This window comes from Nitratireductor luteus (assembly GCF_026162365.1).
Lineage (GTDB): Bacteria > Pseudomonadota > Alphaproteobacteria > Rhizobiales > Rhizobiaceae > Chelativorans > Chelativorans luteus.
The window spans coordinates 1-110,643 of record NZ_JAOANW010000001.1 but is presented as its reverse complement, the minus strand read 5'-3'; the positions used below and the strand labels follow the sequence as shown (position 1 = coordinate 110,643).

The following is a 110,643-nucleotide window of genomic DNA, read 5'->3' as shown; positions in this document are numbered from 1 at the left end:
GGTTCGTCAAGTTTGAGGTATCCGTTGATGCGCCTGGGCGCGCGCGTTCCCGCCTCGTCATCCTCAACGCAAGAATCAGCGGGGCATTGGCAAAACGGAGTTGATGAGGATAGGGGCCGGTTCACCGTCCTGCCGGAGGCGGCGGCGGTGACATGGCACCCTATCCGGCCATCTCTTCTTCATACTCGGCTGAAAGGGTCAGCCACTTTTCCTCGTGCCTTGCGATGGTCGCGGCCAGGTCGGCCCGCTCCTTGGCAAGCCGGGTGGCCTTCGCGGGATCGCGCTCATAGAGCACCGGATCGGCCATCTCGGCCTCCACCGCGGCCATGCGCTTGCGGGTACGCTCGATCAGACCCTCCGTGGTCTTGATCTCCTTGGCCAGCGGCTCCAGCGCTGCGCGCCGCTTTGCCGCCTCGCGCCGCTTGTCGGCCTTGGAGGCCTTGTCCGCTTCCTTGCGCTCGCGCCGCTGGCTGCCGCCTCCGGTGGTCAGCGCGCGATAATCCTCCATGTCGCCATCATAGGGCTTCACCGTCCCCTGATCGACCAGCCACAGCCGGTCGGCGCATGCCTCGATCAGGTGCCGGTCGTGGCTGATGAGGATGACGGCGCCGTCGAATTCGTTGAGCGCCTCGACCAGCGCTTCGCGGCTGTCGATATCGAGATGGTTGGTCGGCTCGTCGAGGATGAACAGATGCGGCGCCTCGAACGAGGCGAGCCCCATGACAAGCCTTGCCTTTTCGCCGCCCGAAAGGTCGCGCGCCGGCGTTTCCATCTTCTCGGTGGAAAGCCCGAACTGCGCCACCCGCGCCCGCACCCTTGCTTCCGGCGCACCGGGCATCAGCCGGCGCACATGCTGATGGGCGTTTTCGTCCGGGCGCAGATCCTCGAGCTGGTGCTGCGCGAAGATCGACACCTTCAGCCCGGGGGCCAGCGTCAGCGTGCCGGCCTGAAGGCCGAGCCTGCCGGCGATGAGCTTGGCGAAGGTGGACTTGCCGTTGCCGTTGGCGCCGAGCAACGCGATGCGGTCGTCATTGTCGATGCGCAGGGACAGGCCCTTGAGTATGGACTTGCCGTCCTGATAGCCGACTGCGCCGTTTTCGATGGCAACGATAGGCGAGGCCACGGCCTTTTCAGGGTTCGGAAAGCGGAAGGGCGTGACGTTCTGGTTCACTGTCGCCGCAACGACCTGCATCTTCTCCAGCGCTTTCAGCCGCGATTGCGCCTGCCGCGCCTTGGACGCCTTGTAGCGGAAGCGGTCGACGAAGGACTGCATGTGCTTGCGCTGAGCGTCCTGCTTGACCCGCATCTTTTCCTGCAGCTCGGCCTTCTCCGCATATTGCCGGGCGAACTGGTCGTAGCCGCCGGACCAGAAGGTCAATTTGCGGTTTTCCAGATGCACGATCGAGTTTACCGCCTTGTTGAGAAGGTCTCGGTCATGGCTGATGAGAAGGACCGTGTGCGGATAGCGCGAAAGATAGCCTTCAAGCCACATCGTGCCTTCCAGGTCGAGATAGTTGGTTGGCTCGTCGAGCAACAAAAGGTCCGGCTCGGCGAACAGCACTGCGGCCAGCGCCACCCGCATGCGCCAGCCTCCGGAGAAGGACGAGGCGGGGCGTTTCTGGGCTTCGGCGTCGAATCCCAGGCCGGCCAGGATCGAGGCGGCGCGCGCCTCGGCCGAATGGGCCTCGATATCGGCCAGCCGGGTCTGGATCTCCGCGATGCGGTGGGCATCGCCCGCCGTCTCCGCCTCCGCCATCAGCCGCGCCCGCTCGGCATCCGCCTTCAGGACGATGTCGATCAGCGGCTCCTCGGTGCCGGGTGCTTCCTGCGCCACCTGGCCGATGCGCGTGGCTTTCGGCAGGTTGACGCTGCCCGTCTCCGGCGACAACTCCCCCGTGATGGCGCGAAACAGCGTGGTCTTGCCGGTGCCGTTGCGGCCGACAAGGCCGGCCTTGGCGCCGGCGGGCAGGGTGACCGAGGCATGTTCGATGAGCAGCCGGCCGGCGATACGGAGTGAAAGATCGTTGATTGTAAGCATGATCGCGCGGTTTTGGCTGAGCGGACCGCCGCTTGCAAGCCCCCATCGGTCAATGGGCGTAAAGAAAGACCTACGATAGGCAGCAGGTTACAGGGATCGAGCAGGATGCCGCTTCCTGTTCTACATGAAGCGCGCTCCGGCTTCGGTGCGCTGAAAATATATGAGGTCCAGCGACGGCGGGTTCTGGTTCAATTGAGACAAGATCGTGTGCGCCTGGCCGCGATGGTGCGTCTGGTGGTTGAAGAAGTGGGCGAGCGCGGGGGAAAGCCGCTGCGTGACGGTAGCCGGCTGGACGATCGTCCTGTAGGAGAAGGTCCGTTCGAATGCCGCATCGGCCAGCCCGCCGACATAATGCTCGATCCGCGCGTCCTCGACCTCCCGGGCCGCTTTCAGGTCGGCCAGGCGGTCATGAAGGATGGCGTCCAGCCTCGTAGGCGCGTCGCCTTCGCCGGTGAAGCGCTTCATCCAGATGCGGTCGGCAACAAGTATATGGTTGAGCGTGCCGAGCATGGACCCGAAAAATGCGCCCACATCCCGCCCAAGCTCGTCGTCCGACAGCGCCTCAGCCGCTTCGTAAATCCTCCCGTTGGCCCACCGATTATAGGCAGCCATCATCGTATAGTGCCCCTTCATATCGAACCCTCGTCTCTCATTCGTTGGAAGGCTTGCATTATGAAGCAGAACGGCCGGCCTGAAACATCAATTCCCCTTATGAAAGCATTGATGAAACTCCATAGAAAATCTGCCCGCTGCGTGTAGAGATCGGTCCCGACATCGATCGAGGAAAAGGCGTGTATCATGACCATTCTGCTTTACGACCTGGTGGGAGAGGACGCCGCGCGTCCATTCAGCCCACATTGTTGGAAGACCGCATTCGCGCTCGCTCAAAAGGGTCTGGAGTTCCAGTCCGTACCGACCCGTTTCCTGGACGTCTCGACGATTGAGGATGGCACCACCAAGACGGTGCCGCTGATCCGCGATGGCGGAAAGCTCGTGGCGGATTCGTTCGAGATCGCCGTTTATCTCGATGACGCCTATCCCGACCGGCCCACGCTTTTCGGCGGTGAAGGGGGCAGGGCGGCGACAAGATTCGTAGAACGCTGGTCCCAGCTCACGCTCCACACCTTCATCGGCCAGGCCGCGCTGATGGACATCCACGATATGCTCGGGCCGCAGGACCGGGCCTATTTCCGCAAGAGCCGGGAGGAGCGCTTCGGCAAGGCATTGGAGGAGGTGCCGGTGGGCCGCGACGAGAAGGTCGCAGCCTTCCGAAAGGCGCTGGAACCGCTCAGGACGCTGTTCTGGAAACAGCCTTTCATAGGCGGCGATGGGCCGCTCTTCGGCGACTACATTGTTGCCGGCGCGCTGCAGTGGGCGCGTGTGTCTTCGCCTTTTGTGCTGCTGGAAGGCGATGATCCCGTCGCGCAATGGTTCGAGCGGTGTCTCGATCTGCATGGAGGCCTCGCCCGCCGCGTGCCTGCAGCGGCCTGAACACCCTTCACAGACGCCTCCGCCCCGGCTATAGAGCCGCCATCTCAAATATTCTCCCAGAATCGAAGGATTTGAAATGGCGATCGAACGCACCTTTTCCATGATCAAGCCGGATGCGACCAAGCGCAACCTGACGGGCGCCATCGTCAAGATGTTCGAGGATGCAGGCCTCAAGGTCGTCGCCTCCAAACGCGTCTGGATGAGCCGCCGCCAGGCCGAGGGCTTCTATGCGGTCCACAAGGATCGCCCGTTCTTCGGCGAACTCGTCGACTTCATGTCGTCGGGGCCGACGGTGGTGCAGGTGCTCGAGGGCGAGAACGCCATCGCCAAGAACCGCGAGATCATGGGCGCCACCAACCCGGCCGAGGCCGCGGAAGGCACCGTCCGCAAGATCTTCTCCCAGTCCATCGGCGAAAACTCCGTCCACGGCTCCGATGCGCCCGAGACGGCGGCCGAGGAAATTCGCTACTGGTTCGCGGAAACCGAAATCGTCGGCTGAATCGATTTTCCAGCCGCAAGCCGCAGACTGTTGAAAAGACTCTGAAAAGCCGGTGGCGGTGCCGCCGGCTTTTTCTGTTCCTGGCTATTTCTTCCAGCGCCCGGCCGCTGCCGCATCGCTTTCCTTGGCTTCCACCCAGCCGCCTTCGCCGCTATCGGCAAGATGTTCTTTCTTCCAGAACGGCGCGCGCGATTTCAGGTAGTCCATCAGGAAGTCCGCTGCCTCGAACGCCGCCTTGCGGTGCGCGGACGCCGCCACGACAAGGACGATATTCGCACCCGGCTTCATCATTCCGTGGCGGTGGATGACGGTAAGGCCGGTCAGCGGCCAGCGCTCGGCGGCCTCCCGGGCGACCCGTTCGATCTCGGCTTCCGCCATGCCCGGATAATGTTCCAGTTCGAGCGCGGCCAGCCGGCCACCTTCGTCGCGGCACAGGCCGGTGAAGGTGACGACGGCGCCGATGTCGTGCCGATTTTCCGCCAGCGCCCTTATTTCCGCCCCGGCGTCGAAGTCGTCGGGCTGGACCCTGATCGTGGGCCGGCAGGCTGCCATCTCAACCACCCGTCATGGGCGGGAACAGCGCGATCTCTCCCGATTCCGGCAAGGGAGTGTCGTGGCTGACATGCTCCTGATTGATGGCGACGCGTATGATCTCGGGATATTCCAGCGCCGCGCCGTAGTTCTCGCCCCGCCCCTTGAGCCAGGCCAGGAGGTCGGACACGCGCGTCACATCCGCCGGAAGCTCGACATCCTCCTCTCCCTTGCCGATGCGCTCGCGTACCCAGGCAAAATAGATGAGCTTCATCGCGCTCACTCCTCGACGATGTGCTTCAAGCCGGCCCGGAAATAGTCGTAGCCCGTGTAGAGCGTGACCAATGCCGAAAACCACAGGAGCGCTATGCCTGCTTGCGTGGTGTACGGGATGATTTTGTCACCGGCGGGTCCGGCCAGCAAGAATCCGATGGCGATCATCTGGATCGCCGTCTTCCACTTGGCGAGCTGCGTGACGGGGACACTGACCTTGAGCGCGGCAAGATATTCGCGCAGGCCCGAGACGAGGATCTCCCGGCACAGGATGATGATGGCGGCCCAAAGCGTCCATCCGGCAATGGTCCTGTCGGTGTCGGCGGCCAAAAGCAGCAGGCAAGTCGCCACCAGAAGCTTGTCGGCGATCGGGTCGAGCATCCTGCCGATATTCGAGGTCTGTTGCCATGTGCGCGCGAGATAGCCGTCGAAATAGTCGGTGACACTGGCGGCCAGGAAGATGCCGAGAGCCGACCACCGCGCAAAGTCGCTCGATTGCAGGCGCCCCTCCAGAAAAAAGCAAAGCACGATCAGCGGCACCGCCATGATACGTGCGTAAGTCAGAAGGTTAGGAAGGTTGTATGCGTGCTTGGACATGAAAGGCCGCCAGAAATTCCGGTACACCCTCAAATCAGATGCCGGTAGCAATGGTCAAGCGCCAGCGTGTCCGCCGGCATTCAATTGGTGCGGCGCGCTCGAATACCTCATCTGCCATCGTGGAAATGATCATAAATCGACTTGGCCATGGATTCGGAAATTCCCTCCACTGCCATCAGGTCTTCCAGCCCGGCCCGGCTCACCGCCTTAGCTGTGCCGAAATGGTGAAGCAGCGCCCGCTTGCGGCCAGGCCCGATACCGCTGATCTCGTCGAGCGGGTTCCTGACCATCTCCTTCTTGCGGCGCGCACGGTGCGAGCCGATGGCGAAGCGGTGCGCCTCGTCGCGCAGCCTCTGCACGAAATAAAGCACGGGATCGCGCGGCGGCAGCGCGAAGGATGGCCGTCCCTCGACAAAGAAGCGCTCGCGCCCCGCTTCGCGGTCCGGCCCCTTGGCAATGCCGATGGCCGTCACCTGATCGGCGATGCCCATTTCGTCCAATATGGCACGCACCGCGGACATCTGGCCCTGGCCGCCGTCGATCAGGATAACGTCCGGCCATGCGGGAAAGGCGTCCGCATCCTTCCCGTCGTCTTCGCCCCCCTTATCGGCCTCACCATCGTTCACCCCGTTGTCCCGTAGTCCTTCCTCCTTGAGAAGGCGGGCAAAACGCCGCTGCATGACCTCGCGCATCATGCCGAAATCGTCGCCGGGGGTGATGTCCGTCGAGCGGATGTTGAACTTGCGGTACTGGTTCTTCACGAAGCCTTCGACGCCAGCCACGATCATCGCGCCGACGGCGTTGGTGCCCATGATGTGCGAGTTATCGTAGACTTCGATACGGCGCGGGGCACTGTCGAGCCCGAAGGTCTCCGCAAACCCTTCCATAAGGCGGGTCTGGGACGAGGTTTCGGCCAGCCTGCGCCCCAGCGCTTCACGCGCGTTCTGCAGGGCGTGGTCCGTCAGGTCCTTCTTCTCGCCGCGCTGCGGCGCCGAGACCGTGACCTTTCGCCCGGCCCGTGTTGAAAGTGCTTCGGCCAGAAGCTCCTGCTCCTCGACGGGATGCGACAGAAGAACCAGGCGGGGGCAGGGCTTGTCGTCGTAGAACTGGGAAAGGAAGGCTCCCAGCACCTCGCCGCCCTCCATCGCGGAATCTGCCTTGGGGAAATAGGCGCGATTGCCCCAGTTCTGTCCCGTCCGGAAGAAGAACACCTGAATGCAGCTTTGCCCGCCCTCCTGGTGGATGGCGAACACGTCGGCCTCTTCTATGCCCTGTGGATTGATGCCCTGATGCGCCTGAACGTGGCTGAGTGCCGACAGACGGTCACGATAGACCGCCGCGCGCTCAAAATCGAGTTCTTCGGCCGCCTGCTGCATGGCGGTGGCGATGTCGGACTTGACCTTGCTGGAGCGGCCCGAAAGGAAGGCCTTGGCCTCATCGACGAGTTCGGCATAATCGCCGGGGTCGATCTCTCCCGTGCAGGGCCCCGAACACCGCTTGATCTGATAGAGCAGGCAGGGCCGGGTGCGGCTTTCGAAGACCGAATCCGTGCAGGTCCTCAACAGGAAGGCCCTTTGCAGCGAGTTGATCGTGCGGCCGACGGCGCCGGCGGAGGCAAAGGGGCCGAAATAGTCTCCCCTGCGCGAGCGCGCACCGCGATGCTTGAAAATGCCGGGGGCGGGGTGGTCGCCGGTCAAAAGGATATAGGGAAACGATTTGTCGTCGCGCAAAAGCACGTTGAAGCGCGGCCGCAGCCGCTTGATGAGATTGGCCTCCAGCAGCAGCGCTTCGGTCTCGGTCCGCGTGACGACGAATTCCATCGACGCGGTTTCGCGGATCATGCGGGTGATGCGGTTGGTATGACCGCGCCCCTGGGCGTAGTTCGTGACGCGCTTCTTCAGGCTGCGCGCCTTGCCGACATAAAGAACGTCGCCGGCCGCATTCATCATCCGGTAGACGCCGGGCTGGTTGGGCAGGCGCTTGACCGCCACCTGGATGACCTCGGCCCCGGAAAGACCATGGTCGGTGGCCGGCGTATCCCAGGAGATGGCTTCGGCGGTGGGTATGGTCGTATCGGCAAGGGACGTCATTCATTCACCCCCGCGATGTCCGGTGTTTCCCAGGCGAGATGCTGGCCGCCGTCGAGCGCGATCATTTGCCCCGTCACGGAACGCGCTTCCCACAGAAAGCGCACCGCCGCGCCGAACTCCTCCAGCGAAGGCCCACGTCCAAGCAGGAGCGCTTCCGTCTGCCGGTCGAAATCCGCCTGCTCCTGCCGCCGGTTGGGCAGGGTAGGGCCGGGCCCGATGGCATTGACGCGGATTCGCGGCGCAAGCGCCTGCGCCATGGTGCGCGTCGCGGTCCACAGCGCGGATTTGGAAAGCGTATAACTGAAGAAGCGCGGTGTGAGCTGCCAGACCCGCTGATCGATCATGTTCACGATGAGTGCTTCCCTGTCGGCCGGCAGCGAGGTGGCGAGCGCGCGCGCCAGCAGCGCCGGCGCCTTCACATGCACGTCGAAATGCCGGTTCCAGACTTCGTCGTCGAAATCGGTCACCGCGTCCTCTTCGAAAACCGATGCGTTGTTGACGATGATGTCGGGTATGCCCAGCGCCTCTTCGGTCTGGCCGACAAGCGCGCTCACCGCATTGCTGTCGGCAAGATCGGCTTGTAGCACGGCCGCGCGGCCACCATCCTCTTCGATCTCCCGAGCCAGATCGTCGGCCTCGCGGATCGAGTGATCGCAATGAATCGCTACCGCGAAGCCATGAGCAGCCAGGTCGCGCGTCAGCGCAGCGCCAATCCGCCTGGCCCCGCCGGTGATGAGGGCGACTTTTTCAGGTCTTGTCATTGCAGCCCATTTTTTAAAAGTGTCGGCGATGCATATTCGCTACGCCGACAATATCCTCACCTCCATGTAAGCCGAATATGTTGCGCCTCCAAGCCCGTCGGCAGGCCCTGGGGACGACTTCCTGACACGGTGGCCCGCCTGCTTGTCCCACTCTCAGCATCTCTTCGGGGCAGCCTGTTATCCGGTTTGTAAGCGTATTCGTATACGTGCGCATTCAGCTGTACATGCACCCCAATCTTGCCATGTCGGCGCTCGCTGGAAATCCCAATCGCTGCTTGTTTCAGCCATAATTTGCTGGCAAGAAGCACCGGACTGCTTCTCTGGCGCCTTTCAGGCTTGGAAGCAGCTGTCCGTCGCGGAGCCATTTTCCCGCACGGGCGACAGGATAGTCGATTGCTTGAATACATAATAGTTTAAGGATTTAAGATGAAAGCCAGTAGGATTACTACTATTGCCGCAGCTATGATGGCTGCGGCGGCGACGCTTCCCGCGCAGGCGGCCGATGCCATCAAGCCGCAGCCGTCGGCACCACTCGCCCCGGCCTATGTTTCCACTCCGGCCCTAGATTGGGACGGCGGCTATGCCGGTGTAGCGCTCGGTTATGGTTTCGCCGGCAGGAATGAAGTCACGCAGCAGCACATCGAGGCTAAGACCAAGGGCTTCATCGGCAGCGGTTTTGCCGGCTGGAACTTCCAGACGGGCGGCTTTGTCTACGGCGTCGAAGGTGACATCGGGTACAGCGCGGTCAAAGGCTCGAACGCCGGCATGGACTTCAAGTCCGGTGCAGAAGGATCGTTGCGCGCTCGTCTGGGTTATGCGATCACCGAAAACATTCTCCTCTACGGTACGGCAGGTGGCGCTGCCGAGCGTCTGAAGGTCACGCAGGGCGGACGATCCGACACGAACACCATGCTTGGCTGGACAGCCGGTGTTGGTGTCGATGCCAGGGTCACGGACAATGTCTTCGCTCGGGTGGAATACCGCCTCACGAGTTTTGGCAGCAAGAACTTCGATCTCGGCTCCGGTTCGGCTTCGGTCAAGGACGGCAATAACAGAGTCATGATCGGCCTCGGCATGACGTTCTGATATTTCCGGCAAGGGCCGGGGAGAACGCTCCGGCCCTTGTGTCTTTTGCGCAACACTCGGCGCTGCGTCAGAATGATGACGCTTTGCAACCATTTTCCGGACATCTTTTTCTGGCTGTTACGCCCAAGGCGGGAACCGCGCAGGTGCATAAGCATTATGCACCGGGCGGAACTCGGGGCTCGGCGGGACGCTTGTCGGCCTCCCTGACATGGCGTCGCTGCTTGTTTGATGTGGCTAAGGAGTTCTGAGAATGAAGGCCAGTAAGAATCTCACGCTGTCGGCTGCGGCCGCAGCCATTATCGCCGTTACCGGCGTTTCCACCGTCTACGCTGCTGATGCTGTTATGGAACAGCCGCCAGCACCGCCCGCTGCTCCCATGGAAGTCGCGCCGGTCGCAACCTGGGCAGGTCCCTATGCGGGTATCGCGCTCGGCTACGGCTTTGCGGGCAGTGCCGACGTAGAAGGTACCACCGACATTGAAACCGACGGTTTCGTGGGCAACGTGTTCGCCGGCCACAATTGGCAGCAGGGCTCGTTCGTCTACGGTATCGAGGGCGATGTCGGCTACAATGGCATGAAAGGCGACAGCGCCGGTTTTGAGTCCGAGGCTGGCGTCGACGGTTCATTGCGTGCCCGTCTCGGCATCGCGGCAACCGAGAACGTGCTGCTGTACGGCACGGCCGGTGGTGCTGCGGGCCGTCAGGAACTGACCGGTCCCACCGGTGCTTCCGACACGAACACCCATCTCGGCTGGACCGCCGGTGCCGGTGTCGACGTCAAGCTGACGCCGCAGTCCTTCGCGCGTCTCGAGTACCGCTATACCGATCTCGGCAGCGAGACCTACACGCTGGGCGGCACGGACTACGAAGCCGACGCATCGAGCAACAAGGTCATGCTCGGCTTCGGTATGAGCTTCTAAGCTTCAACAGGCTTGGATCGCAGAAAAAGCCCGGCCGTTGCGCCGGGCTTTTTTGTTTCAGCGCGTAGCCGGCATCAGTGCCTGTTCGGCGCGGCAGCCCTTGCTATCCACCTCGGGGCAGGCGCGAAATTCCAGGTCTTGCGTCAGGCAGATGCGTACCTCGCGTAGAAAACGCCCTCTGCAGGTCACGGCGATGCCCTCGGCATTCAACCCTTCATTGGCATCCATGAACGCCGTTTCGACGCCCGTCGGCGAGGCCAGCAGGGGCGAGGCGGGGTTTTTGAACGATTCAGGCACAGAAATGCGCTCACGCGCCTTCCGCACCAGATCGAAATAATCCCGTTGGCTCAAGCCGGAGCAGGTGCCATGCTTGCGCCATTGATGCCCGATCAGGCCGGCAGAAGGCATGAGGTCGATGACCTTGCCGACCAACTGGTCGGGAACCCGGTCCGGCAGGCGGGCACGGCAGAATTCGGGGTATCCGTTGTCATATTGCGGCCAGAGCCCGTGCACGACGAAGGCGAACGGCCGTTCGCGGCGGCATTGCTGCGGGGTGGCCTGATCGCCTTCCGCAGCGCAATAGCTGGGCGACCAGGAGAGCGAGAGGACGTAATAGTCGAACGTGCCGGGCTCTGCGCCGCGCTCGCCGGCCCCGGCGGGCAATGCCGCAGCGACAAAGGCAGCAACGGTCGCTCTACACAGAAAACGGTTCAATCCACGCCCCGGCGTCAACAACTCAACGCAGCACTCGGCATGAGCCGTTGTAGACCTTCCAGCGGTCGAATCCCGACAGGCAGAACTCCACATTGTCGCCAATGGAAGCGAAGCCCTGACCATATTCGATCACATACCAGATGTTGCGGTCGCGCCCGTCGGAAAGCCGCGCGGTCGCCCGGCAATAGCGCCGTTCGATGGGGCTATCGGCTGCCGCCGGCTGATAGCGTGTCAGACCGGCGCCATAGAAATCCACGATCTCCACATCGGGAAGGTTCGGCACATGCGTGACCTGATAGCGGAACCGCTTCTGAATAGTGGTACGCACATTCTTGTGCCCGCAGATCGTATCCGTCCCGTCATAGATGCCAATGATGTCAGCCGCATGGGCGGTAGGAGCGGTTGCCAGTGCCGCAACGAATGCGGCTGCTGCAAGGCCTGTCGAGCGTAACATTGCAATCCTCCAGTTCAGGCGCCGTTCGAGGGATTCGCGATGCCCGATTTGACGTTGCGGCACTTTTTACCAGGTCCGGCAAAGGGTCAAGCCGGAAGTTCGCAGCTGCTATTCACCCACCAGGCGCGTGACGGCGATCTCGCCGCCTCTGGTCTCAGTCAGGATCGGGGTGAGGGCGGATAATATCCGCCGCACTTCCTCTTCCAGAACGTAGGGCGGGTTGACGACGATCATGCCGGTTCCATCCAGCCTTGGCTCCGGCGAGGGCGGGCGTTTCTCGAACACGATGTCGATCATGTCGCCGATGCCGCTTTCGGCCAGCCCCCGGCGGAAGCCGGCAACCGCCTGCCGGTCCTTGATCGGGTACCACAGCGCGTAGATACCGCCCGGCCAGCGACGGTACGCGGTCCGCAGCCGCTCGATCATCCTGCCGAACTCACCCTCCTGCTCGAAAGGCGGGTCGACCAGCACCAGCCCGCGCTTTTCCTTCGGCGGCAGATGCGCGCCCAGCGCCAGCCAGCCGTCGAGATGAATGGTGCGTACCTGGAAATCTCCGACAAAACGGGCGGCCAGTTGAGCCGCGTCCGCCTCGTGCAGTTCGATCGCTGTCAGCCGGTCCTGCCGGCGCAGCAGATGGCGCACGATCGTCGGCGAGCCGGGGTAACAGGTGAGCGCGCCCGGCTGATTCACCGCGCGAACGACCTCCAGCAAGGGACTCAGGAGATTGGCACTTTCCGCATCGAGCGTACTCGTCATCAACCGGCCGATACCCTCGCGCCACTCGCCGGTGCGCTGTGCTTCCTGCGAGGAGAGATCGTAAAGGCCGATGCCCGCATGGGTGTCGATGACCCGGAACGCTTTGTCCTTTCGCTTCAGATATTCCACAATACGCGCCAACACCGCATGCTTCACCACATCGGCAAAGTTTCCAGCGTGAAAGGCGTGGCGATAATTCATCGGCAGTTTCCGAAACGGGCTTTAGACGACCGATCACTGTCCTTGATCGGTAGACGTACATTATTTGATGAAACTGGCTCTACGCTCCCACCGAAAGAATCGCTAGTCTCCGGCCCATGAACACGCACAGCAATATCCATATCGGTCATTCCGCCTGCCCGCATGACTGCCCGTCCACCTGCGCGCTCGACATCGAGATCGTCGACGGCAGGCTCGGCCGTGTGCACGGATCGAAGGACAACAGCTACACCGCTGGCGTGATCTGCGCCAAGGTCGCCCGTTATGCCGAGCGCGTGCATCACCCCGACCGCCTGTTGAAGCCGATGGTGCGGGCGGGCGCAAAGGGCGAGGGGGCCTGGAAGGAGGCGAGTTGGGAAGCTGCGCTTGATCTGATCGCCGAGCGGTTCCTGAAGGCCGAGGAGCTGCATGGCAGCGAAACCGTATGGCCGTACCAATATGCCGGCACGATGGGCCTGGTGCAGCGCGATTCGATCCACCGCCTTCGCCACGCCAAGCGCTATTCAGATTTTTTCGGGACCATCTGCACCAATCCTGCCTGGACCGGATTCGCCATGGGTGCCGGCGATCTGCGCGGACCCGACCCGCGCGAAATGGCCAAATCCGATTGCGTGGTCATCTGGGGCACGAATGCGGTCGCCACCCAGGTCAATGTGATGACCCACGCCATCAAGGCGCGCAAGGAACGCGGCGCGAAGATCGTCGTCATCGACATTTACGACAATGCCACGATGAAACAGGCCGATCTTGGCCTCGTCGTGAAGCCGGGCACCGATGCAGCACTCGCCTGTGCCGTCATGCATATCCTGTTTCGCGACGGCCATGCCGACTGGGAGTATCTGTACAAATACACGGACGATCCCAAGGGCCTCGAAAGGCATCTGAAAACCCGCACACCCGAATGGGCCGCCGAAATCACAGGCCTGCCGGCTGTCGAAATCGAGGCCTTCGCGAAACTCGTCGGTGAAACCAAGCGCACATTCTTCCGCCTCGGCTACGGATTCACCCGAAACCGCAACGGCGCCGTGAACATGCACGCTGCCCTTTCCATCGCAACGGTGACGGGCGCATGGCAGTATGAGGGCGGCGGCGCGTTTCATTCCAACTCGTCGATCTTCGGGCTCGACAAGTCGCTGGTGGAAGGTCACTCCTACAAGGATCCGCATATCCGCGCGCTCGACCAGTCGCAGATCGGCCGGGTGCTGACGGGCGACCCGCAGGCCCTCTACGGCGGCCCGCCGGTGACGGCCATGCTGATCCAGAACACCAACCCCGCCAATGTCGCGCCCGAGCAGCGGCTGGTGAGACGCGGCCTTGAGCGCGACGACCTCTTCGTCGCCGTGCACGAGCAATTCATGACCGACACGGCGAAGCTCGCCGATGTGGTGCTGCCGGCCACCATGTTCGTGGAGCATGACGACATCTATCGCGGGGGCGGGCACCAGCACATCCTGCTTGGACCGAAGCTGATCGACCCGCCCGGCGAGGCCCGCGAAAACCTGTTCGTGATCGAGGAACTGGCAAAACGCCTCGGCGTCGATCATTTCGACGGGTTCGGCCTGACCGCGCGGCAGCATCTGGACTGGATGCTTGGCAAGCGCGGGCTCGGCAGCTTCGACAGTTTCCGCAAGGAGCGCTGGGCCGATGTCCAGCCCGATTTCGAGACGGCCCATTTCGTCAAGGGTTTCGGCCATGCGGACGGGAAGTTCCGTTTCCGGCCGGACTGGACCGGGACCGCCGCGCCAAACCGCCCGCCCGAATCGATCGGCATCCAGGGGCCGCACGAGCGCCTGCCGGAGTTTCCCGACCATGTGAATTTCATCGAGGCGGCCGATGCCGAGCATCCGTTCCGGCTCGCCACCTCGCCGGCGCGCACTTTCCTCAATTCGAGCTTTGCCGAGACGCCCGGCTCCATCAAGCGGGAAGGGCGGCCCGAACTGATGCTGCACCCCGAAGACGCCGCCATGCTCGGGCTCGCCGCCGGCGACCGCGTCGAGATCGGCAATCCGCGTGGCGAGGTCGTTCTGCATGTGAAGATGTTCGAGGGTCTGCGCCGCGGCGTCGTCGTGGCTGAAGGCATCTGGCCCAACAGCGCCCACGAGCGCGATGAAGGCATCAATGTGCTGACCGGCGCCGACGCCATCGCTCCCTATGGCGGCGCGGCTTTCCACGACACCAAGGTTTGGGTGAAGGCGGTTCAGGAATAACGCGTCGATAGTGGCAGGCGCCCGCCTCCGTCATCAACCATGTTTTGCGAACGCGCCTCTGAATTCTGGCATCGAGGATGACGATGTAGGGCACCCCGCCTCGTCATCCCGACCGACCACAGGGAGAGCCGGGACCCATCGGGTTAGCGCGGCCGGTTTCCGCAGAAAGGGCCACGATTCTGAAATGCGCCGCGACGAGGCCCTTCGACAAGCTCAGAGGGGCCGCGCTCTACGTTGTTCTTCCAAGGCCCCGGCTCTCCCTACGGTCGGCCGGGGTGACGAGCCGGGTTCCTCGCGCTCTGCGAAACGCATCAATGGAGTTCGCCTGAATTGATGACGAGCTTCTGGCCTTCGCGCACCGACTAACCCACGGGGAATTGGCACTATTCATTTCCCAGTGCGATAGGTCAAAGCGAGCCCGATACAGTGTCTTAGCGCGTTTTCCGGAATCTCCTTCTCAACGCGAAACAGCAGTGCCCGCGTCCCTTCATAGTCAAACAGGCCGGGGTAATGCGCCTCGAACTGCTGGGTCAGGCTGGTGCTGCAGTGGACAAAAAGCGCATAGCCGTGGTGGGGCGACTTCGGGATGCCGAGCCTGATCGTGCTGCCGCTGCCGGTCTCGGGGGTCAGATAGGCTGGCTGGCCCCATTTCAGCGTCTCCTTGATGGCTCCGACCTCAGGCGTTGCTGCCGCGACCTCGAAGATCAGACGGCGCAACGCGAGCAGGCGACCCCGTGCAGGTGCCTCAATCGCTGCGAAAGCGGAAGCCACAAGGGCATCGCCAAATGGTGGCGCAGCGCCGATATCGGGGTGGGATGTGCCCATCATGAGGGCAGAATGACGGGCGGCCAGAATGCCGTCAACGGCCCGGCCCGCCAAGCCGGCCCTATCGCGCCCTTCCCGTCAGGGCGTCAGCCGGGCCAGATCCTCTAGGTCGAACACCTCCTCGATGGAGGAGGGCACCGTCAGCGAGGCCGTTTCGCCCCAGCCGATATTCGCATTTCGGTCGAATATTGTGCGCCCTCCTTCCATCCGCGCCTTGCCCGAGGCGACCAGCGCCAGGGCCAGCGGATATATCCTGTGCTCCACCTTCAGGATGCGGGCGGCGAGTTTCTCCTCGTCGTCTTGCGGTAAAACGGGGATGGCGGCTTGCGCAATGACGGGACCGTCATCCATCTCCGGGGTGACGAAGTGCACGGTGCAGCCATGGATACGCATGCCGGCTTCAAGCGCCCGCTTGTGGGTTTCCAAGCCCTTGAACAGCGGAAGTAGGGAAGGATGGACGTTGATCATCCGTCCTTCGAAGCGGCGCACGAAGGCGGGGCTCAGGATGCGCATGAAGCCGGCAAGGCACACGATTTCCGCACCTAGGTCGGCAAGGGCCTCGCCGAGGGCCGCCTCGTGTGCCTGCCGGTCGGGAAAATTTGCGCGGGGAATGGCAAGCGCCGGAATGCCGGCGGCCTCGGCCGCTGCGAGACCCGGCGCGTCCTCATTGTCGGAAATGACACCGCAGATTTCGGCCGGGTAGTTCGCCTCCGCCGCGGCGCGGATGAGCGAGCTCATATTGGAGCCGCGGCCGGAAATCAGGATTGCCGTCTTCCTTGCGGTCATAGCTGGAGCGCTCCGTTGTAGATGACGCCGTGCTGGCGGCGCGGGCATATGCGGCCGAGCGTGGTGACGTGCTCGCCCTCCTTCTGCAGGACAGCCGCCACCTGGGCGGCTTGTCCCGCCGCCACCACGGCGATCATGCCGATGCCGCAATTGAAAGTGCGCAGCATTTCGGTGGCTTCCACCCCACCCGTTTCGGCAAGCCACGAGAAGACCGGGGGTGCTTCGATGGCGTCGAGGTCGATCTCGGCGGCATATTCGGCCGGCAGGACGCGCGGAATGTTCTCGGGGAAGCCGCCGCCGGTGATATGCGCGAGCGCCTTGATGCCGTGGGTGCCGGAAATCGCGCTCAGGAGCGGCTTTACATAGATGCGGGTCGGTTCCAGAAGCGCCTCGCCAAGCATCTTGCCGGCTGCGAAGGGAGCTTCGTCCCGCCAGCCCAGCCCGCTCAACTCCACGATCTTGCGCACCAGCGAGAAGCCGTTGGAGTGGACGCCGGACGAGGACAGGCCGAGGATCACGTCGCCTTCGACGATGTCGTTGGTGGGCAGCAGCCTGCCGCGCTCGGCCGCACCCACGGCAAAGCCAGCCAGATCGTAGTCCTCGCCATGATACATACCGGGCATTTCCGCCGTCTCGCCGCCGATCAGCGCGCAGCCCGCCTGGCGGCAGCCCTCGGCGATGCCTGATACGATGGCCGCCCCCTGCTCGGGATCGAGCTTTCCGGTCGCAAAATAGTCGAGGAAAAAAAGCGGTTCACCGCCCTGCACCACCAGATCGTTGACGCACATGGCGACGAGGTCGATGCCGACCGTATCGTGCCTGCCGGCCTCGATGGCGATCTTCAGCTTGGTGCCCACGCCGTCATTGGCGGCGATCAGGATGGGATCGGTGAAGCCGGCGGCCTTGAGGTCGAACAGTCCACCGAAGCCGCCGATTTCGCTATCGGCCCCTGGCCGCCGCGTTGAGCGCACCATGGGCTTTATCTTTTCCACCATCGCATTGCCCGCATCGATGTCGACGCCGGCCTGCGCATAGGAGAGACCGTTTTTCTTTTCGCTCATGACCACACCTTTTTTGCAGCCTGCAAGGCGGCTCTTCCCTGGCTAATCGCACGCGTGGGCGCGGCCTGCAAGGCTGTGCCGCAATCGCGCACAGACCAGTTCCAACTCCCGCGTGGCCCAATTCTTTCCCCTTGAAGGGAGCCGCCCGCGGGGGCATCTATGCATGACGCCGCAACTGATCCCGGGCGAGGGAGGCACCGGATTGACCATCCCCAACATTATCACGCTGATGCGCTTCGTGCTCGTCCCAGCCGTGGTCTTCGCGCTGTTGACGGAGAATGTTGACTGGGCGTTCGCCGGCTTTCTGCTTGCCGGGATTTCTGACGGCGTCGACGGTTTCATCGCGCGCCAGTTCAACCAGCGCACGGAACTCGGCGCCTATCTCGATCCCATCGCCGACAAGCTGCTGCTGGTCAGCGTCTTCGTGGTTCTGGGCTATATGGGGCATCTGCCGCTCTGGCTGGTCATCGCCGTGGTCTCCCGCGACGCCTTGATCGTCGGCGGGGTCCTGCTGGCCACCATCATGGGCAATCCCGTCGCGATGAAGCCGCTGTTCATCTCCAAAGCCAATACACTTGCGCAGATACTGGTGGCCGCAATGATCCTTGCCGAACTTTCGCTGGAATATCCGTTCGGGCCGCTCCATGACGGGCTCATCTACCTGTGCGGGCTCTTGACCGTGGCTTCCGGCGCGGCCTATCTCGTGAACTGGATCAAACATATGAGCGGCTATGTCGATACCGGCCCCTGACATGGAAGAGACTGGCGGACAGCCGCAGGGGGGGCGGTTGAAGCGTCAGCTTGTCTTCTGGGCCTTGGCCGCAGCCTTTCTCATCCTGTTTCTCTACGTTTTCAGCTCCATCCTGCTGCCCTTCCTGGCCGGCATGGTGGTTGCCTATTTCCTCGATCCCGTGGCCGATCGCCTAGAGCGCCTCGGCCTGTCGCGCACGCTGGCGACGGCGTTGATTCTCGTCGCGTTCGTGATCGCGCTGGCGCTGGCGCTGATGATTATCGTTCCAGTGCTCGGCAATCAGCTGTTGGGCTTTCTCGGGCGGCTTCCCGACTATCTCTCGCGTCTGCAGGAGATGGTCACCACGCTCGATCCGGACTGGTTCGAGCAGACCCTGGGCGTTGAATCGGCTGCTCTGCGTGACGGCCTGTCGACGCTGCTGGCCCAGGGCACCGGCTTTGTGGCGACCTTGTTCGGGTCCGTCTGGAGTTCGGGTGTCGCGTTGATCAATCTTGCCAGCCTGTTCGTCGTCACCCCGGTGGTCGCGTTCTACATGCTGCTGGACTGGGACCGGATGATTGCCCGGGTCGATAGCTGGATCCCGCGCGACCATGTGGTGACCGTGCGTCAGATCGCCCGCGACATCAACGTGGCAACCGCCGGTTTCGTGCGCGGCCAGGGCACGCTGTGCCTGATCCTCGGCGTCTACTATGCCGTCGCCCTCACGCTCGTCGGCCTCAATTTCGGTCTCCTGATCGGGTTGGCTGCCGGTCTCATCAGCTTCATTCCCTATGTAGGCTCTCTGATCGGGCTGGCGCTTGCTCTCGGTGTGGCCTTTGTCCAGTTCTGGCCCGAATGGTATTGGGTCGCAGCCGTTGCGGCGATCTTCCTTTCGGGCCAGTTCGTCGAAGGCAACATCCTCCAGCCCAAGCTGATCGGCCGCAGCGTCGGCCTGCATCCGGTTTGGCTCATGTTCTCGCTCTTCGCCTTCAGCTTCCTGTTCGGCTTCGTCGGCCTCCTCATCGCCGTTCCGACCGCCGCCGCTATCGCGGTTCTGATTCGTTTCGCGATCGCCCGCTATCTGGAATCGCCGCTCTACCATGGCCACAGCGGGCCCGCCGGGACACACAAGCACGAACCCCGATGACGCGGAACGACGACGCTCCCCGGCAATTGCCGCTGGACCTTGCCCACGGTTCGGCGCATTCACGCGACGATCTGATCGTCACGTCCTCGAACGAGCGTGCCGTGGCGCTGGTGGAGGCCTGGCCCGACTGGCCGTCGCCGATCACGGTCCTGGCGGGTCCTGCCGGCTCCGGCAAAACGCATCTGGCCGCCATATGGGCTGAGGCGACAGGGGCCGCCGCCGCGCCCGCCGGCGCTATCGAGCCTTCCTTTTTGGCGCTCGCGGAAACCCGGCCGATCCTTATCGAGGATGCCGACCGTCCCGGCCTTGATGAAAAGGGCCTGTTTCATCTCATCAACGCGGTGCGGGGCGCCGACAGTCACCTGCTTCTGACCGCGCGGCGTTTTCCGCTCGGCTGGGGCGTCGAACTGCCCGACCTGCGCTCCCGTCTGCAGGCCTCGGCCACGGTGGAAATAGACGAGCCCGACGACATGCTGCTCGCCGGCGTCCTGGTAAAGCTCTTTGCAGACAGGCAGGTTTCGGTCGAGCCGCATGTCGTGCAGTTCATCACGCGCCGCATCGAGCGTTCGCTGTCCACCGTGCAGCGCGTGGTCGAGGAACTCGACCGTGCCGCGCTCGAGCGGAAGTCGCGCATCACCCGCCCGCTCGCCGCTGAAGTCGTCGCGCGGTTCGAAACAGGCCGGAACTGAATGTCTGGCTACCAATATCGGCGGTGCGACAAAGCTGCGATTGTTCGTATTCCCCCTTGCGCCCCGCTGCACGAAACCCTAATGAGACCAGGCCTCGGAGCGTAGCGCAGCCTGGTAGCGCATCTGGTTTGGGACCAGAGGGTCGCAGGTTCGAATCCTGCCGCTCCGACCACGGCATCTCTGGCCATCATGGGGCTTTTCGCCTATCACTTTTGGCTGAAACAAGATCAAGCAATGAGGGTCGAACGTGTCCGCGCGCATCTACAGCCCCGCTAGGAACGCCATGCAGTCCGGCACCGCCAAATCGGGTCACTGGGTACTTGAGTTTGAGCCCGAGGCGCCACGCAAGATCGACCCGCTGATGGGCTATACCTCGTCTTCCGACATGAAGAGCCAGGTCCGCCTCACCTTCGCCACGAAGGAAGAGGCGGTGGCCTACGCCCAGAAGAACGGCATCGCCTTTCGGCTTGAGGAGGCCAAGGCGCCGAAGCGCCGTCAGGTTTCCTATGCGGAGAATTTCCGCTATGACCGCAAGGTCCCGTGGACGCACTGATTGCCGCCGTCCGCGCGCCGGTCCCGTAGCTCAGCTGGATAGAGCACCGGCCTTCTAAGCCGATGGTCGCAGGTTCGAATCCTGCCGGGATCGCCACGACTCCAAGGGGTCCATTCTGGACACATAGGTTACATTTTATACCGGACACATGGGTAACACTTTCGGCCCGAAGAGGGCGAGAGATTCCTGCCGGCATGTCTCGTCGTCAGACGTGGTGGAACATTCCCCGCGGGCTGACGTTTCCCGTGGGTGTTCAACCCAGAGGAGGCAAAGATGACCATCGCCCGCGTTACGGAAATATCCGCGACATCTTCCGAGAGCTTCGACGATGCGGTGAAGCAAGGGATCGAACGGGCCGCAAAGACGCTCCGCAACATGAAGAGCGCCTGGGTGAAGGACCAGAATGTCGAGATCGAGAACGGTGGGGTCTCCATGTACCGGGTGAATTTAGCCATTACATTCGTTTTGGAAGACAGCTAGGCCCGGCACAATAGCTGACTGACTGAAGATGGCGCCGGGCAATCGGATAAAATCACGCTGCGGCAATATGTTATATCGCGGTGATGATTCAGTTCATCACCGACTAGAATAGCGAGCCCTGCTTGCCCGGGGCCTTCGGCTTGGCGGCCCCCTTCTTGGCGCCCGTCGCGGGTTTTCCCGCGACCACGGCGCCAGCGACCTCATCGTAGAACTGGATGTGCACTTCTTGCCCGGCGATGAGTTCGGCCGCGCGCTTGACCGGACGGTCGGAAGCGTCCCGTACAAGCGCGAATCCCCGCTCCAGGACGCCCTGGTAGGAAAGTGTCCTTGCGAGCCGCTCCGTCTGGTCGAGCCGTCCGCGCGTGCTCTCCAGCCGCTGTGTCATCGCCCGGTCGAGCCGCCCGGTCGCCGCATCCAGCTTCTGCCGGTTGAGTGCGATCCGCTCGGAAGTCGTGCGCGGCGTGATCCGTCCGCCGTCCCGTTCGAGACGTGCCCGCTTGTTGCGCAGGAGGCCAAGAAAGACCACGGGAAGCCGCGCGCCGCATTGCGCCGAGCGGCGGCGCGCTTCGCCAAGCCTGCGTTCGAGCGATCCGATGGAAAGCCGCAGCCCTTCATGCTTGAGCCGCTTGCGCTGCGTGGAGGCGTGCAGCGCACGCACGATGCGGCCCGCTGCCTCGTCGAAACGCCGGCGTGGCAGCGCGAAGAGCTGATCGGGTGAGGGCAGGGCACGTGACAAAGCGCGCAGACCCTGGTTGCGCCGATCGAGGTCACGGGAGATCGCCCCCTTGAGTCGCGCCGAAAGACGCGAGAGGCCAGCCTCGAGTTCAGCCTTGACAGGCACCGCCATTTCCGCGGCGCCCGTGGGCGTCGGCGCACGCCGGTCGGCGGCCAGGTCGATGAGCGTCCAGTCCGTCTCATGCCCGACGGCGGATATGATCGGTATGTGCGAGGCCGCCACGGCCCGCACGACAGCTTCGTCGTTGAAGCCCCACAAGTCCTCCAGGCTGCCGCCGCCCCGCGCCACGATCAAAAGGTCCGGGCGCGGCAGCGTTCCGCCGGCATCGAATGTGTTGAATCCGGCGATTGCGCGCGAGACCTCCGCCCCTGCGGTCTCACCCTGCACCCGAACCGGCCAGACCAGCACATGCACCGGGAATCGGTCGGCGATACGATGGATGATATCGCGGATGACGGCGCCGGTGGGCGAGGTGACGACACCGATGGTGCGCGGCATGAAGGGGAGAGCCTTCTTACGCTCCTCGGCGAACAGCCCTTCCGCCCCGAGCTTGCGCTTGCGCTCCTCCAGGAGCGCCATCAGAGCGCCGGCGCCTGCCGGCTCGATGCTTTCGATGACGATCTGATATTTCGACGAGCCGGGATAGGTGGTCAGCTTGCCCGTCGCGATGATCTCCAGGCCTTCCTGGGGCAGGAATTTAAGCTTCGAGAAAACGCCCTTCCAGATGACGGCTTCAAGCCGCGAGCGCTCGTCCTTGAGCGAAAAATAGCAATGTCCCGAGGCGTGCGGGCCGCGATAGCCCGAAATCTCGCCGCGCACGCGTACATGGCCGAAGACATCCTCGACCGTACGCTTCAGGGCGATGGAGATCTCGCTGACCGAGAATTCGGCAACGTTGCTGAGCGAATCGCTGTTTTTCTTATCAGGCATGTGACGATTGAGCGGCTTGGGCACCGCCAGGTCAAGCCCGGCGCACGCCTGCTTCCCATGGTATTACATCACCACCCTGGCAGGACCTGGCTTGGCCTCAGCCGCTTCCCGCGGCGGTGGGTAAGGGATGCGAAATCGAAACCTTCGGCCTCATCGGGCATCAGCGGCACCGAGATGTTGTCGAGGCTCTCAGTGACATGCCGCGCCAGCGCGTCCACCACCTCCATGTGGCTCGTCCGGCCGCGCATGAGGCCGATGCAGCAATCGGGAAGCGGGGGAAAACCATCGTTCTCACCGAGAACGCGCATCCCCGGCCGCAGCGCGCATTCAGGCAGGACCGATATCGCCGCGCCCGAAAGCACGGCGGCGCTGATCACTGTGGCCGAGAAGCTGGTGAACAGCGTCCGGTATTCCCGCCCCATTTCGTTGAGCGCGTCGCAGGCGTGCCGGCGCCAGGTGCAGGTCGGGCGGCCGAACGCCATCGGCAGGATCTCGCGCTCATGGGTCGCATGGCTTACCGAGGATACCCAAAGAAGCGGCTCGCGCCGGACGATTTCGCAGGTGTTGTCGTCGGTCAAAAGTGCGAGGTCGAGGTGACCCTGGCGCACATGGTGGATGAGGTTGGGCGTCGGCTCGCACAGGACCGACAATTCCACGCGCGGATTGGACCGCGAAAAACGCGCCATGATTTCCGGCAGGAAACGTTCGGCATAGTCGTCGGGCATGCCGATGCGCACGCTGCCTTCCAGCGTCTTGTCGTCGAAGGCTGCAAGCGTTTCGCGATTGAGGCGCAGCATCCGCCGGGCATAAAGAAGCAGCCGCTCGCCCTCCTCGGTCAGCCGATTAGTGCGGCCATCCTTTTCGAAGAGCGCCTTGCCGACCCGTTCCTCGAGCCGCCGCATCTGCATGGATACGGCCGATTGAGTGCGATGCACTTCGTCCGCCGCACGCGTGAAACTGCCGGTATCGGCAATGGCGACGAAGGTGTTGAGCTGATCGAGATCGAGCGGGGCTACCATTGTGGCGATCCATATCATCACTGATTTTGATGCGAAAGATTAGAAACATTCGTTCGACTAATCAATCTCATCGTGAGAAAAACGTAATTGTTCCGGCAAAGGCAATGACGCTGCTGGAAAGAGTTCGCCCCCAGGGCATTTAGCAGCCGACAACGCGCAGTGCAGCGCCGCAGAAAGTTTTCTGCGCGTGGCTTTGTGGTCGGCTCGCGGCCTGCGAGGCGGGCGAGCCATTTGAAACGCGAAGGAGAAGTCCGATGACTGTCGCTCACCACAGTGCAACGCCGATCACCGCTGCCGCCCGGCCGGGATTTGCCGCGCGCGTGGCCCGTGCGGCGGCGGGCCTCCTCACCCTATGGAAATCGCGCCGGGCCATGCGGCACCTCAATGATCTTTCCGATTGGGAACTGGCCGATCTAGGCCTTGTCCGGGAAGACATTGCGCGCGCCTATGAAATCCCGCTTCTCGACGATCCCACGCTGCGGTTGCAACAGATTGCCCGGAAGCGGGCCCGCTCGGAAACGATCATGCGCCGCCGCCCTTGAATTCAAAGTTCTCCCATGCAGGCGTTCACTCCCATCACGCCGGTTCCCCCCGGCTGCCTGCATCTTTGCCCGGTTCCCTGTGAACCGGGCTTTTTTATTGCGCGATCTCACTTGTTTGCAGAGAAACGTTCTCGCCGCTTTCAGACCTTGTGGACGGTTGAGTGTCTGCGCGAGGCGTGCTGTCCACGGCTTCGGGATGCTTGAAGACGGTGGCTCTCGTGTCCTGGCAGGCGCCGGCGAAAAGCATGGCGAGTGCGCAGGCTAAGGCAATCGGCAGTCGATGCATCGAAACGACGCTCTCTTCATCTCGCTTGGCCGGTGCCCAGTCTGCTGCGGGCGCGCCCACGCTTTGGCTGAAAAAGAGGGATAGCCGATCGGACGAAAATTACAACTAGAAGTAGATAATAAAGCAGAAAGCAATGACAGCGCGAGCTTTCGGCGCCGCTGTGACCAAGGAAATGTCAGTTTTCCTCGCCTTTACCCTCGTCGTCGAGAGGTGGTCCTGGAATGGTATAGGAGCCGGACAGCCAGCGGTTGAGGTCCACGTCCTTACACCGCTTCGAGCAGAAGGGATAGAATTCGCGCTCGGAAGGCTTGCCGCATTCCGGGCACGGTCTTCTGGGCCTCAATGGGGTTACTTTTTCCGTATCGGACAATGGTCAGCTTCCGGATCCTGCAAGCCAGTTGAAATGTACTTTGAAGCCGTCGGCCGTCAACAGGTTGACTGTCTCGAAGAGCGGCAGCCCCACCACATTGGTGTAGGACCCGACGAGCTTGACCACGAAGGTACCGGCCAACCCCTGGATGGCATAGCCACCCGCCTTGCCGCGCCATTCCCCCGACGCCAGGTAGCTTTCGAGCTCCTCGCGCGACAGCCGCTTGAAGCGGACGCGCGTTTCCACCAGCCGATGGCGCAGCTTGCCCTCCGGCGTGAACAGACAGATGCCCGTGTAGACGCGGTGCGAACGCCCGGAAAGCAGGCGCAGACAGTTGGATGCCTCGTCCACCATCTCCGTCTTTGGCAGGATGCGCCGCCCGACGGCGACCACCGTATCGGCCGCCAGCACAAAACAGTCCGTTGTTTCGCCATCCTGCTTCAGGCGATCCAGCGCTTTCTCCGCTTTGCTGCGCGACAGTCTCTTGGCCAGCGAGCGGGGGTGTTCGGCCTTGAGGGGCGTTTCGTCTATATTGGCCGGGATAAGGCGTTCCGGCTCAATGCCCGCCTGCTGCAAGAGTTCCACACGCCGCGGCGAGGCTGAGGCAAGCACGAGTTTCTTGAATTCGCTCATAGAAAGGGCACCGCCGCTAGGGTCTTTCGATATTCAGGTCAGGGCGGGCTGCAAACGGTGCTTTTCGGCGCTTCCGGTGCTCAAGTACCTGCATGTACGTTCCGCTCCGGCTTTCGAAAAGGACCATATTTGCCTCGCCCGGACCTGAAACCGGTTCTCCATCAGGAACCGCGGCAAGACGAACGTGCCCGCGCTACTTGAAGCGGTAGGTGATACGACCCTTTGTCAGGTCGTACGGCGTCATTTCGACCAGCACCTTGTCGCCGGTGAGAACGCGAATGCGGTTTTTGCGCATGCGGCCAGCGGTATGGGCAATGATTTCGTGTTCGTTTTCCAACTTTACGCGAAACATGGCATTGGGCAGAAGCTCTGTTACGACTCCTGGAAACTCTAGAATGTCTTCTTTCGGCATCCGGTACCTTCTTCTTGGATCAGTCTCCGGCCGGCGATCAAGCGCTGTTGCGGGACATGCCCGGCCGAAATCGCGCGGAACCTAGCCCATTCGCCACCATTTGTGAACATGCTTGTTCAAGTCTTGTTCCCGTCTGCCGAAAGGTTGAAGCGGCGGGCAATGCGCCGGCTCAGATTTTCGCGGACATCGCGATAGGCTGCAAGGATCTGCTCGCGCGTTCCCTCGACGACAGAGGGATCGAGCATCGGCCAGTATTCGACGTCCACGGACATGGAGCGCGTCAGTTCGAGCGCGGCATGGTGTGCCTCGGGCGCAAGCGTCACGATCAGATCGAAATAGGCGTCCTCCAGATCGTCCAGCGTGCGGGGCCGCCTGTCGCCGAGATCCAGCCCGTTTTCCGCCAGCACCGCGTCCACGAACGGGTCACGCTCGCCGGCCCGCACGCCGGCCGAGGCGACGAACGTCGTTCGCGGCAGCATCCTGCGCGCCAGGGCTTCGGCCATGGGCGAGCGTATGGAATTCATGCCGCACAGAAAAAGCACCGAGCCCGGGATTGCAGCTCCCGGCGTTGCTTCCATGGACCGCGCGCGTGGGGACACCGCCGACATCGACTATGCCGGAGGACAGAGGGCGAGGCTGCTTTGTCTGAACAGATCCGTCAAAATCGGCCTCCCTCGGCGCTATCCGCGCCAGTGCAGCACGCAAACGAGCGTGAAGAGCCGTCGCGCCGTGTCGAAATCGAGATCGATCTTGTCCCGCAAGCGATCCATCAGCGTCTGCGAACCCTCATCGTGAAGCCCCCGGCGCCCCATGTCGATCGCTTCGATCTGACTTGGCGTCGAGGTGCGGATTGCCTGATAATAGCTCTCGCAGATCAGAAAATAATCCTTCACGATGCGCCGAAAAGGCGTCAGCGACAGGATGTGCGTGACGACCGCCTCACCGTCTTCGCGGAAGATTTCGAACACCAAGCGGGAATCGGCCAGCGATATCTTCAGCTTGTATGGACCATTCTTCTTGTCACCCACCGGACGGAAGCTGTTCTCCTCGACGAGGTCGAAGATCGCCACAGCGCGCTCATGCTCGACATCCGGCGTGGCGCGCCCGACGGACTCATCCAGCTCGACATCGATAAGGCGCGCCGTGCCGAAGTTCCTGTCGTTCATCGCCCTGCCTTGATGTTACATGTTCAGCCGGATCGAGACCGACCGGCCATGCGCTTCCAGCCCCTCGGCCGTCGCCAGCGCCACCGCCGACGGCCCTAGCGCACGAAGCTGCTCGGCACCCAGACGCAGCGTCGACATGCGCTTTACGAAATCGAGCACCGAGAGCCCGGAAGAGAAGCGCGCCGAACGCGCCGTCGGCAGTACGTGGTTGGAGCCGCCGACATAATCGCCGATCACCTCCGGTGTGTGGCGGCCGAGGAAAACAGCGCCGGCATTGCGGATTTGCGGCAGCAGATCGTCGGCCCGGTCGGTCGCCAGCTCCAGATGCTCCGGCGCTATGCGGTCGATAAGGGCAGGGGCCTCCTCCAGCGATCCGACGAGAATGACCGCGCCGAAGTCGCGCCAGCTTGCCGAGGCGATGTCGGTGCGCGCAAGCTGTCGCAACTGCCGCTCCACCGCCTCTACAACCGCCTCCGCAAAATCCGCGTCGTCGGTCATCAAGATGGATTGCGCTGCGGTATCGTGCTCCGCCTGCGCCAACAGATCGGCGGCGAGCCAGTCGGGATCGTTGTCGCGATCCGCCACGACCAGCACTTCCGAAGGCCCGGCGATCATGTCGATGCCCACTTTACCGAAGACCTGGCGCTTGGCTGCGGCCACATAGGCATTGCCCGGACCGACGATCTTGTCGACGGCGGGCACGGTTTCGGTCCCGTAAGCCATCGCCGCAACGGCCTGCGCTCCGCCGATGCGGAAGATTTCGTCGACGCCCGCAATGTCAGCGGCTACCAGCACCAGCGGGTTGAGTTTGCCGTCGGGCGCAGGCACCACCATGACGACTCGCTCCACGCCTGCCACCTTGGCCGGTACCGCGTTCATCAACACCGAACTCGGATAGCTCGCCATACCACCAGGCACATAGAGCCCGACCGTGGAGACGGCGGTCCAGCGCCAGCCGAGCTCCACGCCGATCGGATCGGTATATTGCGCGTCCTGCGGCAATTGCCTGCCGTGATGGGCCTTGATGCGTCCATGGGCCAGCCGCAGTGCATCGAGCGTTTCCGGCGCGCAGGCCCGATAGGCCGCTTCGATCTCCGACTGCGCCACGCGCATGCCGACCGTCGTCACATCGAAGCGGTCGAAGCGCCGCGTATAGTCGGCAAGCGCGGCATCTCCCTCAAGGCGCACCCGCGCGATGATCTCGCGCACAACATCATCGACTTCCTGGCTTGATTCGCGCTTGGTCTCCAGCAAGGCGGCGAAGGCGGCCTCGAACTCCTCGTCGGCGGTCGTAAGTCTGGCTACCATCGATGGGCTCCGTCAGGTGCTGTGGCGGGGGCGGATGGACGTATCCCAGGCCGCGCCCGTGTCGCCAAGCCGGGCCTCGATGCATTCCACGTCGAGTTGGATCGCCGCATCGCCCGAAAACAGCAGTTCAATCGTGCCGGAAGGCTGCTCGCCCGCGACGAAGCGGACGGCGAGCAGCGACAGCACGTCGTCGGGCTTGTCCATCTTGATGCCGGCGGACCGCGCGGAGAGAACCCGCTCGAAATGCAGCACACTGTAGTGCCGTTCATGCTTGCGCCGGAAGAGGCCGCGCTTCTCCCGCTCCCATGCGAAGCGGTTCATGGCCAGCGCGAAGCGCTTCTCGTGCTGCAGGAAGGTGAGGTCGCGCACTTTCAGTACAGCGTCCTGCACATGGGCCGATATGACGGCCAGGTCCTCTTCATCCAGGGCGACGAGCTTCAACAGATCCATTCACACTCTCCGACCGCTACGCAATCATTCGCGCCAAGTCCCCGAGCAGCGGCACAAGCGCTCCGGTATTTCGGCGACACCAGGCCAACTTCAGCCTGAAATCCGTTCGATCTCCGCGCCGCAGCCCGACAGCTTTTCCTCGAGCCGTTCAAAGCCGCGGTCGAGGTGATAAACGCGATTGACCAGCGTGTCGCCCTCCGCCGCAAGTCCGGCAATGACGAGCGAGACCGAGGCCCGAAGGTCGGTCGCCATGACAGGCGCTCCATTGAGCTGACCCACGCCCTCCACGATGGCAGTCTGTCCCGACAGCGAAATCTTGGCGCCAAGTCTGGCCAGTTCCTGCACATGCATGAAACGGTTCTCGAAGATCGTTTCGGTGATGTGCGAGGTGCCCTTCGCCATCGTCATCAGCGCCATGAACTGCGCCTGCAAATCGGTCGGAAAGCCGGGGAAAGGATCCGTCGACACGTCGACCGGCGCGATTCCGGCGCCGTTGCGCCGCACGCGGATGCCGGTATTGGCCCGGGTGATTTCGGCGCCGGTCTGCTCGATGATGCTGAGGGCTGATTCCAGCAGGTCGGGGCGCGCTCCTTCCAGGAATACGTCTCCACCGGTCATCGCCACCGCCATCGCATAGGTGCCGGTCTCGATGCGGTCGGGAATGATGCGATGGCGCGCGCCCGAGAGCGACGACACGCCTTCGATCACGATCGTCGCCGTGCCCGCGCCCGAAATCTTCGCGCCCATGGCGTTCAGGCATTCGGCCAGGTTCACCACTTCGGGTTCGCGCGCGGCGTTCTCCAGCACCGTCTCGCCCTTGGCGAGCGCGGCCGCCATCATCAGAACATGCGTCGCGCCGACGGAAACCTTGGGAAACACATAGCGTGTTCCCACGAGCCCGTTCCTGGTTCGGGCATTGGCGTAACCGCCCTCGATATCGATCTCCGCGCCAAGCGCCCGCAGGCCATCGATAAACAGATCGACAGGCCGCGTGCCGATCGCGCAGCCGCCGGGCAGCGAGACCCGCGCCTCACCTCTGCGCGCCAAAAGCGGGCCAATCACCCAGAAACTCGCCCGCATCTTGGAGACAAGCTCATAAGGCGCGGTCGTATCGACGATGCTGCGCGCGGTGAAATGGATGGTGCGCGAGTAACCCTTGTCCTGATTCTCGCGGCGGCCGTTCACCGAATAATCGACGCCGTGATTGCCGAGGATGCGGATGAGCTGCTCGACATCGGCCAAATGCGGGACATTCTCCAGTGTCAGCGTATCGTCGGTCAGAAGCGACGCGATCATCAGGGGAAGCGCTGCGTTTTTTGCCCCGGAGACAGGAATCGTGCCGTTGAGCGCGCTGCCCCCCCGAATGCGAATACGGTCCATGAACGTCTCTTTCCCGGGGAATTGCCCCAGATTGTCTAAGGTTGGTTGCCCGGTCTAGAGCAAGCCGCCGTACTGTTCAAGAAAATGCGCGCCTGCCGGAAACCTTCACGACCGGCTGTCGTCATCGTCAGGCTTCGCCGAGGGGATTCCTTCGTCCCGGTGATCCGCCTCGCCGGCTCGCCTGGATCGCGCCTGTGCCTTTCGACGCGCCAGATTGGCCCGCAGTTCAGCCGCCAGCCGCTCCGCGCGCGCGTCACCCTTGCTGCTCGCTCTTTCGGGCCTTCCCTGATCTTTGGCGGACAATTTCCTACTCCTTCCCACAATGGCCGGTATTCAACGTGTAGTGCGGCCAAAATACCCGTTCTGTAACGTCGAGCTAGTGCTTGCGCTTGGCCATACGATATGGCAGAACGCCGCCGACTTACAGCGCATGCGCCCTTGGGACGCACATTACGCGCTCATATGCTGCCGTAGCTCAGGGGTAGAGCACTCCCTTGGTAAGGGAGAGGCCGAGAGTTCAAATCTCTCCGGCAGCACCAGTTTTTCAATGACCTGACAAGTCGCTCCTCCTCTGTGTCGAAACTGCCCGGAGACGGCCTGACGCGCTCCGGCGCGGTGTCTTATTTGTTCATAATGGCCTGTCGGGCTGACCTCGAACCATGAACGAATCAGCGCAGCAAGACGGCAGGACTCTCAACCGAGCAGGTAGGACGCCGGCGATACGCCGTATCGCCATGACGGTCCGCTCGGCCCGAGCGGCGACAGACACAGTGGTTCTGCCATGAAACCCCGCCTGTTCGCCAAGGACTGGTTCGATCCGTTCCCGGGCGTTCCCTTCGCGGGACCCGTCGAACGATGGTCGCAGTGGCTGGCAGACGAAAAGTCCATCGGAACCTATGAACTGTGGTCTCAGCTCTCGAAAATCGACCGCTCCTGCCGCGAGGCGGGGGAGCGGAACGGGGCGATGCCGATCCGCCTGATCTATGCCCGTCGCCTGGTCCGTATCGCGTTGAAAATGCGTAAAGCCACTTTCGAAGACAGACAATCGTAGCCCCGGCTGAGGGCCCGGAGCGATGCCCCGGCGGTCTCTTTTCCAGGAGATGCGCCACAATCGAGGTTGTTGACGAGCGATGGGCAATGCCACGAACGCAAAAACGGCCGGGCAGGTCGAGCCGATAGATGAAAAGCCGGCGGCCGGGGCTATGGCCTCGCTCACTGAGCGGGTGGCCAATACGAGCAAGCCGCAGCCGGACTATCGCCTTTCAGCTCTCGATTCCCTGCTGGCCAACCCGAATTTCAAGGCTTCCGAGCGCAACAAGCGGTTCCTCAGATTCATCGTGGAGGAAACGGTGGCCGGCCGCTCCGACCGCATCAAGGCCTTTACTGTGGCCGTCGACGTTTTCGGCCGGGATGCCAGCTTCGACGCTTCCACAGACCCCATCGTCCGCATCGCGGCCGGCCAGCTACGCCGGTCGCTGCACACATATTACCAGGGTGACGGCCGTGCCGACCCAGTACGAATCGATATTCCGCTCGGCGGCTACGTGCCGGTTTTCAAACGCGCTCTTCCATGGCGTCCGCTCCGGTCATGGGGCGCGACAGGCGCGAGCGGGCGCCGGCGCATCGTTCTGGCTGCTGTGGGGTGCACCATTTTCGCCGGAACGCTGGGCGCCTATCTGCTGACAGGGATACCCAGAGGCGGCACGGGGGACACGCGGCCCGTTGTCGTGGTCGACAGCGCGCGCGCAACCGATGCCTCAGCCACCACGCTGTCGATCAGCAGAAAGCTTACGCAGGCACTATGGGGCCGACTCGGACAGGGCGGTTCGCGCATCGTCGCCGTGCCGGAGCCGGAACGTTATCTTCATGTGGTGGAGACCACCATGCGCTTGGCCGAAGGGGTATCAGTGATCAAGGTGTTGTCGGAAGTGCACGCCCATGGCGAGGGATTGACGATCTTCTGGAACGTGCTCGATGGCCGCACCAACGAAGCCTTCGGCTCGGGCAGGCTCAGCGCTCAGGGGAGGCTCGCGGCAGATGTGGAAGCTCTCGTGGAGACAACCGCGTCCGAGGTCTCGGCTGCTGTGCAAGGGGCGTTTGAAGCCCCGGCAAGATAGCGCAGCTGCCGAGGGGTTGTGCCGTCAACGCGCCGTGCGTCCATCAGCGCGCGACACAAGGACGCTCCATCTCCTTGTTTTTCCGCAGTTGCGCAGTCGCCAGGTGATTCCGCCTGACCGCAAACCTTTGGAATCAGGGATGCCGATAATTCCGGCTCCGATCTGCGAGGATCGACCGGATGGACGTTTGCGCCGAGCCGTCGAATCCGGGATGCATCCTTTTGCACTCTTCGAGGAGGTTCAGATCGACGGGTCCGTGCTGCACGAGCAGGATGTCCAATTCTTCTTCCTGAAGGCCCAGCGCAATGCATTCGTCCAGAAGTTTCAGGATCATCATCCTGTCGACAAGCGGCTTCGCGGGCACGTAGCGCGTCCATTGGCTGGCGTTGCGGATATCTGACGGTCACGCTTACTGTTACCAGGGAAGGGTCCCAAAGCCCCGCCTGACGATGCCCGAAGGCACGGCAGACGAGGCTTTGGGCAAGCCGGTCCGGGGGGCGGGAGGACCGGCTATTCTGAGCGCACACGGCAGCGTTTCACCTCGTGTCCGAGGCGCGGCTGCGCTCGAAGAGCTCGCCGGCAACCGCACCCTCGTATTCCGCTTTCTGGCGGCAGGGATAACTGGAGGCGGTGCGAGCCAGGCGGTTGGGAGCCCTCTGGATGCGTTCGATCATGTATCCTGTGTGAGGCAGAGAGACGGTTATGGGCAAATAGCGGGGAGGTTGAAAAACGACGGAAACGACGACGACCCGGCCGAGCGCCATCGTCCTCGCACCCTGCGAAATCGCTGAAATCCGTGTGTGCTGATAACCGGATGCTTACCTGCCCGGCCTATCATGCGGCCAGCCAAGGGAGGTGTGGGTGAGCGGAATCGACGGGCTGTACGGCTGTATGAAGGAATGGCCGATCTGGCGGCAGGGCCTTCTGATCACGGCGATAGCCACCGTCGCGGCGGAGGCGCTGACGGTGTTCTTCTACAGCATCTTCTTCGCCGATCGGCTGCTTCTCGACCTCTTTCTGACCGCGGTCATCACGATCGCCATCGCTTTTCCTATCGCCTGCATGTTCCTGCGCCAGACCGCCAAGGTCTTCAGGCTGGCCGAAGAGCTCGATCACGCCGCGAGGACCGACTATCTCACCGGCCTCAAGAACCGGCGCGAGTTCATGATTCTGGCTGAGAAGGTATTGTCGGAGGCGCGCAATGCGCCAGCGGGCGCGATCCTATATATCGACATCGACCACTTCAAACGCATCAACGACCACTACGGCCATGCCACCGGCGACCGCGTCATCCAGATCATGGGAGAAGCGATCCGCGCGGCATCGCGCGATGTCGATATCGCCGCACGCCTGGGCGGCGAGGAGTTCGTCGTGCTTTTGCCGGGAGTAAATTTGGAGCAGGCGCGCAGGGTCTGTGACCGCATTCACCGCGCCTGCCGGGAAGCCGGCCGCTCCGCCGGCATAGAGGGGCTGCAAACCTCTGTCAGCATCGGCCTGTCGATGCACCGCGCTGGCCAGTCCGTCGACGACGTGCTCAACGAGGCCGATGCCTTCCTGTATGAAGCCAAGAGGGCCGGGCGTGACCGAATCATGCAGTCTGTGCCCATTGAGATCGTCGCCTGACGCCGGGATCCCAGCGACAGACGGGCGCGATCTCTCCTCTGGAGCGACCAGAAAAATGCTGAACAACACCTAGATGGAGCGTCCTTCGTGCGTCCGAATGGACGCACGGCGCGCTAGCGGGCTGCGGCAGCCAGCCCTTTCTCGATGTCGGCTTGGAGGTCGTCGACGTCCTCGAGGCCGATCTGCAGGCGTATGACTGGACCGGCCTCGGGCCCCTTTGCAACGGTCCGGTCGTCGAGTTGCACATGCACCGCAAGGCTCTCGAATCCGCCCCAGGAATAGCCGAGCCCGAAAATCTCCAGCGCATCGAGAAAGGCATGGGCCTGCGCCTGGCCACCGCCATCGAGAACGATGGAGAAGATGCCGCTGGCACCGGAAAAATCGCGCTTCCAGATGGCGTGGCCGGGATGGGAGGGAAGGGCCGGATGCAGGACCTGAGCCACGCCGTCCTGGCCTTCCAGCCACTGGGCAAGGTGCAGTGCACTTTGCTGATGACGATCGAGCCGTACGCCCATGGTGCGCAGCCCTCGCAACACTTGATAGACATCGTCCGGGCCGGCGCACACGCCCATCGTCAGATAGGCGTCGTAAAGCCGCCCCCAGCAGGCTTCGTTGGCCGATACGGTGCCGAGCAGAATGTCGGAATGGCCGGCCGGATATTTGGTAGCAGCGTGGATGGAGATATCGACGCCGAAATCGAGCGGCCGGAAATAAAGCGGTGTGGCCCATGTGTTATCCATCATCACGACGGCGCCCGCCGCATGGGCGGCGGCGGCGATGGCGGGAATGTCCTGCATCTCGAAGGTGTTCGAGCCGGGCGACTCGGTAAAGACGACCTTCGTGTTGCCCTTGATCAGCCGTGCTATGTCTGCGCCGACCAGCGGATCGTAATATTCCACCTCCACGCCAAGCCGCTTGAGCATCGTGTCGGCGAAACGGCGGGTAGGATGATAAACCGAGTCGACGATCAGCACATGGTCGCCCGCAGAAAGAAAGCCGAGCAGCGGGACGCAGACCGCAGCCAAGCCCGACGGCACGGCGATCGTGCCGGCCGATCCTTCCAGCGCATCGACCGCCGCCCCGAGGGCATCCGTGGTGGGTGTCCCGCGCGTGCCATAAGTATATTTTTGACTCCGCGCGGCCATCGTGGCCGCGTCGGGAAAGAGCACCGTCGAGGCATGGACGACCGGGGGATTGACGAAGCCGTGAAAGTCGCGCGGGTCGTTGCCGACATGCGCTAGCCTTGTGTTCACGCCATGCGTCGCGTTGTTCTTGCCCATAATGTTGCCTTCGTTTCTGGTAGGGCCGCTTGCACGGCGATTGTCCTCGATTAATTTCTTCGCGCCCGCAGCACAACCCTGCGCCGCCTTGTACGCGGCAGGCCGGAGCCAATTGACATCATTGTCCCTTTCGCACTTGACCCGCGCTGCAATATGGCATTCGATGGGCTCTGTGCATGGGAGAGGAAGCGTGCAACCGATACAGGTGTTCATCTGAATGGATACGCAAGCTTCCGCACAAGTAACCAAGGGGATGAACCCTGTACGCTAAAAATAAAGGGTCAATGAACATGAAGAAACTTATCACGGCACTGCTCGGCTCGGCCGTTGCCATCGCGGCAGCTCCAGCCTCGGCAGCCACCCTGGACGACGTGAAGTCGAAGGGTTACGTGCAGTGCGGCGTTTCCACCGGTCTTGCCGGTTTCAGTGCGCCGGACGACAGTGGCGACTGGACAGGCCTGGACGTCGATTACTGCCGCGCCGTAGCCGCTGCGATCTTCGACGATCCGGACGCCGTTCGCTTCACGGCGCTGACCGCCAAGGAACGCTTCACCGCGCTCCAGTCGGGCGAGGTCGACATCCTCTCGCGAAACACCACCTGGACCATCAGCCGCGATACCGCGCTCGGCCTCAACTTTGCCGGCGTCACCTACTATGACGGCCAGGGTTTCATGATCAACGCGAAGAAGCTTCAGGGCATTAACTCCGCCCTTCAGCTTTCCGGTGCTGCCGTCTGCGTGCAATCCGGCACCACGACCGAGCTCAATCTGGCCGATTACTTCAAGGCCAACAACATGGAATACAATCCTGTTGTGTTCGAGAAGCTCGAAGAGGTGAATGCGGCTTATGATTCAGGCCGTTGCGACGTCTACACCACCGACCAGTCGGGCCTCTACGCAATCCGCCTCACGCTGGCCAATCCGGACGACCATGTCGTGCTGCCCGAGATCATCTCGAAGGAGCCGCTCGGCCCGGTCGTGCGCCATGGCGACGATCAGTGGTTCGACATCGCGAAATGGGTCTATTTCGCGATGCTGAATGCCGAGGAATACGGCATTACCCAAGACAATCTCGACGAGATGCTGAAGTCCGACAATCCCAACATCTCGCGCATGCTCGGCACCGAGGAAGGGTCCAAGCTGGCCGCAGATCTGGGGCTTGAAGAAGACTGGGTTGTCCGCATCATCAGGCATGTCGGAAACTACGGAGAAATCTTCGAGCGCAATGTAGGCGCCGAGAGCCCGCTCAAGATCAACCGCGGCATCAATGCGCTGTGGACCAAGGGCGGCATTCAGTACGGCCCGCCGATCCGCTGATCGACGAAACTTCGCCTTCATGACGGGCGAAAGGCGGCAGCCGCCTTTCGCCCCCCTCATCGGGTATCGATATGGCAACCCAGGACTCAGTCGCGGAGGGCCGTGAGGCTCCCCGAGTACCGTTGCTTTATGATCCAAAGCTTCGATCGATCGCGTATCAGGTCATCGTCTTTGTCGGCCTCTTCGCCTTCGTCTACTGGATCGTCGGCAATACCGTAGCCAATCTGCAGCGCGCCAATATCGCGTCGGGATTCGGCTTTCTGCAAAGTCGCGCCGGCTTCGACATCGGTCAGAGCATGATCGAGTACACGTCGGACTCGACCTATGGTCGGGCCCTGCTGGTCGGCTTGCTGAACACGCTTCTGGTGGCGGTGCTGGGCATTGCCACGGCTACCGTAATCGGCTTCATCGTCGGTGTCGGACGGCTGTCCAAGAACTGGCTGATCAACCGGATCTGCCTCGTCTATGTCGAGGTCTTCCGCAATATCCCGCCGCTGCTCGTCATCTTCTTCTGGTATTTCGGCGTGCTGTCGGTGCTGCCCGGTCCTCGCGACAGCATTGAACTCCCTTTCAACACTTATCTGAACGGGCGCGGCTTCTATTTCCCGAAGTTTCTCTGGGGAGAGGGATCCGGCCTGATCGTGATCGCCTTCCTGCTGGCGCTGGTCTTCGCGTTCTTCGTGCGGCGCTGGGCCTATAAACGCCAGGAGGCCACCGGGCAGCAATTCCCGGTTTTCCTGACGAGCCTGGGTCTTATTGTCGGGCTGCCCCTGCTGGCCTTCGTGCTGACGGGTATGCCGCTGGAATTCTCCTACCCCGAGCTTTCCACGTTCAATCTACGCGGCGGCATGCAGGTCAAACCGGAGTTCCTGTCGCTCTATCTCGCGCTGTCCTTCTATACCGCAGCGTTCATTGCAGAGATCGTGCGGGCAGGCGTGCTGGGCGTCAGCCACGGACAGACGGAGGCCTCGTTCGCGCTGGGCCTGCGCCCGCGGCAGGCCCTGCGGCTTGTCATCGTGCCCCAGGCCCTGCGCATCATCATCCCGCCGCTAACGAGCCAGTATCTGAATCTGACCAAGAACTCGTCGCTGGCGATAGCCATCGGTTATCCGGACCTGGTCGCCACGGGCGGTACTGCCCTCAACCAGACGGGGCAGGCCATCGAGATCGTGGCAATCTGGCTGGTCGTCTATCTGGGCCTCAGCCTGATGACTTCGGCTTTCATGAACTGGTTCAACGCGCGCATGGCGCTGGTCGAGAGATAGGGGACGGCCATGCAGGAACACGATCTCTCCTTCGTCCGCGCGCAGATGGTTGCCGAGCAGGCGCCGCCGCTCCGCGAGCGTGGCCTGGTGCGGTGGCTGCGCAAGAACCTGTTCGCCAATATCACGGACACGATCTTCACGCTGATCGGGCTGTTCATCATCTTCTCGATCGTCCCGCCGGTGCTGAACTGGGCCTTCTTCAACGCGCAGTGGTTCGGCACCGACCGCACGTTCTGCGCCACCGTGGTGCAGGGCGGGATGCAGCCGGAAGGCTGGTCCGGCGCCTGCTGGGCCTTCGTCCGTGCCAAGTTCCTGCAGTTCATGGTGGGGCGCTACCCGGTAGATGAGCGCTGGCGCGTCTATCTGACCGGCCTCATCTTCGTGGCGCTGCTGGTGCCCATGCTCATGCCGAGGGTGCCGCGCAAGGGGCTCAACGCCATCCTGTTGTTCCTGGTGTTCCCCATCGTCGGCTTCTTCCTGCTGTCGGGCGGCTATTTCGGCCTGCGGGAAGTGCCGACGCCGCTTTGGGGCGGGCTGACGGTCACGCTGGTCCTGGCCTATGTCGGTATCGCCGTCTCGCTGCCCTTCGGCATTGTGCTGGCGCTCGGGCGACGGTCGCAGATGCCGGTCGTCAAGCTCATCTGCATCATCTTCATCGAGACGATGCGCGGCGTGCCGCTGATCACCATTTTGTTCATGGCCAGTGTCATGCTGCCGCTCTTCCTGCCGCCCGGCACCACCTTCGATAAGCTCCTGAGGGCGCTTATCGGCGTCGCGCTGTTCGCCTCCGCCTATATGGCCGAGGTCATCCGCGGCGGGCTGCAGGCGATCCCGAAGGGACAGTACGAGGGTGCGGACGCGCTGGGGCTGAGCTATTGGCAGAAGACCAACCTGATCGTGCTGCCGCAGGCCATCAAGCTCGTCATTCCGGGGATCGTGAACACCTTCATCGGCCTCTTCAAGGATACGAGCCTGGTCTACATCATCGGCATGTTCGATCTTCTGGGCGCCGTCCGACTGAATTTCGCGGATGCCAACTGGGCCTCGGCGCAGACACCGATCACCGGCCTCGTCTTCGCGGGCTTCATCTTCTGGCTGTTCTGCTTCGGTATGTCGCGCTATTCGATATTCATGGAACGCCGGCTCGACACCGGCCACAAACGATAGCCGGCCGCCCGGGCTGGCAAGGGGAAAACAATGGCAAGTCAGGCAGAAAAAAAAGAAGCGCCCGGCCACGGTGAGATGCAGATATCCGATACGGATGTCGCCATCGAAATCGTCGACATGCACAAATGGTTCGGGGAGTTCCATGTCCTCAAGGACATCAATCTGAAGGTCATGGGCGGCGAGCGTATCGTCGTCTGCGGCCCGTCCGGTTCCGGCAAATCCACCATGATCCGCTGCATCAACCGGCTGGAGGAGCACCAGAAGGGCAAGATCATCGTCGACGGCATCGAACTCACCAACGACCTCAAGAAGATCGACGAAGTGCGCCGCGAGGTCGGCATGGTATTCCAGCACTTCAATCTGTTCCCGCATCTGACCATATTGGAAAACTGCACGCTGGCGCCCATCTGGGTGCGCAAGATGCCGAAGCGGGAGGCTGAGGCCGCCGCGATGCGCTATCTGGAGCGGGTCAAGATTCCCGAGCAGGCCAACAAATATCCCGGCCAGCTTTCCGGTGGGCAACAGCAGCGGGTGGCCATCGCCCGTGCACTGTGTATGAACCCGCGCATCATGCTTTTCGACGAACCCACCTCCGCGCTCGATCCCGAGATGATCAAGGAGGTGCTCGACACCATGGTCGACCTCGCCGAGGAAGGCATGACGATGATCTGCGTCACCCACGAGATGGGTTTCGCGCGCCAGGTGGCCAACCGGGTGATCTTCATGGATCAGGGGCAGATCGTCGAGCAGAACGAGCCGGCCGAGTTCTTCGACAACCCGCAGCACGAGCGCACCAAGCTGTTCCTGTCGCAGATCCTGCACTGATCCGCCTGCGTCATCAAGGGCCGCATCACCGGCCGGGCGTTGCCTCTGCGTCGTGGCCATAGAGCCAGTCGAGATCAGCCAGCAGCCGCTCCTCGCTCCTGAGCGCAAGCGCGACGTTGCGCGCGCGCGCAACGATACCGCCGGCGTGCCAAGCGAAGCGGTTGAAGCGGCCGCGCGCGGCGACGCGTTTCAGTCGAGGCTTGCGCAGGGTCTCGAAGCGTTGAAGCATTGCGGCGCGCTCTCCGCCCCGCGCGTGCAGAACGGCCAGCAAGGCCGCGTCCTCGATCGCCATCGCCGCTCCCTGCGCTGCATAGGGCGTCAACGCATGGGCGGCATCGCCGATCAGCGCCATGCCGCCCGGATGGTGCCAGCGCCGCAGGCTGCCGATGGTATGCAGCGGCCACGTCCTCCAGGGCGCAGCCACTGAGACGAGCATGCGCAAGCGAGGGGAGGCGCCAGCCATGGCTGCGACCAGCGCGGTCATGTCGGCCTCGCTTGTCCAGCGCCGACCGAGGTCGCGCCCCCGTGTGACGGCGACCAGGTTGACCTGGCTGCCCCCTTGCACAGGATAGGTTACCAGATGGAAACCGGGGGCGAGCAGCGCGCAGACACTGTCATTTTCCGAACTCAGGATGCCTTCCGGCACATCGCCGGCACGCACCACGGCACGATGGGCGACATGGCCGCTGAACCTGTTTTGGCCGTCGCCAGCCAGCCTTCGCAACCGTGACCACACGCCGTCGGCCGCCACAAGCAATCCGCAGTCCACCTGAGCGCCCGAGGAAAGACGAACCGCGACCGCCTCGCCCTGGAAAGCCGCGTCGTCGACGCTCTCGCCCATTACCAGGCGTATGGAGGGTGTCTCGCCGACCACCTCCGCAAGCGCCCCCTGAAGGTCGGCGCGGTGCACGACCAGATAGGCCGCTCCCCAACGCGCTTCGGCCTTTCGCCCGAGCGGCACCCGCCCAAGCTGCTTCAGCGTTGCCGCGTCCTTGAGGAGGATCGCCTCCGGAGCGACAGCCTTGCCGGCCAGACGGGCCGTGACGCCGAGGCGGTCAAGGATGCGTGTGGCATTCGGGGAAAGTTGCAGGCCCGCGCCCGCTTCCTCGAGGGCGTCGGCTCGCTCGTAGATGGAAACGTCGAACCCTTGCGCGGCAAAGGCAAGCCCGGCCGTCAGGCCAGCAATTCCGGCCCCTGCGACGACGACGTGCCTTTTCACGGAGATTGGATCTAAGCCGCTTCGGTGTAGCGGCAATCCTCGGGGCGGGTCTCGGACGCGTTCAGCTCGGGGTTGAAGCGGTAGAGCGTCGAGCAATAGGGGCATACGCGCTCGACATCGTCACCCATGTCCAGAAACACATGGGGATGGTCGTCGGGAGCGGCCGCGCCGACGCACATGAATTCCTTCACGCCGATCTCGATCGAACGATGCCCAGCCGTGTTGTGAAAATGCGGTATCGTATCGCCAGCCATGTCATTCTCCCGCAGATTTGCACCAGCATATGGGCTGCGTTTGTAGCATAAACGGCTTCTTTGCAAGCCTGTGATATGAAACTGTCGCAAAACCATGTCACTGCATAATATGGCGCGGTGCAACGTAGCAGGTTGCCAGGCATTCGGCCGGGTATTCAGTAACACAGCGAGAAGACGATGAACGAGTTGAAACCAGTCAAAAGCGAGTTCCCGGCCCAGGGCGCTGCCGATGCGGTCGCCGGCCCCGACCGGTTCGTCAATCGCGAGTTCTCCTGGCTCCAGTTCAACAGGCGGGTGCTCGACGAGTCGCAGAATGCCATCCATCCGCTGCTGGAACGTGTGCGCTTCCTTTCCATCTCTGCCGACAATCTTGACGAGTTCTTCATGGTCCGCGTCGCCGGCCTGGCCGGTCAGGTGCGCGAGAACATCGCCACCCGCAGCGCCGATGGGCGCACACCGGAAGAGCAGCTTGATCAGGTTCTCCGCGAGGTAAGCCGCCTGCAGGTGGACCAGCATGCAAGTCTTTCCCGCCTTCTGGAACTGCTCAAGAAGGAGGATATCGAGTTGATCCGGTCCGGTGCGTTGACAGCGGACGACAAGAAATGGGTCGAGGCGCATTTCCTGGACGACATCTATCCGGTGCTGACGCCGCTCTCCATCGACCCGGCGCATCCGTTCCCCTTCATTCCCAATCTCGGCTTCTCCGTAGCGCTCGATCTCCAGAACCTGACGGACGGTGAGGCGATGACGGCCCTGCTGCGCCTGCCCGTCGCCCTGCAGCGCTTCATAGAACTGCCCCGGCGCGGCAAGACCATCCGCTTCATCGCGCTTGAGGATGTGGTCGAGCTTTTCATCGGCAAGCTCTTCCCCGGCTACAAGGTCAACGGGTCGGGCACATTCCGCATCATCCGCGACAGCGATATCGAGGTGGAGGAAGAGGCGGAGGATCTGGTCCGCCTGTTCGAAAGCGCGCTGAAACGCCGGCGCCGTGGTTCGGTGATCCGCATCGAGTTCGAACGTTCGATGCCGGAGTCCCTGCGCGCTTTCGTGGCGACGGAACTCGGTGTGCCGCCGACCCGCATCAGCGTCTTGGAAGGGCCGCTGGCAATCAACCAGATTTCCGAGATCGTCAAGATCGCGCGCGAGGAACTGAAGTTCCTACCCTACAATCCGCGCTTTCCCGAGCGCATTCGCGAGCACAACGGCGACTGCTTCGCCGCCATCCGCGAGAAGGATCTGGTCGTCCATCACCCCTACGAATCCTTCGATGTCGTGGTGCAGTTCCTGCGTCAGGCATCCCAGGATCCTGATGTCGTGGCGATCAAGCAGACCCTCTACCGCACTTCCAATGACAGCCCCATCGTGCGCGCGCTGATCGACGCGTCGGAGGCGGGCAAATCGGTCACGGCTCTTGTGGAGCTCAAGGCCCGTTTTGACGAGGAAGCCAATATCCGCTGGGCGCGCGACTTGGAGCGGGCGGGCGTGCAGGTCGTTTTCGGCTTCATCGAATTGAAGACCCACGCCAAGATGTCGCTGGTCGTGCGTCGCGAGGAGGGCAGGCTGCGCAACTACTGCCATCTGGGCACGGGCAATTACCATCCGATCACGGCGCGCATCTATACCGATCTGTCCTATTTTACCGACGATCCGAGCATCGCCCATGACGTGGCCAAGGTCTTCAATTTCATCACCGGCTATGCCGAGCCCGATGTGGACATGAAGCTCGCCGTTTCTCCTTTCACGCTGCGCGACCGCATTCTGCGGCACATCACGGCTGAGGTGGAACACATCAAGGCGGGGCGTCCGGGGCAGATCTGGATGAAGATGAATTCGCTCGTCGACCCCGCAATCATCGACGCTCTCTATGAGGCCGGCCGCGCCGGCGTGGAGATTGACCTGGTCGTGCGCGGCATTTGCTGCCTGCGGCCGCAAGTGCCCGGCCTGTCGGAAAATATAAGGGTCAAGTCAATCGTCGGCCGGTTCCTGGAACACAGCCGCATCTATTGCTTCGGCAATGGCCACGGGCTGCCCTCCGACGAGGCCATCGTCTACATCTCGTCCGCCGACCTGATGCCCCGCAACCTCGACAGGCGGGTCGAGACCATGGTGCCTATCACCAACCCGACTGTGCATGAACAGGTGCTGGGCCAGATCATGCTCGGCAATATCATGGACAACCAGCAAAGTTTCGAAGTATTGCCAGACGGCACCTCGAGGCGCATTGTGCCCGAGGATGGAGAGGAAACCTTCAACGCCCAGGAATACTTCATGACCAATCCCAGCCTTTCGGGCCGAGGCGATGCTCTTAAATCCCATGCGCCAAAGCGCATTGCGGCCTTCAAACGCCGCAAGAAGGCCGAAGCCGGCGGCTGACGGCGCGTGGGCATAAAAGCATCGCAAGGCCGGCTGCAGGATCGCCGGCCCCTTTCGATCATCGACATCGGATCCAATTCGATTCGTCTCGTGATCTACGAAGGGATTGCGCGGTCCCCGACCGTCCTTTTCAACGAGAAAATGCTTGCCGGCCTCGGCAAATCGATCGTCACCACCGGCGAACTCGATCCCGACGGGGTGAGCCGGGCCGTCGAGGAGTTCCGGCGCTTCCGCGCGCTTTCGGAGCAGGCTGGCGCTCAGTCGCTCCACGTTCTGGCGACCGCCGCCGCACGGGAGGCGACGAACGGTCCCGATTTCATCGCCCGTGCCGAAGAGATTCTCGGAACGGAGATTCGCGTTCTGTCGGGGCGCGAGGAAGCGAAATATTCGGCGTTCGGCATCATGTCGGGCTTTCACAGGCCTGACGGCATCGTCGGCGATCTTGGCGGCGGCAGCCTTGAACTCGTCGATGTGAAGGATCGCGACATGGGCGACGGAATCACATTGCCGCTGGGGGGGCTTCGTCTGCGCGAAATGTCCGAAGGGTCCGTCGCGGCCGCGACCCGCATCACCCGGCACGAGTTCGCCCGCGCGGACTGGTTGGGTCATGGCGCGGGCAGGGCATTTTATTGCGTCGGCGGCACGTGGCGTAATCTTGCACGGCTCCACATGAATGTGATCGGGTATCCCCTTGAAGTCATGCACTATTACGAGATGGACCCGGTTCGGCATGCAGCTTTCCTGAAGCGCGTTGCCAAGGGCGGCATCGACAAGATGAAGGGGATTGACCGGATCTCGAAGAACCGCCGTGCCCTGCTGCCCTACGGCGCCGCCGTGCTGCTTGAGGTCATCCGCGCCGCCAAGCCCTCCAAGATCGTCATCTCCGCCAATGGCGTGCGCGAGGGTTATCTTTATTCGCTGCTTGAAGAGGCTGTGCGTGAAACGGACCCGCTGATTTCGGCGGCCGAAGAACTGGCCCTTCTGAGATCGCGTTCCGTCACCCATGCGCGCGAACTGGCCGACTGGTCGGCCGGAGCCTTCCAGGCGCTCGGCATACAGGAAACCGAGAATGAGGCGCGCTACCGAAGGGCCGCCTGTCTCATGGCCGACATCGGCTGGCGTGCGCACCCGGAGTATCGGGGCACCCAGTCGCTCAATATCATCGCCCATGGCTCTTTCAGCGGGATCGACCATGCCGGCCGTGCTTTCATCGCGCTCACCAACCTGTTCCGCCATGAAGGCCTGTTCAATGACGGCTTGTCGCCGGAGATGCGCCGGCTTGCGACCCCGGTCTATGTAGAGCGCGCCCGGCTTCTGGGCGGCCTGATGCGCGTGGTCTATCTGCTGTCCGCGTCAATGCCCGGCATTATTCCACAACTAAAGTGGGAGAAGCGTGACAATGGCGCGCTGGCTCTGCTGGTGCCGCGCTCGCACGCCGCTCTCATGGGTGAGCGCCCGCATGGCCGTATGGCGCATCTGGCCAGAGTTACCGGGCTCGACCTGACATTGGAGGTCGCCGAGTCTTAGATTGCGAAGGAACGCGTGCGGAACACCGCAGCGGTCTATTCGGCGGCGTTCACCAGGTCAGGGCTGGGTGAAAACGTCTCGATGCGACGGTTATTGAAGCGCAGGGCGGTCTCGCCGCGCATCAGCTTCAGGGCTTCGCCGCCGAAAACTTCGTGCCGCCAGCCCGAAAGTGCTGGAACATTGGCCTTCTCGCCTTCGGCCGCGATTCGCTCGATATCGTCGCTGGAAGCGAGCATCTTGGGGGCGACCCCCTCCCGCTCAGCAACGAGCTTCAACAGAACCTTGATGAGTTCGGCCGCCGCCGCTGCGCCTTCAGGCGCATGGATCGGCTTTGGCAGCTTCGGCAGATCTTCCCGGGGCAGGGCGAGAGCGGCGTTGACCGCTTCCAGAAGACCGGTCGCCGCGCCGGAGCGTTCCCAGCCCCTTGGGATGGAGCGTAGCCTTCCCAGAGCCTGCATGTCCGTCGGCTGCTGCTGGGCGATTTCGTAGATGGCGTCATCCTTGAGGACCCGGCCGCGGGGTACGTTGCGCTCACGCGCTTCCAACTCGCGCCAGGTCGCTACGCGCTGCATCACCGCCAGTTCGATGGGCTTGCGCACCCGCAGCTTCAACCGTTTCCAGGCGTCTTCGGGATGCGGATCGTAGGTCTGACGCGCCGTCAGGACATCCATTTCCTCGTTCAGCCAGTGCGCCCTGTTCTCACGGTCGAGTTGCTGCTTGAGATGCAGGTACACGGGGATGAGATGGGTTACGTCGGCCAGCGCGTAGTCGAGCTGCTTATCGGAAAGCGGCCTGTGCCGCCAATCGGTGAAGCGCGACGTCTTGTCGATCCGGTCGCCCGTGATGCGTGCGACGAGCTGGTCATAGGAGATGCTGTCGCCGAAGCCGCAGACCATCGCGGCGACCTGCGTGTCGAAGATGGGATGCGGAATGAGTTCTCCGAGATTGAAGATGATCTCGATGTCCTGCCGCGCGGCGTGAAACACCTTCGTCACCGCCTCGTTCGCCATCAGCTCGAAGAATGGCTTGAGGTTCATGTCAGGCGCGAGCGGATCGACCAGCGCCGTCACGCCCGGCGCAGCCATCTGGATGAGGCATAATTCCGGCCAGAACGTCGTCTCGCGAATGAATTCGGTATCGATAGTGACGAAGTCGGATTTTTCGAGCTCGGAGACGATCTGTTCGAGCTCTTGTCTTGTTTTGATCAGTTCCATGAAACCTGTTTATGCGCAGATGGCAGAAATGTGAAGATTTGTATTCACATCCTATCGTCCGTTCCGGGAACGACCTGCCGCGTCAGCCGTCTGTCCAATCCCCGCACGCCTTGACAAATCGCACCTCTCATGCGCTTTTCGCGCCGATCTCGAAGGGCCGGTTCTCAACGGTCCCCGCGCATATTCCAACACACGGACGACACGACCATGCATCGCTACCGCAGCCATTCCTGCGCCGAACTCAGAAAATCCGACGTTGGAGCGACAGTCCGTCTCTCGGGTTGGGTCCATCGCGTGCGCGACCATGGCGGCCTGCTCTTCATCGATCTGCGCGATCATTACGGCATCACGCAGATCGTCGCCGATCCCGATTCGCCCTCCTTCCAGACCGCCGAGCGTGTGCGCGGCGAGTGGGTGATCCGCGTCGACGGCGAGGTCAAGGCGCGCACGGACGAGACGATCAACCCGAACCTGCCGACCGGTATGGTGGAGGTATTCGCCCGCGAGATCGAGGTGCTTTCCCAGGCCAAGGAACTGCCGCTGCCCGTTTTCGGCGAGCCCGATTACCCCGAGGACATCCGCCTCAAATACCGCTTCCTCGACCTGCGCCGCGAAACGCTGCACAAGAACATCGTCGCGCGCACGAAGATCATCGCCGAGATGCGCCGTGCCATGGGCGAGGCGGGCTTCACCGAATATTCGACGCCGATCCTGACGGCGTCCTCGCCCGAGGGCGCGCGCGACTTCCTGGTGCCTTCGCGGCTGCACGAGGGCCAGTTCTATGCACTGCCGCAGGCCCCGCAGATCTACAAGCAGCTCATCATGGTCTCGGGCTTCGACCGCTATTTCCAGATCGCGCCCTGTTTCCGCGACGAGGACCCGCGCGCCGACCGCCTGCCGGGCGAGTTCTACCAGCTCGATCTGGAGATGAGCTTCGTCGTGCAGGAGGACGTGTTCCAGACAACGGAGCCGGTCGTCCGCGACATCTTCAAGGCATTCGCAAACGGCAAGCCGGTCACCGAAACCTTCCGCCGCATCCCCTATGACGAGGCCATGCGCAAATACGGCTCCGACAAGCCCGACCTGCGCAACCCCATCGAGATGCAGGACGTCTCCGAGCATTTCCGCGACTCAGGCTTCAAGGTCTTCGCCAACATCCTCGCAAACGACCCGAAGGCAGAAGTCTGGGCCATTCCCGCCAAGTCCGGCGGCTCCCGCGCCTTCTGCGATCGCATGAATTCATGGGCGCAAGGCGAGGGGCAGCCCGGTCTCGGCTACATCTTCTGGCGCAAGGAAGGCGACGGACTGGAGGGCGCCGGCCCGCTCGCTAAGAACATCGGTCCTGAACGCACTGAAGCGATCCGCACCCAGCTCGGCCTCGATGACGGCGACGCCTGCTTCTTCGTTGCTGGCGATCCAAAGAAATTCGTTGCCTTTGCCGGCGCCGCCCGCACACGCGCCGGCGAGGAACTGAACCTCGTCGACCGCGACCGCTTCGAGCTTTGCTGGATCGTCGATTTCCCATTCTTCGAGTGGAACGAGGACGAGAAGCGCGTCGATTTCGGCCACAATCCCTTCACCATGCCCCAGGGCGGGTTGGAGGCGCTGGAGAGCGAGGATCCGCTTTCCATAAAGGCATTCCAGTACGACATGGTGTGCAACGGCTTCGAGATCGCCTCGGGCGGCATCCGCAACCACCTGCCGGAAGTCATGGTCAAGGCCTTCGAGATCGTCGGCTTCGACCAGGCGACCGTGGAAGAACGCTTCGGCGGGCTCTACCGGGCCTTCCAGTACGGCGCGCCGCCGCATGGAGGCATGGCCGCAGGCATCGACCGCATCGTCATGCTGCTGGTGGGAGCGAAGAATCTGCGCGAGGTCACCATGTTCCCGATGAATCAGCAGGCTCAGGACCTGCTCATGGGGGCGCCGTCGGAGGCCACCCCGCAGCAGCTTCGCGAACTGCATCTGCGACTAGCTCCGGTCAAGAAGGACTGACGCGGTGGCGGCCAGCTCGCAACAATGCGAACCGGCCCGTCCGCGCGTTCTCGTCACAGGCTTCGGCCCGTTTCCCGGCGCGCCGGTCAACCCGACCGAATGGCTGGCGGAAGCTTTGGGAAGGCAACCCTGGCCCGATGCCGACCTGCGCTCAGCAGTGCTCGCTGTGGAATACGGCACGGTGGCCCGCAACGCTGAAAGGCTGGGCGAGGATTTCTCCCCCGACATCGCAATCCATTTCGGCCTGAGCGCCGTGGCGCAGGGCTTTACGCTGGAGCGCATCGCCCGCAACGAGATCAGGCGGGGCAGGGCGGACAATGCCGGCGAACTCGCCGCCAGCGACCGCATCTGCAAGGGCGAGGCCGCGCTGCCCTCGACCCTGCCGCTCACGCGTATCGAGGCAGCGCTGAAGGCGCATGGCCTGCCTGTCTCGTGGTCCAACGATGCCGGCGGCTATCTTTGCAACTATCTTTTCTACCTGTCGCTCAGCCCGCAATGGCCACGCATCGCTCCGGCCATGTCCGGCTTCATCCATGTGCCGTCGCTGCGGGACGAAGATGGCGGCCCGGCCAATGCTCTTGGACGCGAGGAGATGCTGGAGGGCGCGCGGCTGATCGTGGCGGCCTGCATTGAGGTCTGGCTGGAGGAACGCCGGCTGTCGCTCTAGCAGCCAGCGCCGTCCAGATCGCCTACTGGTTCGCCTTCACCGTAAGCCCTACCTGTTTGGCCAGCATTTCCGGCGCGCCCATGGCCGCCCCGATGAGCATCGCGAACGGCACGGGGGCGCTCGGCATGGCGCTGATTTCGATGTTTTCGGGCGATTTCAGGAAAGTGGTTACCGCCTGCGTCACTTCACTCGTAAGTTCGGAACCCAGGAACGGCGAAAGCTGCATTGGGATGATCATCTGCGCCTGCGCGATGACGTCTTGCGGCGTTCCGCCCTGTTTGGAGGCGGCGAGGTCGAGCAGCTTGCCGCTGAGCGAATCGTCGTTGAACCGGATCGACAGCCGATGGAAGGAGAGCTGCTGCATCATTCCCAGCATCGCCATGCCCTGATTCGATCCTTGCGATTCGTCCTTCATTTTCTCGGCCATCTCGTTCATCGTCCTGATGAATTCGGGCGTATAGCCGGAGATTTCACCCGCAAGGACTAGCGTGCCGCCGTCATCGAGGGTGAGGGCGTAGCGGTCGAGCAGGAGTTGCCCGTCCGACGGTCGCCAGCGGCCGGAAAGGTCGAGCGAGCCGGTCAGTTGTTCATAGCCCAGTTCCTGCATGGTCTTGCGCGGGTTCTCGCCTTCGGGGAGCGTTGTCATGTCGACGGTGAACCGCTCTGCTCCGCCCACAACCTCCATGGCTTCGTCCTCGCCGGAGATCGACATCTGTGCAGAGAGGCCATCGACGGACCCCAGGAGGGCGCCGTCCTCATCGCGCATCTCGGCATGCTCGACCTCGAACCGGTCATAGCGCAAAGCGCCGCCATAGGGATCGGCCGCGCCGTCCTTGGCCAGTATGAGACCACTGATCGAAAGGCCGCTCAGCGAGATCGTCGCGTCGTCCGATTCGTGGGAGAGCGAAGCAATATCAAGGTTTTCGATGCGGTAGCCGGCATCGGTCTCGCTGACCTCCTCAAGGCGGATTTCACCGAGCGGGAGCGTCTCCTCGGCATGCTGGTTCCCGGCGGTTGCACCTTCGAGAACCACCGAGCCGCCTTCCTGCCGCACAGCTTCCCATTCGAGTTCCACCTGCTGGCGGTCAAGCTGGGCCTTGAGGGCCGACGCCACGTCCTCAGCTTCGAAGCCGAAGGCAGTCTGGGACAACGCGCCAAGAAAAAGGCTCGCGCCCATAAGGCGCTTCGTCAGGAGAAAAGGGCTGGCCATCGGGTGTGCTCCACACGTAACGGTTACGGTTTAATTCTATAGAACTTGCAACAATGTCGGTCCGAAAGATGACGAGCGCATATGCTTGTGTCAATTTACCGGCGCAATTCATGATGAATGGAACAATTGAACTATGCACCACGTCGCGTTCGCGAGAACAGATCGCCTCTTCATATTGTGCCTTTTGACGCTGCTGGCGCTGATCGCCGTCGCGATGACGGGCATGCCGGCCAGGGCTGGCGCGCTGCAGGAGGGCGTGAACTATGGCGGTGGCCTGGCGCTGGACATCCATCAACCCGGCGAAGAGGTGACGCGCGCCTCTCTCGGGCTCAATCTCTTTGCTTTCGCCGGCAGCAGACCGAAGCCCGTGGTCATCTACGCTCATGGGGGAGGGTGGGTGAAGGGCAGCCGCAAGAAGGTCTATTCGCTACCCGAATGGCTGAACAGCAAAGGCTACCTCCTTGTTTCCATAGATTATCGCAAGGTGCCGGCTACCACGATTGACGGGCAGGCAAGGGACCTTGCGCAGGCGGTTTCCTGGGTGCGTGCCAACATTGGGCGCTATGGCGGCGATCCTTCGCGCATCGTGCTGATGGGGCATTCGGCGGGCGCGCATCTGGTGGCGCTGGGTGCCGCGCGCGGCATGGTCGGCAATGTGCGCGGCGTCATCCCCAACGACGTGCAGGCCTACGACATGGTGGCCTATGCCGGCATGCGCGGCTCGCTCGGCTACCCCTATATAAACGCCTTCGGCTCCAATCCCGATGACTGGGTGCGCTGGTCGCCGGTCACCTATGCCCGGCGCGGCAGCGGCTTTCCGCCTCATCTCTTCCTGCATTCGGGTTCGAACGGCGAGCGCCGCCGCGCGCTCACCAACGGCTACGCGAACCTCTTGCGTGCCCGTGGAGCACAGGTCGCCGTCTTCGATGGCGGGCGCTACACACACGGCTCCATCGCCAGAAAGCTCGGCCAGCCTGGGGATCCGGCGACCTTGGCTGTCGAGCGCTTTCTGGAGCAGGTAACGCGGTAGGGAATCGTGCATAGTGAATAGGCTGGAAGAACAGGCTGCCACTCACCATTCACCGCTCCGCCACTTCCCCTTGCCGCGAATCACTCACTGGTCTAACCGAAAGCCATGGGAAAAGATCTGCTTCCACCCGGCGGTGAAGGTCGCGCATCGGCCGAGCCGGTCGACCTGAAGAAGGCGCTCGAGGAGCGCTATCTGGCCTATGCGCTGTCGACCATCATGCACCGGGCCCTGCCCGATGTGCGCGACGGCATGAAGCCGGTCCACCGCCGCATCGTCCATGCCATGCGCCTGGCCCGCCTGGAGCCGGGGCAACGCTTCGCCAAATGCGCCAGCATCGTCGGCGATGTGATGGGCAAGTTCCATCCCCACGGCGACCAGTCGATCTACGACGCGCTGGTACGCCTCGCCCAGTCTTTCGCCATGCGCTACCCGCTCGTCGACGGGCAGGGCAATTTCGGCAACATCGATGGCGATAACGCGGCCGCCATGCGCTATACCGAGGCGCGCATGACGGAGGCTGCCACTTCGCTTCTGGAGGGCATCACCGAAGACGCGGTCGATTTCCGCAAGACCTACAATGAGGAGGACGAGGAGCCCACGGTCCTTCCCGGCGCTTTCCCCAACCTCCTCGCCAATGGATCGAGCGGGATCGCGGTCGGCATGGCGACCTCGATCCCGCCGCACAACGCCGCCGAAATCTGCGACGCCGCCCTTGCCATCATCGATGATCCGTCTGTTGCCGACGAACGCCTGCTCGACTTCGTGAAAGGACCGGATTTCCCGACCGGCGGCATCATCGTTGAGGATCAGGATTCGATCCGCGAGGCCTACAGGACTGGTCGCGGCGGCTTCCGGGTGCGCGCACGCTGGGAAAAGGAAGACCAGGGCCGCGGCATGTGGACAGCCGTGGTCACGGAAATTCCCTACGGCATCCAGAAATCGCGGCTGATCGAGAAGATCGCCGAACTCATCATTTCCCGCCGGCTGCCTCTGCTGGAAGACATCCGCGACGAGAGCGCGGAGGACATCCGCGTCGTGCTTGTGCCCAGGAGCCGGACGGTGGAGCCTGAATTGCTGATGGAATCGGTGTTCAGGCTGACCGACCTGGAAACCCGCTTCCCGCTCAACATGAACGTCCTGTCGCGCGGCAAGGTGCCGGGCGTGCTCTCGCTCAAGCAAGTATTGCGCGAGTGGCTCGACCACCGCCGCGAGGTGCTCCTGCGCCGTTCGCGCCATCGCCTTTCAGAGATCGAGAAGCGGCTGGAGATCCTGGCCGGCTACCTTGTCGCCTATCTCAACATCGACGAGGTCATCCGCATCATCCGCGAGGAGGATGAGCCCAAGAAGGAGATGATCGCCCGCTTCGAGCTGACCGACAACCAGGCCGAAGCCATCCTCAACATGCGCCTGCGCGCCCTGCGCAAGCTGGAGGAGTTCGAAATCCGCAAGGAGTTCGACAAGCTATCCGAGGAAAAGACCCAGATCGAGGGACTGCTCGCCTCGGAGGCCAAGCAGTGGAAGACGGTGCGTTGGGAAGTCTCGAAGGTTCGTCAGACCTACGATCCGGAAAAGAACCCGGAGCTAGGCGCGCGCCGCACCACCTTCGCGGACGCGCCGGAGCACGACTTGGAAGACGTGCAGGAAGCCTTGATCGAGCGCGAGCCGATCACGGTGGTGCTCTCCGAAAAGGGCTGGCTGCGCGCCATGAAAGGGCATTTGTCCGATTATTCCACCCTCGCGTTCAAGGAGGGTGACAGCCTGAAGCTCGCCTTCCATGCCCAGACCACCGACAAGATTCTGCTGCTCACCACGGGCGGCAAGGTTTACACGATCGGCGCCGACCGTCTGCCCGGCGGACGCGGCCACGGAGAGCCCGTGCGTATCATGGTCGACATGGAAAACGACCAGGCGATTGTCACTGCTTTTGTCCACGACCCGGAGCGCAAGCTTCTTCTGGCTTCCCATGCCGGCAATGGCTTCGTGGTCGCTGAAAAGGACATGATAGCCAACACCCGCAAGGGCAAGCAGGTGATGAATGTGAAGGCGCCGGACGAGACCAAGATGTGCGTCCCCATATCAGGCGACCACGTTGCCATTGTCGGCGAGAACCGCAAGCTGCTGGTCTTCCCCCTTTCCGAGGTGCCGGAGATGGCACGCGGCAAGGGCGTGCGCCTGCAGCGCTACAAGGACGGCGGTATCTCCGACCTGAAGTCGTTCGCCATGGAGGCGGGCCTTTCCTGGCGCGATTCGGCCGATCGTACCTTCGTGAAATCGCGCGAGGAACTGGCCGAGTGGCTCGGCAACCGCGCCGCCGCCGGCCGCATGGCGCCGAAGGGCTTTCCGCGCACGGGCAAGTTTTCCTGAGACGGTGGCTTTGAGTAATTCCGTTACAGGCATTCATGCGGGCGTCAGGTGATTCCACCTGACTGCAAGATGCTCCGTCGCCCCGTCAGAGAGGATGCCGCATCAAAGCGGCGGCGCGCCGTCTTCGCCCGGCATGGATCTGCCATAGGGAATGCGCAATCAGCGTTACCACCAGGATGGAGCCGCCGATCAGGCTTTGTATGGTGGGAGCTTCAGAAAAGATCAGCCAGACCCACACCGGCGCCAGCACCGTCTCCAGCAGATAGAACATCGCCACTTCGGGACCCGACAGATATTTGGGCCCGTTGGCGAGGCAGAAGAAGGCGAGCGGCATGACGATCGCGCCGTTGAGAACGATCCACCATGGAGCTTCGATCCGATAGCCAGTCTTGGCCGTCATGACGGCCGACAGGACAAAGGGCAACGCGACGGCCACCAGGGCGGCGAAACCCATGTCGCGCTTGCTGGCCCGGCTCACGGTGATTGCCGAGGCGATCAGGAAGGCCGATGCCAGCGCCATCATGTCGCCGGCAAGATTGCCCGTGCCGACGCTATCGCCGACGATGATCAGCACGCCGGCCATCATGACGAACATGGCGACGATCGTCGCTGGGCGCGGCCTTTCCTTGAGGAAAATCCAGGAAAGAAGGGCGGCGAACATTGAGTTGAAAGCCAGGATGAACACCAGATTGGCGGTCGACGTGTTGTAGACGGCGCCGATGAACGTGATATTGGCGAGTGCATAGAGCCCTGCCACTATCAATCCATGCTTACCCGGAACCAGGGCGGGAACATCGCGCGAGAACATGCGCCATACCGACCAGATCACCAGAGCGGCGATCACGGTCAGTCCGCTGCGCACCATCAGGATAGGCCAGTGATCGCCGTCCGCCAGCCGAATGAGCGGTATGTCTATGGTAAGCGTCATGCCGCCGAGTGCGGTCAGCGCCAGTCCCTTGATATGCATGGAAGGGTCGGGTGCGGACACGGTTGGAGAACCTCTCCGGAAAAGAGCTTGCAGCGGGTACGGCCGGATCGCCTTCTATTCGATGCGGCCCCAGCCGTTGGGGCCGAGGTGTTCCTGCGGCTTGAAGCGCACCTTATAGGCCATCTTGCGCGACCCATTGACCCAATATCCAAGATAGACGTGGGGCAGGCCGGCGGCGACCGCGCGCCTTATGTGGTCGAGGATCATGAAAGTGCCCAGGGACCGGTCCTCATGGGCGGGATCGTAGAACGAATAGACCATGGATAGGCCGTCGGCCATCTTGTCCGTCAGCGCGACAGCCATCAGTTCGCCTTCGCCTCGCCCTGTAACGAAGGAACCGGCTCCGCGCCGGCGGTACTCGATGATCTGGGTGTCGACATGTGTATCCTCGACCATCATCGCATAGTCGAGAACCGTCATGTCGGACATGCCGCCCTTCTTGTGTCGCGCATCCAGATAGGTCCGGAACAGCGAATATTGCTCCGTCGATGGTTCGGCCGCGTGGGGCGAGCCGATCATGTCGCCGTTACGTTTGAGAATGCGTTTCATATTGCGGGTGGGCTGAAATTCCTGCGCGAGGATACGCACCGAGACGCAAGCCCGGCATGTCTCGCAGGCTGGCCGGTAAGCGATATTCTGGGATCGGCGGAATCCGCCCTGCGTCAGCAGATCGTTAAGCTCGGGGGCTCTGTCGCCAACCAGATGCGTGAACACTTTCCGCTCGAATTGTCCCTCCAGATAGGGGCAGGGAGAGGGGGCGGTCAGGAAGAATTGCGGAGATTGGCTCGGCTGCTGCGTCATCGTTGGCGGGCGTCACTCCCTGGAATGGTGAATGGCGTGTGCGCGCCGCGCTCCCACGCCCTAGTCCTCTTCAAAGCCCATAATACCATGGACCGACAAGGGAAAAGGTCAACCAAATTATAATCACAAGCGGAATGCCAGCCTTCATGAAATCGCGAAACGAATAATGCCCGGGTCCCATCACCAGAAGATTGGTCTGATAGCCGATGGGCGTTGCAAAGGACGCGTTGGCTGCGAAGATCGTCGCCACCACGAAGATCTCGGGCGGGGCACCGATCGCATGGGCAATGCCGATCCCGATCGGCGTGAAGAGCACCGCCGTGGCGTTGTTCGACAAGAGGTTCGTCAGCACCGCGACCACGGCGAAATAGCCTGAGAGGATCACCACGGCGCTTTGGTCCTTCAGCAAGTCCACTGCCGTATCCGCGATCAGCATGGCCCCTCCGGTCTGCTCCAGCGCGGTCGCAGCGGCAATCGACGAGCCGACCAGCAGGAATATCTGCCGATCGAAGGCGCGCCCGGCTTGTGCCAGCGAAAGGCAACCTGTGGCAATCATGGCGAACGAGCCGATAATGGCGGCGGCGACGATGGGCGCGATGTCGAACGCGGCAACGATGACGATTGCTGCGAAAATGGTAAAGGCGATGCCGGCTTTCCGCCGCTGCGGCACGGGCTCGGCCGACCATTCAAGCACCAGTAGATCGTGGCTTTCACGTAAGTCCTCGAAGGCCCGGTCGGACCCGCCGATGAGGATCGTATCGCCCGGTTCGAGGCGGATGTCGGCAACGGGCGTACGGCCCATGCGGCTCTTGCGCTGGACGCCCAGCATGTACACGCCATGCTCGGTCTCAATGCCGGCATTGCGGATGGTGCGTCCCGCATGGCGGGAGCCAGGTGGAATGACGGCTTCGGCGATATGATAGTCCGGACCGGGAGGGGAGGCTGGATCGTCGGGCCGCTGGTGGCTGGCCGTGCCGCGTGACAGCGCCTGGGTGAAGGCCCGCCGTGTCGCCGTCACGATCAGCCGGTCGCCCTGCGAGATCACCACATTCTCGAAGGGCGGGTGAAAGATCATGCCGCGCCGCACGATCAGCCTGGGCGTCAGGTCGCTCAGGCCCGGAAACATGCCCGCTCGCGACTCGATACCTATGAAAGGGTGTCCCGCCCCGATGTGGATTTCGCCGATGAATTGCGTGCCCGACTGGGCCTGCTTGAACGTCGTCTCGTTGCTCGAATCTCGCAGGATGCGCGGCATGATGACCAGCACGTAGAAGCCGCCGACCGCCGCCAGGATTATGCCGAGAACCGTTATGTCGAAGAATCCGATGTTGATTCCGGACTCGGCCGCCACGCCCGCCACGAGCAGGTTCGTCGACGAACCGATCAACGTGGTCATGCCGCCCAGGATCGACATGAACGACAGCGGCATCAGTGCCTTCGAGACGGCAAAGCTGCGCTGCGCGGCAAAGACGATCAGGACGGGAATGAAGATCACCACCACCGGTGTGTTGTTGAGCACGGCGCTCAGTACCGTTGCCGTGATCAGCGTGATGACGATGGTGCGCGCGCTCGACCCACCGGCTGATTTGGCCAGAAGGCGCGCCGGGCGGTCCAGCGCATCGGTGGCGAACAGACCCTGGCCCACGATCAGCAGCGCAAGAACCGTGGCTAGCGCCGGATTGGCAAACCCGGCCAGAAGCGCTTCCGGCGACAGCCCCGCTGCTCCGTTCTCATAGGGAATGAAGGCGAACAGGGCCAAAAACGCCACAAGGCTGGCCAGCGCGACCAGCTCGAGCGTGAAGCGTTCACTGACATAAGCGGCGACAGTGCAGACGATGATCGCATAGGTCGCCCACAGATGGAAATCGGCCATTCAGTCCCTGTCGCTCAAAACGCTTCGGCAAATGCCAGAGCATAAGCACCAAGGACTGCGCCGCAAGCACGGATTTGCCCTCGAGCGGTCATATGCGCAACAAGGCATCTGCGCGCCACCGGTTTGGCAGCACGGATTTCCCAAAAACCGTAGCGTGTTTCAGGAATCGCGCGTCACCACGGCGTTGAGAAGCAGGTCGTGAACTGTGCGCTTGTCTCGCAGAAACAGGGGCGCAAGGACCAACGAAGCCACCGGCAGGCGGGCCTCTTAGCCCGTTCGTGTAACCACCGTTCCCAAAAGCAGGTCGTGCAGGGTGCGCTTGCGGTCGAGAACGAGCGTGGCAAGCAGGATGAGCGGGGTCAGGATAGCGTTGGCGGCCCAGAAAAGAACCGTGTGCACCACGGCCAGGACAGGGTCCACGCGGCGTCCATCGATGCGCTCGAGCCGGATGTCCATGAGCCGCATGCCGAGCGTCGCCTGTCCGCGCCCGCCCAACGTTGCTGCCACATAAAGGAGCGCGGTCAGGGGAAAGAGGATACCGAACAACAGCCATCCAAGGCCCAATGTGAGCACGCCCAGCAAGGCAACGATGACGGCAAGCGGCACCATCAAAAGGAGGATCAACGCATAGTCGATCAGGAATGCGAAGACCCGGCGCGTGCGAACGCCGGCAAGAAGCCGCCGGTCATCGAGGCGATCGACCATGATTTCACCATCCAGGGTTTGCATTGCCATTGTCGTCCTACCTCTTCCAGGTTGCGATCAAGGCGGTAGATGGGGCTTTCATCGGGCTTTTCAAGTAACGGCTACCCTCGCAGGCGCCCGGCCACCTCCGGCGCGAAATAGGTGAGGATGCCGTCGCAGCCGGCACGCTTGAAGGCCAGCAGACTTTCCATCATTGCCTGATCGCCATCGATCCAGCCATTGGCGGCTGCGGCCTTGATCATCGCATATTCGCCCGACACCTGGTAGGCGTAGGTCGGTACGCTGAAAACGTCCTTTATACGGCGCACGATGTCGAGATAAGGCAGGCCGGGCTTGACCATCAGCATATCCGCACCTTCCGCCAGATCCTGTTCGGCCTCGCGCAAGGCCTCGTCGGAATTCGCCGGGTCTATGTAATAGGTCTTCTTGTCGCCCTTCAGCAGCCCATCCGTGCCGATGGCCTCGCGGTAGGGCCCGTAGAAGGCGGAGGCGAACTTCGTCGCGTAGGACATGATCGCCACATCGTGGAATCCGGCGGCGTCCAGCGCATCGCGAATTGCGCCGATACGGCCATCCATCATGTCGGACGGCGCGATGATGTCGGCGCCTGCCGCCGCCTGCAGAACCGCGGCCTGCGCTATCTGCTCGACGGTCTCGTCATTGACGACGACGCCGTCTTTGAGAATGCCGTCATGGCCGTGGCTGGTGAAGGGGTCGAGCGCGACGTCCGTAATGACGCCCAGTTCCGGCACTGCCTCCTTGATCGCTCGGCTCGCCCGGTTGATCAGGTTGTCGGCGTCGAGGATGGCGCTGCCGCGTGCATCGCGGCGGGAATGTGGGATATTGGGAAAGGTCGCGATGGCCGGTATGCCCAGGCGGGCGGCGCGCTCGGCCTGCTTTACGGCAAGGTCGATAGTATAGCGGCTCACGCCTGGCATGGCGGCGACGTCCTCCTGGCGATCCTTGCCGTCGATCAGGAAGATCGGCCAGATAAGGTCATCGACCCGCAAATGGTTCTCCTGCACGAGCCGCCGCGACCAGTCGGCCTTGCGCATGCGCCTCAGCCGCCGCCCGCCGGTGATCTCGTCCACGGTACGGTTCGCCTGTGGCTGTTGGCGTGTGATCCTGTTCACCTGGGCTCTCCCGTTTGCTGGCCTAGTACGCGCTAATCCGACGGTCCGTCCTGCGCAAGGGGCGGGCAGGGGGCGGATTGACGCGCCGTCCATCGTCATCGGCATTGACGAGGCGGCATACGACACATAATCACCGATTGTCAGATTGAATGCGAGTGGAGGAATCGGGTGGAGCGTGATTTTGCAGCAGGCGGCGACATTCGCTTCATGCAAAAGGGCAAGGCCGGCATCATCACGCTCACACGGGCGCAGGCACTGAACGCGGTCAACCACCGCATGATACGCGCCATCACAGCGGCACTGGAGGAATGGCGCGACGACGATACGGTCGAACTCGTCATGATCAGGGGAGAGGGCAGAGCCTTTTCCGCCGGCGGCGATCTTCAGGAAATCTACCATTCGGGCAGGGCGGGGAAACCCAATACCGAGTTCTTCGCCGACGAATACCGCCTCAATGCCGCGATTGCGACATACCCCAAACCCTATGTGGCGCTGATCGACGGCATCGTCATGGGCGGCGGCGTGGGCCTGTCCTGCCACGGTTCCCACCGCGTCATGACCGAGAAGACCGTTTTTGCCATGCCGGAAGTGGGCATCGGCTTCTTCCCCGATGTCGGCGGAAGCCAAATCCTGTCCCAACTCGTTGACAGCTACGGGCAATATCTGGCGCTCACCGGCAACAGGATTGGACAGGGCGATGCCATATGGTGCGGCCTTGGAACCCACGCCGTCGCCTCTCAGGACATGGAGGCGCTGGCCGATGAAATGTCCCAGGCCGGGAAGGTGGATGCGGCGCTGTCGCGGTATTGCCGCCAGGTCCCGCGCGATATCGATGACGCCACAATACATATCCTGTCCGAGCATTTTTCGCTGGGAACCCTCAAGGATGTGGTAGCCAGCCTGAAAGAAGCGGCCGACAAGGGTGACGAATTCGCCAGCACAACGCTCGCCACCATGGAAACACGCTCGCCCACCAGTCTTCACGTGACGTTCCGGGAGATTGATCTGGGCGCCATGCTTTCCATCGACGAATCCATGCGCATGGAATTCCGCATCCTCAACCGAATGCTAAAGGGCCATGATTTCTACGAAGGCATTCGCGCCGCCATTATCGAAAAGACGAAGGACCCGAAGTGGCAGCCGGCGCGATTGGAAGATGTCGCCGAAGAAATGGTCGATGCCTATTTCGCGCCGCTTGAGGAAGGAGAACTGGAGCTTTGACCAAGGAGGAAGCGGCAGGCCTGACGGTGCGCCCCAGCTCGCTTGACTTCGCCTCCGAGCTTTTCCTTCGCGCAGTGGCCATTTCGTGCCTGGTGCTCGGTATTGCTTATTGGGTGCGCCTTCTGGGCTTCTTCGACGGTCCTCAGTGGCGCTTCGACCTTATGCCGGTCTACTGGCAGGCCACGGCCGTGCCGCTCGCGGTGCTCTTCCCCTTTGCGGCCGTCGGCCTTTGGGCACTTGCCTCCTGGGGACCCGTCGTTTGGTTCCTGTGCGCCTCGATGGAAGCGGTAATGTATGCTGGCTTCCCCCACCTTTACGGCGCCAGGCCCTGGCTCCTCATTCTCCATGGGCTGGTCGCCGTCCTCTACATCGCTTTGCGTGCCGCCTTTGCGCTGCGCAGCCGCAAGGCGCATTAACCCAGGTTAACGCCTTTTTAGCCGTAATCGCAGGAGGGCCGTCCGTAAGGCCTTGTTAAGCCTAGCGTTTAAGTCGAATTTTAGGTGCATTCGATACGGTCGCGACCAAGGTGAAAAAAACAAAACTCACCGGCGTCAAAACGAAAGGCATCTACCATGATCAACTCGCGACCCGCGAAAGAACCGCTGTCTGGAAGTGAAGAACGTGAAGACGCGCTTCGTTCCCTCTACCTCGAATCGCTCCAACTCGTCGAGAAGCTGCACCGCCGCCTGCTCGACGTGATCAAGGACGAATTCGAGCGCCAGGGGCGCAGCGACATCAACGCCATTCAGGCCTTGCTTCTGTTCAACATCGGCAGCGCCGAGCTGACGGCGGGCGAGCTTCGCTCGCGCGGCTACTATCTCGGCTCCAACGTGTCGTACAACCTGAAGAAGCTCGTCGACATGGGCTTCATCCACCATCAGCGCTCGCGCGTCGACCGTCGGTCGGTTCGCGTCAGCCTGACACCAAAGGGGCAGGAAGTCGCCAAGGTGGTTTCCAAGCTCTACGATCGTCACACCGGTTCGATCGAACAGGTCGGCGGTATCAATGCGGACGAGTTCCGCCAGATGAACCGCGCCCTCCAGCGGCTCGACCGCTTCTGGAACGACACGATCGCCTACCGCATGTGACCATTGCCATTTGACGGCCGGGGGCAACCTGGTCATAGCGGGGCCGCGATTTTGGCTCGGCCAGCGTCCGTTTCGGGCGCTGGCCGTTTTGCATTTTAGGCTAAGTTCAGTTTTGCGCGCATAACTGTCACGTTAAGAACATAATCCGGTGGAACTGAGAAGCGGTATTCCGCCGAAAACAAGCGTTCCAGGCTGGCTGGACGCCGATGGGCGATTTGCCTGGCGCGCCGGCTGTTGGGTGTTTGTTAACGCTGTTGTCGCAGGATTTCACGCCGGACGGTTCGGCCGTCGAAGGATTTGAAGGTTCTCAGATGATGAAGACAAGCCGCCGTATGTTCATTCGCGGTGCGGGCGCGGCAGGTGCCTTGACGTTCGCCGGTTCTGCCAAGGCGCAGAACGCGCTCGATGCCATCTTCAATTCCCCGCGCCGAGGCGCCTGGAACGATCAGTTCGACGCTCAGTCCTCACCCGGCGGCAGCTCCGTCAATTCCACTCAGCCGATTCTGAGCCCGGCGACGGTGGGTTACGTCGAACGCGCCATTGGAGATTATTCCAACATCGTCGCGGCGGGCGGCTGGCCGGTCGTGCCGGCGAACAAGAAGCTCCAGCTAGGTGTCATCGATCCCGACGTTGAGGTTCTGCGCCGCCGTCTGATGATTTCGGGTGACCTGTCGCAGCGCGCCGGCATGTCGCCGGCCTTCGATTCTTATGTCGATGCCGCGCTCAAGCGCTTCCAGACGCGTCACGGCCTGCCGGCCGACGGCGTGACCGGCCGCTACACCTATTCGGCGATCAACGTGTCCGCGCCCATCCGCCTCGGCCAGCTTGAAACCAATCTGGTCCGTCTGCGGTCCATGGTAGGCGATCTTGGACAGCGGTTCGTGACCGTGAACATTCCGGCAGCCGAGATCGAGGCGGTCGAGAACGGCCGCGTCGTGCTGCGTCACACTGCCGTTGTCGGCAAGATCGATCGCCAGACGCCGGTTCTCAACTCGCGCATCCACGAGATCATCCTCAATCCCTACTGGAATGCGCCCGTCTCGATCGTCCGCAAGGACATCATTCCTTATGTGCGTGAGAATCCGAATTACCTTGCCGAGAACAATATCCGCATCATCGGCCCCGATGGCGCCGAGATCGACCCGCTGATGGTCGACTGGTCGACCGACGAGGCCGTGAACTATCGTTTCAGGCAGGATCCCGGCAAGATCAACGCCATGGCGTCGGTGAAGATCAACTTCCCGAACTCCCATGCGGTCTACATGCATGACACGCCGCAGCAGCAGCTTTTCCGCGATCAGGAGCGGTTCCATTCTTCCGGCTGCGTGCGCGTGCAGAATGTGCGCGATCTCGTCACCTGGCTCCTGCGCGACACGCCGGGCTGGGACCGGCGCACCATCGAAACCTCGATCAAGACCGAGGAAGACAAGCGCATCCCCGTGGCCGATCCGGTACCGGTCTATTTCACCTACATCTCGGCCTGGTCGACGGGCGACGGCGTCGTGCACTTCCGTGACGACATCTACGGCCGCGACGGTGTCCAGGAACTGCAGATCTCCACGGCCCTTTAGGCGCCACAGAGACCGGCTTGATACGAGGCCGCCTTCGGGATGGCCTCTCTATCTGCTTTCATGGTTCTGTCCCGATTGCCACAGGCCTGGAAAAAGTATGCTGCGGTGATGGTGGGGGGCGCCGAAAAGTGCTAATGGCGCGCGGGTTCCGCACATCTTCTGAGCCAGTAGGGGTGACACTGCCATGGCACAAGCGTCCACAGCATCGGTAGAAACCGAAGCCTTTTTCTCGAAGCCTCTCGAGGAAGCCGACAGCGATATCTTCAACGCGATTCGCAGCGAGCTCGGGCGTCAGCGCCACGAGATCGAACTGATTGCCTCGGAGAATATCGTTTCGCGTGCCGTTCTGGAGGCTCAGGGTACGGTGCTGACGAACAAATATGCCGAAGGCTATCCTGGCAAGCGCTATTATGGCGGCTGCGAGTTCGTGGATATCGTCGAGGAACTGGCCATCGAGCGCGCGAAACAGCTCTTCAACTGCAAGTTCGCCAATGTGCAGCCGAATTCCGGCAGCCAGATGAACCAGGCCGTGTTCCTGGCGCTTTTGCAGCCGGGCGATACCTTCATGGGCCTCGATCTGAATTCCGGTGGGCACCTGACGCATGGCTCGCCGGTCAACATGTCCGGCAAGTGGTTCAACGTCGTCTCCTATGGCGTGCGCGAGGGCGACCATCTGCTTGATATGGACGAGATCGAGCGGCTCGCTCATGAGAAAAAGCCCAAGCTGATCCTGGCCGGCGGCACCGCCTATTCGCGCATCTGGGACTGGAAGCGCTTCCGCGAGATCGCCGACGCCGTCGGCGCCTATCTGATGGTGGACATGGCCCATATTGCCGGCTTGGTGGCCGGCGATGCGCATCCCTCGCCACTGCCGCACGCCCATGTCGTCACCACCACCACGCACAAGTCCCTGCGCGGCCCGCGCGGCGGCATGATCCTCACCAATGACGAGACCATCGCCAAGAAGATGAACTCGGCCGTTTTCCCCGGCCTTCAGGGCGGCCCCCTGATGCATGTGATCGCCGCCAAGGCCGTTGCGCTCAAGGAAGCGCTGCAGCCCGATTTCAAGGAATACGCTCACCAGGTGGTCGCCAACGCGCGGGCCCTTGCTGCCAGCCTTCAGGAGACTGGGCTGGATATCGTTTCGGGCGGCACCGACAACCATCTCATGCTGGTGGATCTGCGGCCCAAGAACGCTACCGGAAAGCGCGCCGAGGCGGCTCTCGTTCGCGCCAACATCACCTGCAACAAGAACGGCATCCCCTTCGATCCGGAAAAGCCTTTCGTGACCTCCGGCATTCGGCTGGGCACGCCGGCCGGCACCACGCGGGGTTTCGGAGTGGCGGAGTTCGGACAGATCGGCCAACTGATCGCCGAAGTGCTGGACGGCCTCAAGGCTGCGAACTCCGACGAGGGAAATCTGTCGGTCGAAGCCGCTGTCAAGCAGAAGGTGATTGCGCTGACGGACCGGTTCCCGCTCTACCCTTATCTGGGGTAGGGCCGGGCGCGCCCGGAAAGCAAGCAGACCGTACCGCGATGATGAAAGACTGAGATGCGCTGTCCCTATTGCCAGTCCGAAGACACGCAGGTGAAGGATTCGCGCCCGGCCGAAGATGGCATCGCCATCCGCCGCCGGCGCGCCTGCCCCGATTGCGGCGGCCGCTTTACGACCTTCGAGCGGGTGCAGCTGCGCGATCTCGTGGTGGTGAAGCGTTCCGGCCGCAAGGTTCCCTTCGACCGCGACAAGCTCGCCCGTTCCTTCGATATCGCCTTGAGAAAACGCAATGTCGAGCCCGAGCGGATCGAGCGCGCTGTCTCCGGTATCGTGCGCCAGCTGGAGAACTCCGGCGAGAGCGAGGTCGCTTCCGACGAGGTGGGCCTTCTGGTCATGGAAGCGCTGAAATCGCTCGATGACGTGGCCTATGTGCGCTATGCCTCGGTGTATCGCAACTTCCGCGAGGCCAAGGACTTCCAGGACGTGCTCGGCGAATTGACGGTCGAACCGGACTCCGAATGAGCCGCATGAACCTTCAGATCGACAGAGATCAGGAGGAAGCCGACCGCCGTTTCATGGCAGCGGCTATCCGCTATTCACGGCGCCATCTGGGCCTGACCGGCACCAATCCCTCCGTTGCTACGTTGATAGTGGCCGACGATGGCGGCGGTCCGGCGATCGTCGGGCGCGGTGTCACCAGCCTCGGCGGAAGACCCCATGCCGAGCCCCAGGCCATCGCCGAGGCCGGCGAACGGGCGCGCGGCGCGACCGCCTATGTGACGCTTGAGCCCTGCGCCCATCATGGCCGCACGCCGCCTTGCGCCGAGGCGCTGGTGACTGCGGGCATCGCACGCGTCGTCGGCGCAGCGACGGATCCGGACTCCAGGGTAAGCGGCCGCGGCTATGCTATCCTGCGGAAGGCCGGTATCGAGGTGGTGGAGGGTGTACTCGCCGACGATGCCGCCGATCTCATGCGCGGCTACCTCATGCGTTCCGTAAAGAAACGGCCGCAAGTGATTCTCAAGCTGGCCCTTTCTGCCGATGCGAAGATCGGTGTGGAAGGGGCAGGGCAGGTGCCCATCACCGCCGCCATCGCACGGCGCCAGGTCCATGCCATGCGCGCCGAGGCGGATGCGATACTGGTCGGGATTGGCACGGCGCTTGCCGACGATCCATCGCTGACATGCAGGCTGCCGGGCCTGGAAAACCGCTCGCCGGTAAGGGTCGTGATCGACAGGAAAATGCGGCTGCCACTTGATTCCACGCTCGTGCGGACCGCAGGGCAAGTCCCGGTCCTGGTCACCGCCGCGGGCGACATTCAGGAGCGCCGGGGGCCGCTTGCCGCCGCCGGCGTGGGTTTCATTGCGGCAGAGGTGCATGAAGACCACATCGCCCTGCCGGAGCTGTTGGAGGATTTGGCCGAGCGTGGCTATGCGACGCTTCTTGTCGAAGGCGGCGCCTTCACCGCCGAGGCCTTTCTGGCCGAAGAACTGGTCGACCGGATCGTACTCTTCACTGGACCAGAGAAAATCGGCCCCCGGGGCATTGCCGCACCGGTTGATCCGGACCATGTCCCGGTCGGATTTTCGCTCTGCAGGCAAGCAGTTTTCGGCGAAGATGGCTACTTCGAATATGTGAGGGACGATTGATGTTCACCGGCATCGTCACGGACGTGGGCAAGGTTGGCTCGGTGCGTTCCCTGGATCGGGGTGTGCGCTTGCGCATCGAGACGGCCTACGATCTCCGGACCATCGATATAGGGGCTTCCATTGCCTGCGCCGGGGTCTGCCTGACCGTGGTGTCGCTGCCGGGCCAAGGCTCGAACGAGCGCTGGTTCGAGGTTGAGGCCTGGGAAGAAGCGCTTCGGCTGACGACGGTCGCCCAGTGGAGCGAAGGCACGCGGCTTAACCTGGAACGCGCTCTGAAGGTGGGCGACGAACTCGGCGGCCACATCGTCTCCGGCCATATAGATGACACCGCGCAGATCATCGAGCGGACGCAGGAGGGCGACGCAGTGCGTTTCCGGCTGCGCGCGCCGCACGAGCTTTCCCGGTTTATTGCGCCTAAAGGCTCAGTCGCCCTTGACGGAACGTCGCTGACAGTCAATCAGGTGGCCGGTGACGAATTCGACGTTCTGCTCATTCAGCACTCCCTGTCGGTGACGACGTGGGGCGAGCGCAATGCGGGCGACCGCGTCAATCTGGAAATCGACACCATGGCGCGTTATGCCGCGCGGCTTGCCGAAGCCGCCAAAGAAGCATAATTGCAGCCCATTCCTTACAGTGTCGTGCGTCCAACGGGACTTACGAGCACGACGTGCTAGCGGCGGCCGAGGTTACGAATGGCGAAACATGCAGGACTGCGCCTCCTTATTGTCGAGGCGCGCTTTTACGACCACTTGTCCGATGGTCTGTTGGACGGCGCGAAGGCCGGGCTCAATGCGGCGGGCGCGGCCTATGACGTGGTGACCGTGCCTGGCGCGCTGGAAATCCCCGGCGTCGTGGCCATGGCCGAGCAAGCTACCGCCAAGGGCGCAAGCCGCTATGACGGCTATGTCGCGCTCGGTTGCGTCATTCGCGGCGAGACCTATCACTTCGACATCGTAGCAAATGAATCGAGTCGCGGCCTGACCGACCTGGCCGTGCGCTACGGTCTTGCCATCGGAAACGGTATCCTCACCGTCGAGAACGAGGCCCAGGCGCTTGCCCGCATCGAAAGCAGCGAAGGCTCGGGGGAGGGGGCCGGCAAAGGTCGCTTCGCCGCCGAGGCCGCCCTGCGCATGATTGAAATCCGAAAAAAACTTGGAGCCTGACCAGGCATGCCCGCCGACCCGAACCAGCCTGCCGAATTCAAGCCTGCCAACAAACGCGGCGCAGCGCGCCTGGCTGCCGTGCAGGCACTCTACCAGATGGATATCGGCGGCACCGGCCTGCTCGAAACCACTGCCGAATACGAAGCCTTCCGCCTCGGCAAGGAAATCGACGGCGCGACCTATCGCGAGGCCGATGCGCAATGGTTCCGCGCCATCCTGTCGGGCGTGGTCGAAGCCCAGAAGACCATCGATCCTGTCATCCGCCAGTCGCTGACCGAGGATTGGCCGCTGTCGCGTCTCGATTCGACGCTGCGTGCCATCCTGCGCGCCGGCGTCTATGAACTGATGAAGCGGGCCGATGTGCCTGTCGCCGTCATCGTTTCGGAATATGTCGACATCGCCAAAGCGTTCTATTCGGAAGATGAGCCCAAGCTGGTCAATGCCGTGCTTGACCGTGTCGCCCGCAGGAGCCGCAACGAGGGTCGGGGAACGTCGTGACAACGGGCCTCCATCGTGAAGCGCGTCGCACGGCTTTCATCCTGGCTTGTGCGCAAGCGATCGTGGGGGCGGGCACGCCGATCGCCATTTCCATGGGCGGGCTGGCCGGCAGCTATCTGCTTGCCGCCGACAAGTCGCTGGCCACCGCTCCGATCACCGGTTTCAATGTAGGCGTGGCGCTGGCGGCGCTGCCCGCCGCGGCTCTCATGCGTGCCGTCGGCCGCCGAAACGGCCTGATGGCGGGCTCTCTTGCCACGTCCGTCGGCGGTGCTGTTGCGGCTTTCGCGCTGTTCCAGACCAGTTTCTGGCTGTTCGCCCTCGGTCTCCTGTTCATCGGCAGCGGCAACGCATTCCTGCAGCAATACCGTTTTGCGGCCGTCGACAATGCGCCCGCCGACTTCAAGCCCAAGGCCATTTCCTGGGTTCTGGGTGGCGGCGTGTTTGCAGCGATCATCGGCCCGCAGCTTGCCATTTTCACCCGCGAACTGTTCGATCCCGTCATGTTCGCTGGCGCTTTCATGTCGGTGATCGGCCTGGGTATCGCCGGGGTGTTCATCCTTTCTTTCCTGCGACTTCCCAAGGACGCGCCGTCGGCGCAGCTTGACGACCACCTGTCCGCCCGCCCGCTCAGCCAGATCCTGCGCCAGCCGCGCTTTCTCGTGGCCTTGTTGTGCGGCGTCGGCACCTTCGCGCTGATGAGCTTCGTGATGACCGGGGCGCCACTCGCCATGGTCGGCTGCGGTTTCTCGCCCGATGAGGCTACCATGGGCATCTCATGGCATGTGGTTGCCATGTACGCGCCCAGCTTCGTCACCGGCAGCCTCATCGCCCGCTTCGGCAAGGAGCGGATCATTGCTGCCGGCCTGATGCTGCTGGTCGGCTGCGCCATCGTCGCGCTGTCGGGCATCGCCCTTTGGCAGTTCTGGTTCGCCCTGATCCTTCTGGGTGTCGGCTGGAACTTCGGCTTCATCGGCGCAACGGCCATGGTCGCCGACTGCTACCGCAGTTCGGAGCGCAACAAGGTGCAGGGCGTGCATGATTTCTTGCTCTTCTCGTCTGTTGCCTTCTCCTCCCTCATGTCAGGCCGCGTCTACAACGCGTTCGGCTGGGAAATGCTCAACTGGGTCATCTTCCCGGTGGTGGGCATATGCCTCGTCGCATTGGTGTTGCTTGCGCTGCGCAGTCGGCTGAGAACCGCCTGAAAGGCTGTTTGGAAACCCGTCGGGGCGAGATGAGAATGGTGTTTTTCGAGCACCGGAGCGGAGCGAATATTGGGTATGTGAGCACCGGAGCGCATAACGACGCCATTTGCAGGCGGCCATAGCGACGTTGGAACAGCGCTGAGCGAAAGCGGGGCAAAACGTCGCACCAAACCTTGACGATCCGGAACGACTTGGCAAAAGTCCCTGTCGGCGCGCGGATTTTTTCTCCAACGCGCACTGTTCTCAAGGCCCGGGGGGACGTCCAGCGGGTCGAAAATCAAGGGATATTTGGCAATGACCATGCTTTACGTCGTCATCGCCTGCGGCTTGCTTTCTGTGCTCTACGCCGTTTGGGCGACACAATCGGTCCTGGCGGCCGATCAGGGCAGTGAGCGGATGCAGGAGATCGCCGGTGCCATTCGAGAGGGCGCGCAAGCCTATCTCACACGCCAGTACACCACCGTCGCCTTCGTTGGCGTTGTCGTCTTCGTGATCGCCTGGTGGCTTTTGACCGCGGCCGCGGCCATTGGCTTCCTCGTAGGCGCGGTATTGTCGGCTGCGGCCGGCTTCATTGGCATGCATGTCTCCGTGCGTGCCAATGTGCGCACCGCGCAGGCCGCGTCCAACAGCCTGGCGGCAGGCCTCGACATCGCTTTCAAGTCCGGCGCGATCACCGGCCTGCTCGTGGCCGGGCTGGCGCTATTGGGCGTGTCGGTCTATTTCGCGATCCTTACCGGTCCGGTGGGGCTCGACCCGACCGAGCGCACGGTGATCGACGCGCTGGTGGCGCTGGGCTTCGGCGCTTCCCTGATTTCGATCTTCGCCCGTCTCGGCGGCGGCATCTTCACCAAGGGCGCGGATGTCGGCGGTGATCTGGTCGGCAAGGTCGAAGCAGGAATCCCCGAGGACGACCCGCGCAATCCGGCGACCATTGCCGACAATGTCGGCGACAATGTCGGCGACTGCGCGGGCATGGCGGCGGATTTGTTCGAGACCTACGTCGTCACCGTCGTTGCCACCATGGTGCTCGCTTCCATCTTCTTCACCGGCGCCACGGCGGTCACGCTGATGCTTTTCCCGCTGGTCATCGGAGGGGCCTGCGTGGTGACATCGATCATCGGCACGTTCTTCGTGAAACTCGGCTCCAACAATTCCATCATGGGCGCTCTCTACAAGGGCTTCGTGGCCACGGCGCTTCTGTCAGTGGTCGCGCTGGGGCTCATCGTTTGGCTCTGGCTCGGCGGCTCGACAGAGTTCACCGCCAGTAATGGAGGGGCCTTTACCGGCCTTGATCTATTTTACTGCGGCATTGTCGGCCTCGCGGTGACGGGCCTGATCATCTGGATTACCGAATACTACACGGGCGTCGGCTTCCGTCCGGTTCGGTCGATCAGCCAGGCATCCGTTTCCGGACACGGGACGAATGTCATCCAGGGCCTCGCAATCTCGCTGGAGGCGACGGCGTTGCCGGCCATCGTCATCATTGCCGGCATCATCGTCAGCTTTAATCTCGCCGGCCTGTTCGGCATCGCCATCGCGGTGACCACAATGCTGGCGCTGGCGGGCATGGTCGTGGCGCTCGATGCCTTCGGCCCGGTCACGGACAATGCCGGCGGTATCGCAGAGATGGCGGACCTGCCGGCAGAAGTGCGCCAGACCACCGACGCGCTCGATGCGGTGGGCAACACTACGAAAGCCGTTACCAAGGGCTATGCCATCGGCTCGGCGGGTCTTGGCGCACTGGTGCTCTTCGCCGCTTATACGGAGGACCTGAAGTATTTCGCTGCCAACGCGGCGCCGGGTTCCTTCTTCGAAGGTGTCAGCGTCGATTTTTCGCTTTCCAACCCGTATGTGGTCGTCGGCCTGCTGTTCGGCGGTCTGCTGCCGTTCCTGTTCGGTGGCCTCTCCATGACTGCGGTCGGCCGGGCCGCCGGCGCCATCGTGGAGGAGGTGCGCCGACAGTTCCGCGAGAAGCCGGGCATCATGGAAGGCACAGAAAAGCCCGACTACGGCCGGGCGGTCGATCTGCTTACCAAAGCGGCTATCAAGGAAATGATCGTGCCCTCGCTGCTGCCGGTACTCTCGCCGCTGGTGGTTTTCGGGCTCATGTACGCGATCGCTGGCAAGAATGAGGCCTTCGCGTCGCTCGGCGCCATGCTGCTCGGCGTGATCGTTACCGGCCTCTTCGTCGCCATTTCCATGACGGCGGGCGGCGGCGCCTGGGACAACGCCAAGAAATCCTTCGAGGACGGATTCGTCGACAAGGATGGCGTACGGCATGAGAAGGGTTCCGAGGCGCACAAGGCCTCGGTGACGGGCGATACGGTTGGCGATCCCTACAAGGATACGGCCGGCCCGGCCGTGAACCCTATGATCAAGATCACCAACATCATGGCGCTTCTGCTCCTGGCCGTGCTCGCGCACTGACAGAGAAAGTTGGCGCAATTCCAGGAAAAATGGAAACCGGTTTCGCGTCCGGAATTGCGTAAAGTCAAATAGTTGGATCAGTTCGACATCTCTGTAAAACGATGCAATGATCTAAAAGGAAAAGGCCCGCGGGAGCGCATCCCGCGGGCCTTTCTGTTTTGAATGGTGGAAAACTCAGTTCACGCCGAGCGGGTTGGAAGGTGGTCCACCCTTTGCGACACCGGCGATGAGTTGGCCAAGGAAACTCTGGTCCTTGCCGCCGGTCGGCGTGGTGCGCGCGATGAAGTCGAACAACTTGCCGTCCTTGGTGCCATAATCGGCGATCTGGGTAACCCGGCCATCATCGCCGAAATAGACCGCCAACACCCGCTGATCGACAAGCTTGGGCTTCATGAAAGCCGCGTTACGCACGCGCTTCTGGGAAATGTAATAGAAGACCTCATTGTCGAAGGTCGCTGTGGTCGACGGTGTGCCGAGCGCCAGCAGCACCTGCTCACGGCTCGATCCCACCGGCACAAGCTCCAGCGCTTGCGGATCGACGACATAGCCTTGCGTGAAAGTCTCCTTGGCCTCGAGGGTGGCGCCGATATTATTGCACCCGGCAAGGGTGAGTGCCGCGCCTCCAAGCGCGAGAGCCGCTATGAGCCGGCGGCTCCTGGCGTTGAATTTATGCACCTGCAACAACATCTCCTCTCGGTAGGGCTTGCGGCCAGGCCGTCATGCCACCTTGCACGCATTGGCAAAACGGGTAAACCAGCTTTCGCGCCGATGCAACTGGACCAGCATGAAGCCAGCGTATCGGCCGGAGCGCCAAATAGCGCCGAAGAACCAGCCTGAAGGAGGGCATTCCTCATGTTCCAGTGGCTAGCGGGTGCGCGCCGGCGCAATCGTCGTTCCGTAGTGGATGCCCTTTATGCACAAATCGTGGCGGCCGCGCGGCGGCCCCGGTTTTATTCCGAATGGCAGACGCCGGACACGCCGCTCGGCCGGTTCGAGATGCTGTCGGTGCACATGTTTCTGTTTCTGCATCGGCTGCGCGGAGCCGAGGGGGCCGCGCACGCCGTCGCTCAGGACGTAACCGACCAGTTTTTCCACGACGTCGACCACTCGCTGCGCGAGTTGGGCATAGGTGATCTGGGCGTGCCCAAACGCATCAAGAAGCTGGCGCGCATGTTCTATGGTCGGCTGTCCGCCTATGGCGAGGCCGTCGATAGGGGTGACGTGGCCGCACTTGCAGAGGCGCTTCGGCGCAATATCCGCCCGGAGGCGACCGAATGGAGCGAGGCGACCGATCTCGCCAACTATATTCTCAGAGCCCATGAAGCGCTGAAGGGGCTCGACGAAGAGCGGTTATTGACAGGCGAGCTTTCATTTGCCCCTGTGGAAGACGACCATGACACAAACTGACGCCAAAAGCCCCGTTTCCCTGCCATTTCGCACCAGCCGGCTGCCGCGCAAGGGCACGGACCTGACGATCACGGCCGATCCGGATCAGCGTGCCGGCCTGGCGAAAGCGCACGGGCTTCTGTCCGTCGAGCGCTTCGAGGCCGAGATCGCGATTCGCCCGTGGAAGGCGGACGGCGTTCGGGTAAAGGGCACCGTTTCCGCCGATATCGTGCAGGAATGCATCGTCACGCTCGACCCGCTCCCTGCGCGAATCGCCGAGGATTTCGAGGCGCTCTTCATTCCCGAAGGCTCCCGCCTCGCGCGACAGGAATGGCGCGATGGCGAAATCGTGATCGAGGCCGAGGGTGCCGATATGCCGGAACCTTTCTCTGGTGATACAATCGATCTCGGCGCTGTGGCCGAGGAGTTCTTCGTGCTCGGCATCGACCCTTATCCGCGCAAGAAGGGATCGGAGCTTGCCTCCAAAGTGGAATCCCACGCCGACGAAAAACCAGCCGGCCCGCTCTATGAAGGGCTCAAGAAGCTGCGTGGACAAAGCTGAAACAGGGGAAGTTGGCTGAAACGCGGTTGTGCGCGCGCCCAAAACCGCTATTTTCGCCGGACTTTTCAGGCGGCAGCCCGAAACAGAATGAGGCAGTGAACGCGTGATACGCATTTCGATTGACGCTATGGGCGGGGACCATGGACCCGGGGCCACGCTCCCCGGCCTTGTGCGCGTGGTGGAGCGTCGCCCTGACATCCGCTTTGTGCTGTTCGGCCGCGAGGAGATCGTGCGCCCCGTTCTGGACAAGCTGCCGCGGCTGAAGGAAGTCAGCGAGTTCGTCCACTGTGATGTCGCGGTGCGTATGGACGACAAGCCGAGCCAGGCGCTGCGTCTTGGGCGCTGGAAGTCGTCCATGTGGCGGGCGATCGAGGCGGTGAAGGCAGGCGAGGCCGATGCATGCGTCTCCGCCGGCAACACCGGCGCTTTGATGGCTATGTCGAAATTCTGCCTGCGCACCATGGCCGACATCGAGCGCCCTGCCATTGCCGCCATTTGGCCCACCATCAGGGGCGAGAGCATCGTCCTCGATGTCGGCGCGACCATCGGCGCCGATGCGCAGCAACTCGTGGATTTCGCCATCCTCGGCGCGGCGATGGCCAACGCGCTCTTCGACATTGACCAGCCCACGGTCGGGCTGCTCAATGTCGGCGTGGAGGAAATCAAGGGCCAGGAGGAAGTCAAGGAGGCCGGCCGCATGCTGCGCGAGGCCGCCCTCGAGACCATGCGGTACCAGGGTTTCGTCGAAGGCGACGACATCGGCAAGGGCACGGTAGATGTCGTCGTGACCGAAGGGTTCGCCGGCAACATCGCGCTGAAGTCGGCCGAAGGCACGGCGCGTCAGATCGGCGGATATCTGCGCGAGGCCATGAACCGGACGCTCATGGCACGCATTGGCTATCTTTTCGCGCGTGGTGCGTTCGCTCGCCTGCGGGAGAAGATGGACGTGCGCAAGAGCAATGGCGGAGTGTTTCTGGGCCTCAAGGGTATCGTCGTCAAAAGCCACGGCGGTGCGGATGAGGAAGGTTTTGCCGCTGCGGTCGAATTGGGCTACGAAATGGTGAAAAGCGGCCTTTATGAGAAAACGCGCTCTACGCTCGATCTATATCACGCGCGCAAGCTGAGCGTGCCGGCCGTCGACGCGGCTTCAAGGGTTTGAGGAAATAGTATGATCAGGTCAGCCGTGTGCGGCATAGGCTCGGCGCTGCCGCGCCGCATCATGAAGAACGCCGAATTCGAGACCCTTGTCGACACCACCGACGATTGGATCGTCCAGCGCACCGGCATCCGCCAGCGTCACATCGCCTCCGACGATGAGACCACGGCCTCGCTGGGCGAAGCGGCAGCGCGCAAGGCGCTCGACGATGCCGGGCTGACACCAGCCGACATCGACATGATCGTGCTGGCAACCTCGACACCCAACAACACCTTTCCCGCTACTGCGGTCGAGATCCAGGACCGGCTGGGCATGGCCCACGGCTTCGCTTTCGACATGCAGGCGGTCTGTTCGGGGTTCGTCTACGCGGTCAATACGGCCGATCTTCACATCCGCGCGGGCCAGGCAAAGCGTGTCCTGGTGATCGGTTCGGAAACCTTCTCTCGCATCCTGGACTGGGAAGACCGCACGACCTGTGTGCTGTTCGGCGACGGCGCGGGTGCCGTCGTTCTGGAGGGCGTCGAAGGTGACGGTGTTCTGGCCGACCGCGGCATTATCGCCGCCAGCCTGCGCTCCGATGGCGCCCAGAAGGATAAGCTTTTCGTCGATGGTGGCCCGTCGACGACCGGCACCGTCGGCCATTTGCGCATGCAGGGCAGGGAAGTCTTCAAGCACGCTGTAGGCATGATCACCGATGTGATCGAGGACGTCTTCGGCCGCGCCGGCATCTCCGCCGGGGATATCGACTGGTTCGTGCCGCATCAGGCCAACAAGCGCATCATCGACGCCTCTGCGAAAAAGCTGGGGATAGCGGAGGAAAAGGTGGTCATCACCGTGGACCTTCACGGCAACACGTCGGCGGCCTCCGTGCCGCTGGCGCTGGCCCATGCCGTAAACGAGGGCAAGATAAAGCGCGGCGACCTCGTTTTGCTGGAGGCGATGGGCGGCGGATTCACTTGGGGCGCTGTCTTGCTGCGCTGGTAATTCCTCAACGACAGCAATAATTTGTCCCTTAGTTCAGGGTGCTTGACCTTACCCGTCCAAGTTTTGTAACGTCGTCGCAGTCGCTTGAATTTTCAATAGTTTCGATTGGTTGGGTGGTCGGATGGGGGGAAAGACGGTTACACGAGCCGACCTCGCCGAGGCGGTTTACCGCAAGGTAGGCTTGTCTCGCACGGAATCGGCGCAGATTGTCGAAATGGTGCTTGAGGAAGTCTGCGATGCGGTGGTTCGCGGCGAGACCGTGAAACTTTCCTCCTTCGCGACTTTTCAGGTTCGCGACAAGAATGAGCGCATTGGCCGTAACCCGAAGACGGGCGAGGAGGTTCCGATCCTGCCGCGCCGCGTCATGACGTTCAAGGCGTCGAACGTGCTCAAGCAGAAGATCCTGGACGCTCATCAAGCCCGCAGGCACGGTAAAGCCGCCAGCTGAGACACCTCTGTCGCCGGCCGCTGAAAGCTGTTGAAATAATGACATGACTCGGGACATCCTTGCCTGAGACCGTTCATGCCAGCCATGTGAGGAGTCCGATGGATAAGAGCCCAGACGCCTTCCGTACCATCAGCGAGGTTGCCGAGGAGCTGGATCTGCCGCAGCATGTGCTGCGCTTCTGGGAAACGCGTTTCACCCAGATCAAGCCAATGAAACGTGGCGGTGGCCGCCGCTACTACCGGCCGCAGGATGTCGAACTCATCAAGGGCATCCGCCATATGCTCTACGATCAGGGCTACACCATCAAAGGCGTTCAGAAGCTTTTGCGTGAGAACGGAAACCAGTTCGTCGTCGCTATCGGGCGCGGCGACATGGCCGCTGTTGAAGCCATAGCCCAGCAGAAGATGGCCGAGGCCGAGGCCAAGTCCGAGAAGGCGGGTGATGAGGAAATGCTGGTAGGCACGGCGAAAGCCAAGCCCAGCCGCCGCTTCTTCGGCATCGCCCGCGGCGAGGAGGACGGCCCTGTCACCCCTGATGGCGCGCGTCTTTCACGCGACAACCGTGCTCTCCTGCAGGAAACCCTGTTCGACCTCCTGGAGTGCAAGCGCTTGCTCGATCAGGTGCGCTGACCGCTGCGTCTGGTGCTTCCGTCAGGGAACCCACGATCCCCATCGGGCGTTGGCCACAACCGGCCGTTCCGATGCAGGGAGAGTAGGCAATGACCGAGGTCTTGAGCAGAATACACGACGGAATGCGTATCATCGATGCTACCGGTGAAGAGATCGGTACCGTCGAAACAGTTCATATGCCAGAAGGCGATCTGTCGAACCCGCAGGCCGAGACACTGACGGCAGGTCCCAATCCGGGCCAATTTGCATCGACGCTGACAGCGTCCCTTGCCCGCGCTTTCACGACCGACCATGTTCCCGAAGTCCTTCAGAAGCGTCTTCTGAGAGAGGGTTTCGTCCGGGTCGACGTCGACGGGCTGCTTGCCGCGGACCGGTATGTTCTACCCGAGCAGATCGATTCTGTCGCTGGTGACGCTGTACACCTGACGGCGTCCCTAGAAGAGCTCATCCGGCGCAGCTGAGTGCCGCGTATCGCTGGGGCGGCAGGCTACCGCCCCAACCAGGACGACGATGCCGTATAGACCCAGTACTGCAGATTCGCGAGCCGGCTCTGCGCCGTGGTCGGCTCATGGCCTGACTACTGGGAACAAGGTTTGTTCAAACCTGGAAAGCGACAAGCGCCTGGAAAGCTGAGCGTTGCGAGGGAAACGGGGGACCGGAAGATCCTGGAGAGCTTGTCGGAGCGGGGGGCGATGCGGCGGAATTCCTTGGCGGTTGGCTGATCGGGCGAGCCGCTACAAGGACTTTCGTTTGATCAAACCTGCAGCTGCAGTGCCCCGCGCCCCCTGTCGGGCGCAGGAAGCGAATCAGCCGGAAGCTACTCCCGCCGAGGTCTTGGGCGACGAGGCGACAGAAGCAAAGTAGAAGTCGAGCATGGTATCGAGAGGCGCCGGATCGCGACGCAGCCTGCTGCGCAGGGCGGCTCCCTCCCAGCAATTCACGACCAGATCGGCCAACAACCGCAGGTCCGAGCCCGAAGGAAGATCGCCTCGGTCGCGTGCCTCCTCCAGACAGTTCTCAATGCGGCCCGCGATGATGGACAGACACGCCTCGATCTTCTGCTGAAAAACAGGGCTGACCCCGGACAGTTCCTGACCCAGCCCGCCGAGCATGCACCCGAGGTAGCCTTCCTCCTGGTATTTGTCCCGTGTCGATTCGAAGAACTTCCGCACGCGAGCCAGCGGCGGCAGGGAGCGGTCCCCCAAGGAATCGTCCAGTCCATCGTGCACCTCGCTCATATAGCGGTCGATGACCTGAAGGGCGAAATCCTCCTTGCTCCTGAAGTGGTGGTAGAACGAGCCTTTCGGCATGCCCGTCTCCTGCAGCACGGCCTGGATGCCAAGATCATTGTAGCCATGGCGCAGGAGCATCTTCAGCCCCGCGTCGAGCATCCGCTGCTTGGTGGAATCACTCATCGAGAATGTCCATCTCATGGTCCTCAGGTGCGAAAAATCGGCTCTCGGATGCCGAAGGTCAAGGCCGCCACGCTGGTTGGCGGGGCGGCCTTGCAGTTTGCGGGCCGCGCCGGCGGCAAGTGCCGGGCACGCCGCGGGTCAGTGTTGGTGTTCGGGCGGCGCGAAGAGGATCAATTCCACGCGATCGTCGCCTTCCACATGAGCGTCGTGGTCTGGCGGGATCTCAAAGAAATCGCCGGGCGCGATTCTTGTTCTCGCTCCGGTATCGAGCATGCGGACGACAAGCGTGCCGGCGATGCAATAACCGGTGTGGTGCATCGGACACGAGTCCGGGTTGCCGAGAAGTGGCTTCTCGTCCTTTTCCCAGGTCCAGCCAGGTTCGAACACGGCGTGCATGCCGGTCGCTCCGGTTCCCATCTTGATGATGGCGATGCCGCCGCATTCTTTCATATCGAGCAGGTCGTCGGGCTTGTCGAAGCGCCGAATCTCAATGGCTGTGGTCATCACGTCATTTCCTTTCCAGGTGAGAGTGAAAGAGGCCGGTTCCAATGCAGCGTTCCGTCCAGTCGGTTCGTCGGTTTGGAAAGCCCCTAATCAATCGATCGGGGTGCCGGGCACTGCGCCGCTGCAGGGCCCGCGGCGAATGCCGCGAGTGCGATCAGGCGAAAGCGGCGGGGTACATGCGATGCCGGAACCGAAGGGACTGCTTCGTCATGAGTGTTCTCCCTTGTCAATTCTTCGAATAGACCGGTCGGTCTAACTAGAATGTCACACAGGAGGTGGCGTGCGTCAATCCTTTGGGTTTGGATTCGTGCGTCGATCCCTGGGTTTGGATGATGTTCGAACCCAGAAGGCGGTGAGCGTACCGGGAGCAAGGGCGGTCGTTGCACCGAGGCTTGCCCGTGGTCTGCCAGGCGGGCCTGCCGATCGGGTTTGTTTCGCGCCGAGCTTGTATTCGTCGCAGGCGATGGCCATATGCGGCAAATCGGTCGCTTGGCCGGCGTGGAGGTCCTGCAAGATATGCGGTGAGGTCCCCGGGAAGCGATCGCATTTGAACTGAAAGACCATGGGCGATCACGAATGTACTGGCGCCCATTGAAGGTTCAGGAACGAAGGGAAGCGGGCTCAGGCCCGCTTTTTTGTTTTCTGGCGCAGTTTTGAGTCGGATCGGATTTCATCCCAGATATACGCGGCGAAAAATTTCGATGAATGCCAAGGCTGGTGGCTTTTCATGCCGATGGTGTGATTTTGGCCTTGCGCCTCAATCGCCGAAAATATAAGCCTTCACGCGGCTCGGAGCGTAGCGCAGCCCGGTAGCGCACTTGACTGGGGGTCAAGGGGTCGTGGGTTCGAATCCCGCCGCTCCGACCATTTTCTTCTTGACCCATATCCCTTGCTGGTGCGCCTGATGGCACTGTTCCAGCGCCATGCATCCCCAGATCAGACCGAGGATCAGATAGAAGTGCCGCCAGTGGTCGGTGTCGATCACAGTGCCGAGCGCGATATGGCCGATGAGCACCACATAGGCGCACAAGAGATAGGGTTGCCACGGGCGGTTGCGGAAGAGGATCCGGAAGGCACCCGCGACGGTCCAGATTATCAGCGTGAAATAAGCGGCGAAGCCGAGCCACGAATAATCGAGCAGCGCCTTCAGCCATATATTATGCGTATCCTCGCCCAGCATCTGGCCGAACTCGAGCGGGCCGATGCCCATGGGATGCTCGACCGCCATCATGAAACCGATGCCGTAGCGTGCGAAACGTCCCAGCCGGGCGCTGTCATAGTCCTGCGCAAGCTTGGCCCGTTCGGAGAATAATTCGGCCACTTCCGGAATCTGCAGCGCGACCAGAAGCGCCATCGAGGCGATGGCGAAGGCGGCGATGCTCATGGCGATGATACGCAGCCGCACCATGCCTCGCCGGTTGTGGATGAACAGCGCCAGGGTCAGCACCAGGGCGCAGCCTAGGTAGAGGCCCCAGGCCCCGCGCGAGAACGAGAAGAAGACACCGAGCGTTATGATGATGAAGGGCGCTGTGGCCATGAGCGCATGGCGTAGGCCGCCGGTCATCATCCGGTGCAGGAGATAGATGCCGGGAACGGTCAGGAACGGGCCGAAGACATTTGGATCCTCGAAAACACCTGCCGCACGGCCATAGCGGGTGAACATCTCGGCGCCCGGAAACGCATTGAAATAACCCAGAATGCCGGCGAGCGACGTGATGCAGGCAGCCGCCAGCCACGCCCGGAAGATGAGCGGCAGCACGGCAGGCTGCGTTTCGACCACTGCGGCGAAGAATACGGCGGTCAGCGCCAGAAACAGCGAGACGGCGATATAAAGCGGTATGTCGCCGAGATCGGCCAACTGGCTCATGGATATGAGCCCGCCGATATTGAACAGCACCAGAAGCACCAGCAAGGGCGCAATGGAGCGCGATATCCTGAGGCCGAATAGTGCCCAGACCCCAATCAGCCCCGCCATGTAGAGTTCGTAAGGCGCCGGCTCGCGGATGACGAACCCTGAAAGGAAGACGCCGATCGTGATCGCTCCGGCTCGAACGATCTCGATCAGCCGCCGGTTGACCGCCTCGCCCGGCAGCGCGGCCGTACTATGGCCGGAGGCGCTCAATAGGCGTTTTCCGTGTTGAGCAGGCGGATCGGGGTGAGGAACAGGATCTTGAGATCGAGCCACAGCGACCAGTTCTCTATGTAATAGAGGTCGTACTCCGTGCGCTTGCGGATTTTCTCTTCGGTGTCGAGCTCGCCGCGCCAGCCATTGATCTGAGCCCAGCCGGTCACTCCCGGTTTGACCCGGTGCCGGGCGAAATAGCCGTCCACGACCTCGTCGAAAAGCCGGTTGTGCGCCTCGGCCGCAATGGCATGAGGGCGCGGTCCTACGAGGGAGAGGCTTCCGAAAAGCGCGTTGAAGAATTGCGGTAGTTCGTCGAGGGACGTCTTGCGGATGAACCGTCCGACACGGGTGACGCGCGGATCGTCCTTCACCACCGCGTTCCTCGCCGTCGGGTCGCATTGCTCCGTGTACATGGACCGGAATTTCAGGACCTCGATCTCTTCGTTGTTGAAGCCATGGCGGCGCTGCTTGAACAGAACGGGACCTTTGCTGTCCAGCTTGATCGCAATGGCCGTCGCCAGCATGACCGGCGAGAAGACGGCGATGCCCAGCAGGCTGAAGAAGATGTCGAATGCCCTTTTGGCCACCGAGTCCCAGTCGTTGATCGGGCGATCGAAGATGTCCAGCATCGGCACCGAGCCGATATAGGAATAGGCGCGTGGGCGAAAGCGCAGATGGCTCGAGTGGGCTGAAAGCCGGATGTCGATCGGCAGCACCCAGAGTTTGCGCAGCATGGCCAGGACGCGTGCCTCGGCATTGAAGGGCAGTGAGACGATCAGCATGTCGATGCGCGCGATGCGGGCGAACTCGATCAGTTCCTCGACATTGCCCAGCTTGGGATAGCCCGCCACGACGGGCGGTGAACGCTTGTCGTCGCGATCATCGAAGATGCCGCAGATGCGGATATCGTTATAGGGTTCGCGCTCGATGGAGCGGATCAGCACCTCGGCGTTTTTGCCGCCCCCGACGATGACCGCGCGGCGCTCGATCCGCCCGTTGCGCGCCCAGCGCTTGAAGAGCTGCGCCGTGGCCAGACGCAGCATGAAGATCAGCCCGAGGCCGGTCGCATACCAGGCGCCGAGCCAATAGCGCGAGAACTCGGCCGAGATTTTCAGGAAGAACAGCGCCACCGTGGCCAGCGCGAAAGTGGCCGACCAGATGAGCAGGATGCGCCCGATCTGGCCGATCGGATTGCGCAGCGCCGGCATTTGATAACAGTCGGAGAATTCCATCAGGATCACCGTCACCAGCGATATGCCGAGGATGATCAATGGGTACTGCAAGTAAAGATGGGTGCCCAGTCCCACATAGCCGGCATAGAGCGCGGCGCCGGAGACGAACAGCAGCCCGAACTCGACGATCCGCATGACACCGCTGACCATCACAGGGGACATGGTGTCCCGACGGTATTGCAGCGCGACCTGATTGGCCACCTGACCTAGCTTCGGCCTGGCCTTGCGCGGCCCGTTCTCCGGTTCCGCCGACCGCCGGACAGCTTCCTTCGAGAAACGGGATGTGGGATCATATTTGTTCATTGCATATAACCGCCAGTTTATCCGGCGATAGCATCAAGGCACTAAGATTCCCTTGATGCCCGGCCTCATCGCGACATCGCCTGGCGGTAGATATCCTCGATCCGTGAAGCCATCGCGTCAGCCCCGAAGCGTTCGCGCAGCGCATCCCTTGCCGGCATCGAGCGGGCAAATTCGCCGGGGCTTTCGAGCGCGAACGTCATGCGCTCGGAAAGCGAGATGGGTTCTGGCCGGCAAAGAGCGGGCGACTCTCCGCCGAGGATTTCCGGAATGCCGCCCACCGCTGTCGCGATCAGCGCGCGCCCCGCCGCCAGCGCTTCCAGCACGATATATGGCATCGCCTCTGCCCGCGAGGGAACAACCATCACACGGCCCCTGGCAAACGCCTGGCGTGCCGGCATGGCGGAAAAGAACCGCACCCTGTCGCCGAACCCCAATTCCCTGGCCTGCGCCTTGTATTTCTCGAGATCGTCTCCATCGCCGACCATCACCGCTGTCAGCGGTCGGTGCGCGCGCTCCTCGACCAGCTTCAGCGCATCCAGGAAAAGGTCGGGCCCCTTCAGGTCCCGCATCATGCCTATATAGAGGAAGTCCGCCGCATCCGGCGTCTCCGCCACATCCGCGAATTCTTCTGCGCGCAGGCCGTTATAGACGAGGCTGTGGGGTGGGCGCGGCTTGCCCACTTTTGTCTTGTAGGTGCGCAGCTCGTATTCGGAAACGAACAGGATGTGGTCGGTGAAGCGGCCCATCAGTGCTTCGAGCGAGAAGAAGAAGCGTCCGGCGATAGTATCCGGGTCGTAGTGCAGACTGCCGCCATGGGGCGAATAAAGCCGCAAGACCCGGCTGCCGCCCATTTGCAGCGCGGTTCCGAAAAGGCGGGCATAGGCCCCGCCCTTGGCCCCGTGCCCGTGCAGAATGTCCGGCCGCATGGCACGTATGATTTGAAGCGTCCGCCAGGCTGCGGCGATGTCGCCCGGGCCGACATGGCGCTGTATCGGCGTGCGTGTGACCCCGAGAGCAAGCCTGTCGGCGATCCGACGGAAGTAGCGGTCCTCATATTCGCCGCCGGTGGTGGAATCGCAGACGATCCCCACCTCGTGTCCCGCCGCGACCTGCGCATCGCACAGATCGCGCACGTGGCGGAATATCCCGCCCACGGGAGACCGGAACAGGTGGACGATGCGCAAATTGCTCACCCTGCGAAGATGGAAGCGCCCGGGAGAGCCATCAAAAGAGCCGCTCCCGGACATAGACCGTATCGCCGGGCAGCAGCGGGTCCGAGGTGACGACGCGCCCGGTCATCACCTTGCCGTTGATCTCGCGCGTCACATCGACATTGGCCTGGTTGGCGCGCGGCGAGAAACCGCCCGCCGCCGCGATCGCCTTTTGTACCGTCATGCCCGGAACGTAAGAATACTGCCCAGGCCCGCCGACCTCGCCCATGATGAAGATGGGCCGGTAGCGGTCGACTTCGACCGTCACGTCCGGATCCCGCAGATAGCCGTTACGCAGCATCTGGGCGAGTTCCTGTTCGAGTTGCTTGGGCGTGCGGCCGCGCGCCGGCACCGATCCAACCAGCGGAAAGGAAATGTAGCCCGCCTGGTCGACGCTGTAGCTGTTCGTCAGGTTCTCCTGGTCGAAGACGGTGATGCGCAGCTGGTCGCCGGCATCCATCACATAGGGCTGGTAGAGCGCCTTGTGGAAAGCCGGCGGGGGAGGGCGATAGCCGCCGCAGCCGGCAAGCAGGACCGCCGCCGAAAGGCCGATAACGATAGGGGTACGGTTTTTCATGACCGGATACACGTATCTCTTGTTGGGCAGCGGAACGCTCATCAATGCACCGTAAGGTTATCCGGCGATTACGGTTAATGCCGGGTTAAGCGACCGCACTTGGCTGCGTGCCCGAGCGCTGCGCACCGTGAATGGAGGCTGTTTTGCGGTTAACCCCATGGTTACCACGTCCATTTACCTTGACGGCGACAAGCACTGGGGTGGGATGCATGAAGAGCGGTGAAACAATGGCCAGCGACGTTGACGTCGATCTCGGCCGGCTGTTCGCAAGCCTGCGGCGCAACTGGCTGCGCATCGCAGTGTTCGCGCTCGCCATCACCGGAATCGTTTTTCTGCTGGCCGCGCTCGCCACGCCCAAATACAGGGCCGAGACCCGGGTACTGATCGAAACGGGCGAATCCGTCTATACCCGCCCGTCGACGATTGACGATCAGGGCCGGGCCGTGCTCGACGCGGAAGGGGTGGTCAGCCAGGTCCAGGTCATCTCCTCTGCTGAGATACTGACCCAGGTGGCGCGGCAGCTCGATCTTGCGAGCCGCGATGAGTTCGACACCGCCCGGATATCGCTGCTCGACCGCCTGTTCATCATGACCGGTCTCAAGAGCAGCCCCGCGGCCATACCGCCGGAAGAGCGCGTTCTCCAGGCTTTCCGGGAAAAGCTGACAGTCTATCGCGTGGAGAACTCCCGCGTCATCGTCATCGAATTCTCCTCCGAAGATCCCGTCCTGGCCGCCAGCGTGCCCAACGCCATCGCCGATGCCTATGTGGCGTCGCAACGGGCGGCGAAGCAGCAGTCAAACGCAGAAGCCACCGACTGGCTGGAGCCTGAGATCGCCGATCTGAGGGAGCGCGTGAAGGAAGCCGAGGGCAAGGTGGCCGATTTCCGTTCCCAGTCGGATCTTCTGATGGGGCAGAACAACACGGTTCTGGCAACCCAGCAGCTGGCTGAGCTTTCGAGCGAGCTTTCCCGCGTTCGCGCCGCCCGCTCGGCGGCCGAAGCGAAGGTCGAGACCATCCGGGCGGCTGCGGGGCGCGGCGCTTCGCTTGAGACGTTGCCGGACGTTCTGGCTTCGGGGCTGATCCAGCGTCTGCGCGAGCGACAGGTTGAGCTCAAGGCACAGATCGCGGACCTGTCGACATCGCTTCTCGGCAGTCACCCGCGCATCCGCGCCCTGCAGTCGCAACTTGCCGATCTCGATGGACAGATACGCTCGGAGGTCGACAAGGTGCTCGAAGGGCTGGAGACCGAAGCGGACACCGCACGCCTGCGCGAACGCGAACTCGTTTCCCAGTTGAACCAGTTGAAGGCCGAATCGGGCCGGGCCGGGCAGGAGCAGGTGGAATTGCGTGCGCTTGAGCGGGAAGCTGCCGCCCAGCGCGAGTTGCTGGAATCCTACCTTACCCGCTATCGCGAGGCCGCCGCCCGTGGCGACCGCAACTACCTGCCGGTTGATGCGCGCATCTTCTCGCGGGCTACCGTTCCCGCCGAGCCCTATTTCCCAAAGATCATCCCCATCACTTTCGCCGCCTTCGCCGCCTCGTTGCTGGTGATGGCTATCGTCACGCTGTTGCGGGAATTGTTCAGCGGGCGCGCCATGCGCCCGGTCGGCGGCGAGGTAGAACCTGTCGAACAGGTCGAGATGGCGGCCGACCGCGAGCCCGCCACGCCGGCATTCCCGGCTGACCCCGCCGTCAATTCCTCCGGCCTGGAAGAAGAAGCGGAAACGGCCTTTGAAGAGAGGCAGGCGCCAGCCTCCGTTCCTCCCGCCTCACGACTGGGCGAAGTACATGTGGACGCGGCAGCCGAGGCGCTGATTGCCACCGGTGTCGGACGCGCCGTCTTCGTTTCACCCGAGGGCGACGATGCGGCGGCGACCGCCGTACTGGTCGCACGCGAGGTCTCCGACGCAGGCCTGCGTGTTCTCTTGGTCGACCTGACGGCTTCCGGAGCCGCCTCGATGCCGATGCTGGAGACTGTCTCCTATGCCGGCATCACCAATCTGCTTGCCGCGGAAGCCCAGTTCGCCGACATCATTCACAGCGATCTCTACTCGGAATGCCATATCATCCCTATCGGCACCGCCGATCCCGACCGCGCCATGCGTGGGCTCGACCGCCTGCCGATTATAATGAACTCGCTTTCCACCGCCTATGATCTGGTCGTCGTCGAATGCGGGCCGGCAGAGGCGGAAGCGCTCGCAAGGCTCATGGACGATGACACGCAGATCCTCGTCAGCGTACTCGATCCCTCGGACAGGGTTATCGAAGCGGTGCGGGATGAGCTGAGGCGGGAGGGCTACGACGCACCGCTGCTCGTAACGCCCGTCGGCCAATTCCCGCCGCCGGCCCCACCCGGCAGGGATGTCGCGTAAGCCTTACGACTGGCCTCTGCGCCTCAAGCGGCGCACGATTTGCATCAGGACCGGGCTGGTCTTGATAAATCGCTTTGCCCGGCTCCACGTTCGCAAAACTGCGGCGACAACGTGCCCGCGCGATGAAAGTCCGGCAATTACATCGGCATGGTGCGTTTCCAGGTCGCACCAGATGCGCTTGTAGGCCTCGTCGCCGACGCTGAAATCGTAGACCGCGAAACCGTCCTCCGCTGCGGCGGCGATGTTCTCGTAGAACAGGAAGTCGCCGGGGCTTGCGTGAGCAAGCTCATCCTCGGCGAAGGTGCTGAACTCGCAGATCAGCGTATCCTCGGTTTGGCTCGACCCGGTCACTGCACGCACCACCCCTCCGACCTCCAGCGCGTGCAGGACGAAGGGCGGCGGCGATAGCTGCAAGGCGTTCATGAACAGTATCCGGAAGCTTGCCTGCACGGCGGGATCGTCGAAGACGTCGCTGATTCCCATCTTGGCGAACCGGTGGTGCTTCATCCGGAAAAAGGCATCCAGAAGAAGGTCGACTTCCTCGACAGTCCGGGCCGCGTAGCGGCGATAGCCGCCGGCAACCTCCAGCTTGCGGACTTGCGAGCGGTGCTTCTTGCGCCGTCGCTTGCCGCTGCTGCCACGGAGGACTTGCTCCAAGCCGCCAGTCAGGTCCACTGCCAGCGATACGTTGGGGCTGGTCGCATGGGGCAGCGCTGCTAGAGGATTGGCATGGCCGCGAAAGGTCGTCCGCTGACGCTCCAGGGCGAGGATGTCGATATCGGGCCGCTGTTGCCGCAAAGCTGCGACAAGGGCGCCGGTCACTTGCCTGGAATCGGCTCCATAAGCCAGAGAAAGGGCAGGAAAATTGCCGTTTGCATGGGTGCCTCCGACAAAACGCGCCATACGGAAGACTCCGCTCCGCTCGACCACCAGCGGCAGCGCCAGCGCCGGGGCCTCGTCGACGTGGAGCGTCACCACGAGCACGTCGTTATGGTGCGAAGCCCAGGCAGCCAGCCAATCGGGCGATTGCGGTGGGGGGAAGACGGCATTCTCGCAAAATCGGCGATAGGCGGCGATGCCTCGCTCATCGGCGGCGGCGACCCCGGCGGTCAGCGTCGCCGCTTCGCCTTCCTTGGAAACAGGCGCCATGCCCTCATGTGCCGATGCAGCCCCCGACATTTCACCCTCAAACGTTCCGCATGCGGCGGAACCTATCGAAAAAGTGTGAAGGAATGCTCGACGGCGCGGTTTACTTGCCGGCCTTTGGCCGTCCCTCCATCCATTTCACGATCAGCATGGCCGGCAATATCCAGGCGAGACCGGAAACCAGATAGAATACGAGATGGACGAGCGGGCTCTTGTCGGTCAATTGCGCGACCGCGAAGGCCGTGGATACAATGGCATAGATCACCACGAGTGCCACAAGGCCGATCATGCCTATGAATTTCCGCAACCGCACCGGCATTGTCGTGTCCTTGTCCAGTAACTCTTGTAGGCATGGCGCCGCCCGGTTCGGACTGGGCAAGGCCGGCTCCTCGTACAGTCGCCTGATCGAATGTTCAACCACAACCGCGACCGCATGTCGCCGCCAGGAGACTTGCCAGAGGCCGGCGGTTGCGGCACGAACCCTTCGAGATGGAAGGCCGGGAACGCCGGGCGGTGTCCGCCCGTCCCGGTCGCTTCCCGATTTTTCCGGTGAAAGATGACTTCGATAGCTGAAACGACGATCCCGAGTGCCGTACCCGTCGACGATCGCAGGAATCGGCTATGGGTTCGATTGTGGCTCTATGCGGTCCTTGTTACCTTGTTCGCGCTGGTGATCGTGGGCGGGGCGACGCGGCTTACCGATTCCGGTCTCTCGATCACCGAATGGAAGCCGATACACGGCGTCATCCCCCCGCTCAGCGAAGCCGAATGGCAGGAGGAACTGGATAAATATCGCCAGATCCCCGAGTATCAGCAGATCAACAAAGGAATGAGCCTCGACGCCTTCAAGACCATCTACTGGTGGGAGTGGGGGCATCGCCTCCTCGCCCGTGGCGTTGGCTTCGTCTTCGCTCTGCCTCTGGCCTTCTTCTGGCTGACCGGACGCCTCGAACGACGCCTTAAACCGAAGCTCTTGGGCATTTTGGGTCTCGGCGCGCTGCAGGGCGCGATCGGCTGGTGGATGGTCGCTTCGGGTCTCGTCGACCGGGTTGACGTCAGCCAGTACAGGCTGGCCACCCATCTCACCATCGCCTGTGTGATATTCGCCGCCGTCATGGTCGTTGCCCGCGGCCTTGCGCCCCATAGCGGCGGCCGCGCCGTTCCCCGCGTTCAAAACCTTGCCGGCTGGCTGGTCTTCGCGGTGCTGTTCCAGATATACCTCGGCGGGCTGGTGGCCGGCCTCGATGCCGGCATGACCTACAACACCTGGCCGCTGATGGATGGGGCGATCGTCCCCCAGGGTCTGTTCGCCCAGTCACCGGCCTGGCTGAACCTGTTTGAAAAACCCAAGACCGTGCAGTTCGTCCATCGGCTGGGCGCCTATGCCCTGCTTCTGCTTGCCCTGTGGCACTGCGTTGAGACATGGCGCCGCGCGCCGGGTTCGACCCATGCAAGGCGCGCAGTGATCCTCCTCCTCCTGATCTGCATACAGGCAGCCATCGGCATCGCAACGCTGCTCATGGTCGTGCCGCTGGGCTGGGCGCTTGCGCACCAGGCCATGGCGCTCATGGTGCTGGGCTTCGCCGCCGCCCACTGGCGCGCCACCAAGGGCGCCTATCCGCCCGAAACGCGGGTGGAACTGCGCTCCTAGGAACCACCGCTCAAGTCCCGTTCAGCGAATGCTGCATGTCGTCGCTTTACAAAAGTAATATAGTATGATTTTTTCCTTCTGCTGCTCCGCAGCTGAGCAATTCGGGAGGAAATCATGCTCTTTAAGTCAGCTCTTGCTGGCGCGACTATGCTCGCGTCGGCTGTCCTTGGCACGTCGGTGGCTTCGGCAACGACCGTTGGATTTTCACAGATCGGTTCGGAGTCGGGCTGGCGCGCGGCCGAGACCACCGTCACCAAGAAGGAAGCCGAAAAGCGCGGCATCGACCTGAAATTTGCCGACGCCCAGCAGAAACAGGAAAACCAGATCAAGGCGATCCGCTCCTTCATCGCGCAGGGCGTCGATGCGATCCTGGTGGCACCCGTCGTTGAAACCGGCTGGGACTCGGTCCTGGAAGAAGCGAAGGACGCGGAAATCCCGGTCATCCTTCTCGACCGCACCATCAAGGCATCCGATGATCTCTACCTGACCGCGGTAACCTCGGACCAGGTACATGAGGGCAAGGTCGCAGGCAATTGGCTGGTCGAGGCCGTCGGCAACAAGGATTGCAACATCGTCGAACTGCAGGGCACCACCGGCTCATCCCCGGCCATCGCCCGCAAGAAGGGTTTCGAGGAGGCCATCGCCGGCAGCGAAAACCTTGAGATCATCCGCAGCCAGACGGGCGACTTTACCCGTACCAAGGGCAAGGAAGTGATGGAAAGCTTCCTCAAAGCGGAAGACGGAGGCAAGAACATCTGCGCCCTCTACGCCCACAACGACGATATGGCGCTTGGTGCTATCCAGGCCATCAAGGAAGCCGGCTTGAAGCCCGGTGAGGACATCCTTGTCGTCTCCATCGACGCCGTGCCGGATATCTTCAAGGCGCTTGCCGCCGGTGAAGCCAACGCCACCGTCGAACTGACGCCTAACATGGCCGGGCCGGCCTTCGACATTCTCGAAGCCTACCTTGCCGACGGCACCACGCCGGAAAAGTGGATCCAGACGGAATCGAAGCTCTTCACCCAGGCTGACGATCCGATGGCGGTCTACGAGGAAAAGAAAGATCTCGGCTACTGAGCCCCGAAGGCGGGTCGCCCACGCGGCCCGCCTCTTCTTCGTATTCCGCAACGCCAATCCCTTTGGTTTCGGCCTCCGCCGAAGCTTGAGCATGATCTCGAAAAGTGGATACCGGTTTTTGGAAAAGATCATGCTCCAACAAAGGGATAGATCAAGATGGCGTTTCAACGAAAACTCATCTTGATCTAGAACAGGACGGGTCATGTCGAGTGAACCGATGCTCCGCGTCGAAAACCTCACCAAGCGCTTTCCCGGCGCGCTGGCGCTCGATGCGGTCGATTTCAGCCTCAAGGCGGGCGAGGTACACGCACTCCTGGGCGAGAACGGCGCCGGCAAGTCGACGCTGATCAAATGCCTCACCGGCGCCTACCGCCGCGACAGCGGCGAGATCGTATTGGACGGGCAGCCTGTGGATCCCCGCGATACCTTCGACGCGCAGAAACTGGGCATCGGCACCGTCTATCAGGAGGTCAACCTCCTGCCCAATCTCACTGTCGCCGAAAACCTCTTCATGGGTCGCCAGCCGCTGCGCTTCGGCATGGTCGATACGCGTTCCATGAACCGCGACGCCCGGCAGATGCTGGCCCAATACGGGCTGGAGATAGATGTCGCCCGCGAACTCTCCGCCTATTCCGTCGCCGTACAGCAGATCGTCGCCATCGCCCGCGCCGTCGATCTCTCGGGCAAGGTGCTGATCCTCGACGAGCCGACCGCCAGCTTGGATGCGCATGAAGTGCGGATGGTCTTCGACATCGTGCGCTCGCTGCGCGAAAAGGGGCTGGGCATCATCTTCATCACCCACTTCCTCGACCAGGTCTTCGAGATATCCGACCGCCTCACCGTGCTGCGCAACGGCCGTCTTGTCGGTACCCGCGCTATCGCCGAGACGGAAAGGCTCGATCTCGTCACCATGATGCTGGGCCATGAGCTCTCCCAGGAAACGCGAGAACACGCGGCTGAACGCGGCGGCAAGCCGGAGACGCGCTTCCGCTTCCGTGGGTTCGGCAGGGCAAGGAGCATCGCGCCCTTCGATCTGGACATCGGGCGGGGCGAGGTGGTCGGCATGGCCGGGCTTCTCGGCTCGGGCCGGACCGAGACGGCCGAGGTTATTTTCGGCATCCGTCCACACGACAGCGGCAGCGCCGAAATGGACGGCGCGCCGCTTGCGCTGACCTCGCCGCGCAAAGCTATTGCCGCCGGTATCGGCTTCTGCCCCGAGGACCGAAAGACCGACGGCATCGTCGGCGATCTTTCCGTGCGCGAGAACATCATCCTGGCGCTCCAGGCCCGCCGAGGCTGGGCGCGGCCGCTTTCGGCACGCGAGCAGAACACTCTGGCCGACCGCTTCATCAAGGCGCTCGACATTCGCACCTCCGACCGGGAGAAGCCGATCAAGCTGTTGTCGGGCGGCAACCAGCAAAAGGCGATCCTGGCGCGCTGGCTCGCGACGGAGCCGCAACTGCTCATTCTCGACGAGCCGACCCGTGGCATCGACGTTGGCGCCCATGCCGAGATCATCAGGCTGATCGAGGATTTGTGCGCCGAGGGCATGTCCCTCCTGGTGATCTCGTCCGAGCTTGAGGAACTGGTCGCCTATGCACGCCGCATCGTCGTGTTGCGCGATCGGGCGCATGTGACCGAGCTCGGCGGCGCCGAGATCGACACGGATAGCATCGTCCGCGCCATTGCCGCGGATGCCGGTACGGAGATCGGGACATGAATGCAGAGACGCTCGGCGCCGTACGCCGCTTTCTGCCGCAGATCGTGGCGCTGTTCGCCATTCTGGCGATCAATACCGCCGTATTTCCCGGATTTCTCGATATCACGGTGCAGAACGACCGATTCTATGGAAGCCTGATCGATATCCTGAACCGGGGCGCGCCCGTGGCCCTGCTCGCCATCGGCATGACGCTGGTCATCGCAACCAAGGGCATCGATCTTTCGGTCGGGGCGGTCATGGCTATATGCGGTGCTGTGGCCGCGTCCGGGGTCGCCGGCGGAGGCAGCGTCGCCATGGCGGTCACCACGGCACTCGTCGTCGGCGTGGCCTGTGGCGCCTGGAACGGCATGCTGGTCGCCATGCTCGGCATTCAGCCGATTGTCGCCACGCTCATCCTGATGGTCGCCGGGCGCGGCATAGCGCAGCTGATTACCGAAGGCGTCATCCTGACCTTCAACAATGAGGGCCTCGCCTTCTTCGGCAGCGGATCGATATTCGCGCTGCCCGTGCCGGTGCTGCTGTGGATCGGCATGGGCGTGCTCGTGGCCTTTGTCGTACGGCGCACCGCGCTGGGGCTTCTGATCGAAGCCATCGGCGTCAATCGCCGTGCCGCAACGCTGAGCGGCGTCAACAGCCATGTGCTGCTGATAACGGTCTACATGATTTCAGGCCTGTGCGCGGCCATTGCCGGCGTCATCGCCGCCGCCGACATTCGCGGGGCGGATGCCAACAATGCCGGCCTGTGGCTTGAGCTCGACGCCATTCTGGCCGTGGTGATCGGCGGCACATCGCTTCTGGGAGGGCGGTTCACGCTGCTTGGTTCTCTCATTGGCGCCATGATCATCCAGTCGATCAATACCGGCATTCTCAGCTCGGGCTTCCCGCCGGAGTTCAACCTCATCATCAAGGCCGTCATCATCCTCCTCATCCTGGTTATCCAGTCGCCTGCGCTTCGCACGTTCGTTGTGTTCTGGCGGGGCCCGAAGGAGGAAGTCTTCGACAAGGAGCAATCGGCGCCATGAAGTCACGCTACCTGCCGCTGGCGGCCACAACCGCGATCTTCCTGATTGCCTATGCGCTCTGTTACGCCCAGTTCCCCGCCATGCTGTCGACGCGGGTGATCGGCAACCTGCTGACCGACAACGCCTTTCTGGGCATCGCCGCCGTCGGCATGACATTCGTGATCCTGTCGGGCGGGATCGATCTTTCGATAGGTTCGGTCATCGCCTTCACCACGGTCTTCATCGCCGTCGTGCTGGCCAACAGCTCCATGCATCCGCTGGCGGTCTTCGCGCTGGCGCTCGTCATCACCACGTTGTTCGGCGCGACCATGGGCGCGATCATCCATTATCTGGAGATGCCGCCCTTCATCGTCACGCTCGCCGGCATGTTCCTGGCGCGCGGCATGGCCTTTGTCCTGTCGACCGATTCGATTCCGATCGCCCATGAGTTCTACAGCGTTCTGCAGTCGCTTTACTGGCGGATGCCGGGTGGCGGGCGGCTGACGCTGATTGGCGGCCTGATGCTGCTGGTGTTCCTGATCGGCATGGTGCTTGCCCATCGCACCCGTTTTGGGGCCAATGTCTATGCGCTGGGTGGTGGCGTCGCCACCGCGCGGCTGATGGGCGTTTCGGTGGGCCATACGACGATCTGCATTTACGCGCTTTCGGGCCTTCTTGCCGGGCTCTCGGGCATCGTCTTCTCGCTCTACACGACGGCCGGCTATTCCCTTGCCGCTGTCGGTGTCGAGCTCGACGCTATCGCCGCCGTCGTCATCGGCGGAACGCTTCTGACCGGCGGCAGCGGATTCGTCGCAGGTACGCTGCTTGGAATTCTCATCATGGGTCTGATACAGACCTACATCATCTTCGATGGCACGCTATCTAGCTGGTGGACGAAGATCGTGATCGGAGTTCTGCTGTTCGTGTTCATTTTCTTGCAGAAGGGGATACTCTGGGCCACCTCCAGGAATGCGGCGGCACTTGAGAACGCACATGGGCGGTAATGGGGCTTTTTGAGACGACACTTTCCGGATCGTTGCGCCGCACCAGCCATTCGCATGTGGTGAACGAACTCGGTCGTGAGATCGTCTCCGGCACAATCCCCATAGGTTCGATCCTTCCAGGCGACAATGAACTTGCCGATCGATTCAAGGTCTCAAGAACGGTCCTGCGGGAGGCGATGAAGACATTGTCGGCCAAGGGCCTGATCGTGCCGCGCGCGCGCATCGGCACCAGGGTAACCGAGCGCAAGCAGTGGAACCTTTTCGACGCGGACGTCCTGTCCTGGCATCTGGAGCGCGGCTTCGACCGACTCTTCCTAATCCATTTGAGTGAGATGCGGCTTTCCTTTGAGCCAAGCGCGGCCGAGCTGGCGGCAAAGCGGGCCACGCCTGAAAATGTCCGCGCGCTGTTGCGCATAGCCGACGAGATGTCGTCGGCCGGAACGCCCGAGGATCTCATTCGCGCCGATCTGCAATTTCATCTGACGGTTCTGCAGGCCTGCGAGAATCCGTTCATGTACAATGTCGGCTCGCTTATCGAAGCAGCGCTCGTCGGTGCTTTCGGCTTGAGTTCTCCCGACCGGCCGTCGCGTGAATTCCAGGAGATCGGCCACTCGCACCACCTGATCGCCGAAGCCATCTCACGGCGCGACCCACCAGCCGCCGCCGAGGCCATGCGTCAGGTCATCCTCATCGGCCGTGACCACGCCCTGGGGCGCGTTGATGGTGGGAAAGCTCCGCCTGAGGCCGACTAAACGCCCATGCCGCGCAGCATGAGGTTCATGTTCTGGACAGCCGCGCCGGACGCGCCCTTGCCGAGATTGTCGTAGACGGCGACCAGAAGGGCCTGCGCTCGTGCCTCGTTGACGAAAAGATGGAGGCGCATGGCATCGGTGCCGTTGAGCGCCTGCGGCTCCAGTGTCGGCGAACGTTCCATCGCCTCCAGCGGGGCGACCTCCACGACGCTTTCCTTCAGCCCGGCATAATGGTCGGCGATGGCCGCATGAAGCTCGGCGCCCGTGGGAACCTTGTCGAGAAGGGCCAATTGCAGGGGCACGACGGTGATCATGCCCTGGGCGAAGTCGCCCACCGCCGGCTGCATCAGCGCATCGCGCGAGAGCCCAGCATAGGCCTTGAGCTCCGGCAGGTGCTTGTGGTTCAGGGTCAGGCCATAGGGCAGGAATTCCGGGGCGTCTTCGCCTTGGCTCTCGTAATCCTCGATCATCGTGCGACCGCCGCCCGAATAGCCGGTAATGCCGTTTACCGTTACCGGGAAGTTGGCCGGCAGCAGGCCGGCCTTCACCAGCGGGCGAAGGACAGCTATCGGCCCCTGCGGCCAGCAGCCGGGATTTGCGACCCGTTTTGCATTGGCAATAGCATCCGCCTGCACGGCGTCGATCTCCGCAAAACCGTAGATCCAGCCGTCGGCCACCCGATGGGCGGTGGAGGCGTCGATAACGCGGGTCGTCTCGTTCTCGATCAGCGCGACGCTTTCCCGCGCGGCATCGTCGGGAAGGCACAGGATCGCGATGTCGGCCCGGTTGAGATAGTCCGCGCGCGCGGCCCGGTCTTTCCGTTGCGCGACCGGAACGGAGATGATCTCGATGTCCCTGCGTTCGGCAAGCCGCGATCTGATTTGCAGTCCCGTGGTGCCGTGTTCGCCGTCAATGAAGATTTTTGCCGTCATTTTCCAAGTCCGAAAAAGAGTCCGGTTTCAAATGGTTGAAACGCCCCGCTGAAACAATGCGAAAAGCGACGATAATCGCCGCGCGGGTTCGATTATCGTCGCTTTTCTGCCAGCAGGCCCAGATAATGCATGGCAACCGACGCGCCGGCGATGGCCGTGATGTCGGCATGGTCATAGGCCGGCGACACCTCGACGATGTCTGCGCCGACCACGTTCAGCCCGCCAAGCTGGCGCAGCACCGACAGAACTTTGGCTGTCGAAGGTCCGCCGGCAACCGGCGTTCCTGTGCCGGGTGCGAAGGCGGGGTCCAGACAGTCGATGTCGAAGGTGAGATAAGCCGGCAGGTCGCCTACGCGCTGCCTGATCACCTCGGCAATCTCGCCGGCCCGCATCTCCTCGATCTCATGGCCGTGCAGCATCTGGATGCCGCAATCTTCAGGAGCGTGCGTGCGTATGCCGATCTGGATGGAGTGTGCGGCGTCGATGGTGCCGTCACGCGCTGCGCGCCCGACGAAGGAGCCGTGATCGATCCGCTTGCCGTCGTCCGGCCACGTGTCCTGATGCGCGTCAAACTGGATGAGGGCGAGGGGCCCGTGCTTTGCTTCATGCGCCTTGAGCAGCGGCCACGTCACGAAATGATCACCCCCGAGCGTCACGAGGAACGCGCCGTTGGCGACAATGCCAGCCGCCTCGCGCTCGATGGTGGCCGGCGTCTCCTGATGATTGCCATAGTCGAGCAGGCAATCGCCATAGTCGACCACCGCAAGCTTCTCGAACAGGTCGAGATGGAACGGATATTGCGGATCGTTGTCGAAGATGGCCGATGCCCGCCGAATGGCTTGCGGTCCGAAACGCGCGCCTGGCCGGTTCGATACGGCCGCATCGAACGGCACGCCCCAGACCACGGCATCGGCTCCCTCGACGTCCTTCGAGTATTTGCGCCGCATGAAGGAAAGCGCACCGGCATAGGTAGGGTCCTGGGCTGCGCCCACGGCCTGATGTGCGGTGAAGGCATGGTCGATGGATTTCGGGGGCATCTGGCTTCTCGCTGCGATCACTGAGCGATGGCATGTGGCTTGCTGCGGTACCCCTCTGTCAAGGCTGAGTTGCGTGTGACGCCCGAATTTGTGTCGAACCGGGACACTGTTCGGCGTCCGTGAGCCTTTCTGGAACAAGCAGGATAACATGGCGGCACATGAACGGGGCGTGGAGCATGGCGGGACCGAGGAGCCTCGGCCTGGTGCTGGCGAGATACTCTATTCAGTGCAGTATCTGCGTGCTGCCGCTGCCTATCTGGTCGTTCTGTTCCACCTGACGGCATCGCTCGGCGGCGAAACGAAACAGGCCACCGGTTTCGCCGTTGGCGCGATCGGGGTCGACATCTTCTTCATCCTGAGCGGCTTCGTCATGGCGCTCATCGTCGACAGGTCGCCGCGCATCGACAACCGGTTTCTGATACGGCGGCTGGCGCGCATCGTGCCGCTCTACCATTTGATGACGCTCGCTCTCTTCATGGTAGTGCTCTCCGCGCCGTCGCTCCTGAACACGGCCCGTGCCGACTTCGCTCATCTGGCAAGCTCGCTGCTCTTCCTGCCCTACGACAGCCCGGGAGGCGGCAACCATCCCATCCTGACGTTGGGCTGGACGCTCAACTATGAGATATTCTTCTATGTCCTGATAGCGTTGTGTGTCCGACTGTTCCACGATCGGACGCTTCTAAGCGTTGTCGCCCTGCTTTGCGGGCTGGCCGCACTGGGAACCATGCTGGGCAGCAACACTTTGGTGGCGCGCTTCTACCTAGACCCGATCATCCTCGAATTCGGGATCGGTATCCTTGTCTATCGCTACATCTATCGGGAGCAGGGCGGGCCGCGTGTCGGTGTCTATTGGCTGGCGCTTTTCACCGGGCTGCTGATCCTCCTGCTTCGCTACGACATAACCAGCCAGGACTGGCGTTTCATCGCTTTCGGAATACCAGCGAGCCTGATCGTGGCAGGCGGGGTGAAGACCTTAAATTTCAGGGTCGAGTGGCTGCGCCGGCTGGGTGACTGGTCCTTTTCCACCTACCTGATCCACGTCTATGTGATCCAGTTGGCGGTAAAGCTCGTCCTGCCGGCGCTCGCCCCGTCGATGATGACGCCGCTGCCGCTGGCGCTGATCGTCCTGCCGGTGACGATCCTGGCTTCCGCGATTCTCTATCGCCATGTGGAGATGCCGGCGATGAGCTGGGTGCTGCACGTTACCGGCAGTAGGCGGCGGCAGGCGGCCCCGGCAACCTGAACGACACAGAGGTTTGCCACCAACAAAAAAGCGGGCCCGAAGACCCGCTTTTCCGCATCGATGATGATGAAGCTTAGCGCTTGGAGAACTGGAAGGAGCGGCGAGCCTTGGCCCGGCCGTACTTCTTGCGCTCCACCACGCGGCTGTCGCGGGTCAGGAAACCGCCCTTCTTGAGCACGGCGCGAAGCTCCGGCTCGTAATAGGTGAGGGCCTTCGAGATGCCGTGGCGCACCGCGCCCGCCTGGCCCGACAGTCCGCCGCCGACAACCGTGGCGACGACATCGTACTGGCCGTTGCGGTTGGCTGCGATGATCGGCTGCTGCAGGATCATCTGCAGAACCGGCCGTGCGAAATAGGCTGCGAATTCCTTGCCGTTGACCGAGATCTTGCCCGTGCCCGGCTTCACCCAGACACGCGCGATGGCGTTCTTGCGCTTGCCGGTGGCGTAGGCGCGACCCTGGGCGTCCAACTTCTGGACATGAACCGGGGCTTCCGGCTGCACGGCGGTCGCCTGCGTTGCCTCACCCAGTTCCTGGAGAGAGTTGATTTCAGCCATATGCCTTGACCCTTACATTCTTCTTGCTCATCGCCGCAACGTCGAGCGTCTCGGGCTGCTGGGCGGTATGAGGATGATCGGCGCCTGCGTAGACGCGCAGATTCTTCATCTGGCGGCGGCCGAGCGGTCCACGGGGGATCATGCGCTCAACGGCCTTTTCGACCACGCGCTCGGGAAAACGGCCTTCAAGAATGTCGCGCGCGGTGCGCTCCTTGATGCCGCCCGGGTGACCGGTGTGCCAGTAATACTTCTTGTCCTGGTGCTTCTTGCCGGTGAACACCACCTTGCCCGCATTGATGATGATGACATTGTCGCCATCGTCCACATGAGGGGTGAAGGTGGGCTTGTGCTTGCCGCGCAGGCGGTTTGCTACGATGGTGGCGAGGCGCCCGACGACCAGCCCTTCGGCGTCGATCAGGATCCACTTCTTCTCCACCTCCGCAGGCTTCTGCGAGAAGGTTTTCATGCGTTTTTCCACTTCAAAGACCGGGCCGCGAGGCCGGGCGTTTCTTGTTGCTTGAACCGATGGCCGCGACGGATATTCAAAAATATCGGCGGACCCTCGAAACATTGAGGCCGTAACCGCAATCTGCGGGCTTATAGAAGGGGCGGCGGATCAAGTCAAGCGGAAGAAAGACGTTCTTGGATAAGAAAGTGAAATGAAAACAATATGTTAGATCAGAGGTATTATAATACCTCATCATTTCGACGCTGGCGGGATGGAATAGGTGCCCGTGGCGTGCGCCACCAACTCTTCGGCCTTGCCGGCCACAACCGCGACGTCGAATACCATCAGTGCCTTGCCGAGCTTCAGTATCCGGCAGATGCCGTCGATCTCGCCGGCTTCCGCCTTGCGCATGAAATTGATGTTGAGATTGGTGGTCACCGCCAGCGCCTGCCTGCCGATATGGGAGAGCGCGCAGACATAGCCGCCGATATCGGCAAGCGTGAAAAGGGCGGGGCCGGACACCGTGCCGCCCGGTCGCAAATGCCGTTCCCCGGCCGTCAGCCGCACCCGGCAGCCGCCCGGCCAAACCTCTACCGCCCGGTATTCCGTATAATCTGTATTGAGCTGCGGATAGACCACCATGAGATAGGCATTCACTTCATCCGCGCCCATTACCGGGGTCAATGGCGGTTTCGCCGTCCTTGCGTCCATGCAATGTCCTCCCTTTGCTTCCAATTTGGCACTGCTGCCTCCCAAAGGAAAGACGCGCGCCGCACAATGCCACTGTAGTCGCCGCGTCCCCTATGTTAGGTGAATTGGCCAAACAGGAGAAACGGGTATGGCGCAAACGGCACAAGCGCATCCGGAAATGCAAGCACCGCTAGCCCTCGTGCAGGCCGCGTCAAACGGCGGCGTGTTGACGCTCACCCTTTCCAATCCGCCCGCGAACGCGCTTTCTATCGCCATGATGGAGGCGCTCAAGGGCGCGCTCGACCGGGCGCGCGCGGACAACGATGTGAAGGTCGTCGTGCTGGCCCACGAGGGCAAGGTCTTCTGCGCCGGCCACGACCTCAAGGAGATGACCGCGCATCGCGCCGATGCGGACCGGGGGCGGGCCTTTTTCACCGAGACCATGGGCCTGTGCTCGGATCTCATGCAGACCATCGTCCGCCATCCCAAACCGGTGATCGCGGCGGTAGGCGGGGTGGCGACTGCCGCCGGCTGCCAACTCGTCGCCTCTTGCGATCTGGCAGTGGCTGCGCATGGCGCGCGGTTCGCAACGCCGGGCGTCAATATCGGCCTGTTCTGCTCCACGCCCATGGTGGCTCTGTCGCGCAATGTCAGCCGCAAGCACGCGATGGAAATGCTTCTGACCGGCCAGATGATCGACGCCGAAACAGCGCTGAGCTTCGGGCTCGTCAACCGCGCCGTGCCCGCCGAAGCATTGAATCGAACCGTCAGCGAACTGGCGCAATCCATTGCATCCAAATCACCTTTGACGCTCAAGATCGGCAAGGAAGCCTTCTACGCACAGATCGAAATGGGGCTTACGGAAGCCTATGACTATGCCGCCCGCGTCATGGTCGAGAACATGATGGCGCGCGACGCCGAGGAAGGCATCGGTGCCTTCATCGAGAAGCGCAAGCCGGAGTGGAAGGGCGAATGATGGCAGGGCGCGGCTTGCGAGCCTGGGAGAAAGAATGAACCACGACACCTACGACAACGCCTATATCTCCGGCATCCTCAACACGGTGAAGTCCATCGCCATCATCGGCGCATCGGCGAACGATGTGCGCCCGAGCTTCTTCGTCACCAAATATCTCCTCGACAAGGGCTACGAGGTCTTTCCGGTCAATCCGGGGCAGGCGGGCAAGGAGATCGCCGGCGCGATGACCTATGCCTCGCTGGCCGATTTGCCGAGGCCTGTCGATATGATCGATATTTTCCGCGCTTCCAGCGCCGTTCCCGGCATTACCGACGACATCCTCGCCATGGACCCGCTGCCCAAGGTGGTCTGGATGCAGTTGGCGATCCGCGACGACGCTTCTGCTGAGCGGCTGGAGGAAAAGGGCATCAGGGTCGTCATGAACCGCTGCCCCAAGATCGAATATGCGAGGCTTTCCGGCGAAATCGGCTGGAACGGCGTCAACAGCCGGACGATCTCGTCCAAAAAACCGGTGATGAGACAGGGTTTCCAGAGCTTCGGCATCAGGCAGCGCTGAAAACGTTCCAGCGAGGCGGTCCGGCCAAGCGGTGGACATGTTTTCGGTTCTGGCATGGATCCTCGGGTCAAGCCCGAGGATGACGAACTGTACGGTAGGATACCGTCAACCGCCCGCCTTGATGATTTACAAAAGCACCTCAACCTTCGTCATCCTCGGGCTTGACCCGAGGATCCATGCCAGAACGGTGATGAGACGCGCCGGCCTTGCCGAATGATTCCCTTCAGCCGCCGGAAATAGGGCAAATCTTCTTTGCCTCACTCGCCGTCGCCTGTATTGATGACCCGGAATTTTGCCAAAGCGGAGGATATCGATGATCGAGCGCACACCTGGTTTTGAAACACTGGCCGTCCACGCGGGCGCGACCCCCGATCCCGCAACCGGCGCGCGCGCCACACCGATTTATCAGACGACATCCTATGTGTTCGATGACGTCGATCACGCCGCCTCGCTCTTCGGTCTCAAGGCGTTCGGCAATATCTATACGCGCATCATGAACCCGACCCAGGCCGTGCTCGAGGAGCGCGTGGCCGCGCTCGAGGGCGGTACGGCGGCGCTGGCGACGGCTTCGGGCCACGGCGCGCAATTGCTCGTCTTCCACAATATGATGCGCCCCGGCGATAATTTCATCGCGGCCAGGCGCCTTTACGGCGGATCGATCAACCAGTTCGGTCACGCCTTCAAGAACTTCGACTGGCAGGTGCGCTGGGCCGACCCATTCGACCTGGACAGCTTCGAAAGCCAGATAGACGAACGCACCCGCGCGATCTTCATAGAGAGCCTGGCCAATCCCGGCGGCACCTTCGTCGACATCGCCGCGATCGCCGAGATCGCACGCAGACACGCCCTGCCGCTGGTGGTCGACAACACCATGGCCTCGCCGTATCTGGTTCGGCCGATCGAGCATGGGGCGGATATCGTCGTGCACTCGCTCACGAAGTTCATGGGCGGGCATGGTAATTCCATGGGCGGCATACTGGTCGACGGCGGCACCTTCGATTGGTCGAAATCGGGCAATTACCCGATGCTGTCCGAGCCCCGGCCGGAATATGGCGGCATGGTGCTGCATGAGACCTTCGGCAATTTCGCCTTCGCCATCGCCGCCCGTGTGCTGGGCCTGCGCGACTTCGGTCCGGCGATCTCGCCGTTCAACGCCTTCATGCTCCTGACCGGCATCGAAACCCTGCCGCTCCGGATGCAGCGCCATTGCGACAACGCTCTCAAGGTAGCGACGTGGCTGAAGGATCAGCCTGCCGTCGACTGGGTTTCCTATCCGGGGCTGCCGGACGATTCGAACCATGAGCTGATGCAGAAATATTCGCCGAAAGGCGCCGGCGCCGTCTTCACCTTCGGCCTCAAGGGCGGCTTTGATGCCGGCGTCAAGGTCGTCGAAGGTGTCGAGCTTTTCTCGCATCTGGCCAATATCGGCGACACCAAGTCGCTCATCATCCATCCGGCCTCCACCACCCACCGCCAGCTCACCGACGAGCAAAAGCAAGCGGCCGGCGCGGGCAACGACGTCATTCGCCTTTCCATCGGCATCGAGGACGCGGACGATATCATCGCCGATCTGGAGCAGGCGCTGGCGAAGGCCGACTGAACTTTATACTGAGCTTGGCGATCAGGAGGGAACCGGCAACGGTCCGTCCGTCTTCACCGGACGCAGCGAGAAGTTGGACCGGATATCTTGGACCATCGGCAGGTTGAGCAGCACGTTGCTGAGCAGTTGCTCATAGGCAGCGAGATCGGGGACGACGATCTCGGCTATGAAGTCGGGTGCGCCTGAGACCATGTGGCAGGAGACGATTTCGGGAACGCCCTCCAGTGCCTCCTGAAGCGCGTCGGCGTTCTTCCTAGTATGGCGTCCGACCTTGATCTCCGTCAGCACGGTGAGACCGAGGCCGGTGGCAGCTCTGTCGACGATGGCCCGGTAGCCCCGAATGATCCCTTCGGCTTCCAGCCGCTTGACCCGGCGCAGGCAGGGGGAGGGCGAAAGGCCCACCTTGTCGGCCAGCTCGACATTGGTAAGCCTGCCGTCCTGCTGCAGAGCCCGAAGAATGTTATGATCGATCGCATCCAGTTTGTTTGGCATGATCATCAACCTTGTCCAAGTTCCATGGCATTTTATGCTGGAACAGCAATCTTTACAGCCACAAAACGCAAGGACACGTCCCTGTCGGCGAAGGCAATATGCGGTTCCAGCATGGAGCCACGTGATGCCGATCGAACTTTGGACGACTTTCATAGTCGCGTCTCTGCCTGTGCATTTCGCGCCGGGTCCGAACAATGTGCTGGCGTTTACCCTGGCCACGGCGCGGGGTTACCGCGTCGCGCACATGGCCTCGTTCGGTCGCTATCCCGCCTATTTGATGATCTTCCTGGCGGCCGGTCTGGGGCTTGGCATCCTCCTCGCTCAGTCGCCTGTTGCCTTTAGCGCGGTCAGGATCATTGGCGCGGTCTATCTTGCCTGGATCGGCCTGCGCATGGTCCGCCAGGCTGGCAGCATCAATGACATTGCGGAGGCTGGCGGCAATGATCTCTCAGTATGGCCTGCCGCGAGGCGCGAATTCGCCGTGGCGATCCTCAATCCCAAAGCAGTGGTCTTCGCCACTGCTTTCTACGCGCAGTTCGTCGACCCGAGCTTGCCGGGCTATGCGACGCAGTTCGCCTCCATGGTAGCCGTCTCGCTGAGCCTGGAATGCACGGCTGCGGGCTTCTATGCGCTGCTCGGCGGCATGCTGCGCGGCCGGGCCGGCGGCCGCTCCGGCCTGGTGGTCTTGACCCGCATATTGGGAGTGATCATGATCGGCTTTGCCGGGCTTCTGGCAGCAGGTTGAGAAAACGCGAGCGCTCCACCCTTGCACAGAGGGAAGGGGACATCTTATCTATCGCGATTGAACCGAACGATTCTGCCGTTTTGCGCCTTGCCGGCGCATCCTGCCCGAAAGGTGTATCCATGCCCAATCCATTCGAGACCGCGATGAACCTTGTGCCGATGGTCGTCGAGCAGACCAATCGGGGGGAGCGCGCCTATGATATCTTCTCGCGCCTTCTCAAGGAGCGCATCATCTTCATCACCGGGCCCATCGAGGACGGCATGGCCTCCTTGGTCTGCGCCCAGCTTCTGTTCCTGGAGGCCGATAATCCGAAGAAGGAGATCGCCCTTTACATCAATTCGCCGGGCGGCGTCGTCACCTCCGGCATGGCGATCTACGACACGATGCAGTTCATCCAGCCGCCGGTCTCCACCCTGTGCATGGGGCAGGCGGCTTCCATGGGCTCGCTGCTGCTGTGCGCCGGCGCCAAGGGCATGCGCTTCGCCACGCCCAATGCGCGCGTCATGGTGCATCAGCCCTCCGGCGGTTTCCAGGGCCAGGCCTCGGACATCGAGCGTCACGCCCAGGACATCATCAAGCTGAAGCGCCGCCTCAACGAGGTTTACGTCCAGCATACGGGCCAGGACTACGAGACCATTGAAAAAACGCTCGATCGCGATCATTTCATGACGTCGGACGAGGCAAAGGAATTCGGTCTGATCGACAAGGTGATCACGCAGCGCGAAGCGATTGAGGGCGTGCATTCTGTCTGACGGGGCGATTCGGCGGGAAAGCCGGCTCATGACGAAAAGTTTTGCTACCGGCTGCGTCATTTCCGTCACAATTTGCTGTTCCGTAGAGGCTGGCAACGCCTTACGTTAAGCCTATGTTGAGTTTCAACACCCTAGTCTCGACCAGGGATAATGAGTCGTTGCCGCGCTTTCCGATTTGTGTTTCGTTCGGAAACCGAGAATTGGGCGATCTGCTTCGGGGCTGTGCATGTTGCGCGGATCGCTCTCCCGGCGCCGTCGATCCCATCGGGCACCGGTGTACTGAAAGGACTGTGAAATGAGCAAGATCAGCAACAGCGGTGGTGATTCCAAGAACACCCTGTACTGCTCGTTCTGCGGCAAGAGCCAGCACGAGGTGCGCAAGCTGATTGCGGGACCGACCGTGTTCATCTGCGATGAATGCGTTGAATTGTGCATGGACATCATCCGCGAGGAAAACAAATCGTCGATGGTGAAGTCGCGCGAAGGCGTGCCCACACCGCAGGACATCATCAAGGTTCTCGACGACTATGTGATTGGCCAGAACCACGCCAAGCGCGTGCTGTCGGTCGCCGTTCACAACCACTACAAGCGGCTGGCGCATGCGGGCAAGAACCAGGAAGTCGAACTGGCGAAGTCGAATATCCTCCTGATCGGCCCCACCGGTTGCGGCAAGACGCTGCTGGCTCAGACGTTGGCTCGCATCATCGACGTGCCGTTCACCATGGCCGATGCGACGACGCTTACCGAAGCCGGATATGTCGGCGAGGACGTTGAGAACATCATCCTGAAGCTGCTGCAGTCGGCCGACTATAATGTCGAGCGCGCCCAGCGGGGCATCGTCTATATCGACGAGATCGACAAGGTCTCCCGCAAGTCGGACAATCCCTCCATCACCCGCGATGTCTCGGGCGAGGGTGTCCAGCAGGCGCTGCTGAAAATAATGGAAGGCACGGTCGCTTCCGTGCCGCCGCAGGGCGGGCGCAAGCATCCGCAGCAGGAATTCCTGCAGGTCGATACGTCCTCGATCCTGTTCATCTGCGGTGGTGCATTCGCCGGTCTTGAAAAGATCATCTCCGACCGCGGACGCAAGACCTCGATCGGCTTTGGCGCCAATGTGTCCTCGGTCGAGGACCGCCGCCAGGGCGAGCTTCTGCGCCAGGTGGAGCCGGAGGATCTTCTTAAATTCGGTCTCATACCCGAATTCGTCGGCCGTTTGCCCGTGCTGGCGACGCTCGAGGATCTCGACGAACCGGCCCTGGTGGAAATTCTCTCAGCGCCGAAGAATGCGCTCGTCAAGCAGTATCAGCGCCTGTTCGAGATGGAGAATGTCGAGTTGACGTTCCATGAGAACGCCCTGAATGCGATTGCCAAGAGGGCGATCGAGCGCAAAACCGGCGCCCGTGGGCTACGTTCCATCATGGAATCGATCCTGCTTGACACGATGTTCGAGTTGCCGGCGCTGGAAGGCGTGCAGGAGGTCGTGATCTCCGACGAGGTCGTGGCCGGAAATGCGCGTCCGCTCTACATTTATGCCGAGCGCGAAAAGGAAAAGGGCAGCGTCAGCGCGTGACGCGCGACGCCTGGCGATGCGACCCGGCCGGAGCGGCGAAGCTTTCGCCTAGGCCGGAACACGCTATGCTGCTGTGAGTGTCTTGCACGCCGCCCTTGATCTCGCCGCCGCGGACCTCCAAGTAATGGAGGAACCGCGGCGGGTTTTTGTTCCTGATGGTGGTGTTGCAATTGCAAGCCTGGCATGGGCGAACCGGCTTCCCTTTCTAAACACGATGCCGCAAGCTGGCTATGGAGCGGCTGCGGCGTGAGAAGGCTGAATAATGACTGAAACCCCGAACATTTCCGGCAATACCCTTTTCCCGGTGCTGCCCCTGCGCGACATCGTGGTGTTTCCGCACATGATCGTGCCGCTCTTTGTGGGGCGCGAAAAGTCGATCAAGGCTCTGGAAGAGGTGATGGGTGCGGAGAAGCAGGTGCTTCTGGCCACTCAGATGAACGCCGCTGACGACGATCCGGAGGCTTCTGCGATCTACGACATCGGTACGCTTGCCAATGTGTTGCAGCTCCTGAAGCTTCCCGATGGCACGGTGAAGGTGCTGGTCGAGGGTACATCGCGCGCCCGTATCACCGATTTCACCGAACGCGACGCCTTTCATGAAGCGCGCGCCGAGGTGCTGAGCGATCCCGAAGAGGACGAAGTCGAAATCGAGGCGCTGGCCCGTTCCGTGGTCGGCGACTTCGAAAACTACGTGAAGCTCAACAAGAAGATTTCGCCCGAGGTCGTGGGCGCGGCGAGCCAGATCGAGGACTACTCCAAGCTGGCCGACACCGTCGCCTCGCATCTGGCAATCAAGATTCCCGAGAAGCAGGAGATGCTCGCCACGCTTTCCGTGCGCGAGCGGCTGGAAAAGGCCATGGGCTTCATGGAAGCTGAAATCTCCGTGCTGCAGGTGGAAAAGCGCATCCGCTCGCGTGTCAAGCGCCAGATGGAGAAGACCCAGCGCGAATACTACCTCAACGAACAGATGAAGGCGATCCAGAAGGAGCTCGGTGAGGGCGAGGACGGCCGCAACGAGGCCGCCGAACTGGAAGAGCGCATCAAGAAGACCAGGCTTTCCAAGGAGGCCCGCGAGAAGGCGGAGGCCGAATTGAAGAAGCTGGCCACCATGTCGCCGATGTCGGCCGAAGCCACGGTCGTGCGCAACTATCTGGACTGGCTCCTGTCGATTCCGTGGAAGAAGAACTCCAAGGTCAGCCACGATCTGGCGCGCGCCGAGGAAGTGCTCGAGAACGATCACTTCGGCCTCGACAAGGTCAAGGAACGCATCGTCGAATACCTCGCCGTGCAGTCCCGCCAGAAGAAGCTGAAGGGCCCGATCCTGTGCCTCGTCGGCCCTCCCGGCGTAGGCAAGACCTCGCTCGCCAAGTCGATCGCCAAGGCGACCGGCCGCGAATATATTCGTATGGCGCTGGGCGGCGTGCGTGACGAGGCCGAGATCCGCGGCCACCGCCGCACCTATATCGGCTCGATGCCCGGCAAGGTCATCCAGTCGATGAAGAAGGCGAAGAAGTCCAATCCGCTCTTCCTGCTCGACGAGATCGACAAGATGGGCATGGATTTCCGCGGCGACCCGTCCTCGGCTCTGCTGGAGGTTCTGGACCCCGAGCAGAACATGACCTTCATGGATCATTACCTTGAGGTCGAATACGACCTGTCGAGCGTGATGTTCGTGACGACCGCGAATACGCTGAACATCCCGCCGGCCCTGATGGACCGCATGGAGATCATCCGTATCGCCGGTTACACCGAGGATGAGAAGGTCGAGATCGCCAAGCGGCATCTCCTGCCCAAGGCCGTGCGCGAGCATGCGCTCAAGGAAGAGGAGTTCTCGGTCACCGACGGCGCGTTGCACGAGATCATCCGCACCTATACCCGCGAGGCGGGTGTGCGCAACCTTGAGCGCGAGCTGATGAAGCTGGCCCGCAAGGCGGTGACGGAGATCATCAAGACCGGCAACAAGAAGGTTGAGGTGACGGAAGACAATCTGGCCGACTATCTGGGCGTCAAGCGCTTCCGCTTCGGACAGGCCGAGGGCGAGGATCAACTCGGCGTCGTGACAGGCCTTGCCTGGACCGAGGTCGGGGGCGAGCTTCTGACCATCGAAGGCGTTATGATGCCCGGCAAGGGCAAGATGACGGTCACCGGCAATCTGCGCGACGTGATGAAGGAATCGATCTCCGCCGCCGCCTCCTATGTGCGTTCGCGTGCGGTCGATTTCGGCATCGAGCCACCGATCTTCGACAAGAAGGACATCCACGTGCATGTGCCGGAAGGCGCGACGCCCAAGGATGGCCCGTCGGCCGGCGTCGCCATGGTGACGGCGATCGTCTCGATCATGACCGGCATTCCCGTGCGCAAGGACATCGCCATGACTGGCGAGGTCACACTGCGCGGTCGGGTGCTGCCCATCGGCGGCCTCAAGGAAAAGCTCCTGGCGGCTCTGCGCGGCGGCCTGAAGACGGTGTTGATCCCCGAGGAGAACGCCAAGGATCTGGTCGATATTCCCGAGAACGTGAAGAGCGGTCTCGAGATCATTCCCGTTAGCCGGGTCGGCGAGGTGCTGGAGCATGCACTGGTGAGCAAGCCCGTGCCGATCAAGTGGGTGGAGCCGGTGGCCGACCCCGCCAAAGTCGACGTTGCCGACAAGGCGGGATCGCAGACGGTGGCACACTAGCCTGCCGTCAGGGGCAAAATTGTGCACTGCAACCAGAAAAAGCCGGCTTCATTGCCGGCTTTTTTCTGAAAACCGCGGAAAACCGGGGGTTTTTGAGCTCATTTGTTCATTTCTCGCTTGGTTGCCCCCTTGCTTCTTCATATTCTGCGCACCTCGCCGGTTGAGTCGCTCTCCGGCCGAAATTAAGGAAGGGGTTTATAGTTTATGAACAAGAACGAACTGGTATCCGCCGTTGCCGACAAGGCTGGCCTGTCAAAGGGCGACGCGCAGTCGGCTGTCGACGCGGTCTTCACCGTTGTCACCGATGAGCTCAAGAAGGGCGGCGACGTTCGGCTTGTGGGCTTTGGCAACTTCAGCGTTTCGCGGCGCGAGGCCTCCAAGGGCCGCAACCCGCAGACCGGCGCAGAAGTCGACATCCCGGCCCGCAACGTTCCGAAATTCTCCGCTGGCAAGGGCCTGAAAGACGCGATCAACTGATTCCGTCTGGAGCATCAGCTTCAGAAAAGGCCGGGCTCTCAGCCCGGCTTTTTTGTTTCGGCGATCGCAGCCATCTCTGTCACGATCCCGGTATGGCGCACGTCACGCGGGCAGTGTCGATCGCTCGGAGCTTTCCGACGGCGGGATCGAACCTGACCGCCCAGATCGTATCTGCCGCCTCGATCCAGCCGCCCGTATCCTTGACGTTCACGATTCCTGCTACCGTCGGCTCAAGACGCCCATCGATCTCGCATTCTCCGATTGCCCAAGCTTGCCTGTCGGTCAGCGCGGGGGTGTCGATCATGTCGAGCACGCGCAACAAGGGCTGGCGGTCGGCCATGCGCGTTTTTTGCTCGGCGATTATGGCGATCACGTCGCCTTCGGCATTCTCCAACGTGCCGATAGAATAGCCGCAAATGTCTCGGCCGTCGGGAATACACGCGCCCATACTGCTGGAAAAACCGTCGGGGTAGGGTGGAACTTCGGCGCCGATCAAACTGCCTGCCGCCGCCGGTCCGGCGGAAAAAAGTGCAAGAAGCAAGTAAGCCCGTCTCATTCACGCCATCTCCAGAAACAAGGGCGGCAAAGGCGGCGGTCGTTCAGCGCGATTTAGCTGGCGATCTCACCAGGGAGCACAATGGAGCTAAACGCGCAATGAAATTTGAGGCGTAGCTGCTTCTCGCGGAGAGCCTAGCGAACCGAGTATAGCACGCCATCACCGCCCCCTCTTTCAGATTGCGGGCACCGTGGCGAGATGCGTGACCTCGTCACGGGTGGCGGCATGCGCCGTGTTCCCGCCCTTGCGCGGCGAGCGGATACTCTCTTCGGCCGGGTACTGCTTGCAGGTTGACGATGTGCAAATGAAAATGAGGGCCACGACCAGCGGCGGTCGTGACCCTCTTCAACATTGACAACGCGCGGGATTGCCGCGCCGGCGCGGAAGGGGCCGGCGCTACGACGTGCCGGCCCCTTCGGCGGTAGATGGCCTACCAGTTCACGGTATAGACGGCCTTCACGGTGGTTCCTGGCGCAGGCAGATGGCTCGTATTGGTGCCGCTGCGCAAGAGCTGGCTGTAAACGGGCGCATAATCCGCATTGAAGAGATTCTCGATACCGACGTCCAGCTTACCCCTAGGCAGTTCAAAGCTGGAATAGGCGTCGACGACCAGATAGTCCTCCACCGCCCGACCGCCGAAGCCGACACCGTCCTCGAAGGCGCGGTCACGGCTGCCCGAATAA

At 62.3% G+C, this 110,643-nt stretch carries 111 protein-coding genes and 4 tRNA genes; 64 read left to right on the top strand and 51 right to left on the bottom strand.

The features are described 5' to 3' along the window. Positions 1 to 160: 160 nt before the first annotated feature. Complete coding sequence (locus N1058_RS00575; RefSeq protein WP_265515541.1) at positions 161 to 2,038, bottom strand: ABC-F family ATP-binding cassette domain-containing protein; 1,878 nt, start codon at positions 2,036 to 2,038, stop codon at positions 161 to 163. Between the two features lie 120 nt (positions 2,039 to 2,158). After that, entirely contained in the window at positions 2,159 to 2,671 is a 513-nt protein-coding gene (locus tag N1058_RS00570; protein ID WP_265515540.1) for a DinB family protein, read from the bottom strand. 165 nt (positions 2,672 to 2,836) lie between these two features. Here N1058_RS00570 and N1058_RS00565 point away from each other — a divergent pair, with 165 nt between their 5' ends. Then, positions 2,837 to 3,529 carry a glutathione S-transferase family protein gene (locus N1058_RS00565; protein WP_265515539.1) on the top strand — a complete coding sequence of 231 codons (693 nt, stop codon included), beginning with the start codon at positions 2,837 to 2,839 and terminating at the stop codon, positions 3,527 to 3,529. A 76-nt stretch (positions 3,530 to 3,605) separates the two neighbouring features. Further along, positions 3,606 to 4,028 (top strand): nucleoside-diphosphate kinase, encoded by a 423-nt coding sequence (ndk, locus tag N1058_RS00560; protein ID WP_265515538.1) that lies wholly within the window; start codon positions 3,606 to 3,608, stop codon positions 4,026 to 4,028. A gap of 84 nt (positions 4,029 to 4,112) precedes the next feature. On the opposite strand, the gene N1058_RS00555 is transcribed toward ndk, so the two are convergent. The 5 genes from N1058_RS00555 to N1058_RS00535 all read right to left on the bottom strand — a co-directional run bounded on the left by N1058_RS00555 (position 4,113) and on the right by N1058_RS00535 (position 8,280). Then, positions 4,113 to 4,580: a molybdenum cofactor biosynthesis protein MoaE gene (locus N1058_RS00555; RefSeq protein ID WP_265515537.1), complete on the bottom strand. Its 468-nt coding sequence runs from the start codon at positions 4,578 to 4,580 to the stop codon at positions 4,113 to 4,115. 1 nt (position 4,581) lies between these two features. Next, entirely contained in the window at positions 4,582 to 4,833 is a 252-nt protein-coding gene (gene moaD, locus N1058_RS00550; RefSeq protein WP_265515536.1) for a molybdopterin converting factor subunit 1, read from the bottom strand. Positions 4,834 to 4,838: 5 nt separating this feature from the next. Beyond that, positions 4,839 to 5,429: a CDP-diacylglycerol--glycerol-3-phosphate 3-phosphatidyltransferase gene (gene pgsA, locus N1058_RS00545; protein WP_265515535.1), complete on the bottom strand. Its 591-nt coding sequence runs from the start codon at positions 5,427 to 5,429 to the stop codon at positions 4,839 to 4,841. A gap of 107 nt (positions 5,430 to 5,536) precedes the next feature. After that, on the bottom strand, positions 5,537 to 7,519 hold the full coding sequence (uvrC, locus tag N1058_RS00540) for an excinuclease ABC subunit UvrC (RefSeq protein ID WP_265515534.1): 1,983 nt from the start codon (positions 7,517 to 7,519) through the stop codon (positions 5,537 to 5,539). Continuing rightward, complete coding sequence (locus tag N1058_RS00535; RefSeq protein WP_265515533.1) at positions 7,516 to 8,280, bottom strand: SDR family oxidoreductase; 765 nt, start codon at positions 8,278 to 8,280, stop codon at positions 7,516 to 7,518. Before N1058_RS00535 ends, uvrC begins: the two co-directional genes overlap by 4 nt. A gap of 426 nt (positions 8,281 to 8,706) precedes the next feature. On the opposite strand from N1058_RS00535, the gene N1058_RS00530 reads away from it, so the two are divergent. Then, positions 8,707 to 9,366 (top strand): outer membrane protein, encoded by a 660-nt coding sequence (locus tag N1058_RS00530; protein ID WP_265515532.1) that lies wholly within the window; start codon positions 8,707 to 8,709, stop codon positions 9,364 to 9,366. Positions 9,367 to 9,616: 250 nt separating this feature from the next. Beyond that, complete coding sequence (locus tag N1058_RS00525; RefSeq protein ID WP_265515531.1) at positions 9,617 to 10,285, top strand: outer membrane protein; 669 nt, start codon at positions 9,617 to 9,619, stop codon at positions 10,283 to 10,285. A 57-nt stretch (positions 10,286 to 10,342) separates the two neighbouring features. Here the strand turns inward: N1058_RS00525 and N1058_RS00520 are convergent, their stop codons facing one another. The 3 genes from N1058_RS00520 to N1058_RS00510 form a co-directional block, all read right to left on the bottom strand. Beyond that, positions 10,343 to 10,999 carry a ribonuclease T2 family protein gene (locus tag N1058_RS00520; protein WP_265515530.1) on the bottom strand — a complete coding sequence of 219 codons (657 nt, stop codon included), beginning with the start codon at positions 10,997 to 10,999 and terminating at the stop codon, positions 10,343 to 10,345. 22 nt (positions 11,000 to 11,021) lie between these two features. Beyond that, positions 11,022 to 11,453, bottom strand: a complete 432-nt coding sequence (locus N1058_RS00515; RefSeq protein WP_265515529.1) for a hypothetical protein — start codon at positions 11,451 to 11,453, stop codon at positions 11,022 to 11,024. A 108-nt stretch (positions 11,454 to 11,561) separates the two neighbouring features. Continuing rightward, positions 11,562 to 12,410, bottom strand: coding sequence for a 23S rRNA (adenine(2030)-N(6))-methyltransferase RlmJ (locus N1058_RS00510; RefSeq protein ID WP_265515528.1), 849 nt, complete (start codon positions 12,408 to 12,410; stop codon positions 11,562 to 11,564). A 116-nt stretch (positions 12,411 to 12,526) separates the two neighbouring features. On the opposite strand from N1058_RS00510, the gene N1058_RS00505 reads away from it, so the two are divergent. After that, positions 12,527 to 14,635, top strand: a complete 2,109-nt coding sequence (locus N1058_RS00505) for a molybdopterin oxidoreductase family protein (protein ID WP_265515527.1) — start codon at positions 12,527 to 12,529, stop codon at positions 14,633 to 14,635. Between the two features lie 387 nt (positions 14,636 to 15,022). Here N1058_RS00505 and N1058_RS00500 read toward each other — a convergent pair whose 3' ends face one another. Genes N1058_RS00500 through purM form a run of 3 tightly spaced genes read right to left on the bottom strand, consistent with a single transcriptional unit; the run spans position 15,023 to position 17,307 of the window. Continuing rightward, entirely contained in the window at positions 15,023 to 15,514 is a 492-nt protein-coding gene (locus N1058_RS00500; RefSeq protein ID WP_265515526.1) for a DUF1801 domain-containing protein, read from the bottom strand. A gap of 24 nt (positions 15,515 to 15,538) precedes the next feature. Further along, positions 15,539 to 16,246 carry a phosphoribosylglycinamide formyltransferase gene (purN, locus tag N1058_RS00495; protein ID WP_265515525.1) on the bottom strand — a complete coding sequence of 236 codons (708 nt, stop codon included), beginning with the start codon at positions 16,244 to 16,246 and terminating at the stop codon, positions 15,539 to 15,541. After that, on the bottom strand, positions 16,243 to 17,307 hold the full coding sequence (gene purM, locus N1058_RS00490; RefSeq protein ID WP_265515524.1) for a phosphoribosylformylglycinamidine cyclo-ligase: 1,065 nt from the start codon (positions 17,305 to 17,307) through the stop codon (positions 16,243 to 16,245). The genes purN and purM overlap by 4 nt, the downstream gene beginning before the upstream one ends. 202 nt (positions 17,308 to 17,509) lie before the next feature. Between purM and N1058_RS00485 the strand changes: the two genes are divergently transcribed. The 7 genes from N1058_RS00485 to N1058_RS00455 all read left to right on the top strand — a co-directional run bounded on the left by N1058_RS00485 (position 17,510) and on the right by N1058_RS00455 (position 20,906). Beyond that, positions 17,510 to 18,058 carry a CDP-alcohol phosphatidyltransferase family protein gene (locus tag N1058_RS00485; protein ID WP_265515896.1) on the top strand — a complete coding sequence of 183 codons (549 nt, stop codon included), beginning with the start codon at positions 17,510 to 17,512 and terminating at the stop codon, positions 18,056 to 18,058. Then, positions 18,039 to 19,184, top strand: a complete 1,146-nt coding sequence (locus N1058_RS00480; RefSeq protein WP_265515523.1) for an AI-2E family transporter — start codon at positions 18,039 to 18,041, stop codon at positions 19,182 to 19,184. Before N1058_RS00485 ends, N1058_RS00480 begins: the two co-directional genes overlap by 20 nt. Beyond that, on the top strand, positions 19,181 to 19,873 hold the full coding sequence (hdaA, locus tag N1058_RS00475; protein ID WP_265515522.1) for a DnaA regulatory inactivator HdaA: 693 nt from the start codon (positions 19,181 to 19,183) through the stop codon (positions 19,871 to 19,873). Before N1058_RS00480 ends, hdaA begins: the two co-directional genes overlap by 4 nt. A gap of 95 nt (positions 19,874 to 19,968) precedes the next feature. Then, a tRNA-Pro gene (locus N1058_RS00470) sits at positions 19,969 to 20,045 on the top strand. A gap of 75 nt (positions 20,046 to 20,120) precedes the next feature. Then, positions 20,121 to 20,426, top strand: coding sequence for an ETC complex I subunit (locus N1058_RS00465; RefSeq protein ID WP_265515521.1), 306 nt, complete (start codon positions 20,121 to 20,123; stop codon positions 20,424 to 20,426). Between the two features lie 19 nt (positions 20,427 to 20,445). Next, a tRNA-Arg gene (locus N1058_RS00460) sits at positions 20,446 to 20,522 on the top strand. A gap of 177 nt (positions 20,523 to 20,699) precedes the next feature. Then, positions 20,700 to 20,906 (top strand): dodecin family protein, encoded by a 207-nt coding sequence (locus tag N1058_RS00455; protein WP_265515520.1) that lies wholly within the window; start codon positions 20,700 to 20,702, stop codon positions 20,904 to 20,906. Positions 20,907 to 21,009: 103 nt separating this feature from the next. Here N1058_RS00455 and xseA read toward each other — a convergent pair whose 3' ends face one another. Beyond that, on the bottom strand, positions 21,010 to 22,572 hold the full coding sequence (gene xseA, locus N1058_RS00450) for an exodeoxyribonuclease VII large subunit (protein ID WP_265515519.1): 1,563 nt from the start codon (positions 22,570 to 22,572) through the stop codon (positions 21,010 to 21,012). Between the two features lie 68 nt (positions 22,573 to 22,640). Next, on the bottom strand, positions 22,641 to 23,591 hold the full coding sequence (locus N1058_RS00445) for a LysR family transcriptional regulator (protein WP_265515518.1): 951 nt from the start codon (positions 23,589 to 23,591) through the stop codon (positions 22,641 to 22,643). Positions 23,592 to 23,845: 254 nt separating this feature from the next. On the opposite strand from N1058_RS00445, the gene N1058_RS00440 reads away from it, so the two are divergent. Further along, positions 23,846 to 24,133, top strand: coding sequence for a DUF1127 domain-containing protein (locus tag N1058_RS00440; RefSeq protein WP_265515517.1), 288 nt, complete (start codon positions 23,846 to 23,848; stop codon positions 24,131 to 24,133). A 461-nt stretch (positions 24,134 to 24,594) separates the two neighbouring features. Here N1058_RS00440 and yacG read toward each other — a convergent pair whose 3' ends face one another. The 8 genes from yacG to murA all read right to left on the bottom strand — a co-directional run bounded on the left by yacG (position 24,595) and on the right by murA (position 30,138). Then, the gene (gene yacG / locus N1058_RS00435) at positions 24,595 to 24,789 is read right to left on the bottom strand and encodes a DNA gyrase inhibitor YacG (protein WP_265515516.1); all 195 of its coding nucleotides are present in this window, start codon (positions 24,787 to 24,789) and stop codon (positions 24,595 to 24,597) included. Between the two features lie 3 nt (positions 24,790 to 24,792). After that, positions 24,793 to 25,422: a Maf-like protein gene (locus N1058_RS00430; protein WP_265515515.1), complete on the bottom strand. Its 630-nt coding sequence runs from the start codon at positions 25,420 to 25,422 to the stop codon at positions 24,793 to 24,795. Positions 25,423 to 25,615: 193 nt separating this feature from the next. Then, positions 25,616 to 25,834, bottom strand: a complete 219-nt coding sequence (infA, locus tag N1058_RS00425) for a translation initiation factor IF-1 (RefSeq protein WP_036482630.1) — start codon at positions 25,832 to 25,834, stop codon at positions 25,616 to 25,618. 116 nt (positions 25,835 to 25,950) lie between these two features. After that, positions 25,951 to 26,412 (bottom strand): arsenate-mycothiol transferase ArsC, encoded by a 462-nt coding sequence (locus N1058_RS00420; protein ID WP_265515895.1) that lies wholly within the window; start codon positions 26,410 to 26,412, stop codon positions 25,951 to 25,953. Between the two features lie 102 nt (positions 26,413 to 26,514). After that, positions 26,515 to 27,000 carry a UPF0262 family protein gene (locus tag N1058_RS00415; protein WP_265515514.1) on the bottom strand — a complete coding sequence of 162 codons (486 nt, stop codon included), beginning with the start codon at positions 26,998 to 27,000 and terminating at the stop codon, positions 26,515 to 26,517. Between the two features lie 15 nt (positions 27,001 to 27,015). Further along, on the bottom strand, positions 27,016 to 28,308 hold the full coding sequence (hisD, locus tag N1058_RS00410; RefSeq protein WP_265515513.1) for a histidinol dehydrogenase: 1,293 nt from the start codon (positions 28,306 to 28,308) through the stop codon (positions 27,016 to 27,018). A gap of 12 nt (positions 28,309 to 28,320) precedes the next feature. Next, positions 28,321 to 28,758 carry a DUF2948 family protein gene (locus tag N1058_RS00405; protein ID WP_265515512.1) on the bottom strand — a complete coding sequence of 146 codons (438 nt, stop codon included), beginning with the start codon at positions 28,756 to 28,758 and terminating at the stop codon, positions 28,321 to 28,323. Between the two features lie 90 nt (positions 28,759 to 28,848). Continuing rightward, complete coding sequence (gene murA, locus N1058_RS00400) at positions 28,849 to 30,138, bottom strand: UDP-N-acetylglucosamine 1-carboxyvinyltransferase (RefSeq protein ID WP_265515511.1); 1,290 nt, start codon at positions 30,136 to 30,138, stop codon at positions 28,849 to 28,851. Positions 30,139 to 30,602: 464 nt separating this feature from the next. On the opposite strand from murA, the gene N1058_RS00395 reads away from it, so the two are divergent. From N1058_RS00395 to N1058_RS00380, 4 genes are all read left to right on the top strand, one after another. Continuing rightward, a tRNA-Thr gene (locus N1058_RS00395) sits at positions 30,603 to 30,677 on the top strand. Between the two features lie 242 nt (positions 30,678 to 30,919). Then, positions 30,920 to 31,189 (top strand): hypothetical protein, encoded by a 270-nt coding sequence (locus tag N1058_RS00390; protein WP_265515510.1) that lies wholly within the window; start codon positions 30,920 to 30,922, stop codon positions 31,187 to 31,189. A 79-nt stretch (positions 31,190 to 31,268) separates the two neighbouring features. Next, the gene (locus N1058_RS00385) at positions 31,269 to 32,255 is read left to right on the top strand and encodes a hypothetical protein (RefSeq protein WP_265515509.1); all 987 of its coding nucleotides are present in this window, start codon (positions 31,269 to 31,271) and stop codon (positions 32,253 to 32,255) included. Positions 32,256 to 32,466: 211 nt separating this feature from the next. Continuing rightward, positions 32,467 to 32,655: a hypothetical protein gene (locus N1058_RS00380; protein ID WP_265515508.1), complete on the top strand. Its 189-nt coding sequence runs from the start codon at positions 32,467 to 32,469 to the stop codon at positions 32,653 to 32,655. Positions 32,656 to 32,791: 136 nt separating this feature from the next. Here N1058_RS00380 and N1058_RS00375 read toward each other — a convergent pair whose 3' ends face one another. Continuing rightward, positions 32,792 to 32,929 (bottom strand): hypothetical protein, encoded by a 138-nt coding sequence (locus N1058_RS00375; RefSeq protein ID WP_265515507.1) that lies wholly within the window; start codon positions 32,927 to 32,929, stop codon positions 32,792 to 32,794. 187 nt (positions 32,930 to 33,116) lie between these two features. Here N1058_RS00375 and N1058_RS00370 point away from each other — a divergent pair, with 187 nt between their 5' ends. After that, a complete protein-coding gene (locus tag N1058_RS00370; protein ID WP_265515506.1) occupies positions 33,117 to 33,878 on the top strand; it encodes a GGDEF domain-containing protein in 762 nt (253 codons plus the stop codon). Between the two features lie 113 nt (positions 33,879 to 33,991). On the opposite strand, the gene N1058_RS00365 is transcribed toward N1058_RS00370, so the two are convergent. Then, positions 33,992 to 35,158 carry a cystathionine beta-lyase gene (locus N1058_RS00365; protein ID WP_265515505.1) on the bottom strand — a complete coding sequence of 389 codons (1,167 nt, stop codon included), beginning with the start codon at positions 35,156 to 35,158 and terminating at the stop codon, positions 33,992 to 33,994. Positions 35,159 to 35,448: 290 nt separating this feature from the next. On the opposite strand from N1058_RS00365, the gene N1058_RS00360 reads away from it, so the two are divergent. The 4 genes from N1058_RS00360 (at position 35,449) to N1058_RS00345 (ending at position 39,731) form a co-directional block, all read left to right on the top strand. Continuing rightward, positions 35,449 to 36,474 (top strand): amino acid ABC transporter substrate-binding protein, encoded by a 1,026-nt coding sequence (locus N1058_RS00360; protein ID WP_265515504.1) that lies wholly within the window; start codon positions 35,449 to 35,451, stop codon positions 36,472 to 36,474. A gap of 71 nt (positions 36,475 to 36,545) precedes the next feature. Continuing rightward, complete coding sequence (locus N1058_RS00355; protein ID WP_265515503.1) at positions 36,546 to 37,739, top strand: amino acid ABC transporter permease; 1,194 nt, start codon at positions 36,546 to 36,548, stop codon at positions 37,737 to 37,739. Positions 37,740 to 37,748: 9 nt separating this feature from the next. Next, entirely contained in the window at positions 37,749 to 38,906 is a 1,158-nt protein-coding gene (locus N1058_RS00350) for an amino acid ABC transporter permease (protein WP_265515502.1), read from the top strand. Positions 38,907 to 38,981: 75 nt separating this feature from the next. Continuing rightward, complete coding sequence (locus N1058_RS00345) at positions 38,982 to 39,731, top strand: amino acid ABC transporter ATP-binding protein (RefSeq protein ID WP_265515894.1); 750 nt, start codon at positions 38,982 to 38,984, stop codon at positions 39,729 to 39,731. Positions 39,732 to 39,756: 25 nt separating this feature from the next. On the opposite strand, the gene N1058_RS00340 is transcribed toward N1058_RS00345, so the two are convergent. After that, positions 39,757 to 40,950, bottom strand: a complete 1,194-nt coding sequence (locus tag N1058_RS00340) for an FAD-dependent monooxygenase (RefSeq protein ID WP_338040600.1) — start codon at positions 40,948 to 40,950, stop codon at positions 39,757 to 39,759. A gap of 11 nt (positions 40,951 to 40,961) precedes the next feature. Then, entirely contained in the window at positions 40,962 to 41,204 is a 243-nt protein-coding gene (locus N1058_RS00335; protein WP_265515501.1) for a zinc-finger domain-containing protein, read from the bottom strand. Between the two features lie 177 nt (positions 41,205 to 41,381). Here N1058_RS00335 and N1058_RS00330 point away from each other — a divergent pair, with 177 nt between their 5' ends. Continuing rightward, positions 41,382 to 43,577: an RNA degradosome polyphosphate kinase gene (locus tag N1058_RS00330; RefSeq protein ID WP_265515500.1), complete on the top strand. Its 2,196-nt coding sequence runs from the start codon at positions 41,382 to 41,384 to the stop codon at positions 43,575 to 43,577. Positions 43,578 to 43,583: 6 nt separating this feature from the next. Continuing rightward, the gene (gene ppx / locus N1058_RS00325) at positions 43,584 to 45,104 is read left to right on the top strand and encodes an exopolyphosphatase (protein WP_265515499.1); all 1,521 of its coding nucleotides are present in this window, start codon (positions 43,584 to 43,586) and stop codon (positions 45,102 to 45,104) included. Between the two features lie 35 nt (positions 45,105 to 45,139). Here the strand turns inward: ppx and rnd are convergent, their stop codons facing one another. Then, positions 45,140 to 46,318: a ribonuclease D gene (gene rnd / locus N1058_RS00320; RefSeq protein WP_265515498.1), complete on the bottom strand. Its 1,179-nt coding sequence runs from the start codon at positions 46,316 to 46,318 to the stop codon at positions 45,140 to 45,142. A 207-nt stretch (positions 46,319 to 46,525) separates the two neighbouring features. Here rnd and aspS point away from each other — a divergent pair, with 207 nt between their 5' ends. Together aspS and N1058_RS00310 are read left to right on the top strand one after the other, a co-directional pair. Next, positions 46,526 to 48,313 (top strand): aspartate--tRNA ligase, encoded by a 1,788-nt coding sequence (gene aspS, locus N1058_RS00315; protein ID WP_265515497.1) that lies wholly within the window; start codon positions 46,526 to 46,528, stop codon positions 48,311 to 48,313. A 4-nt stretch (positions 48,314 to 48,317) separates the two neighbouring features. Beyond that, positions 48,318 to 48,980 carry a pyroglutamyl-peptidase I gene (locus N1058_RS00310; protein ID WP_265515496.1) on the top strand — a complete coding sequence of 221 codons (663 nt, stop codon included), beginning with the start codon at positions 48,318 to 48,320 and terminating at the stop codon, positions 48,978 to 48,980. A 22-nt stretch (positions 48,981 to 49,002) separates the two neighbouring features. On the opposite strand, the gene N1058_RS00305 is transcribed toward N1058_RS00310, so the two are convergent. Continuing rightward, the gene (locus N1058_RS00305) at positions 49,003 to 50,190 is read right to left on the bottom strand and encodes a hypothetical protein (protein ID WP_265515495.1); all 1,188 of its coding nucleotides are present in this window, start codon (positions 50,188 to 50,190) and stop codon (positions 49,003 to 49,005) included. A gap of 133 nt (positions 50,191 to 50,323) precedes the next feature. On the opposite strand from N1058_RS00305, the gene N1058_RS00300 reads away from it, so the two are divergent. Continuing rightward, the gene (locus N1058_RS00300) at positions 50,324 to 51,220 is read left to right on the top strand and encodes an alpha/beta hydrolase (protein ID WP_265515494.1); all 897 of its coding nucleotides are present in this window, start codon (positions 50,324 to 50,326) and stop codon (positions 51,218 to 51,220) included. Positions 51,221 to 51,325: 105 nt separating this feature from the next. After that, positions 51,326 to 53,584: a DNA topoisomerase IV subunit A gene (gene parC / locus N1058_RS00295; RefSeq protein WP_265515493.1), complete on the top strand. Its 2,259-nt coding sequence runs from the start codon at positions 51,326 to 51,328 to the stop codon at positions 53,582 to 53,584. 85 nt (positions 53,585 to 53,669) lie between these two features. On the opposite strand, the gene N1058_RS00290 is transcribed toward parC, so the two are convergent. From N1058_RS00290 to hemB, 5 genes are all read right to left on the bottom strand, one after another. After that, the gene (locus N1058_RS00290; protein ID WP_265515892.1) at positions 53,670 to 54,551 is read right to left on the bottom strand and encodes a DMT family transporter; all 882 of its coding nucleotides are present in this window, start codon (positions 54,549 to 54,551) and stop codon (positions 53,670 to 53,672) included. Positions 54,552 to 54,626: 75 nt separating this feature from the next. After that, on the bottom strand, positions 54,627 to 55,373 hold the full coding sequence (locus N1058_RS00285; protein WP_265515492.1) for an arginyltransferase: 747 nt from the start codon (positions 55,371 to 55,373) through the stop codon (positions 54,627 to 54,629). Positions 55,374 to 55,443: 70 nt separating this feature from the next. After that, complete coding sequence (locus N1058_RS00280; protein WP_265515491.1) at positions 55,444 to 57,246, bottom strand: SLC13 family permease; 1,803 nt, start codon at positions 57,244 to 57,246, stop codon at positions 55,444 to 55,446. Between the two features lie 267 nt (positions 57,247 to 57,513). After that, on the bottom strand, positions 57,514 to 57,981 hold the full coding sequence (locus N1058_RS00275) for an RDD family protein (protein WP_265515490.1): 468 nt from the start codon (positions 57,979 to 57,981) through the stop codon (positions 57,514 to 57,516). 71 nt (positions 57,982 to 58,052) lie between these two features. After that, complete coding sequence (gene hemB, locus N1058_RS00270) at positions 58,053 to 59,177, bottom strand: porphobilinogen synthase (protein WP_420847917.1); 1,125 nt, start codon at positions 59,175 to 59,177, stop codon at positions 58,053 to 58,055. Positions 59,178 to 59,252: 75 nt separating this feature from the next. Here hemB and N1058_RS00265 point away from each other — a divergent pair, with 75 nt between their 5' ends. The 12 genes from N1058_RS00265 (at position 59,253) to N1058_RS00210 (ending at position 71,398) form a co-directional block, all read left to right on the top strand. Then, positions 59,253 to 60,305 carry an enoyl-CoA hydratase/isomerase family protein gene (locus N1058_RS00265; protein WP_265515488.1) on the top strand — a complete coding sequence of 351 codons (1,053 nt, stop codon included), beginning with the start codon at positions 59,253 to 59,255 and terminating at the stop codon, positions 60,303 to 60,305. Continuing rightward, positions 60,302 to 60,721 carry a DUF6163 family protein gene (locus N1058_RS00260; protein WP_265515487.1) on the top strand — a complete coding sequence of 140 codons (420 nt, stop codon included), beginning with the start codon at positions 60,302 to 60,304 and terminating at the stop codon, positions 60,719 to 60,721. The genes N1058_RS00265 and N1058_RS00260 overlap by 4 nt, the downstream gene beginning before the upstream one ends. Before the next feature lie 156 nt (positions 60,722 to 60,877). After that, a complete protein-coding gene (gene ldtR / locus N1058_RS00255) occupies positions 60,878 to 61,393 on the top strand; it encodes a transcriptional regulator LdtR (protein ID WP_265515486.1) in 516 nt (171 codons plus the stop codon). Between the two features lie 314 nt (positions 61,394 to 61,707). Continuing rightward, the gene (locus N1058_RS00250) at positions 61,708 to 62,964 is read left to right on the top strand and encodes a L,D-transpeptidase family protein (RefSeq protein ID WP_265515891.1); all 1,257 of its coding nucleotides are present in this window, start codon (positions 61,708 to 61,710) and stop codon (positions 62,962 to 62,964) included. Between the two features lie 184 nt (positions 62,965 to 63,148). Beyond that, on the top strand, positions 63,149 to 64,462 hold the full coding sequence (glyA, locus tag N1058_RS00245; RefSeq protein ID WP_265515485.1) for a serine hydroxymethyltransferase: 1,314 nt from the start codon (positions 63,149 to 63,151) through the stop codon (positions 64,460 to 64,462). A 54-nt stretch (positions 64,463 to 64,516) separates the two neighbouring features. Next, positions 64,517 to 64,981, top strand: a complete 465-nt coding sequence (gene nrdR, locus N1058_RS00240) for a transcriptional regulator NrdR (RefSeq protein WP_265515484.1) — start codon at positions 64,517 to 64,519, stop codon at positions 64,979 to 64,981. A gap of 5 nt (positions 64,982 to 64,986) precedes the next feature. Then, positions 64,987 to 66,108: a bifunctional diaminohydroxyphosphoribosylaminopyrimidine deaminase/5-amino-6-(5-phosphoribosylamino)uracil reductase RibD gene (gene ribD, locus N1058_RS00235; RefSeq protein WP_265515483.1), complete on the top strand. Its 1,122-nt coding sequence runs from the start codon at positions 64,987 to 64,989 to the stop codon at positions 66,106 to 66,108. Beyond that, positions 66,108 to 66,722, top strand: a complete 615-nt coding sequence (locus N1058_RS00230; protein ID WP_265515482.1) for a riboflavin synthase — start codon at positions 66,108 to 66,110, stop codon at positions 66,720 to 66,722. The genes ribD and N1058_RS00230 overlap by 1 nt, the downstream gene beginning before the upstream one ends. A 78-nt stretch (positions 66,723 to 66,800) precedes the next feature. Then, the gene (gene ribH / locus N1058_RS00225; protein ID WP_265515481.1) at positions 66,801 to 67,271 is read left to right on the top strand and encodes a 6,7-dimethyl-8-ribityllumazine synthase; all 471 of its coding nucleotides are present in this window, start codon (positions 66,801 to 66,803) and stop codon (positions 67,269 to 67,271) included. Positions 67,272 to 67,277: 6 nt separating this feature from the next. Then, positions 67,278 to 67,769, top strand: a complete 492-nt coding sequence (gene nusB / locus N1058_RS00220) for a transcription antitermination factor NusB (RefSeq protein WP_265515480.1) — start codon at positions 67,278 to 67,280, stop codon at positions 67,767 to 67,769. Continuing rightward, on the top strand, positions 67,766 to 68,971 hold the full coding sequence (locus tag N1058_RS00215) for an MFS transporter (RefSeq protein ID WP_265515479.1): 1,206 nt from the start codon (positions 67,766 to 67,768) through the stop codon (positions 68,969 to 68,971). The genes nusB and N1058_RS00215 overlap by 4 nt, the downstream gene beginning before the upstream one ends. A gap of 294 nt (positions 68,972 to 69,265) precedes the next feature. Further along, positions 69,266 to 71,398, top strand: a complete 2,133-nt coding sequence (locus tag N1058_RS00210) for a sodium-translocating pyrophosphatase (protein ID WP_265515478.1) — start codon at positions 69,266 to 69,268, stop codon at positions 71,396 to 71,398. 174 nt (positions 71,399 to 71,572) lie between these two features. Here N1058_RS00210 and N1058_RS00205 read toward each other — a convergent pair whose 3' ends face one another. Continuing rightward, positions 71,573 to 72,085 carry an outer membrane protein assembly factor BamE gene (locus N1058_RS00205; RefSeq protein WP_265515477.1) on the bottom strand — a complete coding sequence of 171 codons (513 nt, stop codon included), beginning with the start codon at positions 72,083 to 72,085 and terminating at the stop codon, positions 71,573 to 71,575. Positions 72,086 to 72,250: 165 nt separating this feature from the next. On the opposite strand from N1058_RS00205, the gene N1058_RS00200 reads away from it, so the two are divergent. The 7 genes from N1058_RS00200 to N1058_RS00170 all read left to right on the top strand — a co-directional run bounded on the left by N1058_RS00200 (position 72,251) and on the right by N1058_RS00170 (position 77,024). Then, positions 72,251 to 72,805, top strand: a complete 555-nt coding sequence (locus tag N1058_RS00200; protein WP_265515476.1) for a ubiquinol-cytochrome C chaperone family protein — start codon at positions 72,251 to 72,253, stop codon at positions 72,803 to 72,805. After that, positions 72,792 to 73,346, top strand: a complete 555-nt coding sequence (locus N1058_RS00195; RefSeq protein WP_265515475.1) for a YceD family protein — start codon at positions 72,792 to 72,794, stop codon at positions 73,344 to 73,346. The genes N1058_RS00200 and N1058_RS00195 overlap by 14 nt, the downstream gene beginning before the upstream one ends. Before the next feature lie 103 nt (positions 73,347 to 73,449). After that, positions 73,450 to 74,505 (top strand): phosphate acyltransferase PlsX, encoded by a 1,056-nt coding sequence (gene plsX / locus N1058_RS00190; RefSeq protein WP_265515474.1) that lies wholly within the window; start codon positions 73,450 to 73,452, stop codon positions 74,503 to 74,505. Positions 74,506 to 74,514: 9 nt separating this feature from the next. Next, positions 74,515 to 75,486: a beta-ketoacyl-ACP synthase III gene (locus tag N1058_RS00185; protein WP_265515473.1), complete on the top strand. Its 972-nt coding sequence runs from the start codon at positions 74,515 to 74,517 to the stop codon at positions 75,484 to 75,486. Between the two features lie 121 nt (positions 75,487 to 75,607). Continuing rightward, positions 75,608 to 75,934 (top strand): integration host factor subunit alpha, encoded by a 327-nt coding sequence (locus N1058_RS00180; protein ID WP_265515472.1) that lies wholly within the window; start codon positions 75,608 to 75,610, stop codon positions 75,932 to 75,934. 98 nt (positions 75,935 to 76,032) lie between these two features. Next, positions 76,033 to 76,563, top strand: coding sequence for a MerR family transcriptional regulator (locus N1058_RS00175; protein WP_265515471.1), 531 nt, complete (start codon positions 76,033 to 76,035; stop codon positions 76,561 to 76,563). An 89-nt stretch (positions 76,564 to 76,652) separates the two neighbouring features. Beyond that, positions 76,653 to 77,024 (top strand): hypothetical protein, encoded by a 372-nt coding sequence (locus tag N1058_RS00170; RefSeq protein ID WP_265515470.1) that lies wholly within the window; start codon positions 76,653 to 76,655, stop codon positions 77,022 to 77,024. A 345-nt stretch (positions 77,025 to 77,369) separates the two neighbouring features. Here N1058_RS00170 and N1058_RS00165 read toward each other — a convergent pair whose 3' ends face one another. Both N1058_RS00165 and N1058_RS00160 read right to left on the bottom strand, forming a co-directional pair. Next, positions 77,370 to 77,978 carry a TetR/AcrR family transcriptional regulator gene (locus N1058_RS00165; protein WP_265515469.1) on the bottom strand — a complete coding sequence of 203 codons (609 nt, stop codon included), beginning with the start codon at positions 77,976 to 77,978 and terminating at the stop codon, positions 77,370 to 77,372. 138 nt (positions 77,979 to 78,116) lie between these two features. After that, positions 78,117 to 78,482, bottom strand: coding sequence for a cupin domain-containing protein (locus N1058_RS00160; RefSeq protein WP_265515468.1), 366 nt, complete (start codon positions 78,480 to 78,482; stop codon positions 78,117 to 78,119). 790 nt (positions 78,483 to 79,272) lie between these two features. Between N1058_RS00160 and N1058_RS00155 the strand changes: the two genes are divergently transcribed. Beyond that, positions 79,273 to 79,349: transfer RNA gene (locus N1058_RS00155), tRNA-Pro, on the top strand. On the opposite strand, the gene N1058_RS00150 is transcribed toward N1058_RS00155, so the two are convergent. The 4 genes from N1058_RS00150 to N1058_RS00135 all read right to left on the bottom strand — a co-directional run bounded on the left by N1058_RS00150 (position 79,312) and on the right by N1058_RS00135 (position 83,930). Further along, positions 79,312 to 80,604 carry an O-antigen ligase family protein gene (locus N1058_RS00150; RefSeq protein ID WP_265515467.1) on the bottom strand — a complete coding sequence of 431 codons (1,293 nt, stop codon included), beginning with the start codon at positions 80,602 to 80,604 and terminating at the stop codon, positions 79,312 to 79,314. The genes N1058_RS00155 and N1058_RS00150 overlap by 38 nt on opposite strands. Next, positions 80,601 to 82,142 (bottom strand): undecaprenyl-phosphate glucose phosphotransferase, encoded by a 1,542-nt coding sequence (locus N1058_RS00145; protein ID WP_265515466.1) that lies wholly within the window; start codon positions 82,140 to 82,142, stop codon positions 80,601 to 80,603. The genes N1058_RS00150 and N1058_RS00145 overlap by 4 nt, the downstream gene beginning before the upstream one ends. Positions 82,143 to 82,207: 65 nt before the next feature. Beyond that, positions 82,208 to 83,326, bottom strand: a complete 1,119-nt coding sequence (locus tag N1058_RS00140) for a glycosyltransferase family 4 protein (protein ID WP_265515465.1) — start codon at positions 83,324 to 83,326, stop codon at positions 82,208 to 82,210. A gap of 40 nt (positions 83,327 to 83,366) precedes the next feature. After that, a complete protein-coding gene (locus N1058_RS00135; RefSeq protein WP_265515464.1) occupies positions 83,367 to 83,930 on the bottom strand; it encodes a polysaccharide biosynthesis/export family protein in 564 nt (187 codons plus the stop codon). A gap of 209 nt (positions 83,931 to 84,139) precedes the next feature. On the opposite strand from N1058_RS00135, the gene N1058_RS00130 reads away from it, so the two are divergent. Next, positions 84,140 to 86,302 carry a GumC family protein gene (locus N1058_RS00130; protein WP_420847916.1) on the top strand — a complete coding sequence of 721 codons (2,163 nt, stop codon included), beginning with the start codon at positions 84,140 to 84,142 and terminating at the stop codon, positions 86,300 to 86,302. Positions 86,303 to 86,305: 3 nt separating this feature from the next. On the opposite strand, the gene N1058_RS00125 is transcribed toward N1058_RS00130, so the two are convergent. Together N1058_RS00125 and N1058_RS00120 are read right to left on the bottom strand one after the other, a co-directional pair. Next, the gene (locus tag N1058_RS00125) at positions 86,306 to 87,481 is read right to left on the bottom strand and encodes a GNAT family N-acetyltransferase (RefSeq protein ID WP_265515462.1); all 1,176 of its coding nucleotides are present in this window, start codon (positions 87,479 to 87,481) and stop codon (positions 86,306 to 86,308) included. A 70-nt stretch (positions 87,482 to 87,551) separates the two neighbouring features. Continuing rightward, on the bottom strand, positions 87,552 to 87,767 hold the full coding sequence (locus tag N1058_RS00120; protein WP_265515461.1) for a DUF2842 domain-containing protein: 216 nt from the start codon (positions 87,765 to 87,767) through the stop codon (positions 87,552 to 87,554). A gap of 237 nt (positions 87,768 to 88,004) precedes the next feature. On the opposite strand from N1058_RS00120, the gene N1058_RS00115 reads away from it, so the two are divergent. The 6 genes from N1058_RS00115 to N1058_RS00090 all read left to right on the top strand — a co-directional run bounded on the left by N1058_RS00115 (position 88,005) and on the right by N1058_RS00090 (position 94,653). Beyond that, complete coding sequence (locus N1058_RS00115) at positions 88,005 to 89,099, top strand: COX15/CtaA family protein (RefSeq protein ID WP_265515460.1); 1,095 nt, start codon at positions 88,005 to 88,007, stop codon at positions 89,097 to 89,099. A gap of 114 nt (positions 89,100 to 89,213) precedes the next feature. Beyond that, positions 89,214 to 90,176, top strand: a complete 963-nt coding sequence (ytfQ, locus tag N1058_RS00110; protein WP_265515459.1) for a galactofuranose ABC transporter, galactofuranose-binding protein YtfQ — start codon at positions 89,214 to 89,216, stop codon at positions 90,174 to 90,176. Between the two features lie 202 nt (positions 90,177 to 90,378). After that, positions 90,379 to 91,896, top strand: a complete 1,518-nt coding sequence (ytfR, locus tag N1058_RS00105; protein WP_265515458.1) for a galactofuranose ABC transporter, ATP-binding protein YtfR — start codon at positions 90,379 to 90,381, stop codon at positions 91,894 to 91,896. Beyond that, positions 91,893 to 92,918 (top strand): ABC transporter permease, encoded by a 1,026-nt coding sequence (locus N1058_RS00100; protein WP_265515457.1) that lies wholly within the window; start codon positions 91,893 to 91,895, stop codon positions 92,916 to 92,918. The genes ytfR and N1058_RS00100 overlap by 4 nt, the downstream gene beginning before the upstream one ends. After that, positions 92,915 to 93,901, top strand: a complete 987-nt coding sequence (gene yjfF / locus N1058_RS00095; RefSeq protein WP_265515456.1) for a galactofuranose ABC transporter, permease protein YjfF — start codon at positions 92,915 to 92,917, stop codon at positions 93,899 to 93,901. The genes N1058_RS00100 and yjfF overlap by 4 nt, the downstream gene beginning before the upstream one ends. After that, entirely contained in the window at positions 93,901 to 94,653 is a 753-nt protein-coding gene (locus tag N1058_RS00090; protein ID WP_265515455.1) for a FadR/GntR family transcriptional regulator, read from the top strand. Before yjfF ends, N1058_RS00090 begins: the two co-directional genes overlap by 1 nt. Here N1058_RS00090 and argC read toward each other — a convergent pair. After that, positions 94,650 to 95,585 carry an N-acetyl-gamma-glutamyl-phosphate reductase gene (gene argC / locus N1058_RS00085; RefSeq protein WP_265515454.1) on the bottom strand — a complete coding sequence of 312 codons (936 nt, stop codon included), beginning with the start codon at positions 95,583 to 95,585 and terminating at the stop codon, positions 94,650 to 94,652. The genes N1058_RS00090 and argC overlap by 4 nt on opposite strands. 92 nt (positions 95,586 to 95,677) lie before the next feature. After that, positions 95,678 to 96,622: an agmatinase gene (gene speB / locus N1058_RS00080; RefSeq protein ID WP_265515453.1), complete on the bottom strand. Its 945-nt coding sequence runs from the start codon at positions 96,620 to 96,622 to the stop codon at positions 95,678 to 95,680. A gap of 148 nt (positions 96,623 to 96,770) precedes the next feature. Here speB and N1058_RS00075 point away from each other — a divergent pair, with 148 nt between their 5' ends. Then, the gene (locus N1058_RS00075) at positions 96,771 to 97,865 is read left to right on the top strand and encodes an acyltransferase family protein (RefSeq protein ID WP_265515452.1); all 1,095 of its coding nucleotides are present in this window, start codon (positions 96,771 to 96,773) and stop codon (positions 97,863 to 97,865) included. 73 nt (positions 97,866 to 97,938) lie between these two features. Here the strand turns inward: N1058_RS00075 and rpsI are convergent, their stop codons facing one another. The 3 genes from rpsI to N1058_RS00060 all read right to left on the bottom strand — a co-directional run bounded on the left by rpsI (position 97,939) and on the right by N1058_RS00060 (position 99,580). Next, positions 97,939 to 98,421 (bottom strand): 30S ribosomal protein S9, encoded by a 483-nt coding sequence (gene rpsI / locus N1058_RS00070; protein WP_265515451.1) that lies wholly within the window; start codon positions 98,419 to 98,421, stop codon positions 97,939 to 97,941. Continuing rightward, positions 98,414 to 98,887, bottom strand: coding sequence for a 50S ribosomal protein L13 (gene rplM / locus N1058_RS00065; RefSeq protein WP_265515450.1), 474 nt, complete (start codon positions 98,885 to 98,887; stop codon positions 98,414 to 98,416). Before rplM ends, rpsI begins: the two co-directional genes overlap by 8 nt. Before the next feature lie 234 nt (positions 98,888 to 99,121). Beyond that, a complete protein-coding gene (locus N1058_RS00060) occupies positions 99,122 to 99,580 on the bottom strand; it encodes a PaaI family thioesterase (protein ID WP_265515449.1) in 459 nt (152 codons plus the stop codon). Between the two features lie 127 nt (positions 99,581 to 99,707). Between N1058_RS00060 and N1058_RS00055 the strand changes: the two genes are divergently transcribed. From N1058_RS00055 to N1058_RS00045, 3 genes are all read left to right on the top strand, one after another. Beyond that, positions 99,708 to 100,535 (top strand): enoyl-CoA hydratase, encoded by an 828-nt coding sequence (locus N1058_RS00055; RefSeq protein WP_420847915.1) that lies wholly within the window; start codon positions 99,708 to 99,710, stop codon positions 100,533 to 100,535. Between the two features lie 34 nt (positions 100,536 to 100,569). Further along, entirely contained in the window at positions 100,570 to 101,091 is a 522-nt protein-coding gene (locus tag N1058_RS00050) for a CoA-binding protein (protein ID WP_265515448.1), read from the top strand. 313 nt (positions 101,092 to 101,404) lie between these two features. After that, on the top strand, positions 101,405 to 102,691 hold the full coding sequence (locus tag N1058_RS00045; protein WP_265515447.1) for an O-acetylhomoserine aminocarboxypropyltransferase: 1,287 nt from the start codon (positions 101,405 to 101,407) through the stop codon (positions 102,689 to 102,691). A gap of 21 nt (positions 102,692 to 102,712) precedes the next feature. On the opposite strand, the gene N1058_RS00040 is transcribed toward N1058_RS00045, so the two are convergent. Next, on the bottom strand, positions 102,713 to 103,183 hold the full coding sequence (locus N1058_RS00040) for an Lrp/AsnC family transcriptional regulator (protein ID WP_265515446.1): 471 nt from the start codon (positions 103,181 to 103,183) through the stop codon (positions 102,713 to 102,715). 124 nt (positions 103,184 to 103,307) lie between these two features. On the opposite strand from N1058_RS00040, the gene N1058_RS00035 reads away from it, so the two are divergent. The 5 genes from N1058_RS00035 to hupB all read left to right on the top strand — a co-directional run bounded on the left by N1058_RS00035 (position 103,308) and on the right by hupB (position 109,404). After that, positions 103,308 to 103,928, top strand: a complete 621-nt coding sequence (locus tag N1058_RS00035; protein ID WP_265515445.1) for a LysE family translocator — start codon at positions 103,308 to 103,310, stop codon at positions 103,926 to 103,928. A gap of 119 nt (positions 103,929 to 104,047) precedes the next feature. After that, positions 104,048 to 104,680: an ATP-dependent Clp endopeptidase proteolytic subunit ClpP gene (gene clpP, locus N1058_RS00030; RefSeq protein ID WP_265515444.1), complete on the top strand. Its 633-nt coding sequence runs from the start codon at positions 104,048 to 104,050 to the stop codon at positions 104,678 to 104,680. Positions 104,681 to 104,975: 295 nt separating this feature from the next. Next, the gene (clpX, locus tag N1058_RS00025; RefSeq protein ID WP_265515443.1) at positions 104,976 to 106,250 is read left to right on the top strand and encodes an ATP-dependent Clp protease ATP-binding subunit ClpX; all 1,275 of its coding nucleotides are present in this window, start codon (positions 104,976 to 104,978) and stop codon (positions 106,248 to 106,250) included. A 262-nt stretch (positions 106,251 to 106,512) separates the two neighbouring features. Further along, positions 106,513 to 108,927, top strand: coding sequence for an endopeptidase La (gene lon, locus N1058_RS00020; RefSeq protein ID WP_265515442.1), 2,415 nt, complete (start codon positions 106,513 to 106,515; stop codon positions 108,925 to 108,927). A 204-nt stretch (positions 108,928 to 109,131) separates the two neighbouring features. Then, positions 109,132 to 109,404 carry a DNA-binding protein HupB gene (gene hupB / locus N1058_RS00015; protein WP_265515441.1) on the top strand — a complete coding sequence of 91 codons (273 nt, stop codon included), beginning with the start codon at positions 109,132 to 109,134 and terminating at the stop codon, positions 109,402 to 109,404. A gap of 79 nt (positions 109,405 to 109,483) precedes the next feature. Here the strand turns inward: hupB and N1058_RS00010 are convergent, their stop codons facing one another. Continuing rightward, a complete protein-coding gene (locus tag N1058_RS00010) occupies positions 109,484 to 109,960 on the bottom strand; it encodes a hypothetical protein (protein ID WP_265515440.1) in 477 nt (158 codons plus the stop codon). A gap of 430 nt (positions 109,961 to 110,390) precedes the next feature. Next, a partial coding sequence (locus N1058_RS00005; RefSeq protein ID WP_265515439.1) for a TonB-dependent receptor occupies positions 110,391 to 110,643 on the bottom strand: 253 nt, incomplete at its 5' end.

Excerpts from the sequence above, each read along its gene's own strand:
- N1058_RS00305 (WP_265515495.1), bottom strand. The coding sequence starts at position 50,190 with ATGGCCAGCCCTTTTCTCCTGACGAAGCGCCTTATGGGCGCGAGCCTT.
- argC (WP_265515454.1), bottom strand. The coding sequence starts at position 95,585 with ATGACGGCAAAAATCTTCATTGACGGCGAACACGGCACCACGGGACTG.
- rnd (WP_265515498.1), bottom strand. The coding sequence starts at position 46,318 with ATGGAACTGATCAAAACAAGACAAGAGCTCGAACAGATCGTCTCCGAG.
- N1058_RS00555 (WP_265515537.1), bottom strand. The coding sequence starts at position 4,580 with ATGGCAGCCTGCCGGCCCACGATCAGGGTCCAGCCCGACGACTTCGAC.
- lon (WP_265515442.1), top strand. The coding sequence starts at position 106,513 with ATGACTGAAACCCCGAACATTTCCGGCAATACCCTTTTCCCGGTGCTG.
- N1058_RS00385 (WP_265515509.1), top strand. The coding sequence starts at position 31,269 with ATGGGCAATGCCACGAACGCAAAAACGGCCGGGCAGGTCGAGCCGATA.
- N1058_RS00060 (WP_265515449.1), bottom strand. The coding sequence starts at position 99,580 with ATGGACGCAAGGACGGCGAAACCGCCATTGACCCCGGTAATGGGCGCG.
- N1058_RS00145 (WP_265515466.1), bottom strand. The coding sequence starts at position 82,142 with ATGAACAAATATGATCCCACATCCCGTTTCTCGAAGGAAGCTGTCCGG.
- yjfF (WP_265515456.1), top strand. The coding sequence starts at position 92,915 with ATGAAGTCACGCTACCTGCCGCTGGCGGCCACAACCGCGATCTTCCTG.
- N1058_RS00300 (WP_265515494.1), top strand. The coding sequence starts at position 50,324 with ATGCACCACGTCGCGTTCGCGAGAACAGATCGCCTCTTCATATTGTGC.
- nrdR (WP_265515484.1), top strand. The coding sequence starts at position 64,517 with ATGCGCTGTCCCTATTGCCAGTCCGAAGACACGCAGGTGAAGGATTCG.
- hisD (WP_265515513.1), bottom strand. The coding sequence starts at position 28,308 with ATGGTAGCCAGACTTACGACCGCCGACGAGGAGTTCGAGGCCGCCTTC.
- N1058_RS00570 (WP_265515540.1), bottom strand. The coding sequence starts at position 2,671 with ATGAAGGGGCACTATACGATGATGGCTGCCTATAATCGGTGGGCCAAC.
- N1058_RS00480 (WP_265515523.1), top strand. The coding sequence starts at position 18,039 with ATGTCGATACCGGCCCCTGACATGGAAGAGACTGGCGGACAGCCGCAG.
- N1058_RS00100 (WP_265515457.1), top strand. The coding sequence starts at position 91,893 with ATGAATGCAGAGACGCTCGGCGCCGTACGCCGCTTTCTGCCGCAGATC.
- N1058_RS00455 (WP_265515520.1), top strand. The coding sequence starts at position 20,700 with ATGACCATCGCCCGCGTTACGGAAATATCCGCGACATCTTCCGAGAGC.
- speB (WP_265515453.1), bottom strand. The coding sequence starts at position 96,622 with ATGCCCCCGAAATCCATCGACCATGCCTTCACCGCACATCAGGCCGTG.
- N1058_RS00445 (WP_265515518.1), bottom strand. The coding sequence starts at position 23,591 with ATGGTAGCCCCGCTCGATCTCGATCAGCTCAACACCTTCGTCGCCATT.
- N1058_RS00170 (WP_265515470.1), top strand. The coding sequence starts at position 76,653 with ATGACCGAGGTCTTGAGCAGAATACACGACGGAATGCGTATCATCGAT.
- purN (WP_265515525.1), bottom strand. The coding sequence starts at position 16,246 with ATGACCGCAAGGAAGACGGCAATCCTGATTTCCGGCCGCGGCTCCAAT.
- rplM (WP_265515450.1), bottom strand. The coding sequence starts at position 98,887 with ATGAAAACCTTCTCGCAGAAGCCTGCGGAGGTGGAGAAGAAGTGGATC.
- N1058_RS00200 (WP_265515476.1), top strand. The coding sequence starts at position 72,251 with ATGTTCCAGTGGCTAGCGGGTGCGCGCCGGCGCAATCGTCGTTCCGTA.
- uvrC (WP_265515534.1), bottom strand. The coding sequence starts at position 7,519 with ATGACGTCCCTTGCCGATACGACCATACCCACCGCCGAAGCCATCTCC.
- infA (WP_036482630.1), bottom strand. The coding sequence starts at position 25,834 with ATGCCGAAAGAAGACATTCTAGAGTTTCCAGGAGTCGTAACAGAGCTT.
- N1058_RS00420 (WP_265515895.1), bottom strand. The coding sequence starts at position 26,412 with ATGGAAGCAACGCCGGGAGCTGCAATCCCGGGCTCGGTGCTTTTTCTG.
- N1058_RS00035 (WP_265515445.1), top strand. The coding sequence starts at position 103,308 with ATGCCGATCGAACTTTGGACGACTTTCATAGTCGCGTCTCTGCCTGTG.
- N1058_RS00565 (WP_265515539.1), top strand. The coding sequence starts at position 2,837 with ATGACCATTCTGCTTTACGACCTGGTGGGAGAGGACGCCGCGCGTCCA.
- N1058_RS00535 (WP_265515533.1), bottom strand. The coding sequence starts at position 8,280 with ATGACAAGACCTGAAAAAGTCGCCCTCATCACCGGCGGGGCCAGGCGG.
- N1058_RS00405 (WP_265515512.1), bottom strand. The coding sequence starts at position 28,758 with ATGGATCTGTTGAAGCTCGTCGCCCTGGATGAAGAGGACCTGGCCGTC.
- N1058_RS00575 (WP_265515541.1), bottom strand. The coding sequence starts at position 2,038 with ATGCTTACAATCAACGATCTTTCACTCCGTATCGCCGGCCGGCTGCTC.
- N1058_RS00055 (WP_420847915.1), top strand. The coding sequence starts at position 99,708 with ATGGCGCAAACGGCACAAGCGCATCCGGAAATGCAAGCACCGCTAGCC.
- rpsI (WP_265515451.1), bottom strand. The coding sequence starts at position 98,421 with ATGGCTGAAATCAACTCTCTCCAGGAACTGGGTGAGGCAACGCAGGCG.
- N1058_RS00050 (WP_265515448.1), top strand. The coding sequence starts at position 100,570 with ATGAACCACGACACCTACGACAACGCCTATATCTCCGGCATCCTCAAC.
- nusB (WP_265515480.1), top strand. The coding sequence starts at position 67,278 with ATGCCCGCCGACCCGAACCAGCCTGCCGAATTCAAGCCTGCCAACAAA.
- purM (WP_265515524.1), bottom strand. The coding sequence starts at position 17,307 with ATGAGCGAAAAGAAAAACGGTCTCTCCTATGCGCAGGCCGGCGTCGAC.
- N1058_RS00185 (WP_265515473.1), top strand. The coding sequence starts at position 74,515 with ATGATCAGGTCAGCCGTGTGCGGCATAGGCTCGGCGCTGCCGCGCCGC.
- N1058_RS00075 (WP_265515452.1), top strand. The coding sequence starts at position 96,771 with ATGGCGGCACATGAACGGGGCGTGGAGCATGGCGGGACCGAGGAGCCT.
- N1058_RS00365 (WP_265515505.1), bottom strand. The coding sequence starts at position 35,158 with ATGGGCAAGAACAACGCGACGCATGGCGTGAACACAAGGCTAGCGCAT.
- hdaA (WP_265515522.1), top strand. The coding sequence starts at position 19,181 with ATGACGCGGAACGACGACGCTCCCCGGCAATTGCCGCTGGACCTTGCC.
- ytfQ (WP_265515459.1), top strand. The coding sequence starts at position 89,214 with ATGCTCTTTAAGTCAGCTCTTGCTGGCGCGACTATGCTCGCGTCGGCT.
- N1058_RS00430 (WP_265515515.1), bottom strand. The coding sequence starts at position 25,422 with ATGAGCGAATTCAAGAAACTCGTGCTTGCCTCAGCCTCGCCGCGGCGT.
- N1058_RS00280 (WP_265515491.1), bottom strand. The coding sequence starts at position 57,246 with ATGGCCGATTTCCATCTGTGGGCGACCTATGCGATCATCGTCTGCACT.
- ldtR (WP_265515486.1), top strand. The coding sequence starts at position 60,878 with ATGATCAACTCGCGACCCGCGAAAGAACCGCTGTCTGGAAGTGAAGAA.
- hupB (WP_265515441.1), top strand. The coding sequence starts at position 109,132 with ATGAACAAGAACGAACTGGTATCCGCCGTTGCCGACAAGGCTGGCCTG.
- ndk (WP_265515538.1), top strand. The coding sequence starts at position 3,606 with ATGGCGATCGAACGCACCTTTTCCATGATCAAGCCGGATGCGACCAAG.
- clpX (WP_265515443.1), top strand. The coding sequence starts at position 104,976 with ATGAGCAAGATCAGCAACAGCGGTGGTGATTCCAAGAACACCCTGTAC.
- parC (WP_265515493.1), top strand. The coding sequence starts at position 51,326 with ATGGGAAAAGATCTGCTTCCACCCGGCGGTGAAGGTCGCGCATCGGCC.
- aspS (WP_265515497.1), top strand. The coding sequence starts at position 46,526 with ATGCATCGCTACCGCAGCCATTCCTGCGCCGAACTCAGAAAATCCGAC.
- clpP (WP_265515444.1), top strand. The coding sequence starts at position 104,048 with ATGCCCAATCCATTCGAGACCGCGATGAACCTTGTGCCGATGGTCGTC.
- N1058_RS00165 (WP_265515469.1), bottom strand. The coding sequence starts at position 77,978 with ATGAGTGATTCCACCAAGCAGCGGATGCTCGACGCGGGGCTGAAGATG.
- xseA (WP_265515519.1), bottom strand. The coding sequence starts at position 22,572 with ATGCCTGATAAGAAAAACAGCGATTCGCTCAGCAACGTTGCCGAATTC.
- N1058_RS00335 (WP_265515501.1), bottom strand. The coding sequence starts at position 41,204 with ATGGCTGGCGATACGATACCGCATTTTCACAACACGGCTGGGCATCGT.
- N1058_RS00115 (WP_265515460.1), top strand. The coding sequence starts at position 88,005 with ATGACTTCGATAGCTGAAACGACGATCCCGAGTGCCGTACCCGTCGAC.
- N1058_RS00440 (WP_265515517.1), top strand. The coding sequence starts at position 23,846 with ATGACTGTCGCTCACCACAGTGCAACGCCGATCACCGCTGCCGCCCGG.
- N1058_RS00275 (WP_265515490.1), bottom strand. The coding sequence starts at position 57,981 with ATGGCAATGCAAACCCTGGATGGTGAAATCATGGTCGATCGCCTCGAT.
- moaD (WP_265515536.1), bottom strand. The coding sequence starts at position 4,833 with ATGAAGCTCATCTATTTTGCCTGGGTACGCGAGCGCATCGGCAAGGGA.
- N1058_RS00210 (WP_265515478.1), top strand. The coding sequence starts at position 69,266 with ATGACCATGCTTTACGTCGTCATCGCCTGCGGCTTGCTTTCTGTGCTC.
- glyA (WP_265515485.1), top strand. The coding sequence starts at position 63,149 with ATGGCACAAGCGTCCACAGCATCGGTAGAAACCGAAGCCTTTTTCTCG.
- N1058_RS00290 (WP_265515892.1), bottom strand. The coding sequence starts at position 54,551 with ATGCATATCAAGGGACTGGCGCTGACCGCACTCGGCGGCATGACGCTT.
- N1058_RS00230 (WP_265515482.1), top strand. The coding sequence starts at position 66,108 with ATGTTCACCGGCATCGTCACGGACGTGGGCAAGGTTGGCTCGGTGCGT.
- N1058_RS00045 (WP_265515447.1), top strand. The coding sequence starts at position 101,405 with ATGATCGAGCGCACACCTGGTTTTGAAACACTGGCCGTCCACGCGGGC.
- N1058_RS00135 (WP_265515464.1), bottom strand. The coding sequence starts at position 83,930 with ATGAAAAACCGTACCCCTATCGTTATCGGCCTTTCGGCGGCGGTCCTG.
- N1058_RS00505 (WP_265515527.1), top strand. The coding sequence starts at position 12,527 with ATGAACACGCACAGCAATATCCATATCGGTCATTCCGCCTGCCCGCAT.
- N1058_RS00180 (WP_265515472.1), top strand. The coding sequence starts at position 75,608 with ATGGGGGGAAAGACGGTTACACGAGCCGACCTCGCCGAGGCGGTTTAC.
- N1058_RS00515 (WP_265515529.1), bottom strand. The coding sequence starts at position 11,453 with ATGTTACGCTCGACAGGCCTTGCAGCAGCCGCATTCGTTGCGGCACTG.
- ribD (WP_265515483.1), top strand. The coding sequence starts at position 64,987 with ATGAACCTTCAGATCGACAGAGATCAGGAGGAAGCCGACCGCCGTTTC.
- N1058_RS00120 (WP_265515461.1), bottom strand. The coding sequence starts at position 87,767 with ATGCCGGTGCGGTTGCGGAAATTCATAGGCATGATCGGCCTTGTGGCA.
- N1058_RS00330 (WP_265515500.1), top strand. The coding sequence starts at position 41,382 with ATGAACGAGTTGAAACCAGTCAAAAGCGAGTTCCCGGCCCAGGGCGCT.
- N1058_RS00390 (WP_265515510.1), top strand. The coding sequence starts at position 30,920 with ATGAAACCCCGCCTGTTCGCCAAGGACTGGTTCGATCCGTTCCCGGGC.
- pgsA (WP_265515535.1), bottom strand. The coding sequence starts at position 5,429 with ATGTCCAAGCACGCATACAACCTTCCTAACCTTCTGACTTACGCACGT.
- N1058_RS00525 (WP_265515531.1), top strand. The coding sequence starts at position 9,617 with ATGAAGGCCAGTAAGAATCTCACGCTGTCGGCTGCGGCCGCAGCCATT.
- ribH (WP_265515481.1), top strand. The coding sequence starts at position 66,801 with ATGGCGAAACATGCAGGACTGCGCCTCCTTATTGTCGAGGCGCGCTTT.
- N1058_RS00380 (WP_265515508.1), top strand. The coding sequence starts at position 32,467 with ATGCATCCTTTTGCACTCTTCGAGGAGGTTCAGATCGACGGGTCCGTG.
- N1058_RS00415 (WP_265515514.1), bottom strand. The coding sequence starts at position 27,000 with ATGAACGACAGGAACTTCGGCACGGCGCGCCTTATCGATGTCGAGCTG.
- N1058_RS00130 (WP_420847916.1), top strand. The coding sequence starts at position 84,140 with ATGAAGAGCGGTGAAACAATGGCCAGCGACGTTGACGTCGATCTCGGC.
- N1058_RS00160 (WP_265515468.1), bottom strand. The coding sequence starts at position 78,482 with ATGACCACAGCCATTGAGATTCGGCGCTTCGACAAGCCCGACGACCTG.
- N1058_RS00010 (WP_265515440.1), bottom strand. The coding sequence starts at position 109,960 with ATGAGACGGGCTTACTTGCTTCTTGCACTTTTTTCCGCCGGACCGGCG.
- N1058_RS00350 (WP_265515502.1), top strand. The coding sequence starts at position 37,749 with ATGCAGGAACACGATCTCTCCTTCGTCCGCGCGCAGATGGTTGCCGAG.
- murA (WP_265515511.1), bottom strand. The coding sequence starts at position 30,138 with ATGGACCGTATTCGCATTCGGGGGGGCAGCGCGCTCAACGGCACGATT.
- N1058_RS00510 (WP_265515528.1), bottom strand. The coding sequence starts at position 12,410 with ATGAATTATCGCCACGCCTTTCACGCTGGAAACTTTGCCGATGTGGTG.
- N1058_RS00355 (WP_265515503.1), top strand. The coding sequence starts at position 36,546 with ATGGCAACCCAGGACTCAGTCGCGGAGGGCCGTGAGGCTCCCCGAGTA.
- N1058_RS00125 (WP_265515462.1), bottom strand. The coding sequence starts at position 87,481 with ATGTCGGGGGCTGCATCGGCACATGAGGGCATGGCGCCTGTTTCCAAG.
- N1058_RS00250 (WP_265515891.1), top strand. The coding sequence starts at position 61,708 with ATGAAGACAAGCCGCCGTATGTTCATTCGCGGTGCGGGCGCGGCAGGT.
- N1058_RS00375 (WP_265515507.1), bottom strand. The coding sequence starts at position 32,929 with ATGATCGAACGCATCCAGAGGGCTCCCAACCGCCTGGCTCGCACCGCC.
- N1058_RS00285 (WP_265515492.1), bottom strand. The coding sequence starts at position 55,373 with ATGACGCAGCAGCCGAGCCAATCTCCGCAATTCTTCCTGACCGCCCCC.
- N1058_RS00360 (WP_265515504.1), top strand. The coding sequence starts at position 35,449 with ATGAAGAAACTTATCACGGCACTGCTCGGCTCGGCCGTTGCCATCGCG.
- N1058_RS00530 (WP_265515532.1), top strand. The coding sequence starts at position 8,707 with ATGAAAGCCAGTAGGATTACTACTATTGCCGCAGCTATGATGGCTGCG.
- N1058_RS00090 (WP_265515455.1), top strand. The coding sequence starts at position 93,901 with ATGGGGCTTTTTGAGACGACACTTTCCGGATCGTTGCGCCGCACCAGC.
- N1058_RS00040 (WP_265515446.1), bottom strand. The coding sequence starts at position 103,183 with ATGCCAAACAAACTGGATGCGATCGATCATAACATTCTTCGGGCTCTG.
- N1058_RS00175 (WP_265515471.1), top strand. The coding sequence starts at position 76,033 with ATGGATAAGAGCCCAGACGCCTTCCGTACCATCAGCGAGGTTGCCGAG.
- N1058_RS00205 (WP_265515477.1), bottom strand. The coding sequence starts at position 72,085 with ATGTTGTTGCAGGTGCATAAATTCAACGCCAGGAGCCGCCGGCTCATA.
- ytfR (WP_265515458.1), top strand. The coding sequence starts at position 90,379 with ATGTCGAGTGAACCGATGCTCCGCGTCGAAAACCTCACCAAGCGCTTT.
- N1058_RS00345 (WP_265515894.1), top strand. The coding sequence starts at position 38,982 with ATGCAGATATCCGATACGGATGTCGCCATCGAAATCGTCGACATGCAC.
- hemB (WP_420847917.1), bottom strand. The coding sequence starts at position 59,177 with ATGGACGGCGCGTCAATCCGCCCCCTGCCCGCCCCTTGCGCAGGACGG.
- N1058_RS00195 (WP_265515475.1), top strand. The coding sequence starts at position 72,792 with ATGACACAAACTGACGCCAAAAGCCCCGTTTCCCTGCCATTTCGCACC.